At 66.0% G+C, this 113758-nt stretch carries 97 protein-coding genes, 2 tRNA genes and 2 riboswitches (1 of these 101 cut by a window edge); of the genes, 60 read left to right on the top strand and 39 right to left on the bottom strand.

Annotated elements, in window-relative coordinates; translation table 11 throughout:
* The 3 genes in view from AB6730_RS08220 to AB6730_RS08210 are tightly spaced (at most 50 nt apart) and all read left to right on the top strand, a layout consistent with a single transcriptional unit that may run on beyond the window.
* Positions 1-850 carry the 3' portion of an efflux transporter outer membrane subunit gene (locus tag AB6730_RS08220; RefSeq protein ID WP_371023162.1) on the top strand. It extends 641 nt beyond the left edge of the window, so 850 of the gene's 1491 nt are visible here — the last part of the coding sequence; its start codon lies off the left edge, out of view; the stop codon is at positions 848-850.
* 50 nt (positions 851-900) lie between these two features.
* Positions 901-1992: an efflux RND transporter periplasmic adaptor subunit gene (locus AB6730_RS08215; protein WP_371023161.1), complete on the top strand. Its 1092-nt coding sequence runs from the start codon at positions 901-903 to the stop codon at positions 1990-1992.
* Complete coding sequence (locus AB6730_RS08210) at positions 1992-5039, top strand: efflux RND transporter permease subunit (RefSeq protein WP_371023160.1); 3048 nt, start codon at positions 1992-1994, stop codon at positions 5037-5039. Before AB6730_RS08215 ends, AB6730_RS08210 begins: the two co-directional genes overlap by 1 nt.
* Before the next feature lie 12 nt (positions 5040-5051).
* Here the strand turns inward: AB6730_RS08210 and AB6730_RS08205 are convergent, their stop codons facing one another.
* Entirely contained in the window at positions 5052-5756 is a 705-nt protein-coding gene (locus tag AB6730_RS08205) for a hypothetical protein (RefSeq protein ID WP_371023159.1), read from the bottom strand.
* Positions 5757-5911: 155 nt separating this feature from the next.
* On the opposite strand from AB6730_RS08205, the gene AB6730_RS08200 reads away from it, so the two are divergent.
* Positions 5912-6358 (top strand): HIT family protein, encoded by a 447-nt coding sequence (locus AB6730_RS08200; protein ID WP_371023158.1) that lies wholly within the window; start codon positions 5912-5914, stop codon positions 6356-6358.
* A 20-nt stretch (positions 6359-6378) separates the two neighbouring features.
* Here the strand turns inward: AB6730_RS08200 and AB6730_RS08195 are convergent, their stop codons facing one another.
* The 3 genes from AB6730_RS08195 to AB6730_RS08185 all read right to left on the bottom strand — a co-directional run bounded on the left by AB6730_RS08195 (position 6379) and on the right by AB6730_RS08185 (position 9801).
* Entirely contained in the window at positions 6379-7284 is a 906-nt protein-coding gene (locus AB6730_RS08195; RefSeq protein ID WP_371023157.1) for a LysR family transcriptional regulator, read from the bottom strand.
* Between the two features lie 65 nt (positions 7285-7349).
* On the bottom strand, positions 7350-8063 hold the full coding sequence (locus AB6730_RS08190) for a pirin family protein (protein WP_371023156.1): 714 nt from the start codon (positions 8061-8063) through the stop codon (positions 7350-7352).
* Positions 8064-8103: 40 nt separating this feature from the next.
* Positions 8104-9801 (bottom strand): FAD-dependent oxidoreductase, encoded by a 1698-nt coding sequence (locus AB6730_RS08185; protein WP_371023155.1) that lies wholly within the window; start codon positions 9799-9801, stop codon positions 8104-8106.
* Positions 9802-10000: 199 nt separating this feature from the next.
* On the opposite strand from AB6730_RS08185, the gene AB6730_RS08180 reads away from it, so the two are divergent.
* Together AB6730_RS08180 and AB6730_RS08175 are read left to right on the top strand one after the other, a co-directional pair.
* Positions 10001-10417, top strand: coding sequence for a heavy metal-responsive transcriptional regulator (locus AB6730_RS08180; protein ID WP_306850553.1), 417 nt, complete (start codon positions 10001-10003; stop codon positions 10415-10417).
* Positions 10414-12738, top strand: a complete 2325-nt coding sequence (locus tag AB6730_RS08175) for a heavy metal translocating P-type ATPase (RefSeq protein WP_371023154.1) — start codon at positions 10414-10416, stop codon at positions 12736-12738. Before AB6730_RS08180 ends, AB6730_RS08175 begins: the two co-directional genes overlap by 4 nt.
* A gap of 229 nt (positions 12739-12967) precedes the next feature.
* Here the strand turns inward: AB6730_RS08175 and AB6730_RS08170 are convergent, their stop codons facing one another.
* From AB6730_RS08170 to gcvP, 4 genes are all read right to left on the bottom strand, one after another.
* Positions 12968-15370 carry a GH92 family glycosyl hydrolase gene (locus AB6730_RS08170; RefSeq protein ID WP_371023153.1) on the bottom strand — a complete coding sequence of 801 codons (2403 nt, stop codon included), beginning with the start codon at positions 15368-15370 and terminating at the stop codon, positions 12968-12970.
* A 90-nt stretch (positions 15371-15460) separates the two neighbouring features.
* Positions 15461-16339, bottom strand: coding sequence for a bestrophin family protein (locus AB6730_RS08165; protein ID WP_371023152.1), 879 nt, complete (start codon positions 16337-16339; stop codon positions 15461-15463).
* Positions 16336-17001 (bottom strand): carbonic anhydrase, encoded by a 666-nt coding sequence (locus AB6730_RS08160; RefSeq protein ID WP_371023151.1) that lies wholly within the window; start codon positions 16999-17001, stop codon positions 16336-16338. Before AB6730_RS08160 ends, AB6730_RS08165 begins: the two co-directional genes overlap by 4 nt.
* An 87-nt stretch (positions 17002-17088) precedes the next feature.
* A complete protein-coding gene (gene gcvP, locus AB6730_RS08155) occupies positions 17089-19959 on the bottom strand; it encodes an aminomethyl-transferring glycine dehydrogenase (protein WP_371023150.1) in 2871 nt (956 codons plus the stop codon).
* Positions 19960-20001: 42 nt separating this feature from the next.
* Positions 20002-20095: riboswitch (glycine riboswitch) on the bottom strand.
* 391 nt (positions 20096-20486) lie between these two features.
* On the opposite strand from gcvP, the gene AB6730_RS08150 reads away from it, so the two are divergent.
* The 4 genes from AB6730_RS08150 (at position 20487) to AB6730_RS08135 (ending at position 24570) form a co-directional block, all read left to right on the top strand.
* Positions 20487-22469 carry a hypothetical protein gene (locus AB6730_RS08150; RefSeq protein ID WP_371023149.1) on the top strand — a complete coding sequence of 661 codons (1983 nt, stop codon included), beginning with the start codon at positions 20487-20489 and terminating at the stop codon, positions 22467-22469.
* 135 nt (positions 22470-22604) lie between these two features.
* Entirely contained in the window at positions 22605-23312 is a 708-nt protein-coding gene (locus AB6730_RS08145; RefSeq protein WP_371023148.1) for an SDR family NAD(P)-dependent oxidoreductase, read from the top strand.
* An 11-nt stretch (positions 23313-23323) separates the two neighbouring features.
* On the top strand, positions 23324-23602 hold the full coding sequence (locus tag AB6730_RS08140; protein ID WP_371023147.1) for a 4-oxalocrotonate tautomerase family protein: 279 nt from the start codon (positions 23324-23326) through the stop codon (positions 23600-23602).
* Positions 23599-24570 (top strand): NADP-dependent oxidoreductase, encoded by a 972-nt coding sequence (locus AB6730_RS08135; protein ID WP_371023146.1) that lies wholly within the window; start codon positions 23599-23601, stop codon positions 24568-24570. Before AB6730_RS08140 ends, AB6730_RS08135 begins: the two co-directional genes overlap by 4 nt.
* Positions 24571-24651: 81 nt before the next feature.
* Here AB6730_RS08135 and AB6730_RS08130 read toward each other — a convergent pair.
* Positions 24652-24736 (bottom strand) — tRNA-Leu (locus AB6730_RS08130).
* A gap of 123 nt (positions 24737-24859) precedes the next feature.
* Between AB6730_RS08130 and rnr the strand changes: the two genes are divergently transcribed.
* From rnr to sugE, 4 genes are all read left to right on the top strand, one after another.
* The gene (gene rnr / locus AB6730_RS08125; RefSeq protein ID WP_371023145.1) at positions 24860-27607 is read left to right on the top strand and encodes a ribonuclease R; all 2748 of its coding nucleotides are present in this window, start codon (positions 24860-24862) and stop codon (positions 27605-27607) included.
* Entirely contained in the window at positions 27604-28350 is a 747-nt protein-coding gene (gene rlmB / locus AB6730_RS08120; RefSeq protein WP_371023144.1) for a 23S rRNA (guanosine(2251)-2'-O)-methyltransferase RlmB, read from the top strand. Before rnr ends, rlmB begins: the two co-directional genes overlap by 4 nt.
* Complete coding sequence (locus AB6730_RS08115; protein ID WP_371023143.1) at positions 28347-28619, top strand: hypothetical protein; 273 nt, start codon at positions 28347-28349, stop codon at positions 28617-28619. Before rlmB ends, AB6730_RS08115 begins: the two co-directional genes overlap by 4 nt.
* A gap of 276 nt (positions 28620-28895) precedes the next feature.
* On the top strand, positions 28896-29216 hold the full coding sequence (gene sugE / locus AB6730_RS08110) for a quaternary ammonium compound efflux SMR transporter SugE (protein WP_371023142.1): 321 nt from the start codon (positions 28896-28898) through the stop codon (positions 29214-29216).
* A gap of 114 nt (positions 29217-29330) precedes the next feature.
* Here sugE and phoU read toward each other — a convergent pair whose 3' ends face one another.
* From phoU to rnt, 6 genes are all read right to left on the bottom strand, one after another.
* Positions 29331-30047 carry a phosphate signaling complex protein PhoU gene (phoU, locus tag AB6730_RS08105; protein ID WP_306850567.1) on the bottom strand — a complete coding sequence of 239 codons (717 nt, stop codon included), beginning with the start codon at positions 30045-30047 and terminating at the stop codon, positions 29331-29333.
* Positions 30048-30072: 25 nt separating this feature from the next.
* Entirely contained in the window at positions 30073-30897 is an 825-nt protein-coding gene (gene pstB, locus AB6730_RS08100; RefSeq protein WP_371023316.1) for a phosphate ABC transporter ATP-binding protein PstB, read from the bottom strand.
* Between the two features lies 1 nt (position 30898).
* Positions 30899-31768 (bottom strand): phosphate ABC transporter permease PstA, encoded by an 870-nt coding sequence (pstA, locus tag AB6730_RS08095; protein WP_371023141.1) that lies wholly within the window; start codon positions 31766-31768, stop codon positions 30899-30901.
* Positions 31768-32799, bottom strand: coding sequence for a phosphate ABC transporter permease subunit PstC (gene pstC, locus AB6730_RS08090; protein ID WP_371023140.1), 1032 nt, complete (start codon positions 32797-32799; stop codon positions 31768-31770). The genes pstA and pstC overlap by 1 nt, the downstream gene beginning before the upstream one ends.
* A 117-nt stretch (positions 32800-32916) precedes the next feature.
* The gene (pstS, locus tag AB6730_RS08085; protein WP_371023139.1) at positions 32917-33933 is read right to left on the bottom strand and encodes a phosphate ABC transporter substrate-binding protein PstS; all 1017 of its coding nucleotides are present in this window, start codon (positions 33931-33933) and stop codon (positions 32917-32919) included.
* 146 nt (positions 33934-34079) lie between these two features.
* Complete coding sequence (gene rnt, locus AB6730_RS08080; protein WP_371023138.1) at positions 34080-34739, bottom strand: ribonuclease T; 660 nt, start codon at positions 34737-34739, stop codon at positions 34080-34082.
* Positions 34740-34963: 224 nt separating this feature from the next.
* On the opposite strand from rnt, the gene AB6730_RS08075 reads away from it, so the two are divergent.
* The 4 genes from AB6730_RS08075 (at position 34964) to AB6730_RS08060 (ending at position 39537) form a co-directional block, all read left to right on the top strand.
* Entirely contained in the window at positions 34964-36349 is a 1386-nt protein-coding gene (locus tag AB6730_RS08075; RefSeq protein WP_371023137.1) for a carbohydrate porin, read from the top strand.
* 476 nt (positions 36350-36825) lie between these two features.
* Entirely contained in the window at positions 36826-37185 is a 360-nt protein-coding gene (locus AB6730_RS08070) for a hypothetical protein (protein ID WP_371023136.1), read from the top strand.
* Positions 37186-37316: 131 nt separating this feature from the next.
* Positions 37317-38006, top strand: coding sequence for a carbonic anhydrase (locus AB6730_RS08065; RefSeq protein ID WP_371023135.1), 690 nt, complete (start codon positions 37317-37319; stop codon positions 38004-38006).
* A gap of 13 nt (positions 38007-38019) precedes the next feature.
* Positions 38020-39537, top strand: coding sequence for a SulP family inorganic anion transporter (locus AB6730_RS08060; RefSeq protein ID WP_371023134.1), 1518 nt, complete (start codon positions 38020-38022; stop codon positions 39535-39537).
* Between the two features lie 194 nt (positions 39538-39731).
* On the opposite strand, the gene nth is transcribed toward AB6730_RS08060, so the two are convergent.
* Genes nth through metG form a run of 3 tightly spaced genes read right to left on the bottom strand, consistent with a single transcriptional unit; the run spans position 39732 to position 43104 of the window.
* Positions 39732-40373: an endonuclease III gene (gene nth, locus AB6730_RS08055; protein WP_371023133.1), complete on the bottom strand. Its 642-nt coding sequence runs from the start codon at positions 40371-40373 to the stop codon at positions 39732-39734.
* On the bottom strand, positions 40370-40978 hold the full coding sequence (gene rsxB, locus AB6730_RS08050; protein WP_371023132.1) for an electron transport complex subunit RsxB: 609 nt from the start codon (positions 40976-40978) through the stop codon (positions 40370-40372). The genes nth and rsxB overlap by 4 nt, the downstream gene beginning before the upstream one ends.
* Before the next feature lie 26 nt (positions 40979-41004).
* Positions 41005-43104: a methionine--tRNA ligase gene (metG, locus tag AB6730_RS08045; RefSeq protein WP_371023131.1), complete on the bottom strand. Its 2100-nt coding sequence runs from the start codon at positions 43102-43104 to the stop codon at positions 41005-41007.
* 86 nt (positions 43105-43190) lie between these two features.
* On the opposite strand from metG, the gene dapB reads away from it, so the two are divergent.
* Complete coding sequence (gene dapB, locus AB6730_RS08040) at positions 43191-43988, top strand: 4-hydroxy-tetrahydrodipicolinate reductase (RefSeq protein ID WP_371023130.1); 798 nt, start codon at positions 43191-43193, stop codon at positions 43986-43988.
* Between the two features lie 27 nt (positions 43989-44015).
* A riboswitch (yybP-ykoY riboswitch) is annotated at positions 44016-44222 on the top strand.
* 12 nt (positions 44223-44234) lie between these two features.
* Complete coding sequence (locus AB6730_RS08035; RefSeq protein WP_371023129.1) at positions 44235-45242, top strand: sodium:calcium antiporter; 1008 nt, start codon at positions 44235-44237, stop codon at positions 45240-45242.
* Positions 45243-45489: 247 nt separating this feature from the next.
* Here AB6730_RS08035 and AB6730_RS08030 read toward each other — a convergent pair whose 3' ends face one another.
* Positions 45490-46173, bottom strand: a complete 684-nt coding sequence (locus tag AB6730_RS08030; RefSeq protein ID WP_371023315.1) for a 2OG-Fe(II) oxygenase — start codon at positions 46171-46173, stop codon at positions 45490-45492.
* Between the two features lie 215 nt (positions 46174-46388).
* On the opposite strand from AB6730_RS08030, the gene carA reads away from it, so the two are divergent.
* Genes carA through greA form a run of 3 tightly spaced genes read left to right on the top strand, consistent with a single transcriptional unit; the run spans position 46389 to position 51289 of the window.
* On the top strand, positions 46389-47531 hold the full coding sequence (carA, locus tag AB6730_RS08025; RefSeq protein WP_371023128.1) for a glutamine-hydrolyzing carbamoyl-phosphate synthase small subunit: 1143 nt from the start codon (positions 46389-46391) through the stop codon (positions 47529-47531).
* Positions 47532-47582: 51 nt separating this feature from the next.
* The gene (gene carB / locus AB6730_RS08020; protein ID WP_371023127.1) at positions 47583-50810 is read left to right on the top strand and encodes a carbamoyl-phosphate synthase large subunit; all 3228 of its coding nucleotides are present in this window, start codon (positions 47583-47585) and stop codon (positions 50808-50810) included.
* A complete protein-coding gene (gene greA / locus AB6730_RS08015) occupies positions 50807-51289 on the top strand; it encodes a transcription elongation factor GreA (protein WP_371023126.1) in 483 nt (160 codons plus the stop codon). The genes carB and greA overlap by 4 nt, the downstream gene beginning before the upstream one ends.
* Positions 51290-51293: 4 nt before the next feature.
* Here greA and AB6730_RS08010 read toward each other — a convergent pair whose 3' ends face one another.
* A complete protein-coding gene (locus AB6730_RS08010) occupies positions 51294-51980 on the bottom strand; it encodes an alpha/beta fold hydrolase (RefSeq protein WP_371023125.1) in 687 nt (228 codons plus the stop codon).
* Positions 51981-52010: 30 nt separating this feature from the next.
* Positions 52011-53408, bottom strand: coding sequence for a GntP family permease (locus tag AB6730_RS08005; protein ID WP_371023124.1), 1398 nt, complete (start codon positions 53406-53408; stop codon positions 52011-52013).
* 173 nt (positions 53409-53581) lie between these two features.
* Here AB6730_RS08005 and AB6730_RS08000 point away from each other — a divergent pair, with 173 nt between their 5' ends.
* The 3 genes from AB6730_RS08000 to AB6730_RS07990 all read left to right on the top strand — a co-directional run bounded on the left by AB6730_RS08000 (position 53582) and on the right by AB6730_RS07990 (position 60351).
* Entirely contained in the window at positions 53582-55870 is a 2289-nt protein-coding gene (locus AB6730_RS08000) for a TonB-dependent receptor (RefSeq protein WP_371023123.1), read from the top strand.
* Positions 55871-55883: 13 nt separating this feature from the next.
* Positions 55884-56903, top strand: coding sequence for a PHB depolymerase family esterase (locus tag AB6730_RS07995; RefSeq protein ID WP_371023122.1), 1020 nt, complete (start codon positions 55884-55886; stop codon positions 56901-56903).
* Positions 56904-57054: 151 nt separating this feature from the next.
* Positions 57055-60351 carry a PAS-domain containing protein gene (locus AB6730_RS07990; RefSeq protein WP_371023121.1) on the top strand — a complete coding sequence of 1099 codons (3297 nt, stop codon included), beginning with the start codon at positions 57055-57057 and terminating at the stop codon, positions 60349-60351.
* 16 nt (positions 60352-60367) lie between these two features.
* On the opposite strand, the gene AB6730_RS07985 is transcribed toward AB6730_RS07990, so the two are convergent.
* Positions 60368-61021: a response regulator transcription factor gene (locus tag AB6730_RS07985; RefSeq protein ID WP_371023120.1), complete on the bottom strand. Its 654-nt coding sequence runs from the start codon at positions 61019-61021 to the stop codon at positions 60368-60370.
* Positions 61022-61205: 184 nt separating this feature from the next.
* Here AB6730_RS07985 and AB6730_RS07980 point away from each other — a divergent pair, with 184 nt between their 5' ends.
* The 5 genes from AB6730_RS07980 (at position 61206) to AB6730_RS07960 (ending at position 67351) form a co-directional block, all read left to right on the top strand.
* A complete protein-coding gene (locus AB6730_RS07980) occupies positions 61206-62963 on the top strand; it encodes a 3-hydroxybutyrate oligomer hydrolase family protein (RefSeq protein ID WP_371023119.1) in 1758 nt (585 codons plus the stop codon).
* Between the two features lie 126 nt (positions 62964-63089).
* Positions 63090-63596, top strand: coding sequence for a peptidylprolyl isomerase (locus AB6730_RS07975; RefSeq protein WP_371023118.1), 507 nt, complete (start codon positions 63090-63092; stop codon positions 63594-63596).
* A gap of 301 nt (positions 63597-63897) precedes the next feature.
* Positions 63898-65097, top strand: a complete 1200-nt coding sequence (locus AB6730_RS07970) for an aminotransferase class I/II-fold pyridoxal phosphate-dependent enzyme (protein ID WP_371023117.1) — start codon at positions 63898-63900, stop codon at positions 65095-65097.
* A 37-nt stretch (positions 65098-65134) separates the two neighbouring features.
* Positions 65135-66115, top strand: a complete 981-nt coding sequence (locus AB6730_RS07965; RefSeq protein WP_371023116.1) for a malate dehydrogenase — start codon at positions 65135-65137, stop codon at positions 66113-66115.
* A gap of 291 nt (positions 66116-66406) precedes the next feature.
* On the top strand, positions 66407-67351 hold the full coding sequence (locus tag AB6730_RS07960) for a cation diffusion facilitator family transporter (RefSeq protein ID WP_371023115.1): 945 nt from the start codon (positions 66407-66409) through the stop codon (positions 67349-67351).
* A 176-nt stretch (positions 67352-67527) separates the two neighbouring features.
* Here the strand turns inward: AB6730_RS07960 and gnd are convergent, their stop codons facing one another.
* The gene (gene gnd / locus AB6730_RS07955) at positions 67528-68568 is read right to left on the bottom strand and encodes a phosphogluconate dehydrogenase (NAD(+)-dependent, decarboxylating) (RefSeq protein ID WP_371023314.1); all 1041 of its coding nucleotides are present in this window, start codon (positions 68566-68568) and stop codon (positions 67528-67530) included.
* A gap of 267 nt (positions 68569-68835) precedes the next feature.
* Between gnd and AB6730_RS07950 the strand changes: the two genes are divergently transcribed.
* The 3 genes from AB6730_RS07950 (at position 68836) to AB6730_RS07940 (ending at position 73365) form a co-directional block, all read left to right on the top strand.
* Entirely contained in the window at positions 68836-70767 is a 1932-nt protein-coding gene (locus tag AB6730_RS07950; protein WP_371023114.1) for a M1 family metallopeptidase, read from the top strand.
* An 11-nt stretch (positions 70768-70778) separates the two neighbouring features.
* Positions 70779-71435, top strand: coding sequence for a Pr6Pr family membrane protein (locus AB6730_RS07945; protein ID WP_371023113.1), 657 nt, complete (start codon positions 70779-70781; stop codon positions 71433-71435).
* Between the two features lie 97 nt (positions 71436-71532).
* Positions 71533-73365: an ABC transporter ATP-binding protein gene (locus tag AB6730_RS07940; protein WP_371023112.1), complete on the top strand. Its 1833-nt coding sequence runs from the start codon at positions 71533-71535 to the stop codon at positions 73363-73365.
* A 91-nt stretch (positions 73366-73456) separates the two neighbouring features.
* On the opposite strand, the gene AB6730_RS07935 is transcribed toward AB6730_RS07940, so the two are convergent.
* Entirely contained in the window at positions 73457-74335 is an 879-nt protein-coding gene (locus AB6730_RS07935) for a LysR substrate-binding domain-containing protein (protein ID WP_371023111.1), read from the bottom strand.
* A 98-nt stretch (positions 74336-74433) separates the two neighbouring features.
* On the opposite strand from AB6730_RS07935, the gene AB6730_RS07930 reads away from it, so the two are divergent.
* The gene (locus tag AB6730_RS07930) at positions 74434-75333 is read left to right on the top strand and encodes a DMT family transporter (protein WP_371023110.1); all 900 of its coding nucleotides are present in this window, start codon (positions 74434-74436) and stop codon (positions 75331-75333) included.
* A gap of 78 nt (positions 75334-75411) precedes the next feature.
* A complete protein-coding gene (locus AB6730_RS07925) occupies positions 75412-77046 on the top strand; it encodes a serine hydrolase (RefSeq protein ID WP_371023109.1) in 1635 nt (544 codons plus the stop codon).
* 6 nt (positions 77047-77052) lie between these two features.
* Here the strand turns inward: AB6730_RS07925 and AB6730_RS07920 are convergent, their stop codons facing one another.
* On the bottom strand, positions 77053-79467 hold the full coding sequence (locus AB6730_RS07920) for a DUF3772 domain-containing protein (protein ID WP_371023108.1): 2415 nt from the start codon (positions 79465-79467) through the stop codon (positions 77053-77055).
* A 160-nt stretch (positions 79468-79627) separates the two neighbouring features.
* Between AB6730_RS07920 and tpiA the strand changes: the two genes are divergently transcribed.
* The 4 genes from tpiA to AB6730_RS07900 all read left to right on the top strand — a co-directional run bounded on the left by tpiA (position 79628) and on the right by AB6730_RS07900 (position 81817).
* Entirely contained in the window at positions 79628-80377 is a 750-nt protein-coding gene (gene tpiA / locus AB6730_RS07915) for a triose-phosphate isomerase (protein ID WP_371023107.1), read from the top strand.
* A 25-nt stretch (positions 80378-80402) separates the two neighbouring features.
* Positions 80403-80864: a preprotein translocase subunit SecG gene (gene secG / locus AB6730_RS07910; protein WP_371023106.1), complete on the top strand. Its 462-nt coding sequence runs from the start codon at positions 80403-80405 to the stop codon at positions 80862-80864.
* A 35-nt stretch (positions 80865-80899) separates the two neighbouring features.
* A tRNA-Leu gene (locus AB6730_RS07905) sits at positions 80900-80984 on the top strand.
* A 197-nt stretch (positions 80985-81181) separates the two neighbouring features.
* A complete protein-coding gene (locus tag AB6730_RS07900; protein ID WP_371023105.1) occupies positions 81182-81817 on the top strand; it encodes a hypothetical protein in 636 nt (211 codons plus the stop codon).
* Positions 81818-81891: 74 nt separating this feature from the next.
* Here AB6730_RS07900 and AB6730_RS07895 read toward each other — a convergent pair whose 3' ends face one another.
* Positions 81892-82590: an SDR family NAD(P)-dependent oxidoreductase gene (locus AB6730_RS07895; protein WP_371023104.1), complete on the bottom strand. Its 699-nt coding sequence runs from the start codon at positions 82588-82590 to the stop codon at positions 81892-81894.
* Between the two features lie 121 nt (positions 82591-82711).
* Between AB6730_RS07895 and AB6730_RS07890 the strand changes: the two genes are divergently transcribed.
* Together AB6730_RS07890 and AB6730_RS07885 are read left to right on the top strand one after the other, a co-directional pair.
* The gene (locus AB6730_RS07890; RefSeq protein ID WP_371023103.1) at positions 82712-83644 is read left to right on the top strand and encodes a LysR family transcriptional regulator; all 933 of its coding nucleotides are present in this window, start codon (positions 82712-82714) and stop codon (positions 83642-83644) included.
* A gap of 95 nt (positions 83645-83739) precedes the next feature.
* On the top strand, positions 83740-84168 hold the full coding sequence (locus tag AB6730_RS07885; protein ID WP_371023102.1) for a hypothetical protein: 429 nt from the start codon (positions 83740-83742) through the stop codon (positions 84166-84168).
* A 14-nt stretch (positions 84169-84182) separates the two neighbouring features.
* Here AB6730_RS07885 and AB6730_RS07880 read toward each other — a convergent pair whose 3' ends face one another.
* Both AB6730_RS07880 and AB6730_RS07875 read right to left on the bottom strand, forming a co-directional pair.
* Complete coding sequence (locus tag AB6730_RS07880) at positions 84183-84533, bottom strand: UBP-type zinc finger domain-containing protein (protein ID WP_371023101.1); 351 nt, start codon at positions 84531-84533, stop codon at positions 84183-84185.
* Between the two features lie 81 nt (positions 84534-84614).
* Positions 84615-84890: a hypothetical protein gene (locus AB6730_RS07875; protein WP_371023100.1), complete on the bottom strand. Its 276-nt coding sequence runs from the start codon at positions 84888-84890 to the stop codon at positions 84615-84617.
* Between the two features lie 153 nt (positions 84891-85043).
* Between AB6730_RS07875 and AB6730_RS07870 the strand changes: the two genes are divergently transcribed.
* The 4 genes from AB6730_RS07870 (at position 85044) to AB6730_RS07855 (ending at position 88205) form a co-directional block, all read left to right on the top strand.
* Positions 85044-85403: a DUF1304 domain-containing protein gene (locus AB6730_RS07870; protein ID WP_371023099.1), complete on the top strand. Its 360-nt coding sequence runs from the start codon at positions 85044-85046 to the stop codon at positions 85401-85403.
* An 81-nt stretch (positions 85404-85484) separates the two neighbouring features.
* Complete coding sequence (locus AB6730_RS07865) at positions 85485-87197, top strand: patatin-like phospholipase family protein (RefSeq protein ID WP_371023098.1); 1713 nt, start codon at positions 85485-85487, stop codon at positions 87195-87197.
* 164 nt (positions 87198-87361) lie between these two features.
* On the top strand, positions 87362-87733 hold the full coding sequence (locus tag AB6730_RS07860) for a response regulator (protein WP_371023097.1): 372 nt from the start codon (positions 87362-87364) through the stop codon (positions 87731-87733).
* A 58-nt stretch (positions 87734-87791) separates the two neighbouring features.
* Positions 87792-88205, top strand: coding sequence for a PAS domain S-box protein (locus tag AB6730_RS07855; protein WP_371023096.1), 414 nt, complete (start codon positions 87792-87794; stop codon positions 88203-88205).
* A gap of 3 nt (positions 88206-88208) precedes the next feature.
* On the opposite strand, the gene AB6730_RS07850 is transcribed toward AB6730_RS07855, so the two are convergent.
* Positions 88209-88904 carry an HAD family hydrolase gene (locus tag AB6730_RS07850; protein WP_371023095.1) on the bottom strand — a complete coding sequence of 232 codons (696 nt, stop codon included), beginning with the start codon at positions 88902-88904 and terminating at the stop codon, positions 88209-88211.
* A 159-nt stretch (positions 88905-89063) separates the two neighbouring features.
* Here AB6730_RS07850 and AB6730_RS07845 point away from each other — a divergent pair, with 159 nt between their 5' ends.
* Entirely contained in the window at positions 89064-90086 is a 1023-nt protein-coding gene (locus AB6730_RS07845) for a DUF4105 domain-containing protein (protein ID WP_371023094.1), read from the top strand.
* Here the strand turns inward: AB6730_RS07845 and AB6730_RS07840 are convergent.
* Positions 90053-91078 carry a TraB/GumN family protein gene (locus AB6730_RS07840; RefSeq protein WP_371023093.1) on the bottom strand — a complete coding sequence of 342 codons (1026 nt, stop codon included), beginning with the start codon at positions 91076-91078 and terminating at the stop codon, positions 90053-90055. The two genes, AB6730_RS07845 and AB6730_RS07840, sit on opposite strands and share 34 nt — an antisense overlap.
* A 639-nt stretch (positions 91079-91717) precedes the next feature.
* On the opposite strand from AB6730_RS07840, the gene AB6730_RS07835 reads away from it, so the two are divergent.
* From AB6730_RS07835 to AB6730_RS07820, 4 genes are all read left to right on the top strand, one after another.
* Positions 91718-92563 (top strand): NADPH-dependent F420 reductase, encoded by an 846-nt coding sequence (locus AB6730_RS07835; protein ID WP_371023313.1) that lies wholly within the window; start codon positions 91718-91720, stop codon positions 92561-92563.
* Positions 92564-92721: 158 nt separating this feature from the next.
* A complete protein-coding gene (locus tag AB6730_RS07830; protein ID WP_306850647.1) occupies positions 92722-92967 on the top strand; it encodes a DUF2188 domain-containing protein in 246 nt (81 codons plus the stop codon).
* A gap of 42 nt (positions 92968-93009) precedes the next feature.
* Positions 93010-93246 carry a hypothetical protein gene (locus AB6730_RS07825; protein ID WP_371023092.1) on the top strand — a complete coding sequence of 79 codons (237 nt, stop codon included), beginning with the start codon at positions 93010-93012 and terminating at the stop codon, positions 93244-93246.
* 196 nt (positions 93247-93442) lie between these two features.
* Positions 93443-96301, top strand: coding sequence for a TonB-dependent receptor plug domain-containing protein (locus AB6730_RS07820; protein WP_371023091.1), 2859 nt, complete (start codon positions 93443-93445; stop codon positions 96299-96301).
* 7 nt (positions 96302-96308) lie between these two features.
* On the opposite strand, the gene AB6730_RS07815 is transcribed toward AB6730_RS07820, so the two are convergent.
* Positions 96309-96959, bottom strand: a complete 651-nt coding sequence (locus AB6730_RS07815) for a Crp/Fnr family transcriptional regulator (protein ID WP_371023090.1) — start codon at positions 96957-96959, stop codon at positions 96309-96311.
* 219 nt (positions 96960-97178) lie between these two features.
* Here AB6730_RS07815 and AB6730_RS07810 point away from each other — a divergent pair, with 219 nt between their 5' ends.
* Complete coding sequence (locus AB6730_RS07810) at positions 97179-97379, top strand: hypothetical protein (RefSeq protein WP_371023089.1); 201 nt, start codon at positions 97179-97181, stop codon at positions 97377-97379.
* 15 nt (positions 97380-97394) lie between these two features.
* Here the strand turns inward: AB6730_RS07810 and AB6730_RS07805 are convergent, their stop codons facing one another.
* Complete coding sequence (locus AB6730_RS07805) at positions 97395-99410, bottom strand: ATP-binding protein (RefSeq protein WP_371023088.1); 2016 nt, start codon at positions 99408-99410, stop codon at positions 97395-97397.
* 145 nt (positions 99411-99555) lie between these two features.
* Between AB6730_RS07805 and AB6730_RS07800 the strand changes: the two genes are divergently transcribed.
* Entirely contained in the window at positions 99556-100704 is a 1149-nt protein-coding gene (locus AB6730_RS07800; RefSeq protein ID WP_371023087.1) for an acyltransferase family protein, read from the top strand.
* 44 nt (positions 100705-100748) lie between these two features.
* Here the strand turns inward: AB6730_RS07800 and AB6730_RS07795 are convergent, their stop codons facing one another.
* Positions 100749-100934 carry a CsbD family protein gene (locus AB6730_RS07795; RefSeq protein WP_371023086.1) on the bottom strand — a complete coding sequence of 62 codons (186 nt, stop codon included), beginning with the start codon at positions 100932-100934 and terminating at the stop codon, positions 100749-100751.
* Positions 100935-101057: 123 nt separating this feature from the next.
* Between AB6730_RS07795 and AB6730_RS07790 the strand changes: the two genes are divergently transcribed.
* From AB6730_RS07790 to AB6730_RS07780, 3 genes are all read left to right on the top strand, one after another.
* On the top strand, positions 101058-102377 hold the full coding sequence (locus AB6730_RS07790; protein WP_371023085.1) for an Nramp family divalent metal transporter: 1320 nt from the start codon (positions 101058-101060) through the stop codon (positions 102375-102377).
* Positions 102378-102450: 73 nt separating this feature from the next.
* Complete coding sequence (locus AB6730_RS07785; RefSeq protein WP_371023084.1) at positions 102451-102654, top strand: hypothetical protein; 204 nt, start codon at positions 102451-102453, stop codon at positions 102652-102654.
* A 27-nt stretch (positions 102655-102681) separates the two neighbouring features.
* On the top strand, positions 102682-103263 hold the full coding sequence (locus tag AB6730_RS07780) for a DNA-binding protein (RefSeq protein ID WP_371023083.1): 582 nt from the start codon (positions 102682-102684) through the stop codon (positions 103261-103263).
* Between the two features lie 76 nt (positions 103264-103339).
* Here the strand turns inward: AB6730_RS07780 and AB6730_RS07775 are convergent, their stop codons facing one another.
* Entirely contained in the window at positions 103340-103501 is a 162-nt protein-coding gene (locus AB6730_RS07775) for a hypothetical protein (RefSeq protein WP_371023082.1), read from the bottom strand.
* Positions 103502-104030: 529 nt separating this feature from the next.
* Between AB6730_RS07775 and AB6730_RS07770 the strand changes: the two genes are divergently transcribed.
* The 4 genes from AB6730_RS07770 to AB6730_RS07755 all read left to right on the top strand — a co-directional run bounded on the left by AB6730_RS07770 (position 104031) and on the right by AB6730_RS07755 (position 106876).
* Positions 104031-105143, top strand: a complete 1113-nt coding sequence (locus AB6730_RS07770; RefSeq protein ID WP_371023081.1) for an S-(hydroxymethyl)glutathione dehydrogenase/class III alcohol dehydrogenase — start codon at positions 104031-104033, stop codon at positions 105141-105143.
* A gap of 8 nt (positions 105144-105151) precedes the next feature.
* Positions 105152-105568: a ketosteroid isomerase-related protein gene (locus tag AB6730_RS07765; protein ID WP_371023080.1), complete on the top strand. Its 417-nt coding sequence runs from the start codon at positions 105152-105154 to the stop codon at positions 105566-105568.
* 64 nt (positions 105569-105632) lie between these two features.
* Positions 105633-106619 carry an MBL fold metallo-hydrolase gene (locus AB6730_RS07760; protein WP_371023079.1) on the top strand — a complete coding sequence of 329 codons (987 nt, stop codon included), beginning with the start codon at positions 105633-105635 and terminating at the stop codon, positions 106617-106619.
* A gap of 32 nt (positions 106620-106651) precedes the next feature.
* Positions 106652-106876 (top strand): RNA-binding S4 domain-containing protein, encoded by a 225-nt coding sequence (locus AB6730_RS07755; RefSeq protein WP_371023078.1) that lies wholly within the window; start codon positions 106652-106654, stop codon positions 106874-106876.
* A gap of 73 nt (positions 106877-106949) precedes the next feature.
* Here AB6730_RS07755 and AB6730_RS07750 read toward each other — a convergent pair whose 3' ends face one another.
* The 5 genes from AB6730_RS07750 to lexA form a co-directional block, all read right to left on the bottom strand.
* Positions 106950-107249 (bottom strand): hypothetical protein, encoded by a 300-nt coding sequence (locus AB6730_RS07750; protein ID WP_371023077.1) that lies wholly within the window; start codon positions 107247-107249, stop codon positions 106950-106952.
* A 227-nt stretch (positions 107250-107476) separates the two neighbouring features.
* A complete protein-coding gene (locus AB6730_RS07745; RefSeq protein WP_371023076.1) occupies positions 107477-110623 on the bottom strand; it encodes an error-prone DNA polymerase in 3147 nt (1048 codons plus the stop codon).
* A gap of 13 nt (positions 110624-110636) precedes the next feature.
* Positions 110637-112046, bottom strand: a complete 1410-nt coding sequence (locus AB6730_RS07740; RefSeq protein ID WP_371023075.1) for a DNA polymerase Y family protein — start codon at positions 112044-112046, stop codon at positions 110637-110639.
* A gap of 73 nt (positions 112047-112119) precedes the next feature.
* Complete coding sequence (gene imuA / locus AB6730_RS07735) at positions 112120-112749, bottom strand: translesion DNA synthesis-associated protein ImuA (protein WP_306850665.1); 630 nt, start codon at positions 112747-112749, stop codon at positions 112120-112122.
* Between the two features lie 2 nt (positions 112750-112751).
* Entirely contained in the window at positions 112752-113378 is a 627-nt protein-coding gene (gene lexA, locus AB6730_RS07730) for a transcriptional repressor LexA (RefSeq protein ID WP_371023074.1), read from the bottom strand.
* Positions 113379-113758: the final 380 nt, after the last annotated feature.

Here is a 113758-nt window from a genome sequence, read left to right as displayed (position 1 = left end):
CGATCAGGCGGCCGATGCGCTCCTGGCCAATGCGGAAAAGCAGCGGTCCGTCGGCACGTTCTCGGTTGACGATTTGCAGGCTCGACGCGACCAGGCGATGAAGGTCCACCTCGCGCGCATGGATGCCGATCGCAAGCAGGCCGAGGCGCTGCGTTATCTGCAATCGCTCGGTGGCTATCGCCTGGAGTCGCCGGCGTCCGATCTGTCCTCGCTGGGACGGGCCGACTCGGCGGCCGAGCGTTTGGCTTCGTTACCTTCGGACGTGCTCTTGTCGCGGCCGGATGTCGTCCGCGCGGAAGAGCGTCTGCGCGCGGCCAATGCGAACATCGGTGCGGCACGCGCGGCGTTCTTCCCGTCGATTCAGTTGTCCTCGTCCGTGGGACACGTTTCTTCCGACCTGGACCACCTGTTCAGTGCGAACACCGGGGGATGGACCTTCCTTCCCCAACTGAACCTGCCTTTGTTCGACGGCGGCGCGCGCCGTGCGGACCTGGATCTCGCCAAGGCGCGAAAAAATTCCGCGGTCGCCGATTATGAGTTGACGGTGCAACACGCTTTCCGTGAGGTGGCCGATGCGCTGGACGAACGGGAATCGGCCACCGCACGTATGAGCCGGATGCAGCCGATGTGCCGCGCGGATGCCGAGCGCCTGGAGAAAGCGCTTGCCCGACACGCGGAAGGTCTCGAAGACCCCTCGGGATTGCTAGCCCGCAGCATCGATGCCGCACAGGTCCAGATGGATTGCCTCTCGGCGCAACGCGATCAAGCGCTGAGCAGGCTGGCCGTCTTCCGTGCTTTTTACGGCGTCGTCCTGCCTTCGCCTCCTTCTTCGGACCCCGCGCGCGGGTAGGCCGCGTTCCGCCCTTCGCCCGCTTTCTTCTTCTCCCCGGAGTCAGTTTCATGATGCGTTCTCTTCTTGCGGCCACCGGCCTGGTCGCCGTTTGCCTGCTCAGTGCCTGCGACAAACCACCGAGGCAACGGCCCACCGAGCGCTCGGTCCTGCTGGCGGAGGTGACGCCGGCGCCAGGCGCCATCGCATCGGCCCTGGGTCAGGTGCGTCAGGCACGACGCGCGACGCTGAGTTTCGACCTGGCGGGCCGGGTGACTTCCGTGGGCATGCATCCCGGTGATCGATTTGCGGCGGGGCAGGTGCTGGCCACGCTCGATCCGGTGCCTGCACGCCTCCGTCTCGCGCAAGCGCGTTCGGAAGCGCTGGCGGCCCATGGTGAATCTCTCGAACGTGCCGAGCAGTTGCGTCAGCAGACGGCACTGTTCGATGACGGAGCCGCCTCGCAAACGAGTCTCACCCAGGCACGCGCCGCCGACCAGGTGGCGCGCGGCAAAGCGGCCACGGCCGACGCCGCCGTCGAACTTGCGCAGCGCGACCTGGAACGCAGCCGCATCCTCGCACCGTTCGCGGGAACGGTCGTTGCCCGCATGGCAGAGCCCGGCAGCGACCTGCCGGCTGGTCAAGCGGTGCTTGCCGTGGAAGGCGAGGGCGAACTCGAGGTGGTCGCGTCCTTACCCGCGGCGCTCGCTTCCGTCCTCTCCATCGGCGATACCGCGCAATTCGTCGGTCCCGACGCCACGGTGGTACCCGCGCGGCTGAGCCATCTGTCCGGACATCTTGAGCGCGGCGCGACAACCGAAGGCATTTTTCGCGTCGTAACCGCGCCGGGGCGGTTATTGCCCGGCCAATGGGTACAACTGAGCCTGGCTGGGAAATCGGCGAGCGCAAGTTCCGTGGCGATCCCCCTGACCGCCGTGGTTCCGGGAGCCCCGGCCGGTAATGCGACCGTCTTCGTCTTCGACGCCACGCATGGGCAGGTCATGCGGCGGCCCGTCACGGTGGCGGCCGCCAACGGCGACCGTGCCTTGATCAGCGCCGGGCTGTCGACGGGCGAGCGCGTCGTGACGGCGGGTACCGCGTTCCTGACCGATGGCCAGGCCGTACGCGAGTTCGAAGGCGACAGCGGACTGGAGAACCCCTGATGTTCCTGACCCGATCGGCGCTCCAGGCCAACCGCCTGACCCTCTTTATCGCCGCACTCATACTCGTGGCCGGCACGTGGACGTTCCTGCACTTCCCTTCGCAGGAAGAGCCCTCGGTCACCGTGCGCGATGCCATCGTCTCTATCAGCCATCCCGGGATGCCGGCCGACGAAGTCGAGAACATTCTGGCCAAGCCGGCGGAGGAGCGGCTACGCGAACTGGATGGCCTGAAGACGATCGTCAGCAACGTCCGGCCCGGCTCCGTGGTGATCCAGCTCACCGCCTACGACCGTGTCACGGACCTGGATGGCATGTGGCAAAAGGTGAGGTCGAAACTCACCGAAGTGGGCCAGGGCTATCCCCCCGGCACGATGGGTCCTTTCCTGGATGACGATTTCGGAAGCGTGTCGGTAGCCTCGGTCGCCGTGACCGCACCCGGTTTTTCTCCGGCCCAGATGCGCGAGCCACTCAAACAGTTCCGCTCGGCGTTGTATGGTCTCAGCGGTGTCGAGCGCGTGAGCTTCTACGGCCTGCAAGACACCCGGCTTTACGTACAGTTCGACCGGACGAAGCTGGCCGCGCTCGGACTGAGCCCCGCCGCCGCCGCCCAGCAATTGGCTGCCCAGAATGCCTTTGCCTCCGCGGGCGAGCCCACGGTGTCGGGGCTGGCGCTATCGGTCGACGTCGGGGGAAGGATTCGTTCGGTGGACGATCTTCGCCGGTTCCTGCTGTCGGTACCCCGCGACGGAGGCCACGCCGACGTGCCGCTCGGCGATGTCGCCACGGTGCAGGCCATGCCGGAAGATCCGCCCCAGGCGGCGGCCATTTACCAGGGACAGTCTGCCGTGGTCGTCTCCGTCTCCATGGGGGATGGGCTGGATATCGCCACGTTCGGCAAGGAGCTGAAAAAACGCATCGATCAAGCTGCGCGGCAATTGCCGGCGGGATTCGAGGCCCACATCGTGACGTTCCAGGCCGATGTCGTCGCCCGGCAAATGAGCAAGATGCACCACGTCATGGGCGAGACCATCGTCATCGTGATGGCCGTGGTCATGCTCTTCCTCGGGTGGCGCATGGGCCTGGTGGTGGGCTCCATCGTGCCCCTGACCATCCTGAGTTCGCTGTTGATCATGCGCATGTTCGACATCGAACTGCAGATGGTGTCGATGGCGGCGATCATTCTCGCCCTGGGCTTGCTCGTGGACAACGGCATCGTGATCGCCGAGGACATCGAGCGACGGTTGAAGGCGGGCGAAGAACGACGGCAGGCGTGCATCGAGGCCGGACGCACGCTGGCGATTCCGCTCCTGGTGTCGACCCTGGTCATCGTCTTCGCCTTCTCTCCCTTTTTTCTCGGCCATACGAGCACGAACGAATACATGCGTTCGCTGGCCGTGGTGCTGGCGGTGACCCTCCTCGGGTCGTGGGTCCTTGGTCTCACGGTGACCCCGCTGCTGTGCTTCTACTTCGCCCGCGTGCATCTCGACGAACAGGAGGATAGTCAGCACGAATCGCGTTTCTATCGAGCCTACCGGCGCGCGATCGGTTGGGTGCTCGCGCACAAGACGCTTTACCTGGGTGTCATGCTCGTTTGCCTGGGCGTAGCCAGCTGGACGCTCTCGCGCCTTCCTTACGACTTCCTGCCCAAGTCCGACCGACTGCAATTCCAGATTCCGCTGACCTTGCAGACCGGCACGGATGCCCGCGAGACCCTGGACACCGTACGACGGATAAGCGTGTGGCTGGCGGACAAGAAAGCCAATCCCGAGATCGAAAGCAGCATCGGATACGTTGCCGACGGGGGCCCGCGCATCGTGCTCGGCCTGAATCCACCCTTGCCGGGCGCCAACATCGGCTACTTCACCGTATCGGTGAAAGCGGGCACGGACATCGACACCGTCATCGCGCGCGCCAGGTCGTATCTGTCGCAGAGATATCCGCAGGCGTTTGCCGAGCCCAAGCGTTTTTCGTTGGGGTCGACGGAGTCGGGCGCTGCCGTCTACCGGATCAGCGGGCCGGGTGAAGCCCAGCTTCGGGACATCAGTGCCAGGGTCGCCGCCGCCTTGCGGGCGTTGCCGGGCACGGTCGATGTCGTCGACAGTTGGGGTCCGCGCGTGCCGCGGTACCGTGTCGACATCGATCAACGAAAGCTTCATGCGTCGGGCCTGACCCGCGATGACGTCATGAAAGCGCTGCAAATGCGCTTCAGCGGAGCCGAGGTCACCGCGATCGACGACCACGGAACGTCCGTGCCGGTGGTGATCCGGGGTGACGGTCTCGAACGTGCTCCGGCGACCGACCCGGGCGATACCCTCATCTATCCCGCCCAGGGCGCACCGGTGTCGCTCTCGGCCGTGGCCATGGTCACGCTGGACTCCGAGCCAGGCGTGCTTCAGCGACGGAACCTGACGAGGTCCGTCACCGTTACCGCGCGCAATCCCACCATGACCGCCGAACAAGTGGCCGCGACGCTCGCCCCTAGCGTGAGCCGGATCGATCTCCCTCCGGGATACGCCATCACGCTCGGAGGCGAAATCGAGGATTCCGCCGAAACCAATGCCGTCCTCACCCGCTACATGCCCTTGGCCATCGGCGGCATGCTGTTGCTGTTCGTCTGGCAGTTCAACTCGTTCCGCAAGGTCTTCATCATCCTCGCGAGCATTCCCTTCATTCTCATCGGAGCCACCCTTGCGCTCGTGGTGAGCGGCTATCCGTTCGGCTTCATGGCCACGTTCGGTCTGCTGTCACTGGCGGGGATCATCGTCAACAACGCCGTGTTACTGCTGGAAAGGATCGAAGCGGAAATCGCGGAAGGTCGTCATCATCACGAAGCGGTCATCGAGGCGGCGGTGAAGCGATTGCGCCCCATCGTCATGACCAAACTGACATGCATCGTCGGACTGATTCCATTGATGCTGTTCGCCGGCCCCCTCTGGACCGGCATGGCGATCACCCTCATTGGCGGGCTGCTGTTGGGTACGCTGATCACGCTCGGGCTTATTCCGGTGCTTTATGACGCGTTGTTCCGGGAACGCCATGCATCTTGAAGTCAGGTTCGATCACGACTTTCCATCGATCGTCTTCGTGACTTTGCCGTCCGCATCCAGGAACTGGATGGAAGTCTCTCCGTTCTCCTTGACGATCATCTTCAGGCGTGGCGATCCGTGGCCGTCGCTGAGTTGAAGCATCGCGTCACCGTTGTCACGGCCCACGAATAACCGGTTGGGGGCAGGGTCGACTTGCGCGAGCCGCTTGCCCTCAGCTTGTTTCGCCGGTCCCTCGGGCATGGCCTTGTAGTTCGTCCATCCCTCGATGTCCAACGGCCTGGCCGACCGGTCGACCACCTTGAGGCCGCTATAGTGATCTTTAGCATCGTCCACGTTGACCAGCTGTACGACCTGATCCTGGTGATATCTGTCGAAGGTCAGACTGCCGGAGTTGCTTGAAGTACCGTCCTTACCCATCTTCCCGCCGTAAATGAGGCCGCCGATCTCGCTGCCTTCGTCATCGAAGAACAGCGTGCCGGCGGTATCACGCGGATGCCTGTAAGTCTTGCCACCGATGATCAGGTCAGGGAACCGGGCCTTGTTGCTGATGACGGTGCGGAGGGTACCGTCCGGTTCGACAATCCTGATCTGCTGTACGGTCAATACGGGAGGTTCCGCCGGTTGGCTTTTTGCATGGGCTACCGCGAGTGAGACACCAATGGCGGTCGTCATGACGACGGAATAGGCGAGCAACAGGTTCTGAGCGTTGGGGCGCATGACATTCCTCCGGGACCATCAGGTGCGGCAAGGATACCCATCGACCGGGGTTGGCATCTAATGGTTGATTCATTGATTCAGTTCCTTGACGGGTAGCAGGAGCACGCCACAGAATCCGGAACACGCCCCACCTTGGCGCTGTCGGTCACAGACCTATGAAAAATGCCCCTCCCGGATATGAGTGTCCGTTCTGCCGTATCGCCGAGACGCTTCCGTCGTCAGTTCCAGAAGCAGCGGTCGTCCTGGTGGATACCAACGTTTTCGCTCTCGTTCCCACTCATCACTACGCTGGAATAAAAGGCAACTGTCTGGTGGTGCCTCGGAGCCATTACGAGAACGTGTTCGACATCCCGGACAATCTCGGCAGCGACTTCTTTCGAGCCACGCGTCACCTAGCGCACGCTATGCGGGACACCTTCCGGTGTGAAGGTATCTCCACTCGCCAGCACAACGGACCGGCCGGCGATCAGGATGTGTGGCATTTTCATCTTCATGTCTTCCCTCGCTACTCGAATGACGGGCTGCGTGTGGGGCAGAAAGTGCCCTACACCACCGAGGAGCGCATAGAGTTGGCGGCCAGCCTGAGGGCTGCTTTGGGCTAGTGTCTGCTCGCCTGAGGGCTTTACGGTCCTGCGTTCACCGGAGTTTGGAACGCACTCACCATCGCTTCCAGGAAAACTCGGGCCTTCCTGGTCATGTTCGCGCGATCGGGGAAGAGCGCGACGATGGGCAGGTCGCCACCGTTCCAATCGGGTAGCACGTGTTCCAGACGCCCCGCCGCGAGGTCGTGGCCGACATCGATGGTCGACTTCAACATGATGCCTAGCCCAGCGACGCACCAGTCGTGCAAGGCATCGCCGTTGTCGACGCGCATGCGTGCAGGTGCCGGAATCGATTCTATCGTGCCGTCGCGGCCGTGCAGACGCCAGGGCGCGATGGAATCGCCGTAACGCAGCAGGTCATGGGTACGCAGGTCGGAAGGGGCCGATGGACGGCCGCGACGATCCAGGTAGGCCGGAGCGGCGACGAGGATGCGCGAGTTGTCGGCGATCTTGCGCATGGCGGCGCTGCTGTCGACGAGTCCGCCACCGATGCGGATGGCCACGTCCATCGCGCCACCCACGACATCCACCATCTTGTCATCGAGGGACAGCGAAATGGCGAGTTGCGGATAGCGTCGCGTGAGTTCCCCCAGGATGGGCGCCACATGCCTGCGTCCGAACGACACCGGAGCCGATACCCGTAATGTCCCGACCGGTTCGTCGCGACCGGTCGCCAACAGTTCTTCGCCCTGGCGGATCGCTTCCAAGACGCGATCGATCTCGACCATCAGGCGCGCACCTTCTTCCGTCGGAGAGAGACGGCGCGTCGTCCGGTTGACGAGGCGCACACCCGTGCGCCGCTCCAGCGTGGCGAGCCGCTTGCTCACCACGGCGAGGCTGACGCCCATGGCGTTCGCGGCGGCTGTCAGCGAGCCCGATGCCAGCACCTGCTGCAATGTCCGAAGTTCGTTGAGATCGTCGAGCATCTTGCCTCACAGTTGAGACTGACTCGGATGGTCGCGCGATTAGAGCATGGCTGGCAGGCCTTGAACTAGCGAGGTGGCTGCAACTCGCCCATGTCGAACAGCAGCACCTCGCCGTCCACGCCGTCGGAGAACACGACGCGTTCCTCGCCGGTGATCTTCGCCGCGTCGCCCGCGGATAGCGGATGGCCATTCACATGCACGCTGCCACGGACCACGTGGACGTACACCAGGCGCTCGAAATCGATCGTGTGATGCGCGGTTTCATCGGGGCCGAACAGTCCCGCGTAGATCCGTACATCCTGGTGAACCGTCACCGATCCGTGTTCGCCGGACTGGCTCGCGACCAGACGCAATTTGCCGCGCTTTTCCGCATCCGGAAAGAATTTCTGTTCGTAGCCGGGCGCCAGGTTCAGCTGGTTGGGGATGATCCATATCTGCAGGAAATGCGTCTCGGTGACCGCGTTGTTTTCCTCCGAATGCGTCACGCCATGGCCGGCGCTCATGCGCTGTACTTCGCCAGGACGGATCACGACGGCATTGCCCATCGAATCCTTGTGCGCCAGTTCCCCTTCGAGCACGTAGCTGATGATTTCCATGTCGCGATGGGAGTGCGTGCCGAAGCCGGCGCCGGCGGCGACACGATCCTCGTTGATGACGCGCAGCGGGCCGAAGTGGACGTGGTCTTCGTCGCGGTAGTCGGCGAACGAGAAGCTGTGATGCGAATCGAGCCAGCCGTGGTTGGCGTGGCCGCGTTCGGAAGCGTGGCGGATGACGAACATGGGTGTCTCCAGGAAGAAAGTATTTGCCGCGGCCGATGGCTCAGGCCATGACGGTAGGGGAAGCAGGCACGGCGGCGGGCATGGAGTCGTGACGGATCGACGCGAGGTATTCGTGCACGGCCTGGATCACGGCGGACCCCTCTCCGACGCCGGATGCGACGCGTTTCACCGACCCTGAGCGGACGTCGCCCACGGCGAATATGCCGGGGCGGCTGGTGGCATAAGGCGAGGTCGCGGGCACGCCGGCGCAAGCCCGGCCGGTTTCCACGAAGCCCTTCGCGTCGATGCCCACGCAATCGCCGAGCCAGTCGGTGTTTGGGTCGGCTCCGATCATCACGAACACGTTGCTCACGGGATGCACGACGACCTCGCCGGTGTCACGGTGACGGCACGCCACCGTTTCGAGATGATCGTCGCCGTCGAGGCGGACGATCTCGCTTTGTACGTGCAGGGTGATCCGGGCGGAATGCGTGATCCGTTCGATGAGGTAATTGGACATCGTCGCCGCCAGACCATCCGCGCGAACGAGCAGATGGACCATCGACGCCGTTCGCGAGAGGAAGACGGCCGCTTGTCCCGCCGAATTGCCTCCGCCGACGACGATCACTTCCTGCCCCTGGCAGAGCTTTCCCTCCATCGGCGTCGCGGCATAGTGCACGCCACTGCCTTCGAAGCGCTCGTAGTTCACGGCGGAAAGCTTTCGGTAGCGTGCCCCCGTGGCCACGACGATCGCATGTGTGCGTACCTCTTCGCCGTCCTCCAGTTCCAGGCGAAACGGGTGCTCGTCGCATTCGAGGGAACGGACGAAACGCGAGATGGCGAGCCGTGCGCCGAATTTCTGCGCTTGGATGTGGGCGCGTCCCGCCAGGGCCTGGCCTGAGATACCGGTGGGGAAACCCAGGTAGTTCTCGATGCGCGACGACGTGCCGGCCTGACCACCCGGGGCCAGGCCCTCGATGACGATGGTGTTCAGGCCTTCGGAGGCGGCGTAGACGGCGGCGGCTAGCCCCGATGGACCGGCGCCAACCACCACAACGTCATAGACCAGCGAGCCATCGAACGCTTCGGTCAGGCCGAGACGATCGGCGAGTTCGGCGGTAGAGGGCCGGCTGAGAGCAGTCTGGTCGGGAAAGATCACCACCGGCAGTCGCTCGGCAGTCATGCCCATGCCTTCCAGGACCTGGTCTTCGGCGCCGGCCTCGGTGGTATCGACGAGGCGGTGCGGGTAGCCGTTGCGGGTGAGAAAACGCTGCAGGGCGAGCGTGGCGGCTTCGTGCGCACCGCCCACGATAAGGACGCCGCCGGTACCGTTCTGGATCAACCCGACACGGCGCAGGATCAACGCACGCATGACGATTTCGGCGATGTCCGGTTCGGCCGCCAGCATGCGCTTCAGGGCATCGCGCTCGATCTTGATGACGCGCGTCCCGGGACCGGCGCGCGCGTAGACCAGGACTTCCCGTTGGTTCAGGAGGTCCAGTTCACCGGTGAATTGCCCATGGGTATGGGTCGCGAAGACGACGGGCTGGCCGGAGGCATCAAGATCGAACACTTCGACGGTACCTGTCACGATCACGAAGAAGCACACCGCGCGTTCGCCACGGGCGTAGAGAAGCGTATCCGCCTGGAAATCCTGCTCGACGCCGTAGTGGCGCGCCGTGTCGATCATGGATTCGTCGAGGCGTGGAAAGATCTGCGCCGTCCGCGCATAGGGATCGTTTGGATCGATGGTGTTCACGTCCGCACCCGGAAGGACAGCGATGGTCGGTCTCACTGTAGTGTCGGTGTGGGGTGGCTGATTGAAGAAATCGCACCCTGCCAAGAGCCTCTCCCGACGATAAAGGTCGCTGGCGCCACGATGGTCCTGGTCAACCCGGAAGTGGTGACGCTTACGGGCGCTTGACTCTAGACCTTGATCAAGGGTCTAGACTTAGCCCATGAACACTCAAACCGCCCTCACCATCGGCCGCATCGCGCAAAGCGCGGGCGTCGCCATCGACACCATCCGGTTCTACGAGCGGGAAGGGCTCCTGCCCGAACCCCGGCGCCGGCCCTCGGGATATCGCGAGTACGACCAGAGCGCCGTCTCGCGGCTACGCTTCATCCGCCGGGCCAAGGACCTGGGTTTCACCCTGGAAGAAATCCGCGAATTGCTGGCCCTGTCGGCTGACCGGCACGGCGGCGTGGAAGGGGTGCGCGAACGCGCCGCGGCGCGCTTGCAGGCGATCGACGAGCGCATCGCGGAACTGCAGCGTGTGCGCGATGGCCTGGCCGAGCTGGTGGAGGCCTGTCCGGGGCATGGCGCGCCGGAGGATTGCCCGATCCTCAAGGCGCTGGCGGAGCCGAACGCATGAGCCGCGGCTGCTGTGGACACGACGCCGGCAGCCAGGCCGGCCCGGTGAAGGACCCGGTGTGCGGCATGACGGTGGACCCGGCGACCACGCCGCACCACGCCACACATGAAGGCCATGATTATCACTTCTGCGGCGCGCGGTGCCGCGAGCGGTTCATTGCCGAGCCGGGCAAGTACCTTGGCCCGAAGGAGCCCGAACCGGCGACGCCAGCGGGCACCATCTACACCTGCCCGATGCATCCGGAGATACGCCAGGTCGGCCCGGGTTCCTGCCCGAAGTGCGGCATGGCGTTGGAACCGGCGATGCCGACGCTGGACGAGGACGACGGTGAAGTCCGTTCTCTCGGCCGCCGCCTGGCGTTGCTGGTGGCCTTGACGGTTCCCGTGTTCCTCGTCGCGATGGGGCCACACCTCTTCGGCACGATGTGGCCCGAGCCCTGGTCGTCGTTGGCGCGCTGGGGCGAAGCCTTGCTGGCGACCGTGGTGGTGTTGTGGGGCGGCGCGCCGTTCTTCGCTCGCGGTTGGCGTTCGCTCATGCCGTGGTCGCCGAACATGTACACGTTGATCGCGCTGGGAACGGGCGTGGCGTGGCTGTACAGCGCAGTCGCCTTCCTCTTTCCATCGCTGTTTCCGCCCGCCATGCGCAATGCGCACGGCATGGTGGACGTGTACTTCGAATCGGCCGCGGTGATCGTCACGCTGGTGACACTGGGCGATTTCCTGGAACTTCGCGCACGCCGGCAGACCGGAGAAGCCTTGCGTGGCTTGCTCGGCCTGGTACCGAAAACCGCCCGCCGGGTGGCCGACGATGGCCGCGAGCAAGACGTCCCTCTGGACACCCTGCGTGTCGGCGACAAGGTTCGCGTGCGGCCGGGCGAAAAGGTTCCGGCGGACGGCAGCGTGGTGGATGGTGAGAGCCATGTCGACGAATCCATGCTCACTGGTGAAGCGATGCCGGTGGCGAAACGCGTGCACGACAAGGTCACCGCCGGCACGCAGAACCAGCACGGTGCATTGACGATCCGGGTGGATCATGTAGGGGCGGACACGGTGCTTTCGCGCATCGTCGCGATGGTGGCCGAGGCGCAGCGTTCGCGCGCACCCTTGCAGCGCGTCGCCGACAAGGTCGCCGCGTGGTTCGTGCCCACGGTAGTGATCGTCGCGGTGCTCGCCTTCGCCGTCTGGTGGGCCGTGGGTCCACAGCCTTCACTGGCGCATGCGCTGGTGGCGGCGGTATCGGTGCTTATCATCGCGTGTCCCTGCGCCCTGGGCCTGGCGACACCGATGTCGATCATGGTGGCCAGTGGCCGCGGAGCCCAGGCGGGCGTGCTGTTCCGTGACGCCGCGGCGATCGAGACCTTGCGCGAGATCGACACGCTGGTGTTCGACAAGACCGGCACGCTGACGGAAGGCAAGCCGGTGTTGACCGAACTGCGCAGCTTCGGCCCCGATCGCGCGGAGGCACTGGCTCTTGCGGCGGCGCTGGAACGTCCCAGCGAGCACCCGCTGGCGGCCGCGATCGTCGCCGCCGCCGAAGGCGAAGGGTTGGAGATCCCCGCGGTTTCCGGATTCCAGGTGGCGGTGGGCCGCGGTGTGAGTGGACGTGTGAACGGCCACGATGTCGCGATCGGCAACGCGCGCTTGATGGAAGACGAACGCGTGGATGCCAGTGCCGCGCACGAAGCGGCCGCGAAGGCCCGTGCGAAAGGCGCCACGGTGATGTTCCTCGCCGTCGACGGCCGTCTGGCAGCACTGCTGTCGCTTGCCGATGCGGTCAAGCCCTCGACGAAGCCCGCACTGGATGCCTTGCATGCGGCGGGCGTACGACTGGTGATGTTGACCGGCGACAACGAGGTCACGGCGAAAGCCGTCGCCTCGTCATTGCCGATCGACGAGGTGCATGCGGGTGCGTCGCCGGAGGACAAGGCCCATCTCGTTTCCGCGCTCAAGGCGAAGGGCTCGAAGGTGGCGATGGCGGGCGACGGCGTGAACGACGCACCCGCGCTGGCCGCCGCGGACATCGGCATCGGCATGGGCAACGGCAGCGACATCGCGATCCAGAGCGCCTCGGTAACGCTGCTGAAAGGCGACCTCGCCGGTATCGCGAGGGCGAGGGCCTTGTCGGAAGCGACCGTGAAGAACATCCGGCAAAACCTGTTCTTCGCGTTCATCTACAACGCCGTGGGCGTGCCGGTGGCGGCGGGCGTGTTGTATCCGCTGCTTGGGGTGACGTTGTCGCCGATGATCGCCGCGCTGGCGATGAGTTTGAGTTCGGTGTCGGTGGTGGGTAATGCGTTGCGCCTGCGGCGGGGCGAGCTCTAACCGAAGAGCCCGCACCTCGACTTGAGATGCGGCCTCCTGTGTGGAGCTGCTTCAGTTGCAGAAGCTGCAGTTGTGGGAAACCGCGGTTGTGGGAGCCCCGCGGTTGTGGGAGCCGCGGTTGTGGGAGCCGCTTCAGCGGCGATCCCGCGGCAGCGGGCGAGCTTGCCGCAAGCACCCATCGCCGCTGAAGCGGCTCCCACAAAATGAAGCGGCTCCTGCAAACAGGGGGTCAGTGTTTGTCGAAGGAGGGTGGAGCGTCCTCGGGCTTTGTCGCCCATGAGATGTTCGGTTTGTCCGACAGGTCGAATTCCAGTTTGCCGCCCTTCAGCGCGAACGACTCCGGGAGCCATGCACGGGTGGACGATTTGCCATTCACTTTGAGCGCGGTGACATACGGTTTGCCCATGCCTGCGTCCGGCGCGTCGATCGTCACGTCGCCGTTCTCACGATGCACGACGGCACGAGTGAACAGCGGGCTGCCTATCACCATTTCCGCACGGCCCGGAATCGATGGATACACGCCGAGCGCGGCGAACACATACCAGGAGGACATCTCGCCGAGATCGTCGTTGCCGGGAATGCCATTGGGCGCATTGAGCCAGATCGTGTCGAGCACGCGGCGGACGAGTTCCTGCGTCTTCCACGGCTGTCCGGCGTAGTTGTAGAGCCAGGGCGTGCCGATGGACGGCTCGTTATCCAGCTCGGCGTGCAGCGGCCCCGACTTGGTCACGGCGAAGCTGCCGTCGGGTTGGTAGAAAAAGGCGTCGAGCCGCTTGCGCGCCTTGTCCCGGCCACCCATGGCGTCGAACAGGCCACCGACGTTGAAGGGCACCATCCACACGTACTGCGCGGCGCTGCCTTCGACGAAGCCGTCTTCCGTGGACGGTGTGAACGCGTGCGGAGCTTCCTTGTCGTCGTCCTTCACCAGTGCCCAACTGCCATCGGCGTTGCGGTTGCGAATGTAGCCGCCTTCCGGTGTCGCCTTCGGATCGAACAGGTTGCGCCAGTACTGCGCGCGTTCGAGGAAGCGGGCGGCGGTGGCGGTGTCGCCGAGGCGCCCGGCGAGCGCGCTGATGCCGAATTCGGCGGCGACGGTTTCCAGCGTATCGGCGGCAGGTCCCCAGGCGGGTGCGCCGACCGGGATGTAGTGCAGCTTCAACCAGGCATCGAGCCCGGGGCGTTGGCCCACGCACTCGACTTCGCAGCCGTCGTGCGAGGTATCGAGAGCGGTCGGGTTGTCAGCGGCGTGCACCAGTGAAGCGAGTGCGCCCTTGACGTCGAAGTCGCGTGCGCCAAAGGCGTACATGCCCGCGATCGCCGCGGCGGACGGATCGCCGTTCATCACATGCGTGCCGCCGTTGTTGTGCGTCCAGCGATCCCACACGCCGTTATTCTGCCGCGCCTGGTTATAGAGGCTCTGCGCGATGTCGCTCGCGGTCTTCGGTTCCAGCCACGCCACCAGCGGCAACTGCGAGCGGTAGACATCCCAGCCGGAGAAGTTGGCGTACTGCGCCTTCTGGCTGCCGGTGACGCGATGCACCGCGTTGTCGAAGCCGCGGTACTCGCCGTTGACGTCGCTGAAGACATTGGGATGCATCAGTGCGTGATACAGCGCGGTGTAGAACACCGTGCGCTGGTCCGGCGTACCGCCTTCGATGTCGATATGCGAGAGCCGGGCGTTCCAGGCGTCGACGGCCTTGTCGCGCAGGGCTTCGAACGTCGTGCCCTTCGGATTCTCGGCATCGAGGTTGGCCTGCGCATTGGCGAGGCTGACGTACGAGATGCCGACGCGAACGTTCACCGCGCCGGCTCCCTTGGCGAACCCGACCCATGCGCCGGAGCCCTTGCCCGTTGCCGGGAACCCCTTTTCGCCGTAGCCGGTACCGCCTTCCGCGTGCATGCCACCCTTCTGCACGCCCGTGTCTTGCCAGGTGCCGGTGTAGGCGAACGGCTGGTCGAATTCGGCGACGAAGTAGAGCGTGTAGTAGCTGCGCCGGTCGGCCTCGTTGATGTAGCCACAGAAGTTGCCGCTGGTCACTTCGCCCGTGACGCGCGTTGCGGCCTTGTCGACGGTGACGCTCGCCTTCTCGGAGCCGGCTTCGGAATCGGAAGCGCGTACCAGTACGTTCGCCGGCTTGCCGGCGGGGAAGGCGAAGCGCGCCGCGCCCGAATGCAGTGCGGCGGTCAGGTCCACGGCGACGCCGTTATCGAGCGCCACATGGTAGTGGCCGGCCTTCGCCGTTTCGTTCGCGTGCGAGAACTTCGATGCGTACGCATGGCGGAAGTCCGTCGACGGGGACACGGTGATCTCGTCCGTCACCGGCATGATCGGTACGTCGCCCGAGCCACCCGCGCAACCCCAGCCTTCGACATTGGTGAGGCTGAAGCCACGGATGGCATCGGCGCGATATTCGTAGCCGCCGGGTGCCGCGATGGGCGCCTTCTTTCCCGGCAGGGGCGAGGCTTCCGGACTGAACTGCAGCATGCCGAACGGAACCACCGCACCCGGGAAGACATTCCCTCCGTTCGTGGTGCCGATCAGCGGGTTCACCAGGGCGGCTGGCCCGGAAGCGGCGCCGGCCAAGGCGGGCACAAGGGCGGCGGCGAGGACGATCGGACGAAAGGCGCGCAAGGGAGGACCTCCGTGAAGCCGGGATTTATCTCGATTGAAATCGCTCGGCGGCACGGTTGTCCCGTGCCAACGGTCATGCTTCGAGGCGATTTACCAGAGGATGCCGTCGACCGGCTTCACCGGTTCCAGGCCATGCGCTTCGCCGAGGGAGTCGCGCAGGTCGATCTCGATGCCCCGAGTGAGGGTCGTCAGCGGCACGTCGTCTTCGAGGTTCTCGAAGGGGTTCTGCATGTCGTTGCCGATCTGCAGGAGGGCCAGGAACAGGAAGCCGGCGACGGTGGAACCGAGCGGCGTATACAGGCCCAGTGTCTCGACCAGCCCCAGCGGAAGGAGCAGGCAGAATCCGTGCGTGAAGATGGCTGGATACGTGGCGTACTGCTGCGGCAACGGCGTGTTCTTGATCCGTTCCATGCCGCCTTGCGCATTGGAAATATCGGACAAGGTGCGTGCGATGGCCGCGAGCAGGATGGGCTCGGGACGCGCTTCGCCGATCAATGCCGCCGTGCGCGCGTGGATGGCGTTCGGCACGTTGGCGACACCGCGCAACGCGACGACTTCCTCGGCCGGAAGACGTGCGCCCAGTTCATCCCATGGGGCTTGCCGGCGCAGGTGCAGGCGCAGCGCGTGCACATAGGCGATCTGCCGGTGCACCACGGTCTCGGCGGCCGTCCGGTCGGCAAGCAACGTGACCGCCTCGCGGCCCAGTGTCCGCGAGGCATTGACCATCGCACCCCAGAGCGTCCGCGCCTCCCACCAGCGCGCATAGGCGGTGGTGTTGCGGAAGCTGAGGTAGACCGCCACGGCGGAGCCGAGGAGGGTGAGGGGCAGGGCGGGGAATTCCGCCGTCCAGCGAGGGTGCATGAAATACCACAGGGCGGTGACTGCGATATCCCAGGCCAGCAGCCAGATGAGCGGCCGTCCGACGTAACGCAGGATGTGCCCGAGATGGGCCCGCCCCGGGAGGATCACGCGCCGTGCTCTCGCTTGATCGCTTCGGACAGGGGGAGGAAGCGGTTGGCCGCCTCGTCGAGTATCGAGATGGTGCCGTCGCCGATGTCGTAGACCCAGCCTTGCAGCGTGATCGCATCGTTGGCCATGGCAGCGGCCACCGCCGGGTGCGTGCGCACGTGGGTGAGCTGCAGGCGTACGTTTTCCTCGATCAGCGCCAGCATGGCGTCGGCGCCTTCGAGCTTGCGCGCGAAGACGGCGCTCTTGGCCGCCTGCGCATTGCGCAGCCATGCCTCGACCGTGGGCAGGTCCTTCGTGGATTCCGGGTTGAGCAGGCCCTTCATGGCGCCGCAATCGGTGTGGCCGCAAATCACGATGTGGCGCACGCCGAGCACCATCACGGCGAATTCGACCACGGCGGACACGCCACCGAGCATCTCGCCATAACCGGGCACGATGTTGCCGATGTTGCGGCAGACGAAGAGTTCGCCGGGCTGGGTCTGTGTGATCATCTCCGGCACCACGCGGGAATCGGCGCAGGTGATGAACAGGGTATGCGGGCTCTGGCCTTCGGCCAGTTCGTCGAACAGGTGCTGTCGTTCGGGGAAGACCTTGTGGCTGAAGTCCTCGACACCCCTCAGCAGGCCTAGCAGGCTATCGTCGCGCGGCGTTTCCTGGGTCATGTGTTCACCTTGGAAGATCGCGCCGCCCGAACCGGGCGGCGCCAGGAGCGCAGTTTAGGGCAAAGCCGGCTCCCCAAGGAGGCGGTTTCACGCCTCCACGTCTTCCTTGTACGCGTCGATCGGGATGCAGGCGCACATCACGTTCTTGTCACCATAGACGTTGTCCACGCGCGACACCGGCGGCCAGTACTTCGACAGCTTCAGCGACGGCAGCGGGAAGGCCGCAAGTTCCCGCGGATAGGCGTGGGTCCACTCGCTGCCCGTGACCATGGTGGCCGTGTGCGGGGCGTTGCGCAGGGGATTGTCCTCGCGGTCCAGGCGCCCGTCCTCCACCGCGCGGATCTCGTCGCGGATCTGGATCATGGCGTCGATGAAGCGGTCGAGCTCGTGCTGGGATTCGCTTTCGGTCGGCTCCACCATCAAGGTGCCGGCCACCGGGAAGCTCAGGGTCGGGGCATGGAAACCGAAGTCGATCAGGCGCTTGGCGACGTCTTCCGCACCGACGCCGGTGGCGTCCTTGAGCGGGCGCAGGTCGAGGATGCACTCGTGCGCCACCAGGCCGTTGCGGCCCGTGTACAGCGTCTTGAAGTGCGGCGCGAGGCGCTTGGCGATGTAGTTGGCGTTGAGCAGGGCCACCTGGGTCGCCTTGCGCAGGCCTTCCGTGCCCATCAGCGTGATGTACATCCAGGAGATCGGAAGGATCGACGCGGAACCGAACGTGGCCGCGCTGACCATGCCGACATCACCCTCGCCGCCGAAGGCGCGCGGAAGGAACGGGGCGAGATGCGACTTGACCGCGCACGGGCCGACGCCCGGGCCGCCACCGCCGTGGGGGATGCAGAAGGTCTTGTGCAGGTTGAGGTGCGAGACGTCCGAACCCCACTTGCCCGGCTTGGCCACGCCGACCAGGGCGTTCATGTTGGCGCCGTCGGTGTAGACCTGGCCACCATGCTTGTGCACGGCTTCGCAGATGGCGACCACGTCTTCCTCGAACACGCCGTGCGTGGAGGGGTAGGTGATCATGATCGCGGCGAGGCGGTCGGCGTACTTCTCGGCCTTCTCGCGGATGTCGTCGACGTCGACGTTGCCGTTCGCGTCGCAGCGGGTGACCACGACGGTCATGCCGCACATCTGGGCCGACGCCGGATTGGTGCCGTGTGCCGATTCCGGAATGAGGCAGATGTCGCGATGGCCTTCACCGCGCGAGCGATGGTAGGCGCGGATGGCGAGCAGGCCGGCGTATTCGCCTTGCGCACCGGAGTTCGGCTGCAGGCTGACGGCATCGTAGCCGGTACATTCCACCAGCATCGCTTCCAGTTCGTCGATCAGCTGCTTGTAGCCCTGCGCCTGGTCGGCCGGGGCCAGCGGATGGATGTTCGCGAACTCGGGCCACGTCACCGGGATCATCTCGGCGGTGGCGTTGAGCTTCATGGTGCACGAGCCCAGCGGGATCATCGTGCGGTCGAGCGCGAGATCCTTGTCGGCCAGGCCACGCAGGTAACGCAGCAGTTCGTGTTCGCTGTGGTGCGTATTGAAGACCGGATGCTGGAGGAAGTCGACGTCACGCAGCAGGGCCTTCGGCAGGGCGTCGTGGACTTCGGCGTCGAGCGCGTCGATGTCGCCGAGGCTGGCGCCGAAGACACCGGCGAGCGCGACGACATCGGCACGCGTGGTGGTCTCGTCGAGGCTGATGCCGACGCTCGACGCGTCGATGGCGCGCAGGTTGATGCCCGCGGCCGTGGCCTTCGCGTGGATCGCCTTGGCGTCCACGCCGGTGATGTGCAGCGTGTCGAAGAAGTCGTCGCCGACGGCGACACCGGCCTTGCGCAACGCGACGGCGAGGATCGCCGCGAGGCGGTGCGTGCGGCGCGCGATGCGGACCAGGCCCTCCGGACCGTGGTACACGGCGTACATGCTGGCCATCACGGCGAGCAGCACCTGCGCGGTGCAGATGTTGGACGTGGCCTTCTCGCGACGGATGTGCTGCTCGCGCGTCTGCAAGGTGAGACGGTAGGCCGGCTTGCCCTCGGTATCCACGGAGACGCCGATCAGGCGGCCCGGCATCGAGCGCTTATAGGCGTCGCGGCAGGCGAGGTAGGCCGCGTGCGGGCCACCAAAGCCATAGGGCACGCCGAAGCGCTGCGTGTTGCCCACCACGATGTCCGCGCCCCAGCTGCCCGGCGCGGCGATCAGGGTGAGCGCGAGCAGGTCGGTGGCGACGCAGACGACGCCGCCACGCGCGTGCGTCGCGTCGGCCAGGGCCTTGTAGTCGTTGATGCGGCCGAAGGTGTTCGGGTACTGCAGCAGCACGCCGAAGCTGTCCACCGTGGCGCCTTCGCTGTCGTCGCCCACGTGCAGTTCGATGCCGATGCCGTCGGCACGGGTGCGCAGCACTTCGAGCGTCTGCGGATGCACGTCCCTGGACACGAAGAACACGTTCGACTTCGACTTGGCCGAGCGCTTGGCCAGCGCCATGGCCTCGGCCGCGGCGGTGCCTTCGTCGAGCAGGGACGCGTTCGAGATGTCCATGCCGGTGAGGTCGGCGACCATCGTCTGGAAGTTGATCAGGGCCTCCATGCGGCCCTGCGAGATTTCCGCCTGGTACGGCGTGTACGCCGTGTACCACGCCGGGTTCTCCAGCACGTTGCGCAGGATCACGTTCGGCGTGAGCGTGCCGTAGTAGCCCTGGCCGATGAAGCTGCGGAAGACGGTGTTGCGGTCGGCGATCGCGCGGATCTTCGCCAGCGCCTCTTCCTCGGTGACCGCGGCGGGCAGGGCGAGCGGAGCGGGAGATTTGATCGAGCCGGGGACGATGGCGTCGGTGAGCGTGTCGAGCGTGTCGTGGCCGACCACGCGCAGCATCTCGGTGATCTCGGTGTCGTTGGGGCCGATGTGGCGCTCGATGAAGGCGCCGTGGTTCTCGAGGTCGCGCAGCGAAGGAGAGGTTTTATGGCTCATGGGCTTGGAGGCATCCGAAATAACGCGCCGTGCCGGCACGTGGGGCGCCCCTCTGTCCTTTTGCCTGAGAGTTTGGAGGCGGAAGCCTCTTGCACCTTCGGCGCCGGATCGAACCGGTCTCTCCAGAGTGATGACCGCGCGGTGGTTTTGGGGCCTGAGCGATTACGGGCGTTGCGCCTTCGGCAGCGGGTCCTTCCGCTTCTCCCACCGTGCATTACCTGGCCGATTATACAGGGGTGGAGGGCCGGAAGAGGGGCTGCCGTGGATGAGGCCGGGAGGAAACGGGCAGGCATCCCGGGCCGGCGTAGGCGGTGCCCGGTGTTCCTGTCGGTTTCGGCGGCGATTCGCACGGAAGTGCCTGCCGTCGCGGCGTAGCCGTGTCGCCATCTTCGCTCATCGTGGAGACAACGGTGGGTAAGTGCGCGTTTCGTCCTGTTGGTCGGGTGGCCTGGAGTGAGAATGCTCTCACTGGACGGCCGCCAGACGGGACTAACGTCGAAACCGGACTACGCACAAGGAGGTCCCCCATGAGAATCCCCACTCTTGCTATCCGTTCCCTCACGTTGGCCATCGGTTTCGGCCTGACGTTTCCCTCGGTCGCATCCGACCTGACGAAGGTCTCGAACCGGCTTGCCACCTCCGCCACCAAGGACACGGGCGGAAGTGTCGCCTTGTCACCGCCAGCCACGTTGCTGGTTTTCGGTTCGCCAGCGGGCCCTTCGCGGCCGGACAACCGGAGCGCGGCGACGATGTCCGCCGCCGGCCTTCTACCGGACGATATCGACTGGTTGTCGTCCCTGCCGCCCGGCGACGTCCTGGCCATCCTGGGCACGGATGTCCTTCCACTCGCCGGGGACCAGGCCGCGTCGTTGAAGCGATTGTTCGATGCTGGCGTCCCCGTCCTGTTGCAGCGCGACGAGCAGGCGCCAGCGACTCCTTCCCTGGTCACGCCGCTGTTCGGTATCGCACCGACCGGCGGTGACGCCTTGTTCCGCCGGAACGCGGATGGAGGGGTGGAGGTATTCGCCGCGCCGGAAGGGCAGGTGGCGGACGTGGCGGATCTTCTGTCGGCGATGATGACCCGTGTGTCGCAGCGGCCCGATCCGGTCGAGGGCGGACAGTACCGCTTGTCGGCGCTGGACGCGGTCGAGGGTGCGGCGGTGCTGCCCGCGCGACATTTCGACGTCAACTTCGTCGATTCCTCGGGCGAGATACTGGGCGTGACCGGCATCGACGTGATGCGTAGCCGTACCCGCTCGACCGATGCCAAGCTCGTCACCCTCACATCGAAGGTTTCGATCAAGCCGAAACGCGCGGGTATCGTCGATGGCGGCCGGACTGGGAAGAACCTGTGGGGGGCCTACCTGCCGTTGAAATACCGCCTTCAGCACAGCTTGGTCATGGATGGTGCCACGCCGACCTACATGGATCATTTTCCCGTGACGGACGGCCGCACCGAATACACGCAGGTCGACACGGAAAGTCGCGGTTTCACCGTCGGCGGTTCCACCGGCACGGAGCTGAGTTCGACAGGCAAGCCCGACGACGTGCTCGCTTCGAAGGTCCCGTTCAACCTTTCCTTCGGTTATGAGCACAAGTGGCAAACGAGCCTCAGCATGACGTTTCACGATTACTCGATGCTGGCCGCTCCCAGTGGACCCGGGTCGGTGTCATGGGAAGCCTTGATCGCGCCAAAATTGGAGAATGTCCTCATCAAGCGTTGGGGTGCCGGCATGCCCCAGCTGACCGAGGAAAAGATGACGCCCATGATGCGTGCGGCGGCCTTCAACACGCTATCGGAATGGAAGCTCCCCGGCGACTACGAGGGCATGGCCAAGGTGACCGTCTCCGGAGGCTACGACCTCGACCGGAAAGAGTGGTGGTGGCAGCGTACCGATATCCGCCACGAGAAGGGTGTGGATACACGGTCCGTGCTCGCCGACTTCGTGCTGGACATGTCCGACCCGTACCTTTCCGCGGAGATCACGGTACTGATCCGCAGTGGCACCGGTTCGGGTGCTTGCCTGCGCGACAACCAGGGTAGCGTGGGCCTGGCCACCTGCAACGCGGCCGACCGGCGACAGATGTGGGGATTGGATGCGTCCAGCCGCTACGTCAACCGGGGCTCGCTCCGCTGCCTGTCCGTACAGCCCACCACCCGGAGCGTGATCACGGATACCTGCGAAAACATCACCTACGAGAAGCAATGGCAATGGCGGGCCGATCGCCTCCACTCGCTGGTGGACCACGGCAACTACCGTCTCTATGTCGAAGGCGGTGCGGTGCGTTATCACGCACCGGCGGGACGCTTCCAGGATTATCCGGTGAATCCTTATGGTTCTCCCCTCGAACCGTGGACGAACTATCCCAATTCACCGCGTCCGGGCATCGATGTCCAGCCTGCGCCGCTGGGCAGTCGACCGGTGGAAATCGGTCCGGAATGGGCTTCGTTCGTAAGGGTCAGCGACGACCAGCGCTGGCGCGTCGAAGTGCTTCGGCAGGGGCTGTAGAGGCGAAAGCCGTCCGGCGGCGGGGAATTCCCCGCCGCTTGCGCGAACGGACCCCGCCGCCACAGGTTTCGCCAATCGGCGGGGCGGGAGGCCGCGCTAGGCTGAGGGGGTTCGCGCTTCGAAGAGGTCCGGACCATGAACAGGAAAGTCGCCATCGTCACGGGGGCCTCGCAAGGCATCGGTGCCGGCATCGTGAATGCCTATCGCGGCCTCGGTTACGCGGTGATCGCGAATTCCCGGAACATCCGGCCATCCGACCGGGAAGAGGTGGTCACGGTCGCCGGCGATATAGGCGACCGCAACGTGGCGGCCGAAGTCGCCACGACGGCGGTCGAGCGTTTCGGCCGCATCGACACGCTCGTCAACAACGCGGGCATCTTCGTTGGCAAGCCCTTTATCGAATACACGGAAGAAGACTTCCGCCAGACCGTCGACGTGAACCTGGGCGGCTTTTTCCACGTCACCCAGTTCGTCGCCCAGCAGATGCTCATGCAGGGTTACGGGCACATCGTCCAGATCACCACCACCCTGGTCGACCAGCCGTTGGTTGAAGTCGCGGCCGGGCTCGCCTCGCTGACGAAAGGCGGGCTGGACGCGATCACGCGTTCGCTGGCTATCGAGTACGCGAAGAAGGGCGTGCGTGTGAACGCCGTCGCGCCGGGCGTCGTCCGCACGCCCATGCATGCACCGGAAACACTGGATTTCCTTGCGGGACTCCACCCAATGGGGCGCCTCGGCGAGATCGAGGACGTCGTCGAGGCTATCCTCTATCTCGAACGCGCGCACTTCGTGACGGGAGAAACCCTGCACGTCGATGGCGGACAGCATGCCGGGCACTGGTAGGAGGGAAAACGATGCCGATCGTAACGATCCAGGTGACACGCGAGGGTACGGCGCCGGGCGCCACGAGCACGACGCCCGAACAGAAGGCGGCCCTCATCGAAGGCGTCAGCCGGCTTCTGCTCGAGGTGATGGGCAAGCCGATGGATAGCACCTTCGTCATCATCGAAGAGGTCGAACTGGAGAACTGGGGTTGGCATGGACTGCCGGTCACGGAGTTGCGGCGACGACGCGGGGCCTCGTCAGGTGACGTGGAGCCGCCTGCCGATGCGGGCAAGCGAGGCACATCATGAAAGCGGCTTGGATCACCAACCCCCGAAGCGGCGACCTTTCGGTCAGCGTGGGCGACACGGATGCACCGGTGCCGCAGGACGATCGCATCGTGGTCGACGTGGAAGCGGTGGGCCTCACGTTCGCGGAGCCGACGTGGGCGACGAACGGAACACTGCCCCTGCCTGACGGGTCGCAGCGTGCATCACCCGTCATCATCGGTCACGAATTCGCCGGCCGCGTCGCTGTTACCGGATCGGCCACATCTGGTTTTTCGACGGGAGACAGGGTGGTGGGCCTGATCGACTTCTGGCGCAACGGCGCGGCGGCGGAACAGGCCAGCGTGCTGCCCGGTGAAATGACACACCTGCCCGACAACGTGAGCGCCGTCGATGCGTGCACGCTTCCCATCGGCGCGCTGACGGCATGGCAGGCGCTGTTCGACTTCGCCCGTTTGAAGAAAGGCGAAACGGTACTCATCCATGGTGGTGCGGGGGCGGTGGGTACGTTCGCGATCCAGATAGCGAAGGACGCCGGTGCGCGCGTGGTCGCCACCGCGCGCGGCCACGACGCCGTGGCACTTTGCAGGAAGCTTGGTGCCGACCATGCGATCGATACGGCGTCGGAACGTTTCGAGGATGTCGCGGGGCCGGTGGATGTCGTATTCGACACGGTGGGTCATGACTTGCTCGAACGGAGCTGGTCGTTCCTCGGCCGGGGCGGCCGGCTGGTCACGATCTCCGGCGAGGCGGAAGACGCGCCATCGCCGGAACGCGCCGCGGCCCTGGGGATCGAGGCTCACTGGTTCATCGTCAAACCCGATCCGGCGCAGTTGGCCGAGATCGTCGCGCGGGTGGCCGATGGCCGCATCGCCGTGCAGATCGATCGCACCTATCCGTTATCCGATGCGCGCAAGGCGTTCGAGGAAGCGGAAAGCCGTGCGCGGCGCGGCAAGACCGTGCTTTTGGTGAGAGAGGCTGCCGGTTCTTGAGAGGCGCCGAAAACATCGCGCATCGTTTCTGAACCCCGGAAACAACGAAGCCCCGCATCGCTGCGGGGCTTCGTCTATAATTGGTGCCCAAGAGAGGACTCGAACCTCCACGGTTTTACCCGCTAGTACCTGAAACTAGTGCGTCTACCAATTCCGCCACCTGGGCAGGTGTCTCGAAACAGCTTCGCTGTCCCGTGAGCCGCGTAGATTAGGTAGGTCGAGGAAACTTGTCAACGATTTTGCACCCCGGATGTGAAACTATTCCACGTCCCCCTTCAAAGGTCCTTACGTGACGAAGAAACAGAAAGGTTCGGGAGCCGACCGCGGCCCCCGTAAACCCAAGGCCAGGCCGGCCGTGGTCGATCCCCATGCCGACCGCGAGGCCCAGCGCTACGACCAGCCGATCCCCAGCCGCGAGGCCATCCTGGCCCTGCTGGAGGATCGCGGCGAATTGCTGATGGCCGAAGATATCGCCCGTTCCCTCCGCCTGTTCACCGATTACGAGATCAACGCGCTGGACCGTCGCCTGGGCGCCATGGTCCGCGACGGCCAGCTGCTGCGGAACCGCCGCGGCAGCTATGCCCCGGCGGAGAAGCTCAGCCTGATTCCCGGCCGGGTCATCGCCAATGCCGAGGGCTACGGCTTCCTGCGTCCGGACGAGGGTGGGGAAGACCTCTATCTCTCGCCGTCGCAGATGCGCAGCGTGCTGCACGGCGACCGCGTGCTTGCCAGCGTGGTCGGCATCGACCGCCGTGGCCGCCGCCAGGGCGCCATCGTGGAAGTGCTGGAGCGGCGTTCGCCGCGCCTCGTCGGCCGGGTCGTCGTCGAGAACGGCGTGACCCTGGTCGAGCCGGACGACCGCCGACTGCACCAGAACATCATGATCCCCGCCGGCCGCGATGCCGGTGCCCGCTCCGGTGAGATCGTGGTGGTCGAGATTACCGACCCCCCGACACCGCACCGCGGCCCCATGGGCACGATCCGTGCCGTGCTGGGCGAGCGCCTCCAGCCCTCGCTGGTGGTGGAAATGGCGATCGCCAGCCACGACCTGCCGCATGAATGGCCGGCCCAGGTCGTCCGCCAGGCGGAGGAAGTGGAGCCCAAGGTCACCGCCGAGGAGCGCAAGGGCCGCGTCGATATCCGCAAGCTGCCGCTGGTCACGATCGACGGCGAGGACGCCCGCGACTTCGACGACGCCGTCTATGCCGAAGCGCTGAAGGGCGGCGGTTTCCGCCTGATCGTCGCCATCGCCGACGTGTCGCACTACGTGCCCGTGGGCACGCCGCTCGACGTCGAAGCGTACGACCGCAGCACCTCCACCTATTTCCCCGGATTCGTCGTGCCGATGTTGCCGGAGACTTTGTCCAACGGCATCTGCTCGCTCAATCCCAAGGTCGACCGCCTGTGCATGGTCTGCGACATGGAGATCGACGAGGAAGGCGAGGTGGTCCGGTCGAAGTTCTACGACGCGGTGATGTATTCGCATGCGCGGCTCACCTATAACAAGGTGTGGCAGGCCGTGGGCGAGCGCAACGCCGATGTGCGCGATGAAATCGCCGATGTCCTTCCGCAGGTCGAAACCCTGCATCGTCTCTATAAGGCGATGGCGAAGGCGCGCAAGCGTCGCGGCGCCATCGACTTCGAGACACCGGAAGTGAAGTTCCGGCTGGCTCCCTCGGGCGATGTCGTCTCCATGGGGGCGAGCGATCGCAACGATGCGCATAAGCTCATCGAGGAATGCATGATCGCCGCGAACGTGCAGGCGGCAAGGTATCTGTCGAAGCGGAAGATTCCAGCTCTCTACCGCGTGCACGCGCCGCCGCCGGCCGAGAAGTACGACGATCTCCTGCAGTTCCTGCGCGAGTTCAAGCTGAAGATGCCGCCGGCCGACGAGGTCACGCCCGCCGACTTCTCCGCCTTGCTCAAGAAGGTGCACGATCGTCCCGAAGCGGAACTGATCCAGTCGGTGCTCCTGCGCGCGCAGAGCATGGCCGTGTACCACCCGGAGAACCAGGGCCACTTCGGCCTGGCGCTGGATGCGTACGCGCACTTCACCTCGCCGATCCGCCGTTATCCCGACCTGCTCGTGCATCGCGCCATCCGTTACGCGTTGACCAAGGGCAAGCCGGCCGACTACACGTACAGCGAAGGCCAGATGGCCTCGATGGCCGTGCATTGCTCGCAGCGCGAGCGCCGTGCGGAAGAAGCCGAGCGCGATGTCGACGAGCGCTTCAAGTGCGCCTGGATGGAGAAGCATGTCGGCGAGGAATTCGCCGGCACGATCACGGGTGTCACGTCGTTCGGCTTGTTCGTCGAACTGGCGGCGTCGCGCGTGTCCGGACTCGTCCATGTCTCGCAGTTGCCGAACGATTACTACAAGTTCGATCCGGTCCGTCACTTGCTGTCCGGCGAGCGCACGGGAGCCAGCTATCGCCTCGGCGATTACGTGAGCGTGCAGGTGCTGCGCGCGAGCCTGGAAGATCGCAAGATCGATTTCCGCCTCGTGGCGCGTCTGGCTGCATTGCCGAAGCCGCCTCCGCCGGTCGTCGCCGCACCCGCGCCGGCGTCTCGCTCGGGTATGGCGGAGGCCGGGAAGGCGTTCGGCCGTGCCGCGAAGAAGGCAGTGGGGCGGATCTTCGGGAAGAAGACGAAGGCGCCGGTCGCTGCCGAGCCGGTGGCGGAACATCATGCGCGGCCTGCTCGTCAGGCGGTTGGTGAGATCGAGGGTGCGGGTGTCGCGCGCAAGCGCGCTTCCCACCAGGGGCGGGATGTCGTGCCGTCGAAAGATGGGGCTCGTTCTGGTGGTGGGAATCGGTCGAGGGGTCGGCAGGGCGCGGAGAGCGAGAGGCCGGCGTCCAGGAAGGGCGATGCGCCGCGCAACGACGTGGCGAAGGGGCGTGGAACGAAGAGCCCCCAACCCGCCGCGAAGCAAGCCGCAACCAAGACGGCGGCCAAGCCGGCGCCGGTGAAGAGCGCACCCGCGAAGACCGCGGCCAAGAGCGCACGACGTAGACCCAGGAGCAAGCCGCAAGCATGAGCGAGTCGTGGATCGTTGGCATCAATCCGGTCGAAGGCGCGCTAGCCAACGATCCGGATCGTGTCCGTGAAGTATTGATCGAGCAGAATTCGAAGAACGCGCGCGTGAACGAGATCGCCGCGCAGGCGCGCAAGCTCGGCTTGCCGGTGAAGCCGGTGGGCAAGGAGCAACTCGAGAAGCTCGGTGGTGAAGCGCGCCACCAGGGCGTGATCGCCCGTTACGAGACGCCGCCGCTACGTGGGGAGAACGACCTCCCTGCGTTGCTCGACGCAGCGGGTTCCAATGCCTTGGTATTGGTGCTCGACGGGGTCACCGATCCGCACAACCTCGGTGCTTGCCTGCGCAGCGCGGCGGCCGCGAACGTGACCGCGGTTGTCGTGCCGAAGGACCGCGCCGTCGGCATCACGCCGACGGTTCGCCGTGCGTCGGCGGGTGGTGCCGACCTCGTGCCGGTGATCGCCGCGACCAACCTTGCCCGCGCCATGCGCCTGCTCAAGGATGCCGGCGTGTGGATCACGGGGCTGGACGGCGACACCGACCAGTCCATCTACGACATCGATCTCAAGGGACCGGTGGCCGTGGTGATGGGCAGCGAGGGCGATGGCATGCGCCGTCTCACCCGCGACACCTGCGATTTCGTCGCGAAGATCCCGATGCCCGGTGGCATGGAAAGCCTCAACGTGTCGGTGGCCACGGGTATCGTCTTGTTCGAAGCGTTGCGTCAGCGAGGAGGCAAGCGATGAATCTGTTCTGGCACGACTGGGCCGGCCTGATCGGTGTCGCCCTGGTCCTGGTGGCGTTCTTTCTGCTCCAGGCGCACAAGCTGTCGGGGCAGGGTTATCCATACCAGGTGATGAACCTGGTCGGCGCCTTCGGCATTCTTCTCTCGTTGATCTTCGGTACCTTCAACCTCTCCGCGTTCCTGCAGGAGATGGCATGGTTCCTGATCAGCGTGTACGGCATCGTGCGCGGCGTGAAGGCGAAGAAGGCAGCCGCGGCACCCATCCTGTAACGCCCTTGGTGGGAGCCGACCCTGTCGGCGATGGGTGCTTGCCATGACCCGGCCCGCTGCCGCGGGATCGCCGACAAGGTCGGCTCCCACAAGATGATCGCTAGACCGGGTCGGCAAAGGGTTACACCAGGTGATCGCCAGCCCGGGTCAGCGGGGGGTTACACGGGGTGTGTAGAATATTCGGCGGATCGGCGCAATGCCGGTCCGCATGCGGGGACGGCCCCGCGATGCGCATCATCTCCGCGGGGACGACCCCGCCTGTGCGGAGTCGCTTCCATGTATTGGTCCATCCTTGTACTCGCCGGTCTCTTCGAGATCGCCTGGGCCGTCGGCCTGAAATATACCGAGGGCTTCACGCGCCTCGTGCCAAGCGTGTTGACCGGCACGGCGATGACGATAAGCATCGTGTTGCTTGCCATCGCCACCAAGAAATTGCCGCTGGGCACGGCTTATGCGGTGTGGACCGGCATCGGCGCCGTGGGCGCGGTCACGTTGGGCATCGTGCTGTTCGGTGAATCGGCGCAGCCATTGCGGCTGCTGTGCGTCGGGTTGATCGTGGTGGGGATTCTGGGGCTCAAGCTGACGTCGGCCACCTGAATCGCTGGGCCGGCCAGTTGAGGGTTTCAGGAATCCCTTATCGCCGCTGAAGCGGCTCCCACGAAGGCCCCGGGTCGCATTGCCTTTGTGGGAGCCGCTTCAGCGGCGATGCTCTCAGGGCTTATCGAAATCCGGGCTAGCGGTCGTGTCGCGCTTCGTGCGTGGGGCCACCAGCGGTTCGCCGTGGACCACGAACCACACGTTCTCGGCGATGTTCGTCGCATGATCGCCGATGCGCTCGATGTTCTTGGCCATGAACAGCAGGTGCGTGCACGGCGTGATGTTGCGCGGATCTTCCATCATGTAGGTGAGGAGGGCGCGGAACACCACCGTATAGGCCTCGTCGAGGTCCGCATCCGACTTCCACACTTCATAGGCCGCCTCGGCATCCTGCTCGTCATACGCCTTGAGCACGTTGCGCAGCTGGTCGGCGGCGAGTTCGGCGAGGTTGGCCAGGCCGCCGGCGGCGGTGATCGGCGCCACGCGGCTCAGCGGAATGGAACGCTTGGCCACGTTGGCGGCATAGTCGCCGATGCGCTCGATGTCCGCCGCGATGCGAAGGGCGGCGAAGACGTTGCGCAGGTCGCCGGCGATCGGCGCGCGCAGGGCGAGCAGGCGGACCACGTCCTGGCTCACTTCCTGTTCGAGCGCGTCCAGCGCATCGTCGTTGTCGACCACGCGCTGGGCAGCGCGCTCGTCGCGGCGCTCGACCACGTCGATGGCCGCTTCGAGCTGCGCGAGCGCCAGTTCGCCCATCCTGACGATTTCGCCGGTGAGGCGCTTCAGTTCGCTGTCGTAGCTCTTGATGATGTGTTCGTGCGGATTGTTCATCGCGGGACCTCGGAGTAGGGGGCGCTTAGCCGAAACGGCCGGTGATGTAGTCTTCGGTCTGCTTCTTGTCCGGCTTGGTGAAGATCTTCTCCGTCCGGTCGAATTCGATCAGCTCGCCCATGTACATGAAGGCGGTCATGTCCGAGCAGCGCGCCGCCTGCTGCATGTTGTGCGTCACGATGACGATCGTGAAATCCTTCTTGAGCTCTTCGACCAGCTGCTCGATGCGGCTGGTGGCGATCGGGTCGAGTGCCGAGGTCGGCTCGTCGAGCAGCAGCACCTCGGGCTTCAGCGCGATGCCGCGGGCGATGCACAGGCGCTGCTGCTGGCCACCGGAAAGACCGAGCGCGCTCTGCTTGAGCTTGTCCTTCACTTCGTCCCACAGCGCCGCGCCACGCAAGGCCTGCTCCACGCGGCTTTCCATCTCCGAACGCGAGAGCTTTTCATGGTGACGGATGCCATAGGCGACATTCTCGAAGATGGTCATCGGGAACGGCACCGGCTTCTGGAACACCATGCCCACCTTGCTACGCAGGCGGTTGAGCGAATACTTCGGATCGAGGATGTTCTCGCCATCCAGGATGATCTCGCCGCTGGCGCGCAGGTTCGGGTAGATCGCATAGATGCGGTTGAAGATGCGCAGCAGGGTGGACTTGCCGCAACCGGACGGCCCGATGATCGCGGTGACTTTCTTCTCCGGCACGTCCATGGCGATGCTCTTGATCGCGTGGAAGTCGCCGTAATGGAAGTTCACGTCGCGCACGGTCATCTTCGCCGGTACCTGGCCAAGATCGACGCCCGAGGCGTGTGGCGACGTGCCGAAGCCCGGCTGGGAGGCGACTTCGTTCATGTTAGTCATGGGACACCTTGGAGCGCGAGAAGACGAAGCGGGCGACCAGGCTGAGCGCCAGCACGAACATGGTCAACACGAAGGCACCGGCCCAGGCCAGGGTATTGATGTCCGGGCTGGGGTCCTTGGTGTACTCGTAGATGATCTGCGGCAGGCTCGGCATCTTGTCGATCGGGTTGAAGGTCATGAAATTGTTGCCGAAGGCCGTGAACAGCAGCGGTGCGGTCTCGCCGCTGATGCGGGCCAACGCCAGCAACACGCCGGTGACGATACCCGAGCGCGCGGCGCGGATCAGGATCTGCATCGTCAGCTTCCACTGCGGCACGCCGAGCGAGAGCGCGGCCTCGCGCAGCGTGCCGGGCACCAGGCGCAGCATTTCATCGGTGGTACGCACGATGACGGGCAGGGCGATCAGGGCCAGGGCGATACCACCCGCGATACCCGAGAAGGTCACGTCGCCGTTCGTCAGCCACTTCGACGGCAGCACGATCACGGTATAGACGAAGAGGCCCAGCACGATCGACGGCGCGGAAAGCAGGATGTCGTTGAGGAAGCGGATGGTCGGGCCCAGTCGCGAACGCAGCGAGTATTCCGCGAGCCAGGTGCCGGCGGCGACGCCGATCGGCGTGGCGATCAGGATGCCGAGCACGTTGAGGATCAGGCTGCCGACCATGGCATTGGCCAGGCCGCCTTCCTCGCGATAGGCCGTGATCTTCGTGAAGAGTTGCGGCTTCAGGCCGGCGATGCCCTGGCTCAGCGTTTCCCAGAGAATCCAGGCCAGGAACAACAGGCCGATGGCGGTGGCCAGGATGCTGAAGGCCATCGCCGCGATGTTCTTGATGCGGCGCGTCGTGTAGAGCGAGGCGGACATTACCTGCCCTCCTTCGTGGCGAGCCGGCGGAGCATGAGGCGCGCGATGAGCAGCACGATGAAGGTCACCACGAAGAGCAGGAAGGCCAGCGCCATCAGGGCCGACTTCTGCAGGCCCTCGGCTTCGCCGAACTGGTTGGCGATGGTCGAGGCGATGGAGCTGCCGGTCTCGAGGATCGACGGGGTGAACTTGAACGTGTTGCCGAGCACGAAGGCCACGGCCATGGTCTCGCCGAGGGCGCGGCCCAGGCCGAGGAAGATGCCGCCGATCACGGCGGTGCGGGTGTAGGGCACCACGATGTCCCAGACCACTTCCCACGTGCTCGAACCCAGCGCATAGGCCGACTCCTTCAGGCGCGTCGGCACCGTCTGGAACACCTCGCGCATCACCGAGGAGATGAAGGGGATGATCATCACGGCCAGGACCAGGCCCGCGGTGAGCACGCCCGCGCCGAAGAACGGGTATTCGCTGGAGAAGAACTTCGCGATCCAGGGCACGTGCTGGACCAGCCACGAGACCTGGCCGTCCGGCGGATCGGCGCTGAAGTTGTTCATCAGCCAGGGCTTGATGTGCTCGGCGACGAACGGGGCGAAGATGAAGAGGCCCCACATGCCGTAGATGATCGACGGAATGCCGGCCAGCAGTTCGATGGCCGAGCTGACCGGACCGCGCAGCCAGCCGGGCGCGATCTCGGTGAGGAAGAGGGCGATGCCGAAACTCACCGGCACGGCGAATATCAGGGCGATGACCGCGGTGGTGATGGTGCCCATCACCGGCACCAGGGCACCGAACTGGTTATTGCCCGGGTCCCAGGCATCGCTGGTGAGGAAGCCCCAACCGAAGGTGGCGAAGGCGTCCCGGCCGAGCCAGAGAGTGGACAGCGCGGCACCGATCAGGGTGATCAGGACGAGCAGCGCACAGGCCTTGAGCACCCAGCCGAAGAGCCGGTCGTTGCGTGCGTCGGTTGCGTTTCGGCCCGCCTCGATCGCGCGATCGGCGTTCGTGGCGGCGTTGCTGACGGTGGCATGCATGATGGTTCGGGTTCCCGGGCCTATGCAAACGTGTGGGTCGCCGCCCCTGTCGGGACGGCGACCCCCTTGGACGATACTCTGGGCCCGCTATGTGTCAGCCGGACTGTCGAGATCGGGTCAGTTCTTGAACTCCGAAGCCCAGTAGGCTTCGATCTGCTGGACCAGCGGCGCCGGGAGGGCGACGTAGTCGAGCGAGGCGGCCTGCGCCTGGCCCTTTTCCAGCGACCACTTGAAGAAGTCGAAGGCGACCTTGGCGTGCGAAGCGTTCTTGGCCTTCTTGTACATGATCACCCAGGTCGTCGCCGTGATCGGCCACGCCTGCGCGCCCGGGGCGTTGGTCATGATCAGGTTGAAGTCCTTGGCGCTCTTCCAGTCGGCCGTGGCGGCCGCGGCGGCGAAGCTGTCGGCGTTCGGCTGTACCCACTGGCCGGCGGCGTTCTGCATCTGCGCGTAGGAAAGCTTGTTCTTGGTGGCGTAGGCGTATTCGACGTAACCGATCGAGCCCGGGATCTGGCGCACGTACTGCGCGACGCCCTCGTTACCCTTGCCACCCACGCCCGCCGGCCACTCGACGGCCGTACCGAACTTCACTTTCGACGCCCACTCCGGGCTGACCTTGGACAGGTAGTTGGTGAAGTTGAACGAGGTGCCCGAGCCGTCCGAGCGATGCACGACGGTGATCTTGACGTCGGGAATCTTCACGCCCGGGTTCAGCGCGGCGACGGCCGGATCGTTCCAGCGGGCGATCTTGCCCAGGTAGATGTCGGCGAGCAGCTTGCCGTCGATCTTGATCTGGCCCGGGGCGACGCCCTGCAGGTTGACGATGGGCACGATGCCACCGACGACGACCGGGAACTGGCCGAGGCCGAACTTGGTCAGGTCTTCGGCGCTCATCGGGGCGTCGGAGGCGCCGAAATCGATCGTGCCTTCCTTGATCTGGGCGATGCCCGCACCCGAGCCGACCGACTGGTAGTTCAGCTTGTTGCCGGTGTTCTCAGCGTACGTCGCCGACCACTTCGACAGGACCGGGTAGACGAAGCTCGAGCCGGCGCCCGTGATATCGGTAGCCTGGGCGGACATGCCGAAAAGGGAGGCGGCGACGAGCGCTGCAATACGGAGTTTGTGTGTGAACACGGAGCTTTCCTCGGGTGAATGAGTGTCGGGCGAGGCCCGCCCGGGGCTGTATTCCAGCCCTGCCGTGTTGCAATGAGACGTACTGAATGTTTCAGCGATATGACACGCGCCTTTTTGGTGTCATATTCAGGAACTTACGAAACGTCTCAGACGGCGAGCGGAGCCGCCATTTCGCGCTCGGCCAGCTCCAGCCGGCGCCAGCGGTTGACGATTTCGCAGAAAAGCTCCGCCGTGCGCTCGGCGTCGTAGATGGCCGAGTGGGCCTCTCGCGTATCGAACGACAGCCCCGCGGCCAGCACCGCCTTGCTCAGCACCGTCTGCCCGTAGGCGAGGCCACCGAGCGTGGCGGTGTCGAAGCAGCTGAAGGGATGGAACGGATTGCGCTTATGGCCCGTGCGGCGCACGGCCGCGTTGAGGAAGGCCAGGTCGAAGGCGGCGTTATGGCCCACCAGCACCGCCCGCTGGCACTCGGCGGCCTTCACGGCATCGCGAATCGCATTGAACACATGATCGAGTGCCTGGCGCTCGGGCAGGGCACCGCGAAAGGGGTGGTCCGGATCGATTCCCGTGATTTCCAGCGAACGCGGGTCGATGTTGGCGCCGGGGAACGGCTCGACGTTCGCCGAGACCGCCGCCTGGGGCACCAGGAAGCCCGAGGCCTCCATGGCGATGGGCACCACGGCGATCTCCAGCAGGGCGTCACGTTCGGCATCGAAGCCCCCGGTCTCGACATCGACGATGACCGGCAGGAATCCCCTGAACCGCCCGGCCATGCTCGAAGCGGTGCTGTTACTCGTCGTATCCATCCTTAAAGGATATCAGCCCGGGACCCGCACGGGCACGCGCCCTGGCGGACCTGGGCGTTAAGGGAGTGTGCGCGTGTCTCGGATCTGTAACAAAAAAGGCATGGAACGGTAAAGGCGACGGCTCATCCTTCGCGCCGTTGGGCCCTTTTGAGGATTTTCGGACAGAAAAGTCTCAGGAGGGGTCAGGGGTTCCACACACATCCATCCTTAAGCGGAGAAATCCCATGCGTTCCAAGTTGCTCACGGTGGCCATCGCTGCCGGTCTGGGCGTGACCAGCTTCTCGGCCCTTGCCGCGACGCCCAAGTCGCAGCAGCCGGCCCGGGTCACGGTCGACGCCGCCACCCTTCAGCAGCTGCAGGCGCAGCTCGCCGCGCTCCAGGCCAAGGTCTCCGAGCTGGAGAGCAAGCAGGAAGCGCAGGCCGACGCGCAGATCGAAACGGCCAAGGCCGTCAACGACGTGCAGGTCGCTGCCACCAAGCCGACCGAAGACCTTTCCAAGAAGCTCGATGCGCTGAACAAGCTGGTCGACAATACCCACGTCGGCGGCACGATGTTCTTCGACGTGTCGAACATGAGCCACAGCGAAAAGATCGGCACCAACCCGAGCAACCACAAGGACGGCCACGGCGCCACCAATGGCACGGGCTTCGACGTCAAGCGCTTCTACCTGACCGTCGACCACAAGTTCGACGACGTCTGGTCGGCGAACCTGACCACCGACTTCAACTACCAGTCGACGCTGTCGCAGACCAGCCTCTTCGTGAAGAAGGCCTACGTGCAGGGCAAGTTCGACCCGCTCTTCACCGTCCGCTTCGGTGCGGCCGACATGCCGTGGATTCCGTTCGTCGAGAAGTGGTATGGCTACCGCTACGTCGAGAACACGATCACCGACCGTTCGTTCGAGGGTGGTCGTAGCGGTGGCACCGCGACCGCCGGCGGCGTCGGCGCGTTCGGCAACTCGTCCGACTGGGGTGTCCATGCCCTGGGCGCGACCACCGGTGACAACTCGATCAACTACCAGGTGTCGGTCGTCAACGGCCGCGGCTATCGCAACCTGAGCCGTTCGAAGAGCGTCGACGCCGAAGCACGCTTCGGTTATTCGCCGATCGAGCAGATGGTCATCGCCCTGGGCGGTTACTCCGGCAAGCGCGGCAACGACGTCGAGGACGGCGTGCCGACCCGCACCGCCAGCCGTGGCGATGCCATGGTGGCCTGGCGCGACAAGACCTGGGGCGCCGGCGCGGAGTACTTCCACTCCGAGAACTGGGACGACATCCTGAAGTATCAGGGTACCGGTCCGGGCGTCGGGGTTGCGCAGGGCACCGTCAAGGACAAGGCCGACGGTTACTCCGTGTGGGCCGACTGGCACTTCTACGACCAGTTCGCCGTGTTCGCCCGCTACGACCACGTGAGCTACAAGTACACGACGCTGACCGACGTCGAGCGCGAGCTGAAGGACAAGTACTACAACGCCGGTATCTCGTACGACGTGTTGAAGAACCTGAAGCTGGCCCTCGTCTACAAGCACAACCAGCTGGACGGCCCGTTCGCCACCCCGTACCACTACAAGACGAACGAAGTGGGCTTCTGGGGCATGCTGAGCTTCTAAAGAGCATCGGAAAGGAGTTCCACTCAGGGACGAACGAACGGCGGGCGCAAGCCCGCCGTTTTTTGTCGGGAAAAGAAAACCCCTGGCGGGAGCCGAACCCGGTGGGAGCCCACCCTGTCGGCGATGCCCTCGCCCTCGCCCTTGCCCCAGTGGGAGCCGACTTTGTCGGCGATCCCGCGGCAGCGGGCCAGGTTGCCGCAAGCATCCATCGCCGACAAAGTCGGCTCCCACCAGAGCCTCTCCGAGCGACGGTGCGGCTGGCCCCGCGAAGAGCTTTCCTTCCCGGGTTGCGAATCGTCTCAGGAATGTGACAGCCATCCGGACGTCCAAATACATAGCGCCGAATCACTTCGATTGGCGCGAAACCGCCAGAAACCCTTGCTACATCACGTTTTCGAAGCAAAAACGCGGTTCATCCTGAATTTGGTGCGACGCCGCACTTGCATCCGTCACATTCGCTGGGTAGGTTCGGGTGCATGAACCTCCTTCCGACCGCCACCCTGCGCCGCATCGCGAGCACGTTTCTCGTGCTTCTCGCGCTGTTCGTCGTGTGTGCCGGCGTGCAGGCGATGCCGTGCGAACGGCATGCGTCTTCGGTCGTGGAGCAGCAATACGCGTCGCCCTCGGGTGGCGCCATCGACGATGTCGTGGACCTAGCCGACCAGGACCCCGTGCCCTCGATCGAAGATAACGGCGGCGGTCTCGACGACACCTTCGATGTGCCGCCGCAGCACGTGGTGACCGTGCCGCATCTGGTCGAGGCCCGTCCGCAAGGCATCCTGCCTGCGCCTCGCCCGCACCATCCCAGCCTCGATCTGCGCCCTCCCATCGGCTGATCGCGCCGGCGCCGTTCCGCGCGCCAGGCTTTGCTACACCCCCGTAATCCGTTGACCCGTGCGTGCCGGCCAAGCCGGCCGCCAGCGAGCGTGCGCGCTCGCCCCCATTCTCCCCAAAGAGGAACACCGCCATGGAACGTCTCATCCAGGGTTTTCATCACTTTCGCCGCCACATGACCGCCGAACAGCGCGAACTCTTCGCACGACTGGCTTCGGGACAGACACCGCACACGATGTTCATCACCTGCGCCGATTCGCGCGTGATGCCGGAACTGATGTTCGCGGCCCAGCCGGGCGACATCTTCGTCTATCGCAACGTGGGCAACATCGTTCCGCCGTATGCGCAGCACGTCAGCGGCGTGATGGCGGCCATCGAGTACGCCGTCGCGGCGCTCAAGGTGCAGCACATCGTCATCTGCGGACACTCCGACTGCGGCGCGATGAAGGCGCTGCAGAACCCGGCCCTGTTGCAGGGCAAGCCGTCGGTGGAGCAATGGCTCAAGCATGCCGACGTGGCGCGCTACGTGGTAGCCGAGAACCGTCCGACCATCCATGGCGAGGAAGGCCTGCGCTACCTCACCGAGGAAAACGTGGTCGGCCAGCTGGAGCACCTGCGTACGCTACCCGCCGTGGCCGCCGCCATGGCCAACGGAAGCCTGCGCATCCACGGCTGGATCTACGACATCGCCAAGACGGAGATCACCGCCTTCGATCCGGTGGAAGGCCGCTTCCGTCCGCTGCTCGCCGGGGACACCAACGTGCCGGACGCCACGCCGCACGCTCGTTTCTCCACGCCGCCGCCGGTCGCGTCCGCCGCTTAAAGGAACGTTCGCCATGCGTGCTTATTTCTCCCAGGGCCTGTTTGGCCGCGACCTCCTAGGATCGGTGGTCGTTTTTCTTGTCGCATTGCCGCTGTGCATGGGTATCGCGATCGCGTCGGGCATGCCGCCCAGCGCGGGACTCATCACCGGTATCGTCGGCGGTATCGTCGTGGGCGCCATCGCCGGTTCGCCGCTGCAGGTCAGCGGCCCGGCGGCGGGCCTCGCGGTCCTGGTGTTCGAACTGGTGCGCGAGCACGGCGTGGCCGCCCTCGGTCCCGTCGTGCTCCTTGCCGGCCTGATCCAGATCGCCGCCGGCCTTTGCCGGGTGGGCGTCTGGTTTCGCATGACCTCGCCCGCGGTGGTCGCCGGCATGCTTTCGGGCATCGGCATCCTCATCGTCGCTTCGCAGTCGCACGTGCTGCTCGATGCGGTTCCCAAGGCTCGTGGCCTGGAGAACTTCGCCGCGCTGCCGGGTGCCGTCTGGGAATCGGTGACGGGTGCCGGCGAAGGGCAGGCGCCCGCCGCGCTGATGATCGGCCTCGGCACGATCGCGATCATGCTCGCGTGGGAAAAGCTCCGCCCGGCAAGGCTGCGTTTCGTGCCGGGAGCCCTGCTCGCGGTGGTCGCGATGACCGCCGCGGCGCAGCTCGGGGCATTCGACGTGAAGCGCGTGGACGTGCCGTCGAACCTGTTCTCGGCGGTGACCTTGCCGAGCCTGGGCAGCCTGTTCGGTGTGTTCGACGCGACCTTGCTGGTGGCCGCGGCGACCTTCGCCTTCATTGCCAGCGCGGAGACCTTGCTCTCGGCCGCCGCCGTGGATCGCATGCACGATGGTGAACGAACGAACTACGACCGTGAACTGACGGCGCAAGGCGTGGGTAACCTCATTTGCGGTTTCCTCGGCGCGTTGCCGATGACGGGCGTGATCGTGCGAAGCGCGGCCAATGTGCAGGCCGGTTCGGCCACGCGCATGGCGGCGATCATGCATGGCGGCTGGCTGCTGGCCTTCGTGATGCTGTTGCCGTGGCTGATGCGGATGACACCGGTTTCTTGCCTCGCGGGCATCCTGGTGTTCACCGGCGTGAAGATGGTCAACCCGAAGCAGATCAAGAGCCTCGCCGCTTATGGCAAGGGTACGGCCGCGGTCTATGTCGCGACCACGCTGGCCATCGTCGCCACGGACCTGTTGACGGGTGTCATCGTCGGCTTCGGATTGTCGCTGCTGCGTCTGGCGCTGCTCTCGTCCAAGCTGAAGATGGACGTGACGCATCATGACGAGCCGGGCATGGCGACGCTGCACCTGGAAGGATCGGCCACGTTCCTGAAGGTGCCGTCGATGGCGCGTACCCTCGAACGCATCCCACCGAACACGCGGCTGTCGGTGATGATGGACCGTCTGCATCATGTGGACCAGGCGTCGCTGGAACTGCTGCGCGAGTGGGGCAGCAATGCTTCCAAGCGCGGTTGCGAGTTGATCGTCGACTGGCAGGAGCTTGGGCGGCGGGTGGAGGGTTCCAGGCAGGTTGCTTAGCACCTGAATCGCCGAATCGCCGACAAGTCGGCTTCCCACCAGATTATCGCAACCTGGTGGGAAGCCGACTTGTCGGCGATGCCTTGGCTCCGGTGGGAGCCGACCCCGCCGGCGATGCCTTGGCTCTGGTGGGAGCCGACCCCGCCGGCGACGCTTTGGCTTCAGTGTGGGAGCCGACTCCGTCGGCGATGCTCTCAGCCGGGCGCCTTCGTCTTGTGCTTGTAAGCACACAAGTCGACGATCGGACAGACAGGACACTCCGGCTTCCGCGCCTTGCACACGTAGCGCCCGTGCAGGATCAGCCAGTGGTGCGCGTCCTGGAGGAACTCCTTCGGGATCACCTTGACCAGCTTGTCCTCGACCTTGCGCACGTCCGGTCCCGGGGCCAGGCCCGTGCGGTTGGCGACGCGGAAGATATGCGTGTCCACCGCTAGCGTGGGCTCGCCGAACGCGGTGTTGAGCACGACGTTGGCCGTCTTCCGGCCGACGCCCGGCAATTCCTCCAGCGCTTCGCGTGACCGTGGCACCTCGCCCGCATAACGGTCGACGAGGATCTGGCTCATGGCGATGAGGTTCTTCGCCTTGTTGTTGTAGAGGCCGATGGTGCTGATGTAGCCCTTCAGCTTTTCCAGGCCGAGATCGAGGATTTTCTGTGGCGTGTTCGCCACGGGAAACAGTTTGCGCGTGGCCTTGTTGACGCCGACATCGGTCGCTTGCGCGGACAACGCCACGGCGGCCAGCAGTTCGAAAGGCGTGGTGTATTCCAGTTCGGTCTTGGGATGTGGATTCAGCTCGCGCAGGCGGCTGAACATCTCGACCACGTCGGCCTTCTTCACGGATGATCCTTCTTCTTCGCCTTGGCCCGGGCCAGGGCCTCGAGCACCGGGTTTCGCGCCGTGGCCGCGGCGACATCCGCCTTGCTGGCGGCGAGCTTGCGTTCGCGCGCGTCGCGTTCGCGGGCGAGGCGCCGTTCGCGACGCTGGAAGCGTGAGCGCGCCGCGTCGGCATGCGCGCGGTCGTCCGCCTGCGCCAGTGGCATCGGGTCGAGCGTGATGCAGTCCACCGGGCAGGCGGGCACGCAGAGTTCGCAGCCGGTGCAGAGATCGGCGATCACCGTGTGCATCAGCTTCGACGATCCGACGATGGCATCGACAGGGCAGGCCTGGATGCACTTCGTGCAACCGATGCAGTCGGCTTCGACGACGCGTGCCAGCGTGCGCGGCTTCTCCACGCCATGCGTGGGATCGAGTGGGACGATGGGGCGGTCGAGCAGGGCGGCGAGCCGCGCGATGCCGGTGGCCCCACCGGGTGGACAGCGATCGATACCGGCATCACCGGCGGCGATCGCTTCCGCATAGGGGCGACAGCCGTGGAAACCGCATTGCTCGCACTGCGTCTGCGGCAGCAGGTCGTCGATCCGGTCGGCGAGCGTTGGCGTCATGGCTGGCGCGTGCCGATGGATGACCGTCAGCGGACGGTGGCGCCTGGCGCCGCGCCCTGGTCGGCGTCGAGCAGGAACAGGTCCGCACCACCGTCGCCGGCGGAAAGTATCATGCCCTCGGACAGGCCGAAGCGCATCTTGCGCGGCGCGAGGTTGGCGATGAAGACGACGTTGCGGCCGACGAGCTTTTCCGGCTCGGCATAGGCGGCGCGGATGCCGGAGAAGATCTGGCGCTTGCCCAGCGGGCCGGCATCGAGCTCGAAGCGCAACAGCTTGTCCGAGCCTTCGACGAACTCGCAGGCCAGCACCTTGCCGACGCGCAGGTCGAGCTTGGCGAAGTCGTCGATGGAAATGGTGGCGGTCTCGGTGGCGGCGTCGGTCATCGGTTTCGGTGCTTCCGTGGTTTTCTTGGCGGGCTTGGCGACCGCGGTGGCGGCCTTGGCCTGTTCCGCGGGCGAGAAGGATTCTTTCGAGGCCTCGATCATCGCTTCGATCTTCTTCGGGTCGAGGCGGCCGAACAGCGGCGAGAAGGCGTTGACGGTATGGCCGTGCAACTCGCGACGGGCATCGTCGAAGTTCGCGATGGGTGCGCCGAGGAAGGTTTCCGCCGCGGCGACGGTGATCGGCAGGATCGGCTTGAGCAGGCCGGACAGCAGGCGGAACGCGTTGATGGCGAACGAGCAGACCTGTTGCAGCTCGTCACGTCGCGATTCGTCGCGGGCGATGACCCAGGGTGCCTTGGCGGCGATGTAGCCGTTCACGGCATCGGCCATGGCCACGAAGCGGCGCGACACCTCGGCGAATTCGTCCGCCTCGTACACGGCTTCGATGCCCTCGTACTGCGCGAGCAGGTCGCGCCACAGCAGCGTGGCCTCGTCGTCGAAGCGGTCGGCGAGCGTGCCGGCGAAGTGGGTATGCAGGAATCCGGCCGTGCGGCTGGCGATGTTCGCCCACTTGCCCACGAGGTGCGAGTTGACCCGGTCCTCGAACGATTTCAGGTCGAGGTCGACGTCCACCGGCTGCGGGCCGAGCATCGTCGCGAAGTAGTAACGCAGCGCCTCGGGATCGAGGCCCGCGTCGAGGTAGGTGCGCGCCTGGATGAAGGTGCCGCGCGACTTGGACATCTTCGCGCCGTTCACCGTCAGGTACCCGTTCACGTGCAACGCCGTGGGTGTGCGCATGCCGGCGCCGTGCAACATCGCCGGCCAGAACAGGCCGTGGAAGTTGATGATGTCCTTGCCCAGGAAGTGGTGCATCTCGGCGGTGCTGCCGGCGCCGAGGAAATCGTCGAAGCGCAGGCCCGTCCGCTCGCAAAGCGCCTTGAACGAGGCGAGATAGCCGACCGGGGCGTCGAGCCAGACATAGAAGAACTTGCCCGGGGCGTCGGGAATCGGGAAGCCGAAATAGGGCGCGTCGCGCGAGATGTCCCAATCGCGCAATCCACCGTCGAGCCATTCGGCGAGCTTCGCCGTCACGCCACTGTTCGCCACCGGCTTGCCACCGGTGAACTTGCCGTCGAACCAGTCGCGCAGCAGGGTCTCGAACTTGCCCAGCTCGAAGAAGAAGTGCTCGGAATCGCGCAGGATCGGCGTCGCGCCAGACATCACGGAATAGGGCGAGATCAGGTCCGTGGGCGCGTACGTGGCGCCGCAGTTCTCGCAGTTGTCGCCGTACTGGTCGGGCGTGCCGCAGTTGGGGCAGGTGCCCTTGATGTAGCGATCCGGCAGGAACATGTCGCGCTCGGGGTCGTACAACTGCTGGATGTCGCGGCGGGCGATGTAGCCGCCGTCGCGCAGGCGCGTGTAGATGGCCGTCGCGAGATCCTGGTTCTCCGGCGAATGCGTGGTGTGGTACTGGTCGTAGCTGAAGTGGAAGTCGGTGAAGTCGGCTTCATGCCCGGCGCGGATGCCCGCGATGTAATCCTCGGGCGACTTCCCGACCTTCTCCGCCGCGAGCATGATCGGCGTGCCGTGGGCGTCCTCGCCGGCGACGTACCAGACCTCGTTACCCTGCATTCGCTGCGCGCGCGCCCAGATGTCGGCCTGGATATAGCCGAGCATGTGGCCAAGGTGAAGCGGGCCATTGGCATAGGGAAGCGCGTTGGTGACGAGGATGCGACGGGCCATGGGGATCGGGTCGGCTGCGGGACCCGGGATTATGGCATGTGCGCTGCTGCTACGATTCGTCCTCCTTCCCCGCCAAGGCCGCCTGCATGACCCGACCCGTCCGTCTCGCCATCAGCGGCGCATCCGGCCGCATGGGTCTCGCGCTGCTCGGGCTCGTGCGTGACGATGAACGGTTCGAGCTCGCCCGGGCCATCGTCTCGGTCGGCTCGCCGCGACTCGGCAAGGCCGTCCATGGCGATCTCTCCGCATTGCGCTTCACCGACTGGACCGACGCCGCCGGTGTCGATGTCGTCGTCGATTTCAGCGGACCGGAAGGCCTCGCGGCCGCGCTCGATCACTGCGAGGAAAGCGGCGCGGCGCTGGTCACCGGCACGACCGGGCTTTCCGACGCGCTGGAAGATCGCCTGACGAAGGCGGCCGAGCGCATCGCCGTCCTTCGCGCCGCCAATTTCAGCCTCGGCGTGGCCGTGCTCACACGCCTGCTGCGTGAAGCCGCGGCGGCCTTGCCCGGCTGGGACCTCGACATCGTCGAAGCCCACCACAATCGCAAGGAAGACGCCCCGTCCGGCACCGCGCTGGCGCTCGGCCATGCCGCAGCCGCGGGGCGGGGCGCCACCCTCGACGAGCTGGCCGTCTATTCGCGCGAAGGCCGTCCGGGGGCGCGCAAGGCCGGCACGATCGGCTTCGCCGTCGTGCGCGGTGGCGACATCGTCGGCGAGCACCAGGCTTTGCTGATGGGGCAGGGCGAGCGCATCGAACTCGGCCACCGCGCGACCGACCGTTCGATCTTCGCGCGCGGAGCCCTGGAGGCCGCCGCGTGGATCGCCGGCCGGGCCCCCGGCGCCTGGTCGATCGAGGACGTGATCGCCTCCAAACGGGGTTGAGATTCTCGAAGCCGTGTTAACATCCGCGCCGATGTCATTGGGGAGTAGCCATCCTCGTTCCCCCTGAGGAGTTCGCGTCAACAGACTTGGCGGTCCTTGTGACCCCATGGCGCGAACGGTAGCGACGCATGGAGAGTGCGCCGCCCGCCCGGCGAGACCTTTGGCCATCGACATGCTCACCCGGCCGGGCGAGCGGTGTCGTTGCGCCATCGGTTTTCTCGCGCTCGCCCGGCCTATAAGCGAAACATGCTGCTGACGTGCTTCCTGTTCCTGGTGTCCGCCGGGGCCATCTATTTCGCCTGCGAGTACTTCGTCAACGGCGTCGAATGGTTCGGGCGCAAGCTCAACCTCGGCTCGACCACGACCGGTACCGTGCTGGCCGCCTTCGGTACCGCCTTGCCGGAAAGTGCCGTGACCTTCGTCGCCGTGGTTTTCGGCAAGACGCCGGCGGCGCGTGACATCGGCGTCGGAGCGGCGCTCGGTGGTCCCCTGGTGTTGGCGACCATCGCGTATGCGGTGGTCGGATTCGCTTTATATGCAGGGCGTAAACGCCTGAAAAGGCCGGATACGCGGGTCAGGGTGGATAACCGGCGGCTGGCGCGCGACCAGTCGTGGTTCCTCGCGATCTTCGTCGTCAAGGTGGGCCTGGGCCTCGTCGCCTTCAGCTGGAAGCCGTGGCTGGGCGTGCTGTTCCTGCTGTCGTACGCGTTCTACGTGTGGCGCGAAATGCGCGACGACACCAGCGGACCGGACGACGAGGTGCTGGAACCGCTGACGTTCCGGCCACACGAGGCGAACCCCGGCATGAGTTGGGTGATGTTGCAGACAGGGCTGGCACTGGTGGTGATCGCCATCGCCTCGCGCACCTTCGTCTGGCAGCTGGAAGCGCTGGGCGAATTCTTCCATCTGTCGCCGCATCTGGTCGCGCTGGTATTGAGTCCGGTCGCGACCGAGTTGCCCGAGACGGTGAATGCGCTGATCTGGGTGCGCCAGGGCAAGGAACGGCTGGCGCTGGCGAACATTTCCGGGGCGATGATGATCCAGGCGACGATTCCCAGTTCACTGGCGCTGTTCGCCACGCCCTGGTTGTTCGACACGCCGCTGATCGTGGCGGGCGCGATCACGGCCGTGGCGGTGGTGGCCCTGTGGGCGATGTTCCGCCGGGGGGCGGTGGAAGCGCGCTGGTTGATGCCGATCGGGGCGCTTTACGGGGTGTTCGCGCTGTTCGTGGGGTGGTATTTCGGGGTGCGCTGAGGGGGCCGGATCGCCGACGAAGTCGGCTCCCACAAGGGGGCCGATCGTTGGCAGGGTCCGGCTCCACTGGGGCCTGAATCGCCGACAGGGTCGGCTCCCACCAGTCGCCGATAAGCTGGTGGGAGCCGGCCGTTGTGGGAGCCGGCTGTGCCGGCGATCCCGCGGCAGCGGGCAATGTATCCGCGAGGCCTGTCGCCGCTGAAGCGGCTCCCACAGGGGGCAACCGACCTGTCGTTGAGGGGGCGCCTCAGTCCGGATGCGACGCGTTGCGGTCGCGGTCGGCGCCCATCTTGCGGTCGAGCTTGCCGAAGATCTTCTTGAAGGCCCGAGAGAACTTGCCCCGCTTGGTCTTGCGGGTCTTTTCCTCTTCCGAGGTGAGCCACGCCACCTGGATCACCCGGCGCTCGCCCTCGTAGGGCAGGTGGCCGTGGAAGGAGTTCTCGGCCCGGCGGAACACGGCGAACTCCCCGTACAGCGGCTTCAACTCCGGCGCAACCATGTCGTCTATGTTGTTGATCGAGCGAAGAAAGCGTAGGCAGCCGTCGCTGGTATCGGGCCACATCGGATTGAGATAGATCAGCGCCGTGGCGATCTTCGACTTGCTGTCGGTGTGGATCGTGCCGTGGCGGCGGTTGAGCAGGCGGCAGAGGGTAACCAGGGTGGGGTAGTTCTCCAGGCCTTCGATGCCCAGATGGCGGCCGATGGCCGCGGAAAACGCCCGCGAGGTCATCTGTTCCACCAGCTCGTTCACCGACGGACCGCAGTCGCTGGCGTCGTAGGGGAAGAACCCGGCGCTGCTGTACTGCGGGAAGTCGCGCTCCAGGTCGTTGCGCGCGTCGTCCGGGAGTTGTCCGTGGGCGATCATGAACGAGAACGGCTCGTGCCTGATGTCGGTGTCGGGACGTTCCAGGCGGGCGGGGTCGAGCAGCATGCGGCGGGTCTCGGGTAGGTACCTCACGGGCATTGTATCGTGTCGGACCGCCGTCCCTGCGATATTCGGCCACGTGCGCGTTCATCGTTTGCCGGTGGACAGAATGGGCTTTCACACCTATCATTCTTACCCGCCCTACGATTCCTTATCCCCAAGGCCCACGAGCCGCTTTTTGCTGGCTTGCGGGCTTTGCTGCACCTGAAGGCGGCCATCCCATGCGTACTCCTGCTCTGCTTGCTCTCGAAGACGGCAGCGTTTTTCACGGCCACGCGGTCGGTGCCCGCGGTGAGACGGTTGGCGAGGTGGTGTTCAACACCGCCATGACCGGTTACCAGGAAATCCTGACCGACCCGTCGTACTCCCGCCAGATCGTCACGCTCACCTATCCCCATATCGGCAATACCGGCACGAACGACGTCGACGTCGAGGCCGACCGCGTCCACGCGGCCGGCATGATCGTGCGCGACGTGCCGCGCCTGGCCAGCAACTGGCGCAGCACCGAACCGCTGCCGCACTACCTCGCCCGCCACGGCGTGGTGGCCATCGCGGGCATCGACACCCGCCGGCTCACCCGCATCCTTCGCGAGAAGGGCGCGCTCAACGGCTGCATCGTCGCCGGCGAAGGCATCGACGCGGACGCGGCGGTCGCCAAGGCCAAGGCCTTCCCGGGCCTCAACGGCATGGACCTGGCCAAGGTGGTCAGCACCACCAAGACCTACCAGTGGAGCGAGGGCGTCTACGACCTCGACAAGCAGGCCTTCTACAACGCGCCGAAGAAGTACCGCGTGGTCGCCTTCGACTACGGCGTGAAGCAGAACATCCTGCGCCTGCTCGCCGGCCGCGGCTGCGACATCACCGTGGTTCCCGCGCAGACGCCGGCCTCGGACGTGCTGGCGATGAATCCCGACGGCATCTTCCTCGCCAACGGCCCGGGCGATCCGGCCGCGTGCGACTACGCCATCGCCGCCACGCGTGAAATCCTCGAAACGAAGATCCCCCTGTTCGGCATCTGCCTGGGCCACCAGATCCTGGCGCTCGCCATCGGTGCGAAAACCTCGAAGATGAAGTTCGGCCACCACGGCGCGAACCACCCGGTGAAGGACCACGATTCGGGCCGCGTGCTGATCAGCTCGCAGAACCATGGCTTCGCGGTGGACCCGGAAACCCTGCCGGCCAACGTGCGCATCACCCATACCTCGCTGTTCGACGGCTCCTTGCAGGGCTTCGCCCTGACGGACCGCCCGGCCTTCTGCTTCCAGGGCCACCCGGAAGCCAGCCCGGGCCCGGAGGACGTCGGCTACCTGTTCGACCAGTTCATCGCCTCGATGGAGCAGGGCAAGGCGAAGAAGGCGTCCTGACGCCGTACCGCCGCCCGCTAGACCATCAGCCTTCGATTCGCGAGAGAAACCATGCCCAAGCGTTCAGACATCAAGACCATCCTCGTCATCGGCGCCGGCCCGATCGTCATCGGCCAGGCCTGCGAGTTCGACTACTCCGGCGCGCAGGCTTGCAAGGCGCTGAAGGAAGAGGGTTATCGCGTCGTCCTGGTCAATTCGAACCCGGCGACGATCATGACCGATCCGGAGACGGCCCACGCCGTCTACATCGAGCCGATCAACTGGCAGACCGTCGAGCGCATCATCGCCAAGGAGCGCCCGGACGCCGTGCTGCCCACGATGGGTGGCCAGACCGGCCTCAACTGCGCGCTCGACCTCGCCGACAATGGCGTGCTCGAAAAGTACAACGTCGAGCTGATCGGCGCCTCGCGCGACGCCATCCGCATGGCGGAAGACCGCGACCTGTTCCGCAAGGCCATGGCCGAGATCGGCCTGGAGTGCCCGAAGGCGGAAGTCGCACGCTCGATGGAACAGGCGCTGGAAATCCAGACCACCGTCGGCTTCCCGACCATCATCCGCCCGAGCTTCACCCTCGGCGGTTCGGGCGGCGGCATCGCCTATAACAAGGAAGAATTCGTCGAGATCGTCGGCCGTGGCCTCGAACTCTCGCCCGTGCACGAGGTGCTGGTCGAGGAATCGGTGCTGGGCTGGAAGGAATTCGAGATGGAAGTGGTCCGCGACAAGGCGGACAACTGCATCATCGTCTGCTCGATCGAGAACTTCGATCCGATGGGCGTGCACACGGGCGACTCGATCACGGTCGCGCCGGCGCAGACGCTCACCGACAAGGAATACCAGCGCCTGCGCAACGCCTCCATCGCGGTGCTGCGCAAGATCGGCGTGGACACCGGTGGCTCCAACGTGCAGTTCGGCATCAATGCCGAAGATGGCCGTGTCGTGGTCATCGAGATGAACCCGCGCGTGTCGCGTTCCTCGGCGCTGGCCTCCAAGGCCACCGGTTTCCCGATCGCCAAGGTCGCCGCCAAGCTCGCCGTCGGCTACACGCTCGACGAACTCAAGAACGACATCACCGGCGGTCTCACCCCGGCCTCGTTCGAGCCGTCGATCGATTACGTCGTCACCAAGATCCCGCGCTTCGCCTTCGAGAAGTTCCCGGCCGCCGATGCGCGCCTCACCACCCAGATGAAGTCGGTGGGTGAGGTGATGGCGATGGGCCGCACCTTCCACGAGTCGATGCAAAAAGCCCTGCGTGGCCTGGAAATCGGCAAGACCGGCCTCAACCCGACGGGCCTGGACATCGGCAGCGAGGAAGGCTTTCAGATCCTCAAGCGCGAACTGCGCGAGCCGCGTCCGGATCGCGTCTTCCACGTGGCCGACGCCTTCCGTGCGGGCCTCTCGCTGGAAGAGGTGCACAACCTCACGCGCATCGATCCCTGGTTCCTCGCCGCGTTCGAGGACATCGTGATGACCGAGGGCGAGGTGCAGCGCCAGGGCCTTACCGCGCTCGACGAGCCGCGCATGCGCGAACTCAAGCGCATGGGCTTCTCCGACGCGCGCCTGGCCGAACTGGTCGGCACCGACGAGGCCGCCGTGCGCCACGTGCGCCGTACGCTGGGCGTGCGCCCGGTGTACAAGCGCGTCGACTCTTGCGCCGCCGAGTTCGCCACCACCACCGCGTACATGTATTCCACGTACGAGGAAGAATGCGAGGCGAACCCGACCGACCGGGACAAGATCATCGTCCTCGGCGGCGGCCCGAACCGCATCGGCCAGGGCATCGAGTTCGACTACTGCTGCGTGCACGCGGCCATCGCGCTGCGCGAGGACGGGTTCGAGACCATCATGGTCAACTGCAACCCGGAGACCGTTTCCACCGATTACGACACATCCGACCGCCTGTACTTCGAACCGCTGACGCTGGAAGACGTGCTGGAAATCGTCGACCTCGAAAAGCCCAAGGGCGTGATCGTGCAGTACGGCGGCCAGACCCCGCTGAAGCTCGCGCGCGCGCTCGAAGCCGCGGGCGTGCCCGTGATCGGTACTTCCGCCGAGTCGATCGACCTGGCCGAAGACCGCGAGCGTTTCCAGAAGCTGATCACCAAGCTCGACCTCAAGCAGCCGCCGAACCGCACCGCGCGCAACGCCGACGAGGCGCTGGCCCTGGCCCGCGAGATCGGCTATCCGCTGGTCGTGCGCCCGAGCTACGTGCTCGGTGGCCGCGCCATGGAAATCGTCTACGCCGACGCCGACCTGTCGCGCTACATCCGCGACGCCGTGCAGGTGTCCAACGATTCGCCGGTGCTGCTCGACCGCTTCCTCGACCACGCGGTGGAAGTGGACGTGGACATCGTCGCCGACGCCGAGGGCAACGTGCTGATCGGCGGCATCATGGAACACATCGAGGAAGCCGGCGTGCACTCGGGCGATTCCTCGTGCTCGCTGCCGCCGTATTCGCTCTCGCAGGAAGTGCAGGACGAGATGCGCCGCCAGGTCACCGAACTGGCCCGTGAACTGAAGGTCATCGGCCTGATGAACACGCAGTTCGCCATCCAGGGCGACGACGTCTTCATCCTGGAAGTGAACCCGCGTGCCTCGCGCACGGTGCCGTTCGTGTGCAAGGCCACGGGCATGTCGCTGGCGAAGATCGCCGCGCGCGCCATGGCCGGCCGCACGCTCGCCGACCAGGGCGCGACGAAGGAGATCATCCCGTCGTACTACTCGGTGAAGGAAGCGATCTTCCCGTTCCTGAAGTTCCAGAACGTCGATCCGATCCTCGGCCCCGAGATGCGTTCCACGGGCGAGGTGATGGGCGTGGGCCGCAGCTTCGGCGCCGCCTTCGCACGCGGCCACGAGGCCGCCGGCATCAAGGCGCCGCCGAAGGGCAAGGTCTTCATGTCGGTGCGTGACGCCGACAAGGACCGCCTGCTGCCGATCGCGCAGGACGTCGCCGCGCGCGGCTACGTCATCGTCGCCACGACGGGTACGGCCGCGTTCCTGGAGCACAACGGCGTGAAGTGCGAGCGCATCAACAAGGTGCTCGAGGGCCGGCCGCACATCGTCGACCTGATCAAGAACGGCGAGGTCGTCTATATCGTCAACACGACGGAAGGCAAGCAGGCCATCTCCGATTCGTTCTCGATCCGTCGCGAGGCGTTGCAGCAGCGCGTCACCTATTCCACGACCGTCGCAGGCGCGCGTGCCCTCGTGCACTCGCTCGACTTCCACGCCAATGGCGAAGTGAACAGCCTGCAGGACCTGCACAAGGAGTTGAACGCATGAGCGCCAGCCGTCCTCCCCTGACCCAGAAGGGCGCCGATCGCCTGCGCGACGAGCTCGAATACCTCAAGCGCGTGAAGCGGCCGGAAATCGTCGCGGCCGTCGCCGAGGCGCGTGCGCACGGCGACCTGAAGGAAAACGCCGAGTATCACGCCGCGCGCGAGATGCATGGCTTCAACGAAGGCCGCATCGCCGAACTGGAAGCCGCGCTGTCCAACTCCGAGGTGATCGATACCGAGCGCCTCGGCGTCGGCAAGCGCATCGTCTTCGGCGCGATCGTCGACCTCGTCGACGTCGACACGGACGCCGAGGTCACCTACCAGATCGTGGGTGACCTCGAGGCCGACATCAAGCAGAACCTCATCGCGGTGTCGTCGCCTATCGCGCGCGCCCTGATCGGAAAGAGCGAAGGCGACGAGTTCGATTTCACCGCGCCCAACGGCGTGAAGACCTTCGAGATCAAGGCCGTCCGCTACAGTTGATGGCTCAGAGCAGATCGGCCTGCTGCGTGGCGGTATACCAGAGCAGGCCGTAATGCCCATAGGGGAACGTGTAGCTCGCCGTTTCCCCCTGGATCTGCGACGTGTGCACGCCATAGACCAGGCACACGCCGCCGTAGCAGTTGATCTCGTCGGCGTACGACTTGAACGAATACATCTTCGCGCCGAAGCGGTGTCCCGCGATGCCGTTGAGGAAGGGGCTGCCGATCGACAGGCCCCAGGCCCCGCAGGTCGTCGTGGCGACGTTGAAGGGGTACATGCCGCACGAGTAGAGGCCGCGGAAAGCGCCCGCGATACCGATGAAGGTGTTGACCGAACCAGAGGCACCGATGCGGTCGATCACGCGGGCGGCGAGGGTGGCGCCCATCGAATGGCCGATGACGTCGATCTTGCCCGTGCAGGAGGACGCCAGCGCATCGACGATGGCGTTCTCCACCGGTGCTTCCTCGCTGCCGTTATGGTCGTTGCAGGCGGCGCAGAACGCGTTGCCCCAGCTTGGCGCGATGATCTGCGATTCCGTGTAGCCACGCTGGCGCAGCAGGTCGTGGGTGGCCTGGAAGTCGGACGGGCTGCCGGTGTTGCCGTGCACGAGCACGACGGAATCGACACAGGCCGCATGGGTGGAACCGCAGGCGAACAACAGCAGGGCGAACAGCGACATGGTGAAACGCATGGCTTTGCCTCCGTGGTGTGATGCGCGCGGTCAGACCACCCCGAGCGCGTAGTAGGCGACGATCGCCACGAAGACCGCGAGGGTCTTGATGACGGTGATCGCGAAGATGTCGCGGTACGACTGGCGATGGGTGAGGCCGGTCACGGCCAGCAAGGTGATCACGGCGCCGTTGTGCGGCAGCGTGTCCATGCCGCCGGATGCCATCGCGGCGATGCGGTGGAGCACGTCCATCGGGATGCCGGCCGCGTGCGCATTCTCGATGAAAGACTGGCTCATCGCGCCCAGCGCGATGCTCAGTCCGCCCGACGCCGATCCCGTGATGCCGGCGAGCGCGGTCACGGAGACGGCTTCGTTGACCAGTGGGTTGGGTATCGAATGCAGGGCATCCGCGACCGTGCGGAAGCCGGGCAGGGCGGCGATCACGGCGCCGAAGCCGTACTCGGATGCCGTGTTCATCGAGGCGAGCAACGCACCGCCCACGGCGGCCTTGCTGCCTTCGGCGAAGCGCGTGGCGACGGGACGCCAGGCGAAGGCCAGTACGCAGGCGACGCCGAGCAGCAGCGCACCCTCGACGGCCCATATCGCGGCCACCTTGGAAACCTCCTGCACGACCGGCGGTGCGCTGCCGACGACGGTGGGCACGAAGGACTGCGTGCTGCCGTAGACGCGCGGTATCGCCATGGTGAGCAGCTTGTTCGCGACACCTACGACGACCAGGGGCAGGAGCGCGACGAGGGGGTGCGGCAGGTTTTCGCCGGTGAACGCGACAGGTTCGTTGGCCAGATCGTCGCCATAGCCTTCCCCGGCGACAGCCGCCGCGCGCCGCCGACGCTCCAGGTAGAACAGGCCGGCGGCGAGGATGAAGACCGAACCCAGCGTACCGAGCCACGGTGCGGCCCAGGTGTCCGTGCCGAAGAACGCGGTGGGGATGATGTTCTGGATCTGCGGCGTGCCCGGCAACGAATCCATGGTGAAGGTGAAGGCGCCCAGCGCGATCGTTCCGGGGATCAGCCGCTTCGGTATCCGCGCCTGGCGGAACAGTTCCGCGGCGAACGGATAGACCGCGAAGACGACGACGAAGAGCGACACGCCGCCGTAGGTGAGCAAGGCACAGACCAGCACGATCGAAAGGATGGCGCGCTTCTCGCCGAGCAGTCCGATGGTGCCGGCGACGATGGAGCGCGAAAAACCCGAGAGTTCGATCAGCTTGCCGAACACGGCGCCGAGCATGAATACGGGAAAGTACAGCTTGAGGAAGCCGACCATCTTGTCCATGAACAGGCCGGTGAACATCGGCGCGACGAGGCCGGGGTCGGTCAGCAAGACCGCGCCCAGCGCCGCCACCGGCGCGAACAGGATGACGCTGTAGCCGCGATAGGCGACCAGCATCAGGAAGGCCAGCGCGGCCAGCACGATCAGCAATGCCATCGAAACATCCGTCCCCAGGGTCGGTCTTTGCGTCCGTCGGACGGCGAGTATCCGCAGGCACGGGATGGCGCGGCACTGTACCAAGGTACAAGTGTGGCCATCACGGCCTGTTCCTATGCTTCGTGTCATTCGGCGCCGAGGGGGCGTCGCGCACAGGTATCCGGGGGATGTCCATGAAGCACGCACCGCTGACGCTGGCGATCGGTCTGGCAATCGGTTTCGCCGCCACGCTTCCCGCCATGGCGCAGGACGCCGGCCAGGCGAATGCGCCGACGACGGAGGCGAAGAAGAAGCAGCAGGAGGCCACGCAACTCACCGAAGTCACCGTGAGCGCGCGGCGCCGCGAGGAGTCTCTGGAGAAGGTGCCGGTCGCGGTCAGCGCGTTCTCCGAGGAGGACATGAAGGACCTGCAGGCGACGAGCATCGACGGCCTGCAAGGCGCGGTGCCCAACATGAACATCGTGCAGGGGCGCGGCTCGTCCTCGTCGGTGAACATCTTCATCCGTGGCATCGGCCAGCCGGACGCCTTGCAGACCTTCGACCCGGGCGTGGGCATGTATGTGGACGACGTGTACTACTCACGCATCCAGGGTGCGCTGATCAGCCTCTTCGACGTCGACCACGTGGAAGTGCTGCGCGGTCCGCAGGGCACGTTGTACGGAAAGAACTCCACCGGCGGCGCGGTCAAGGTCGTCACGAAGAACCCGGGCAGCACGCCGGAGGGATCGGTCGAGGCCACCTTCGGCAACTATGGCCGCCGGGAAGGCCGCTTCTACGGTTCGACGCCGCTCGGCAAGGACGGCGCATGGTCCGCCTCGCTGGCCGGGGCGATCACGCGCAACGACGGCTATGTCCACGACTACAGCGGCCACGACTTCAACAACGACGACACCAAGTCGATCCGCGGCAAGCTGCGTTTCCATCCTTCGGACACTTTCGACGGCGTGCTGACCCTCGATTACACGAAGATGGACACCGCGCTCACGCTCGGCCAGCCCGTGTCGCGGCTGACCCGCACCGACCTCGTCCTCGGCACGGTGACCTTGCTGCGGCCCAACCTCGACGAAAAGTACAACTTCCATACGCGGACTTCGTTCCCGCCGAACGATGGCCAGGAGCTCACGCACAAGGGCGTGGCGCTGAACATGAACTGGAAGCTGTCCGACCAGTGGAACCTGAAGAGCATCACCGCCTACCGCAAGCTCGACAGCGAATCCTATATCGACATCGACGCCTCGCAGTTCGAACTCGGCGACGTCTTCGTCGGCTTCCACCAGAAGCAGGCCAGCCAGGAACTGCAGCTGGCCTTCGATAACGGCAGTAACGTGCAGTCGGTGTTCGGGGCGTATTTCCTGCGCGAGAACGTGCCGTCGACGCAGTACGCGTTCGCGGACGACCTGTTCGCCGTGGCGGGCCGGACGGTGCCCTTCCTGCGCACCATCGGCGACGACCTCACCACGAAGAGCTGGGCGGGTTTCGCCCACGTGAACTGGGAATTCGTGCCGAGCTGGACGCTCGCCGCCGGCATCCGCTACAGCAAGGAAAACAAGGATTACGACCGCACGACCAGCACGTTCTGGGGTGCGCCATTGACCGCCTTGAACGAAACCGTGCCGCTCTCACGCAACAAGGACTGGACGGCGTGGACACCGACGGTGAGCCTGCAGAAGCAGTTCGATCCGCAGACGATGTGGTACGTCTCCGCCAGCCGCGGCTTCAAGTCGGGCGGTTTCAATGGCCGTGCCAATTCGGCCGCCGAAGCGAAGACGGCCGAGTTCGACCCGGAAACCGTCTGGACCTTCGAGACGGGCCTGAAACTGCGCAGCGCGGACAACCGCCTGCAAGCCAACCTGGCGGCCTTCCACAGCAACTACAAGGATTTCCAGGCGCGCGTGTCCGAGATCCAGAATCCCGGCTCGCTGACGCCGACCTTCGCCTTCCCGGTGATCAACGCCGCGAAGTTGAAGATGGACGGTTTCGAGGCGGAAGGCGTCGCGCTGGTGGGAGAGGGCACGCGCCTGAGCACACAGATCGGCTACCTGAAGGCGAAGTACGACCGCTTCGACGATGCGCGGCTCGACCCGTCGAACCCACAGTACAACCCGACCATCCACGATCATGTGCCGTTCTCGCCGAAGTGGACGGCACGCGTCGCCGCCACGCAGACCTTCAACCTCGCAGGTGGCGCGCTGACCGTCGGCGCCGATGCCTCCTACCGCACCGAGACGTGGCTCAGCGTGGACAATTACGCGGCCTTGAGCCAGAAGGCGTATACGCTGGTCGGCGCGTTCGGCATCTTCGATTCGGGCGATGGACACTGGCAGTTTCGCGCCGGCGTCCGCAATGCCACGAACAAGGTCTACAAGACCGATGGCCAGGAGTTCTCGAGCGTCGGTAACATCCGCACGGCGTACTACGGCATGCCGCGCAATTACTACGCGTCGGTACGCTACAACTTCTGACAAGGGGAACACGATGCGCCGTCTGTTGCTTGCCTTCGCCTTGCTCGCCGGTGGCGCTTCCGCCGCCGATGCTCCCGCCACGTTGCCCGCGTTGAAAATCGATACGGCTCGCGTCACGGTGGCCGGCCTGTCTTCGGGCGCCTACATGGCGACCCAGGTGCAGGTCGCCTATCCGGATGTCTTCCACGGCGCGGCGCTGGTCGCCGGCGGCCCGTATGGTTGCGCCCAGGGCAAGCTCGACGTTGCCCTGGGTAGTTGCATGAAGGGAACGCCCGCGCCGGATGTCGCGGCGCTCGCGGCGCAGGCACGGGCTCGTGCCGCCAAGGGCGAGATCGGTCCGCTGGCGAAGCTCGCTTCGGCGAAGATCTATGCCCTGCATGGCGCGCAGGACGCGCTGGTGGCGCCGGTGGTGGGACACGCCTCGGCCGGCTTCTATGACGCGTTGAAGAAGGCCGATCCCTCCCTGGCCGGCATGAGTGTCGTCGACGATGGCGACCGCGCGTTCGCGCATAACCTGCCGATCGCGGCCAAGGGCGACGACTGCGGCAAATCCGTCTCGCCCTTCCTCGGCCATTGCGACTTCGACGCCGCCGGGGAGATCTTCGCGAAGCTCTATGGGAAGCCTTCGCGTGCCGCCTCGATGGCACGCGGGGAAGTTCGTGCGTTCGACCAGGATGCGTACAAGGCGGAAGGCAAGGACGCCTTCCTGGCTTCCACGGGCTATGTGTACCTGCCGCCGGATTGCCTGGCTGGAAAGCCGTGTGGCGTGATGGTCGCCTTGCACGGCTGCAAGCAGAACGCCGACCTGGTGGGGAAAGCCTTCGTGGAGGATGCCGGAATCAATCGCTGGGCGGACGTCTACGACGTGGCGGTCCTGTATCCTCAGACCCGCGCGGTGTTCGCGCCATTGAATCCGCAGGCATGCTGGGACTGGTGGGGTTATTCGGGGGAGAACTACGACACGCGCGCCGGCGTGCAGTTGCGCTGGCTGGTGGATGCGTTGCGTGGGTTGGGGCTTCCGGCCGTGAAATGAGGCGAATCGCCGCTGAAGCGGCTCCCACAGAAGAGCACCTGGCCGCAGGACACCCCTGTGGCCCTCCATCCGCAGGAAGTTCCTGTAGACCCGCCTCTGCAGGAAACCCCTGTGGGAGCCGCTTCAGCGGCGATGCTCTCCCTCCCCACCCATGAGCCCCTGGATCGTCACCACCGCCGCGGGCCTCTGGCTGTGCATGCTCTTCGCCGTGGCGCTCTTCGGCGAGCGCAAGCCGGCCTTCCTCGAGCGCCGCTGGGCTATCGTCTACGCGCTCTCCCTGGCGATCCACTGCACCTCGTGGACCTTCTACGGCACGGTCACCCAGGCCTCGCGTTCCGGCTGGTGGCTGCCGCCGACCTTCGTCGGCGCGATCCTGATGTACCTGTTCGCCGTGGGGGTGTTGCGGCGGCTCGTCGTCATGGCCCGCGACTACAACGCCGGCTCCGTCGCCGACCTGGTGTCCGCGCGCCTGGGCCGTCATCGCGGGCTTGCCGCGCTGGTCACCGTGGTGATGCTGATCGGCATCGTCCCCTACATCGCCCTGCAACTGAAGGCCGTGGCGATGAGCTACGGCCTGCTCGCCCGCGGGCGTGACGCCGAGGCACCGGCGTGGCAGGACAGCGCCCTCTACGTCGCCTTGCTGATGGCCGCGTTCGCGATGCTGTTCGGCACGCGCCGGGCCTCGGCCATGGCGCACAACCGTGGCCTCGTCCTCGCCATGGCCTTCGAATCGCTGTTCAAGCTGGCGGCGATGCTCGCGCTGGGTACGCTGCTGATCGACACCGTGCCGGACCCGGCCGCGGTCGCGCGAGCGGCCGCCATGCCGCATGACGCCAGCGGTTTCCCCGCCTTGATCCTGCTCGGTGCGCTGGCGATGTTCACGCTGCCGCACCAGTTCCACGCGGGCATGGTGGAATGCCGCGACGTGCGCCACGTGCGCACCGCGAGATGGCTCTTCCCCGCCTACATGCTGCTGATCTCGTTGCCGATCCTGCCCCTGGCGAGGCTGGGCGACGCCACCCTCGCGCCGCTCGGCGTGCCTTCCGATCTCTATGTGCTGGCGTTGCCGTTGTCGCGCCAGCAGGGCGGGCTGGCCTTGTTCGCGTTCCTTGGCGGCTTGTCCGCGGCGACCAGCATGGTCGTCGTCGCCACGCTGGCGCTCAGCCTGATGGTGGTGAACCACTTCATCGCACCACTGCGCGTGCTTGGCGGCTGGGGCCGCGACGAACGCGGCGACCTGCGCGGACAGGTCATCACGCAGCGCCGCGTGGCCATCGTCGTGGTGATCCTGCTCGCCTGGGCGTACAGCCGCATGCTCGCGGGCAACGACGCGCTGGCGGACATCGGCGGCATCTCGTTTTCCGCGTTGGCCGGTCTCGCGCCCGCCTTGCTGATCGCCGTGTACCGGCCTCGCACCGGCGCGCGGGCGGTGGGTGCCGGACTCATCGCCGGCACCCTGGTGTGGCTGTACGTCGTGCTGCCCGCCCTGGTCGCGCCCGGCCCGGCCTGGGTGGCGGCGGGACCGTTCGGTATCGGCTGGCTGGCACCGGACCGCCTGCTCGGGCTGGACGACTGGAGCCGCCTCGGCCGCGCCGTGGTGCTGGGACTCGGCGCGAACATCGCCACGATCGTCCTGGTCGCGCCATCGCGCTACGGCCGTGCGGCCTTGCCTTCGGCGGAACTCGGTGGTGTCGACGTCGGCGACCTGCGTGCGCTCGCCGCGCGTTTCCTGCCCGTGGAACGCGTGCACGTATTGTTCGCCGAGGCGCCTTCGCATGGCGCCGCGGGCGGAGCGCTCGCCGCGCTCGTGGAGCACGAACTGGCGGCGGTGATCGGCGCCGGCTCCGCCCGCCTGCTGTTGCAGGTGGTCCATCGGCAACGCCAGGACGAACTCGATACCGTCGCCGCGATCGTCGGCGAAGCGACCCAGGACCTGCGCTTCAACCAGCGCGTGCTCGAAGCCGCCCTGGAAACGATGAGCCAGGGCATCTGCGTGGTCGACGCGGAACTGCGCCTCGTGGCTTGGAACAAGCCGTATGCGGAACTGTTCGGCTATCCGCCGGACATGTTGCGCGTGGGCCGTCCGGCGGCGGATCTGGTTCGCCACAACATCGCCGGCGGACTGATCGGGCCGGGCGACATCGACTCGCGCGTGGAGCGCCGCATCGCCCGCATGCGCTCCGGCTCCCCGCATCTGGCCGAGCGTCGCTTTCCCGACGGCACGGTGGTGGAAATCCGCGGCAATCCCATGCCGGGCGGCGGATACGTCGCCACCTTCACCGACGTCACCTCGTTCCGCGAGGCCGAGGACGAACTGATCCGCGCGAACGAGACCCTCGAATTGCGGGTGGCCGAACGCACGGTCGAATTGCAGCAGGCGATGGCTGCCGCGCACCAGGCGAACGAGGCCAAGGGACACTTCCTCACGGCGGTGAGCCACGACCTGCTGCAACCGCTGCACGCCGCGCAACTCTTCGCCCATGCGTTGCGTTCGGGGCATGGCGACGATGAAACGGCACGGCACCTCGATGGTGCGCTGGCCGCCACGGAGAACCTGCTTGCCGGCTTGCTCGATATCGCGCGTCTCGAAGGCGGCAGGCTGGAACCGCGCGTCGTCGACGTGGCACTCGCCGACGTCATCGGGCCACTCGCGGCGGAAAGTCGTGCGCTCGCCGCCGAACGGGGTATCCGTTTCGATTGCGTTCCGACCCGCGCGTGGGTGCGTACCGATCCGCAGTTGCTGCGCAGGATCGTGCAGAACTTCCTCGCCAACGCGTTGCGTTACGCCGAAGGTGGGCGCGTGCTGTTGGGTTGCCGCCGGACGGTTGGCGGAATGCGCATCGAGGTGTGGGATACCGGGCCGGGCATCGCGCCCGGCGACCGCGACGTGATCTTCGAAGCGTTCCGCCGGGGCGACGCGGCGGCAGGGCAAGGCCTGGGCCTGGGACTCGCCATCGCCGAACGCACGGCGGCCCTGTTGGGCCACCCGCTGGCGTTGCGTTCGTGGCCAGGGCGGGGCAGCGTCTTCGACGTCGTCGCGCCCGGTGCCCCGTGCGGCGCGACCGAAGCACCGTCGCAGCCGGTACTCATGGCGGCGATCACCGGTCATGCGATCGTCGTGGACAACGATCCGGTGGCACTCGTCGCCACCGCCACGTTGTTGCGAGGCCTTGGCTGGACGGTCGACGCGTTGCGCACGCCCGAAGCGCCGGCGACAGGGCCGGACCTGCTCGTGCTCGACTACCACCTCGACGCGGGACGCACGGGACTCGACGCCTTGCGTGTGTTGCGCGCGCGCTTCGGCGAGGTGCCCACGGTATTCGTCACCGCCGACCGCGACGTCGACCTGCGCGCACGGCTCCAGGAAGCGGGAGGAAGTGTCCTCTACAAGCCGCTGAAGCCACTGGCGATGCGACAGGCGATGCAACGCTTGGTCGCACGGGCGTAGCCGCTTCGGCCGCCCGTCAGGGTTCCGTGCCGCCCAGGTCCAGCGAGCGCAGCAAGACGCCCGCCTGCGTGCGGTTGCGCACCTCCAGCTTCTCGAAGATCGCCGTGACGTGCGCTTTCACGGTGCGCTCCTGCACGCTCAGCCGGTCGGCGATCTGCTTGTTGAGCAGGCCTTCGGCGAGCATGGAAAGCACGCGGAACTGCTGTTCCGTGAGCCGTGACAGGCGAGTGGCGAGGGCGGTGTCATGGGCATCCACGGGAAGCGCGGCGACCGCGCGTGCCAGTTCGGCGGGCAACCAATGGCCGTGGTCCAGCACGTTGCGCACCGCTTCGGCGATGGTCGCGGGATCGGCGCTCTTGGGGATGAAACCCGCGGCGCCATGCGCAAGGACACGGCGCACCACGGACGGCTCGTCGTGAGCCGACACCACCAGCACGGCGACGCCCGGGTACTGCCCGCGTAACGCGGCCAAACCCGAGAGGCCGCGGCTTCCCGGCATGCGCAGGTCCAGCAATACCAGGTCGGTGTCGGGTGCGTCGGACAACGCGGCGAGCAAACCCGCCAGGTCCGCCGCGTCGGACACGTCGGCATCGGGCACGGCCGCGGCGGCCGCTTGCCGGAGCGCGGCGCGGAAGAGGGGATGGTCGTCGGCGACGAGGATACGGTTCATCGTCGCCGACGGTAGCGGTGTAACGCGACTCCGTCGAGTGCGTGTTGCCCTTTCGTACGATGGCGTGGGGCGAGGCGCTTGCTATCGTGCGCCGATGTCACGCATCTTCTCCCTGGCCGTCATCGCCGCCGCCTCGTTCGGTGTCCTCTCCTGCGCGACGGTGCCCGCCACGAGGAAAGAGGCCATGTCCACACCCGACCGCTTCGGCGACGTACGTGTCACCACGCATCGCGACGGCGACGACCTGTTGAGCGCGGGACTCGGCTTGCGCGGACTCGCCGGTACGCCCGCGGCATTCGCCCAGCCCGCCGCGCCGACGCCCGCGGAGCTTCGCCGCCGTGCGATCCAGGGCAGTTGGAAGGGCATCGCGGACCTCGGTCCCCTTGGCGGCTTCGGCAAGGTCTATGGACAGGTGCCGAACGTGCCCGGCCGCGAGTTCACCGCGTTCGCCACCTTGCCCGGCGCGCGCGTTCCGCACCGCGTGCTGGTCCAGGTGCCGGACGATTTCGATCGGAAGAAACGTTGCCTCGTCGTCACCGCGTCGTCGGGATCGCGTGGTATCTACGGCGCCATCGCCCTGGCCGGCGGCTGGGGCCTGCCGCGAGGCTGTGCCGTGGCCTACACCGACAAGGGCACGGGCGCGGGTTATTTCGACACGGCGGACGGCACCGGCGTCGCGTTGGACGGCATGCGGGCGAAGGCAGGCGAAGCGCCGCTCGAATTCGAACCCGCGGGAGCGGCGCCGGACGCCGGCATCGCGGTGAAGCACGCGCACTCCGGCGACAATCCCGAAGCCGACTGGGGCCACCACGTGTTGCAGGCCGCGCGGTTCGGCCTGGCCATGCTCGATCGCGCCTTCCCCGACGAAGCCCCCTTCACGGCGCGGAACACCCGCATCATCGCCACGGGCCTGTCCAACGGCGGCGGCGCGGTGCTGCGTGCGGCGGGCGACGACGAGGACAGCATGCTCGCCGCGGTCGTCGCGCTGGAACCGAACATCCATGTGCCCGGTCATGGCCGGGCCTTCTACGACTACGCCACCGAGGCCGCGCTGCTGCTTCCGTGCGCGCTCGCCGCGCGGGCGTTCGACGGCGTGCCCTTCGCCCGGGTGGCCACGGCCGCACCGCCGGCCTGGGCCCTGCGCTGCGCGTCATTGCGGGCCCACGGCAAGCTCACCGCGATGACGCCGGGTGCGCAGGCCGCCGAGGCCCTGGCCATGCTGCGTGCCTCCGGATGGCAGGACGATGCGCTGGCGGTCGGCGCATCGTCGACCTCGCTCGATCTCTGGCGCGCGGTGACGGCCGCCTATGCGTCGGCCTATCTTCGGCGGCCGGTCGGCCGCATGCCTTGCGGATTCTCCTACCGCGCGCAGTATCCGGGCGGTGGTTTGGCGGACCCGGCCAGTGCGATCGTCCGTGCCGCCTGGTGGGCCGATGGCTCGGGCGTGCCTCCTGGCGCGGGCGTGCTGCTCGCCGGGGGCACCGACCTCTCGCTCGACCCGACCTTGCCCGGCAACCTGTGCCTGCGCGAACTGTGGACGGGGCAGGGGCCGGACGCCGACGGTCTGCGCCAGGGCGTCGAGGCCACCCTGGCCCGGCTTCCTCGTGCGAGCCTGCCGATCCTCGTCGTCCATGGCGCGCAGGACGGCTTGATCCCCGTGGCATTCAGTTCCGAGCCCTACGTCGCATGGCTGCGTGCGTCGGGGCGCCTGCCGGTGTTCTGGAAGGTGCCGTATGCCCAGCATTTCGACGCCTTCCTGGCGTTCCCGGATTTCGGCGACCGCTACGTCCCGTTGCTGCCGTTCGGATACGCCGCGCTGGACCGTGCCTGGGCGCACGTGGCCGAAGGCAGGCCGCTTCCGGAAGACGCGGCCGTGCGCGAGGCGCGTCCGCGCGGTCCCGGTGCGTTGACCGGGGAAAACCTGGGCTTGCCCTCGCATTGAGGCCTTCGTCACGCCTTCTGGCTTGAACTGTTGGGAATGGGGCGCCATCTTCGGTAGCCTTTGCAGCCCCCTGGCTCGGCCGCGGCAAGCGACCGGTCCGACTTTCAACGAGTTACAGGAATCGCGATGACCATCAACGTCACCATGAAGACGAACAAGGGCGACATTCACCTGCGCCTGCATGACGAGAAGACCCCGATGACGGTGGCCAACTTCGTCAACCTCGCCAAGCGCGGCTTTTACGACGGCCTGTCGTTTCATCGCGTGATCCCCGATTTCATGATCCAGGGCGGCTGTCCGGAAGGTTCGGGCCGCGGTAACCCGGGTTATCGCTTCGGTGACGAGTTCGACGCCAGCCTGAAGCACGACAAGCCGGGCATCCTGTCCATGGCCAACGCCGGCCCGGGCACGAATGGCTCGCAGTTCTTCATCACGCACGGCCCGACCCCGTGGCTCGACGGCAAGCACAGCGTGTTCGGCGAGGTCGTGGGTCCGGAAGACCAGGCCGTGGTCAACAAGATCGTCGGCGACGACACCATCGAGAAGGTGACGGTCGAAGGCGACGTGGACGCGCTGCTCGAGAAGCAGGCCGCCAAGGTGAAGGAGTGGAACGAGGTGCTCGACGCGCGCTGAGGCGGGCGAGGGTGCATCGAGGGAGAAAACGCCGCCTTCGGGCGGCGTTTTCGTGTCCGGGTATCGCCGCTGAAGCGGCTCCCACAGCCAGCGCGGCTTCGCCCACGGGTGCGGCAGGCCTCACGGGTATACAGCAGGCCTCACGGGTATACAGCAGGTCTCACGGGTATACAGCAGGTCTCACGGGTGCGGCAGGTCTTGTGTGGGAGCCGCTTCAGCGGCGATCCGCGCGGCAGCGCGGCCAGACCTCCGCACCCCGTGTTAAAATGCCCGCCTTTGCCCATCCCCCGCCGAGGAAACGATGCCGCAGCTCGCCAAGCGTATGGGTCGCGCCAAGCCCAGTGCGATCATGGTCATTGCCGAGAAGGCCAAGCGCCTGAAAGCCGAGGGGCGCGACATCGTCAGCTTCTCGATCGGCGTGCCCAATTTCCTCCCCGGCGAGCACGTCTACGCCGCCGCCCGCGAGGCGCTGGCGAAGGACTCGGGACAGTACGGCAGCAATCGCGGCGCCGACGCGCTCATCGATGCCTTCCTGGCGCACATCGAGGCCCTGGGCCTCACCGGCTACACCCGCGCCAACGTGACGACCGGCGTGGGCGCCAAGCAGGTGCTCTACAACCTCGCCGAGGCCCTGCTCGACGAAGGCGACGAGATCGCCTTCCCGGCGCCGTACTGGACCAGCTACCTCGACATCGCCGAGATCGTCGGCGCGAAGATCAACATCCTGCCGTGCCCGCCGGAGCAGCACTACAAGCTCACGCCGGCCCAGCTCGACGCCGCGCTGGCCCGCAAGCCGCGCGTGTTCCTGTTCAACAACCCGTCCAATCCCACGGGCATGGTCTACACGCGCGATGAAATCGTCGCGCTGGCCGACGTGATCGCGAAGTATCCGGACACCTGGATCATCACCGACGACATCTACAACACGATGGTGTTCGACGGCGTCGGCTACCACAACTTCGTGCACGTGCGCCCGGAACTGAAGGACCGCGTGATCTTCGTCGACTCGCTGTCGAAGACCTACGGCATGCCCGGCTGGCGCGTGGGTTTCATCGCCGCGCCCGAAGCCGTGGCGCTCGCCGTCACGACGCTCAATTCCAATCACATCACCAGCCTTCCCGAAGTGGTCGGCGCCGCTGCCGTCGCCGCGCTCTCCGGTCCGCAGGACGTCCCGGCGGCGAAGTGCGCGGAGTTCGCGGCCAAGCGCGACCGCGTGTACGACGCGCTGGTTTCCATTCCCGGCGTGGTCTGCCCGCGTCCGCAAGGCGCGTTCTACGCGTTCCCGGACATCTCCGTGGCCTTCGGCAAGAAGCACAACGGCGTGGCCATCGAGTCCGACGTGGACTTCTGCGCCGTGCTGCTGGAAGCCAAGGGCGTGGCCTGTGTCCCCGGCTCCGCGTTCGGCGAGCCGCGTGCGCTGCGCATTTCCTATTCCTGCCCCGACGAGGCACTCGACAAGGGCATGGCCCGCATCGTCGAGTTCTTCGCCGAACTGAACTGATCGCCAGTCCCAAGCGATATCCCCGAGGAGTCGAAAGATGAAAGCACCCGTTCGCGTTGCCGTCACCGGCGCAGCCGGCCAGATCGGTTATGCCTTGCTGTTCCGTATCGCCGCCGGCGACATGCTGGGCCCGGATCAGCCGGTGATCCTGCACCTGCTCGAGATCACCCCGGCCTTGCCGTCCCTGCAGGGCGTGGTGATGGAACTCAACGACTGTGCGTTCCCGACGCTGGCCGGCGTCGTCGCCACCGACGACGTGAACGTCGCCTTCAAGGATGTCGACTACGCGCTGCTCGTGGGTGCGCGTCCGCGCGGCCCGGGCATGGAGCGCAAGGATCTGCTGGAAGCCAACGGCGCCATCTTCGGCCCGCAGGGCAAGGCCCTGAACGACCACGCCAAGCGCGACGTGCGCGTGCTGGTCGTCGGTAATCCCGCCAACACCAACGCGCTGATCGCCCAGCAGAACGCCCCGGACCTCGATCCGAAGTGCTTCACGGCGATGGTCCGCCTCGACCACAACCGCGCACTGTCGCAGCTGGCCGAGAAGACCGGTGCGCACACGACCGACATCAAGAAGGTCACCATCTGGGGCAACCACAGCTCCACGCAGTACCCGGACCTCCACGAGACCACCGTGAAGGGCAAGGCGGCGCTCGAACTGGTCGACCCGTCCTGGTATGCCGACACCTTCATCCCGACCGTGCAGCAGCGTGGCGCGGCGATCATCAAGGCGCGTGGCGCCTCGTCGGCCGCCTCGGCCGCCTCGGCGGCGATCGACCACATGCGCGACTGGGCGCTCGGCACGGCCGAGGGCGACTGGACCTCCATGGGCATCCCGTCCGATGGTTCCTACGGCATCGAGCCGGGCGTGATCTTCGGTTACCCGGTCACGGTGAAGAATGGCAAGTACGCCATCGTCCAGGGCCTGAAGATCAACGAGTTCTCCCAGGCGCGCATCGACGCGACCGACAAGGAACTCCGCGAAGAGCGCGCCGGCGTGCAGCACCTCTTCAAATAACGGCTGAAAGCCGAACGGTAGGAGCCGACTGGTAGGAGCCGAGGGATAGGAGCCGAGGGATAGGAGCCGGTGTGTGGGGCCCGATGTGTGGGAGCCGACTTTGTCGGCGATCCCGCGGCAGCGGGCCCGGTCGAGGCAAGCACCCATCGCCGCTGAAGCGGCTTCCCACCCGGATCTGGCGAGACTGGTTCCACCAACAAAAAGGCCGCGCCGAGAGGCGTGGCCTTTTTGTTTGGCCGGAAGGACTGCTACCTTCGACGTGCGTTCCGAAGGTGGCGAGGAATCCGCTCCATGGCCCACAGTTCACGACTCGTCGTCTATGCCGCCCTCGCGGCCAACGTCGGCATCGCCATCGCCAAGTTCATCGCGGCGGCGGTCAGCGGCAGTTCCGCCATGCTTTCCGAAGGCGTGCATTCGCTGGTCGACAGCATCAACGAGGTCTTGTTGCTGCACGGGTTGCGCCGTTCGCAGCGGCGGCCCGACCGGCAGCATCCGCTGGGATTCGGGAGGGAGCTGTATTTCTGGAGCTTCATCGTCGCCTTGCTCGTGCTGGCGCTCGGCGCGGGCTTTTCGTTGTACGAGGGCGTCAACCACATCCTTTCCCCGGAACCGCTGCGCGATCCCACGCTGAACTACATCGTGCTGGCAGTGGGCGTGATCTTCGAAGGCGCGTCCTGGTGGCTGTCGCTCAAGAGCGTGCAACGGAAGAAGGGCAAGCTCGGCTACTTCGAGGCCTTCCGCAGCACGAAGGACCCCACGACCTTCTCCGTGTTGTTCGAGGACAGCGCCGCGCTGGTCGGCCTAGCCATCGCGGCCATCGGCGTATACCTGTCGCACGCCTTGGGTGATCCGCGCATCGACGGCTGGGCTTCGATCGGCATCGCGGTGGTACTGGCGTTGGCGTCGGCGATGCTCGCGCGCGAGAGCAAGGCCCTGCTCATCGGCGAGCCTGCGCAGCCGCACCTGCTCGCCGATGTCTGTGGCATCGCGGGAAAAGTGGAAGGCGTGGAAGCGGTCAACGGCGTGCTCACCGTGCAGGTGGGGCCGGACCATGTGCTGGTGGCGCTATCGGCCGCCTTCGACGACCGCCTGACCACGGTGGAGATCGAGCAGTGCGTGCGGACGATCGAAGCGCGGACGAAAGAGGCCAAGCTGCCGATCGTGGCGCTGTTCATCAAGCCACAAACACCGGAAAGCTGGCGCGAACGTTTGCGCGAACTCGACGGTGAATCCTGACCGCTCGCAAGTTGACCAGACCTGGTGGCCCCGACCCTGGGGAGAGTCCTTGTGGGAGCCGACTTTGTCGGCGATCCCGCGGCAGCGGGCCAGGGTGCGGCAAGCACCCATCGCCGCTGAAGCGGCTCCCACAAGAAGCGGCTCCCACCAGGATCATTTACTCGGGGATCGCTCGCTCAGGAGTGTTCGCCTTCCTTCGGTGGCTTGCCGCGGCCTTCGATGTGCCCGCCGAAGCCCATGCGCATCGCTGAAAGCAGGCGCTCGGCATAGGTGTGGTCCTGGCGCGAGCGGAAGCGGGCGAACAGCGCGGAGGTGAGCACCTCGGCGGGGACGGCTTCCTCGATGGCGGCGTTGATCGTCCAGCGGCCTTCGCCGGAGTCGTCGACGTAGCCGGAGTAGTTGTCCAGTTCCGGACCCTTGGCCAGGGCGCTGGCGGTGAGGTCGAGCAGCCAGGAGGACACCACGCTGCCGCGGCGCCAGACTTCGGCGATGTCGGCCATGTCGAGCGAGTAGCGCTCGCGCTCGGGCAGGTATCCGGCGTTGCGGTTCTTCAGGATATCGAAGCCTTCCGCGAACGACTGCATCATGCCGTACTCGATGCCGTTGTGGATCATCTTGACGAAGTGGCCCGCACCGGCCGGGCCGGCATGCATGTAGCCGTTCTCGACGCGCGGGTCGCGGCCTTCGCGGCCTTCAGTACGCGGGATGTCGCCGGCGCCCGGGGCGAGGGTCTTGAAGATGGGGTCGAGGTAGTCGACGGTCTGCTTGTCGCCGCCGATCATCATGCAGTAGCCACGTTCCAGGCCCCACACGCCGCCGGAGGTGCCGACGTCGACATAATGCTGGCCCTTGGCGGCCAGGGTCTCCGCGCGGCGGGCGTCGTCCTTGTAGAACGTGTTGCCACCGTCGATGACGATGTCGTCCTTGCCCATCAGGTCGCTGATCTTGGCGATCGTGGTCTCGGTGATCTCACCCGCGGGCAGCATGACCCACACGACGCGGGGCGAGGGCAACGCCTTTACAAGGGCTTCCAGCGACTCGACGGCTTCACCGCCGTCCTTCGCGAGCGCCGCGCGGGCGTCGGGATTGTTGTCGTACACCACGGTCTGGTGACCGTCCCTCATCAGGCGGCGGGCGATATTGCCGCCCATGCGGCCCAGTCCGATCAAACCGATTTTCATGCGTGGGGTCCTCGATGTATGGAACGTGGGGAATATGCGGATGTCCACGCGGGATGCAAGGTATACCTAGGGATGTAAGCGGGTGGCGGGGTCCGGATGTGTGCGTTTCCAGGCCCGCTGGCACGGTCCGCGTGGAGGTCCAGCCAAGGATGGCTCCGCCAATAGTGCGTTTTGACGCCGCGTAAGTCGACCGCTTTCGTCATGCGATGGCCGCGTCCGTCCTTCGCCGGCCTGACTTTCGGCAGGGTAGAGCCTGGCTTCGATTGCCGGTTACGCTCAGGGGTCGTCCCTTGGGTGTCCCCGATGAAAAACGTTGCCCGCCTGTCGCTCGCCGCCGTCGCCCTCGCGGGGGCGCTGGGCGCCACGGCCGCCACCTTCGATCCGCGCGAGACCTTCGCTCCGTTCACTTATCCGCAACCCGTGAATGCGTACCGTTCGGGCAGCGGCGTGCCCGGCCCCATGTTCTGGCAGAACCGAGCGGACTACGATCTTGCCGCCACGCTCGACCCGGTCAAGAACACCATGACGGGCAAGGCGACCATCCATTACACGAACAACAGCCCGGATGCGCTGGACGTGTTGTGGCTGCAACTGGACGAAAACCGCTTCACGGCCGATGCCCGTGGCAATTTCACCTCGGGCAAGGCGGAGAAGCGCCATACCGGCGGCTATCGCATCGCCTCGGTGACGGTGGAGCAGGGTGGCAAGGACGTCGCCGTGAACTACGTCGTAAGCGACACGCGCATGCAGGTGAGGTTGCCCGAGGCGTTGGCGGCACGCGGCGGCAAGATATCGTTGACGATCGCATATTCCTACGACCTGCCTGGCGACTTCGGTGGCCGCACGGGCTTCGCGCCCTCGAAGAACGGCAACATCTACGAGATGGCCCAGTGGTATCCGCGCATGTGCGTCTACGACGACCTACGCGGCTGGGACACGGCGCCGTACCTCAACAGCGAGTTCTACCTGGAGTACGGCGATTTCAACTACGCCGTCACCGTGCCTTCGGACATGATCGTCGCCGGTTCGGGCGAACTGGTGAACGCTGAGGACGTGCTTACCGCCACGCAGCGCGAGCGCCTGGCCAAGGCGCGCGAAAGCGACAAGACGGTGATGATCCGGACGCCCTCCGAAGTGACCGACCCTGCCAGCCGGCCGAAGAAGGGTGGCACGCTCACCTGGAAGTTCCGCATGAAGAACACCCGCGACGTGGCCTTCGGCGCGTCGACGGCCTACGTGTGGGATGCGGCACGGATCAACCTGCCGGAAGGCAAGAAGGCGCTGGCCATGTCGGTCTATCCGGTGGAAAGCGTCGGTGACGCGAGTTGGGGGCGTTCCACGGAATACCTGAAGGCGTCCGTGGAGCATTTCTCCAGCAAGTGGTACCCGTATCCCTATCCGGTGGCGATCAACGAGGCCGGTTCGGCGGCGAGCGGCATGGAATACCCGGGCATCGTCTTCGACCCGATGAAGGCGCCGGCCAAGGCACTGCACATGGTCACCGCGCACGAGATCGGCCATACCTGGTTCCCGATGATCGTCGGCAGCGACGAGCGCCGTAACGCATGGATGGACGAAGGGTTCAACACGTTCATCGACGTCTATGAAGCCGATGCCTTCAACCATGGGGAATTCGCACCCAAGCGCGACGGCGAGTACGCCCCGAAGGGCGGCAATCCCGTCGACGAGATCCTGCCCCTCCTGGCCGACGCGGATGCGCCGCCGCTGCTGATCGGCGCCGACATGGTCAAGGAGAAGTACCGCCACCCGGCGACCTACTTCAAGGCGGCGCTCGGCCTCGTCCTGTTGCGCGAACAGATCGTCGGTCCGGAGCGCTTCGATCCGGCCTTCCGCAAGTACATCGCCACTTGGGCGTACAAGCACCCGTCGCCCTCGGATTTCTTCCGCCTGATGGAGAGCGAGACCGGCGAGGATCTGGGTTGGTTCTGGCGCGGCTGGTTCGAAAACAACTGGCAGCTGGACATGGCCGTCACCAAGGTCGATGGATCGAACGTCACCGTGGAGAATCGCGACCAGCTCGTCATGCCGGCGACGCTTCGCGTCACCTTCGACGACAAGACGACACGCGATATCCGCGTGCCCGTGGAAACCTGGCAGCAGCACAAGAGCTTCGAGGTGAGCGTGCCGGGCGGGCGCAAGGTGGTGCGTGCGCAGATCGATCCGGATCATGCGATTCCCGATCGCGACCGTTCGAACGACACGTGGCCACGTTGACGGAGCGGCCGGTGTCTCCGCGCGTCACCGCCATTTCCAACCTCTTCGCCGTCGTGGTGGCGGCGGTGGCGTGGCCGGCGCTCGTCTTGCAATACTGGCTGATGATGTGGTCCGGCTTCGAGGGGCTGGCGCTGCTGCGCTTCTTCAGCTTCTTCACCATCCTTTCCAACGTGCTGGTCGGTCTCGTGGCCGCGTCGGCGGCGATGGGAGGTAGCTGGGGGCCGTTGGCGTTCTGGCGCCGTCCGCGCGTTCGCGGGCTGGCCGCGGTGTCGATCACGGTCACCTGCCTGGTGTATGCGACCGTGCTGCAGTCGACATGGGCGCCGCTGGGCCCGCAACTCGTGGCGGACAGGGCGTTGCACTACGTGGTGCCGGTGCTGTACCTCGTGTGGTGGATCGCACTGCTTCCCCATGGCGCGCTCGCTTGGCGTGACGCCTTGCGCTGGCTGTGGTTCCCGCTGTTCTTCGCCCTGTGGACCTTCGCCCGTGGCGCGATCGTGCGCGAATATCCGTATCCCTTCCTGGACGTGGGGCGCCTCGGCTACGGAACGGCGCTTGTGAACACCTTGCTGGTCGGTGGTGTGTTCCTCGTGCTGGGAACGGCCTTCGTCGCGCTCGACCGTATCCTGTGTGGGAGCCGCTTCAGCGGCGACGGGCGCCTGCGCTAGTAGCGCAGGCTGAGCCGGGCGGGATAGCGGAAGGGTTCGTATACCGGGCCCGGTCCCTGCACATGCCGTGCGCGTCCTGCCGGGCTACAATCGGTGAATGATCTTCCGCTGGTTCGAATCCCTCATCGACATCTTCCGCGAGGCGCCCGACCGCGCCCCGCCCAAGGGCGTCGTGCGCTTTTACGCCTATTACCTGCGCCAGGTGTGGAAGATATTCGCCGCCGCCCTGGTCGTGGGTTTGGCCGTGGCCTTGATCGAGGTGGCGCTGTTCGACTTCCTCGGGCGGGTGGTCGACATGGCGCAGAAGACGCCCGCGGCGGTGTTCTTCCAGACGCACTGGCGCACGCTGGCCTGGATGGGGTTCGTGGTGGTGATCTTGCGGCCGCTGACGATGGGCCTGCACGATCTCCTGGTGAACCAGACGCTCAGCCCCGGCATGACCAACATGGTTCGCTGGCAGCACCACCGCTACGTGCTCAAGCAAAGCCTGTCGTTCTTCCAGAACGACTTCGCCGGCCGCATCGCCAACCGCATCATGCAGACGGCGCCGGCGCTGCGCGAGTCCGCGGTGCAGGTGGTCGACGCCTTGTGGTACGTGAGCGTCTACGCGGGCACATCGATCTACCTGTTCGCCAAGGCCGATGTCTGGCTGGCTTTGCCGCTGGTGCTGTGGATCGCGGGATACGTCGGCATGCTGGTGTTCTTCGTCCCCAGGGTGAAGGAGCGCTCGTGGAAAGCTTCCGAAGCGCGCTCCAAGCTGATGGGCCGCATCGTCGACGGCTACAGCAACGTGATGACGCTGAAGCTCTTCGCGCACACGCACCGTGAAGAGGCGTATGCGAAGGAAGCGATGCAGGAGCAGACCGACAAGGTGCGTTCCTCCAGCCGCATGATCACGTCGATGGATGTCTCCATCACCTCGCTCAACGGGTTGTTGATCGCGGGCACGAGCCTGCTGGCGCTGTGGCTCTGGTCGCGCGGCACCGTTTCCACGGGGCAGGTGGCACTCGCCGTGGGCCTGGTGATCCGCATCAACAACATGTCCGGCTGGATCATGTGGGTCGTCAACGGCATCTTCGACAACGTGGGCACGGTGCAGGATGGCATCACCACCCTGGCCCAGGAGCGCACCGTGGTGGACCGCGACGATGCGCTTCCCCTTCGCGTGACGAAGGGTGAGGTCCGTTTCGACGACATCCATTTCCACTACGGCAAGGCCGGCGGCATCATCGGTGGCCTTGACCTGATCGTCCGTCCCGGCGAGAAGATCGGCCTGGTCGGTCCTTCCGGCGCGGGCAAGTCCACCCTGGTCAACGTGTTGCTGCGCCTGTACGACCTCGAGGATGGCCACATCTTCATCGATGGCCAGGACATCGCGAAGGTCACGCAGGAGTCGCTGCGGTCGAGCATCGGCGTGGTCACGCAGGACACGTCGCTGCTGCATCGGTCGATCCGCGACAACCTGTTGTATGGACGGCCGGATGCCAGCGACGCCGAGATGGCCGAGGCGGTGCGCCAGGCGCGGGCCGACGAATTCATTCCGGGCTTGTCCGACGGCGAGGGGCGCACCGGCTACGACGCCCATGCGGGCGAGCGGGGCGTCAAGTTGTCCGGTGGGCAGCGCCAGCGGATCGCGATCGCGCGCGTGTTGCTGAAGGACGCGCCGATCCTCGTGCTCGACGAAGCCACCTCGGCACTGGATTCCGAGGCCGAGGCGGCCATCCAGGAAAGCCTGGAGACCTTGATGCGCGGCAAGACGGTGATCGCCATCGCGCATCGTCTCTCGACCATCGCGAAGATGGACCGGCTGGTGGTGATGGAGCATGGCGCGATCGTGGAAACCGGCACGCATGCGGAGTTGATCGCGCGCGGCGGCTTGTATGCGCGGTTGTGGGCGCATCAGACGGGTGGGTTTGTCGGTGTCGAGTAGGTTCGGCTGCCGCTATCGCCGCTGAAGCGGCTCCCACACTATCGCCACTTGCGAAGAGGCAATGTGGGAGCCGCTTCAGCGGCGATGCTCTTCAGCCCCGCGGTTCCTGCGCCTCCCGCTCGATCCAGCCGATGAACGCAAGCGCCGCCGCGGACGGCGGCCTGTGCGCGGAATGCACCAGGTAGTACGCATAGCGCGTCGGCAATTCCGGCCCGGGCAAACGAACCAGGCGGTCGTCGGCAAGATGCGCGGCGGCGAGCCGTGTGCGCGCGAGCACCGCGCCCAGTCCCGCCGCCGCGGCGTTCAAGCCGTCGGCCGAATCGCTGATCGTATGCATCGTGCCGCCACGCGGATAGCGAACGCCGGCGGCGCGGAACCATTCGCGCCAGCCCTCGGGCGCGATATCGGTGAGAAGGGGCAGGCCGGCGACATCCTCGGTGGTCTGCACCCGCGACGCCAGTTCCGGCGACGCCAGTGGCTGCAACGAATCATCCATGAGGAAGCGCGAGGTCAGGCCGGGCCACTGGCCGAGGCCGTAACGGAGTCCGAGGTCGGGGCCGCCCTCGTCGAAGCGCACCAGGGAGCGGTCGGTATCGATCGACAAACGGACCGTGGGATGCGCATCGATGAATCGGCGCAGGCGGGGCGTGAGCCAGTTGGCCGCGAGCGACGGCAACACGCTCAGGCGCAGCCCGTTGTCGCGGCGATGCTGGCGCAGGCTGTCGAGCACCGATTCGACCTCGGCCAGGGCCGAGCCCGCGGCGTCGGCCAGCAAACGTCCTTCAGGGGTCAGGGCCACGCCACGCGCATGGCGCTGGAACAGGCTCACGCCGAGCGCGGTCTCCAGCTTGCGCACGTGGTGGCTCACCGCGCTGGCGGTGAGGTGCAGTTCCTCGGCCGCGTGGGCGAAGTTCTGGTGCCGGGCGGCGGAGGCGAAGGCGGCAAGGGCGGGGAGCAGGGCGGAACGCATCGTAGGGATGAATCAAATGAGAGGCTGGCTTGCAAAGGATGCGCTTGTGCGGCCTCCGGTTCCAGCGACAATAAGACTCAGCCACAAGCGAGGTTCGTATGTCCGCCGCCGATACCCCTGTCGATTCCCTCGTGCCCGCCGCCGAAAGGGACTGGCGCACGCCGGTGGAGCTCGTCGCCCTCGGCGCCATCTGGGGTGGTTCGTTCCTCTTCATGCGAGTGGCGGCCAAGGATTTCGGGCCGTTCCCCATGGTGGCGACGCGCCTGCTGTTCGGCTCGGTGATCCTGCTGCCCTTGCTGTTGCGCGCCCGCAAGACGATCCGTCCCGCCCATCTGTGGAAGATGCTGGTGCTGGGCGGGCTGAGCGCGGCCATCCCCTTCACCTTGTTCGCCTGGGGTGCCGAGCGGGCACCGGCGGGCATCGGTGCGATCGCCAACAGCATGACGGTGCTGTTCGCCGCGCTGGTGGCGTTCATCGGCTTCGGTGAAAAGATCGGCACCCGCAAGGCCATTGCGCTGTTGGCGGGCTTCGTCGGCGTGGTGATCCTCGCCAGTGGGCGCACGGCGGGGGAAAACGTCGCTCCCGCCGCGCTCGCCGGTGCCGCCGCGTCGTTCTGTTATGGCCTGGCCGCCAACCTCATCAAGAAGTACCTGTCGGATATCGCGCCCACCGCGGTCGCCGCCGGTTGCCTGCTGGGCGCGACGATCCTGATGGCGCCGCTGGGTCTGATGACCTGGCCTGATGCGCCCATTCCGGCGAAATCGTGGGTCGCGGTCATCACGCTCGGCGTGGTCTGCACGGGACTCGCCTATGCCTTCTACTTTCGCCTCATCCAGCGTATCGGCGCACCCCGTGCCGCCACGTCCACCTATCTCGTTCCCTTGTTCGGCGTGGGCTGGGCGTGGATGTTCCTGGGCGAAGCGCTCACTCCGACCATGGCGCTGGCCGGCGCGATCATCCTCGGCAGCGTGATCCTGAGCCAGAAGCGATCGGCGTGAGTCGCCGGCGGGCGAGCCCTTTCGCCGGGGCTCGCGACGTGGAATAGTCCCGGCACCTCATCCGCCACCGGACACGACATGCCGCGTCTTCGCCACCTCCTCGCCTTCGGCGTCACCAGCTTCGCCTTCGCCCTGACCGCACATGCGCAGGATGCCGCGCCGGCATCCGTCGCCGCCGGCACCGAAGCGCGGCCCGCCGCGCTGGCCGACTTCGACGCCTACGTCGACGCCACGCGCAAGCAGTTCGACGTGCCGGGCATCGCCGTGGCGATCGTCAAGGATGGCAAGGTGGTGCTGGAGATGGGCTCGGGTGTGCGCAAGCTGGGCGAACCGGCCAAGGTGGACGCGCATACGCAGTTCGCGATCGCATCGAACACCAAGGCGTTCACCGCCGCCTCGCTGGCGATCCTCGCCGACGAGCACAAGCTCGACATGAACGATCGCGTGATCGATCGCCTGCCGTGGTTCCAGATGTCCGATCCGTACGTGACGCGCGAAATGCGCGTGCGCGACCTGCTCGCCCATCGCAGCGGACTCAGCCTGGGCGCCGGCGATCTGCTGTACTGGCCGGCCACCTCGTACACCACGAAAGAGGTCGTGCAGCGCCTGCGCTACGTGCCCCTGGCCAACAGCTTCCGCGCCGGTTACGCCTACGACAACATCCTCTTCGCCGTGGCCGGGCTGGTCATCGAGCAGGTCTCGGGCAAGCCGTGGGCCGACTTCGTGCGCGAGCGCATCTTCGTGCCGTTGGGCATGACCGAGTCGCAGTCGCACGCACCGGACACCATCGGGCCGAACGACGACATCGCCACGGGCCATGCGAAGTTCGACTTCAAGGACCTGAAGCCGGTCGCATCGATGTCGTGGAGCAACAATCCCACCGCGGGCGGCATCTACACCAGCGTGCACGACTTGTCCAAGTGGATGAACATGCAACTGGCGGGTGGCAAGTACACCGACGCCTCCGGCAAGGAGCAGCGCCTCTTCAGCGAGAAGCGCCAGGCCGAGATGTGGTCGTTGATCACGCCGATCGCCATCTCCGAACCGAACGTTCCGGAACTCAAGGCGGCGAAGCCGAACTTCTCCGGCTATGGCGAGGGCTGGTTCGTCTCCGACTATCGCGGGCACAAGCTCGTCTGGCATACCGGCGGCTGGCCCGGCATGGTGTCGCGCCTGACCCTCGTGCCCGATCTCAAGCTCGGCATCGTCGTGCTGACCAACCAGGAAACCGGCGCCGCGTTCCAGGCGGTGACGATGCGCGCGCTCGATGCGTACATGGACGCACCGAAGACGGATTGGATCGCGGCATATGCGGCCAGCGTGAAGAAGATGGAAGGCAACGCCGACGACAGCATGAAGAAGCACGAAGCGGCGCGCGCGAAAGGCTCGAAACCTTCGTTGCCGCTGGACGGCTACGCCGGCACCTATCGCGATCCCTGGTACGGCGATGTCACCGTGGCGAAGCAGGGTGGCAAGCTGGTCATGACCTTCAGCAAGACCGCGCAACTCACCGGCACGCTGGAGCCGTGGCAGCACGATACCTTCATCGCCCGCTGGAACGACCGTTCGCTCAACGGCGACGCCTTCGTGAACTTCGCGCTCGATCCGGATGGCAAGGTGCGCGAAGTGCGGATGGAGCCGGTCTCGCCCCTCACCGACTTCAGCTTCGATTTCCAGGACTTGCGCCTCGCTCCGGTCGAAGCTTCCAAATAAGCGTCGTCAGCTCGCCGGGTCCGGATCGGTCGACGCCTTCGGCGCGCCCGCTCCGGTCGGGCCGAGCAGGTCGCCCACGTTGCCGCCTGAGCGCAGCACGAGGTCCTGTGGCCGCAGCAGCGGGATCTCGGCGCCGCGCAGGCGCGCGATGATGTCGAACAGCAAATCGCTCTTTACGCCGCCGACGTCGCGTGGGCTCCCCACGTAGCAGACGGCGGCGAAGGTCATCGCCGCACGGTCGATGTTGTCGAGCGTGACGGAGGCCGCGGGCGTCTCCTGCACCGACGGGTGTGCGTGCATGGCTTCCAGCATGTGCTCGCGTACGTCCACCGGATCGCTGTCGAGCGGCATGGGCAGCTTGATCAGCACGCGGCCCTGCGGGTTGGCCATCGTCATGTTGCGCACGGGCTTGGTGATGAACGACGAGTTCGGCACGATGATGGTCGAGCGGTCGGCCACCTGGATCTCGGTGGCACGCACGTTGATGCGGCGGATATCGCCTTCCGCATCGTCCAGCACCACCCAGTCGCCGACCTTCACCGGCCGCTCCGCGAGCAGGATCAGGCCAGAGATGAAGTTCTGCACGATCGCCTGCAGGCCGAAACCGATACCCACCGAGAGCGCCGACGCCACCCAGGTCACGTTCTGCACCGAGAGGCCCATCGCCAGCAGGGCGATCGCCACCACGATGACGATGCCGACATAACCGAGGAGGGTGGTGAGCGAACTGCGCATGCCCGGGTCGAGGTTCGTCCTGGGCAGGTATTGCTCCGACATCCAGTTCTTGACCACACGCACGGCCAGCAGGCCGAGGAAGAACAGCGCGATCGAGGTGAGGATCTGGCTCGGTTTCAGCTCGACGTCGTAGATCTTCAGCGACTGCAGCTTGCTGCCGAGCGTGAGGAGATCCGTCGCGCCGGTGCCGAAACCGGACATCACGGCGGTGATGCCGAACAGGAAAAGGCCCAGGCGGACCACGCCCGACAGGAGTACGCCGGCCTGGTCGAGCAACTTCGGGTGGGTGCCGAAGATGGCCTGCGCGCGGGCGCTCATCGGGCCTTTTTCGGAGAGCAGCGTCTCGAACAGATCGTCGACCAGGCGCATGGCGAGATAGGTCGCGGCGATCACGATCGCCGTCCAGACCACCTGGCCCGCCATGAAGGAGGCGAACGAGATGAAGCCGGTCAGCAGGGCGATCCACGAGGAGACGATCGCGATCCATGCCGCCGCGATGAGCACGCTGGCCCAGATCGGCCGGGGCGTGGGCGGCGTGCCGTCTTCGTCATGGTGATGCGTGCGTCCCAGTCGCAGCAACGCCAGCGCGCTGAGCGCGGTGAAGACGATTGCCTGCAAGCTGCTGGTGAGCACCGTGGCGGCGAGGCTGGTACCGATGGTGTGATTCAGCTGCTTGAGGAAGTAGAACAGCACCACCGCCAGCGAGATCAGCATCGGGAAGCGGCGCAGGTCGATGGCTGTCTGGTCGGGAATGGCCGGCAAACGCCACGACGGCCGTTTCGCCGAGATCAGCGACCTGCCGAGGCCGGCGATGAAGGCGCCGAAGAAGACGAGTTGCACGATCGTGCGCGCGATCTCGTCGGTTTCCTGGCTGAAGGTGTCGTTCCAGTTCAGGCCGAGGTAAAGCAGTTGCGTGCCCAGGCCGGTGGTGAGCGTGGAGGTGAGGGCGATGCCGAGGATCAACGCCGAGCGGCGCAGTCTTCCGGGCGGCATGCGGTTGGCGGTGAGGTGGCGAACGCGATGTTCGATGTAGAAGCGCACGCCGGTCATCAGCAGCAGGCCGAGCAGGGCGCAGGTGATCAGGGCCGTACGGTTGCCGACGTTCCAGCTGGCGGCGACATCGGTCCTGACCGTGCCGGCGAAGTCGCCGAGGTTGGCGGAGTCACGCGGGAAGGCCGCCGCTGGTTCCGACCAGAACGGTCGCGACAGCGGGGAGTTCGTGCGTTGCGAAATGAGTTCCTGGAAGCGGATGCGGCGCAGGTCGGAGAGTTGGTTCGCCGTCTGTTGGGCTTCGAGCGCGATGCCGTCGGCCTGCTTGACCTGTGCATCCACGGCGTCGAAGGTCTTCTGCGCGTCCTTGCGGGTGGCGGCCAGTTCGGGCGCTTCCTTGGTACCCGCGGCGGGCGGCGGGCCCAGTTGGTCCAGCCGCGCCTTCGCCGCGTCCCGGTTCTGTTGCAGCGAGGAGGACAGCTTCTGTGCGTCACCGGCGACGTCGCCGGACTTGCCGCGCAGGTCGTCGATGATCGTGTTGGTGATCTTGTCGTCCTTCATGGCCTTCTCGATCTGGTCGAGGCGGCCACGCAGGTCGTCGATCTGCTGCGGCGTGTCGGGGCCGTCCGCCTGCGCGAAGGCGCCGCCGGAACCGGCGAGGAGGAAGGCGATGAAGAGGATTCTCAGGGTACGCATGAAGGGATCATCGGAGCCGGTGTCGACCAGGTCAAATGCCCGATGCATGCGTTACCCTCGGTGAACGGCGCGTGCGGCGCCCTCCATGCGGCAATGCAGCTTTGCCGTGGGAGGTGCCGCCGTTATCCTGCCGCCCCTTTCTCCACGCCTGGAATGCCCCATGCGCAAGAAGCTGGTCGCCGGAAACTGGAAGATGCACGGCTCCCGCGCCATGGCCGACGCCCTGGTCAGGGAGATCGTCGAGAACCGGCCGGACGGCGTGGATGTCGTCGTCTTCCCGCCCGATGTGTACCTGGACGGCCTGACGCGCGAGTACGGCGACCGCGGCCTGGGCTTCGGCGCGCAGGACCTTTCCGAGCACCACGTGCAGGGTGCCTATACCGGTGAGATAGCGGGCGAGATGTTGCGCGACGTCGGTGCCCGCTGGGTCCTGGTGGGTCATTCCGAGCGGCGCCAGTACCAGCACGAAAGCGACGCGTTGCTGGCGAAGAAGTTCGAGGCGGCATGCAGGGCCGGGCTCACGCCGATCCTCTGCGTGGGCGAGACCCGTGAAGAGCACGAGGAGGGCAGGGCCGAGGAGGTGATCGGCCGCCAGCTGGCCGCGGTGCTGGAGCACAACGGCATCGGCGCGTTTCGCGACGCCGTGATCGCCTATGAACCGGTCTGGGCCATCGGCACGGGGCTGACGGCGACCCCGGCGAAGGTGCAAAAAATTCATGCCTTCATCCGTAGCCAACTGGCAAAAAAGGATGCTAATATCTCGCTCCTGACCCGGGTGCTTTACGGCGGAAGCGTCAAGCCGGCCAATGCGGCCGAACTTTTCGCCCAACCGGACGTGGACGGGGGACTCATCGGTGGCGCCGCCCTGGTGGCTCCCGATTTCCTGGATATATGCGCCGCGGCGCGATAATCGCGACACGGCAAACCAAGAAGACATGTTCATTCTCTTCAGCGTTTTCTATATCCTGATCGCCGCGGCGATGATCGTGCTGATTCTCATGCAGCGCGGTGCCGGCGCGGAGGCAGGTTCCGGCTTCGGTGGCGGTGCTTCCGCCACGGTGTTCGGTGCGCGTGGCTCGTCGAGCTTCATGACCCGCGCCACGGCCGTCCTCGCAGCCCTGTTTTTCTTGCTCAGCCTCGGCATGGGCATCTACCTCGGTCGCTCGGGTAACCCCCAGCCGGCCGCGGATCTTGGTGTGATGTCCGGCGCCACCACGCCGGCCGCTCCCGCCAACAACGCTCCGGTGACCCCGGCCGCGTCGGACGTGCCCCGCGCACCCGCCGCAGCCAACGGTGACACCCCGGCCGCCACGGCGCCGGCTCCGGCAGCGAACAACGATGTTCCGGCCCCGAAGCAGGAAGCCACCAAGGCTCCCGCCGAACCGGCCAAGAAGTAAAAGCAGCGATACAAGCGACACGCTGTAAAAGTTATGCCCAGGTGGCGGAATTGGTAGACGCACTACCTTGAGGTGGTAGCGGCTTAGGCTGTGGGGGTTCGAGTCCCCCCTTGGGCACCAACAACGGTTTCAGCGGGGATCACTCCGTATCGAAACCACAGAGAAACCCGCCATCCGGCGGGTTTTTTTGTGCCCGCCACCTTTGGCACATGGCGAACAGGACACTTCGTGACAGCTTCTCCCTGCCTCTCGCGGTTGATTGCCATCCGGCTCCAGGACGGCGAGATGGAACGCATCCTTTCGACATGGAGACAGGTATGTTCGGTCAACGATTTCTTGTGATCTATTCAGGCGTACTCACGGCGGTTTTTGCGGTGTCGATGCTGTCAGGTTTTACGAAAATCTCTGCTACGTCGTTCGATGAAATCAATGTGCAGCGGATCAACGTGCGCGAGGCTGACGGCACGGTTCGGATGATCATCACGAACGGCGCCCGGATGCCAGGGGTGATCGTCAAGGGCAAAGAACAGCCTAAGGTGGATCGACCACAGGCTGGAATGATCTTCTACAACGACGAAGGCTCGGAAAACGGCGGGCTTATCTTTGGCGGGAAGCGGCTCGCCAACGGAGACGTCGTGGATGCCGGAGGAAGCCTGTCGTTCGATCGCTATAACGCGAATGAAGTCGTGAAGCTCATTGGTGTCAACGACAAGAGCGCTAGCTTCGCGGGGCTGGCTATCTCGGACAGCCAGGAAAACGGTCCGAACCATCGCCGGATATGGGTGGGTCGGTCTGATGACGGGTCGGCATCGCTGTCCTTGATGGATGCTGCGGGGCACGAACGAATTCAATTGTCCGTGCCTGCCACCGGCACGCCCCAGATCGCGTTTCTCGACGAACATGGCAAGACCGTAAAGACCTTGAGTGGCGATAGCGGTTCCGGTCAGCGCTGACGAAGGCGAGAGAGCAGGGCCCAGGAGCTTCGGTCCTGGGCTCTGTCATTTCGGGGCCTGCTCTCTGGTATCGGCTACCAGGGCACGGTCCGGCCGAGATAATCCAGATAGTGGAGTCCACCACGCCCTTCATGGGCCTCCATCGTATCGAGCAGGTTCGGAATACTCTCCTCGATGCTCAAGCGGGCGTCGGGACCACCCATGTCCGTCCGCACCCAACCCGGCGCCATGAGAAGCAAGGTGCGTGGATCGCCGGCGTGCCGTGCAGCGAAGCTGCGCATGAACATGTTGAGCGCGGCCTTGCTGCCGCGATAGACCTCGTGGTTGCCGTTGGTGTTATTGGTGAGGCTGCCCTGACCGGACGACATCACGCCGATGGTTCCTTCCGGACGCACCAGATCCTGGAACGTCTCGACCACTCGCATCGGGCTCAAGGAGTTCGTCACCATCACGCGGACGAATTCCTCCGTGGAGACATCGGCGATGGTTTCACGGTGATCGTTCGTGACACCGGCATTCACGAAAAGTACGTCCAGTGTCCGATCCGACAGGCGGTCTCGAAGGGCCGCGACCTGCTCCGGAAGGGTGATGTCGACGACTTCCACGTCGAGCACCTCGGGGTAGGAAGCCATGAGTTGTCGGAGGCGCTCCGTCGAGCCGGCTCGCCCCGTGGCGATCACCTTCCAGCCACGGCGCAGAAATTCTTCGGTCATGGCGAACCCGAGGCCACGGGATGCGCCGATAAGCAGAACGGTTTTGGGGGAGGATTTCATCGATCGATCCTGAAGGGCGGTCCGCTTACGATAGGGACGAACCGGACAGGCGGAAGGCGCGCGGTCCGCAGGTATTCATTGCGTCAAACGCCTTGTCGCGCCTGCTGCCTTAGGATGAGCCATGACCGAGCCAGACCTGAACCTGCTGATCGCGCTCGACGCGCTGCTTGCCGAAGGGAGCGTGGCGAAGGCGTCGCGACGCCTGGGATTGAGCGACTCGGCCATGAGCCGGACCCTTGCCCGCTTGCGTGCCGTCACCAACGATCCGCTGCTCGTCCGGGCAGGGCGGGGCATGGTGCTGACGCCTTATGCGGAAGCGCTTCGCGGACGCACACGGGACCTCGTCCATGAGGCCCTCGCCCTGCTTCGGCCGGCGGTCAACGAAACCGATGTCACGAGCTTGCATCGCACGTTCACGATCCGGGCGAACGACGGTTTCGTGGAAGCATTCGGAGCCGTGCTCATCGCCGAAGCGGCAAGGGAAGCGCCACGCGTGTCCCTGCGCTTCGCACCGAAGGCCGAGAAAACATCGACGTACCTGCGCGAAGGGCTCGCCGATCTAGAGATCGGTGTCGTCGCCGACATGGGCCCGGAGGTGCGCGTGCAGGCGCTGTTTCGCGATCGTTTCGTGGGCGTGGTCAGGAGGGGACATCCGCTGGCCGCGAAGAAGAGCGTGACACCCGAGCACTACGTCGCGTTCGGCCATGTCGTCGCATCGCGCACGGGGCGTACGGCTGGCCCGGTGGACGACGCGCTCGGGTCGCTCGGCATGGACCGGCATATCGCCGCGGTGCTGCCGAGTTTCCCGGCCGTGCTGGCCGTGGTACGGACCTCGGATCTCGTCGGTCTCGTGCCCGCCTCCTTCGTCGGGGCGATATCGCGTCTCGAAGGAAACGCCGGACCGCGTGCGATCCATGCCTTCGAACTTCCCGTGAAAACGCCCGGCATGACAGTCTCGCTGATGTGGCATCCGCGTCTGGATCGGGACGCCGCGCATCGCTGGCTACGGAAGCTGGTGCTGACCGCTTGCCGCGGCGGCGACATGCCGATGTGAAACCGTGGTACCTCTCGGTCGCCTTTCTCCTCCATCTGACTTACGATCCTCCTTCCGCTGCCGCAGGCGGCATGCGAATCGATCGGGGAGTGGTCATGGCTGTGACGCAGGACCAACTGGAGAAGCTGTTCGGTTTCGCCGTGGAATTCGCCCAGGACATGCTGCAGAAGAACGGCGAGTTCTACCCGTTCGGCGCGACGCTGGGATTGGACGGCCAGATCGCCGCGGAGGGTGGCTACGACGGGGATGACGATCATCCCAGTACGCAGGACGTCTATGTGGCCGTGTCCGACCGCCTGGCCGCCGCCGGTGCCGACGGTCGCATCCACGCCGCCGCCCTGGTGGCGAACGCGACCGTGCCGGACGCACTGGAGGCACCCACGCGCGATGCGATCCGCGTGCGCCTGGAAGCGGAAGGCTTCGCGCGCTTCATCTATGTGCCTTACGAGCCGTCGTCGGAGCAGGCGATCCGACTGCACGATCCGGTGCTGGTCGACATCGATCCGGCCTTCTTTCCCGCCTGACGGCGGGTTCCTCGTCAGACCAGCAGGCGCTGCCAGCGCGGAGGCACGCGTCCCTCGGGGCCGGGCACCGGCTGGTCGATCGGATGGCTATGCGGCGGTGCCAGTGCCGGGCCTTCGAACATGTCGTCGTTACGGTAGTCGTAGAACCAATCCTCGCCCGGCTCGAAGCTCTGGATGATCGGGTGGCCCGTTTCCTGGGCGTGCTTGCTGGCGTGCTTGTTGAGCGAGTCGTCGCAACACCCGATGTGTCCGCACTGGGCGCAGCGGCGCAGGTGGAACCACCAGCTGCCGGCCTCTTCGCATTCGACACAGCCGGTGCCGCTGGGCCGCGCCTTCGGGTCGATTCCGTCATTCTCGATCGTCATGGGTCGTGCTCCGCGGATTTCGCGTCGATCCTACCCCGGCGGCGAGGTCGTCCGCTTGTCCGCGCATGCCGTCACGAATGTTCAGAGGAGGTGGCCGGCCCTGCGCATCGCCGCGTCCTGCATGCGGTCCACCGACGTGGCCAGGGATCGGAGGGCGATCCGCAGTTCCATCGCGTTCGGACAGCCGCAGGCCAGCAGGGATTCGATGCGCTCGGCCGCATCGGCCACGCTCAGGTGCTCGTGCTGCAAGGCATGGCGGGCCACGTGGTTGGCGCGGAACTGGGCTTCGTCGTAATCGTGGTGCAGCAGGGCCTGGAGCAGCCCGAGGGCCTCCAGAGATATCTCCTGGGCTGCCATGACATAACGCATCCGGCGATTAAGGCCGAATCGCGCGTCCGGCTGCAATCCGCCATCTGGCCTACTAAAGGAATACGCGAAACGTCCGAGGGAGCGCGACAGCCGCATTAACGGCTATCCTGCGCGGCATACCCATCGACGCAGGACCAGCGCATGACCCTCGCCGCCACCGTGCTGACCGTGCTGGTACTCCTGATCCACGTGTACATCGTGGTCCTCGAGATGATCCTGTGGCGCAGCCGTGGGCCGAAGGTCTTCGGGATCACCGAGCAATTCGCCCGTGACAGCGCCGCGCTGGCCTCCAACCAGGGCCTGTACAACGGATTCCTGGTGGTGGCGCTGCTGCTCGGCCTGAGCCTGCGCGAACCCTTCGCCACGGCCTTCCTGTTCTACGGCCTGGGTTGCGTGGTGGTGGCCGGCGTGTGGGGCGGGCTGACCGCCAGCCGACGCATCCTCTACGTGCAGGCGTTGCCCGCCGCCCTCGCGCTGGCAGCGCAATGGCTCGCCCGCTGATACGCCGAAACGTGGCGACGATCGGGGTTTGAGCGAGGGCGTTCGCGGATAATCCCGCTGGACCTACCGACGGGAGCGGGCATGCCCGACACCGATCTTCCCCTCGCGCACCCGGACATCACGCCACCGCCGCGCGAGCGCACGTTCGAACTCGGCCTCGCCCTGGCCGGAGCGGTCTCCGGAGGAGCCTACGCCGCCGGGGTGCTCGACTTCCTGTACGAGGCGCTGGACCGCTGGTATGCGGCGAAGGATGTCGGCCTGCCCGTGCCGGACCACGACGTGTTGCTGCGCGTGGTTTCCGGGGCATCGGCGGGCAGCATCAACGGCGTGATCTCGGCGGTGGCGCTGCCTTACGCTTTTCCTCATGTGCACGCCTCGGAAGGCGACGCGGCCGTGGCCAATCCCTTCTACGACGCCTGGGTGAAGCGGGTGGACATCCGCCACTTCCTCGGCACGAACGATCTCGCGGACAAGGACCTGCCGATCGCCTCGTTGCTGGATACGCATTGCCTGGACGAGATCGCCGCGAATGCGCTGCGCTTCCAGGGTGAGCCGCGCGCGCGCCGGTACATCGCGAATCCGCTGAAGTTCGTCTTCACGGTCACCAACCTGCGCGGCGTGCCCTATGCGGTGCCCTTCGCCGGCAATGGCGCGCAGGCGGGCCACGGCATGGTGGCGCATGAGGACTACCTGAGATTTTCCGTCGACACGGGGCAGGGTATCTACGACCGGGCCTGGCAATACCCCGACGATCTCTACGTGGCGCACCCCAAGCATCTTCCCGACCGGGGCTGGAACGCCTTGATGACCGCCGCGCTCGCCTCCGCGGCGTTCCCCGGCGGCTTGCGCCACCGGGAGGTGGAGCGGCGCTGGAGCGATTACCTGCAACGCAGCGTCGTGATTCCCGACGAGCACGGAATGTCGCGCGTGGTGGCCATCGAACCCAAGCGCGACGTGCTCGACCGGGGCTCCGCCACCTACCGCTTCGTGGGTGTCGATGGCGGCGCGATGGACAACGAACCGTTCGAACTGGCCAGGACCGAGCTGGCGGGCATGCTCGGACGCAATCCGCGCAGGGGCGACCAGGTGAACCGTATCGTGCTGATGGTGGACCCGTTCCCCGAACCGGACGACCTCGGCCCCGAATACGCCGCGCCGCTCAACGTCGTCGGCGCGCTCGCCGCCCTGTTCGCATCCTGGAAGCAGCAGGCACGGTTCAAGCCCCGGGAAATCGCCCTGGCGATGGACGACGCCGTCTACAGCCGCTTCCTCATCGCGCCGACCCGTTCCTCGGCGGACGGCTCGGTGCGCTGGCTGGGCGGACGCGCGGTGGCGGCGGGAGCGCTGGGAGGATTCTCCGGATTCTTCGCCGAGGCCTATCGCCGCCACGACTTCCTGCTCGGCCGGCGCAACGCGCAACGCTTCCTCGCCGAGCATTTCCTGGTCCCCGCCAACAATCCCATCGTCGCCTCGTGGACGGCCGATCCCGCCATGGCCGGTTACCTGCGGGTGCGCGATGGCGTCCTCCATGCGCCCGTCATTCCGCTGGTCGCGGAGTGCGATCCGGCCCGGCGCGAGGACTGCCTGCCGGACTGGCCCAAGGGTGCATTCGATCCCGCGACCCTCATGCCGGCGATAGGCAAGCGCATGGACGCGCTCTATGCCGTCGCCACCGACAAGTGGAAGGACAAGCTGCTGACCTGGCTGGCTTGGCATACCTATGCCCGTTGGAAGCTGCTCGCCCTGGCCTCGCGTCGCCTGGTGGATGCCTTGCGCAAACACGACCTGTGGTGAGGAAATTTTGCCGAAATCGTGCGCTTGAATCGTGACAAAAATGCATGCCTCCACTTCCGTGAAGACGCAGGTCTCATTTCGATGAAAAATCTGTCAAGAGGTATATAGCGGCGGCGTTCATTCGGTAGTAGGTTGGGGCTGGGCAACTCCTACGCGGGTAACGTATGAGCATCACCGCCTCGCCTCGCGTCATCGTGTTCGAAGATCATTCCGGACTTGCTTCGGCGCTTACCGACCTGCTCGAAGAGCGGCTTGGCTACGACGTGGCCGCTTGCGCGGGCTGCATCGAGGAAGCGATCCGCGTCGCCCATGTCGAGCGTTGCGACGTCGCGGTGGTCGATCTCGACCTGCAAGGCGTGATGGCCTATCCGGCGCTCGACGAACTCCAGCGTCGCGGTATTCCCTATGTGCTCGCCACCGGCGCCATGCCGGTTGATATTCCCGGCCGTTACCGCGCACCCTTGGTGCACAAGCCCTATAGCGCACACCAGCTCGAACGGGCGATCCGCGAAGCGAGCGGGCTGCCCGCCTGTTGACGGTATCCTCCACGCCCTTGACTCCGATGGCGCCGACGGTTCGTAGAGGGGGGAGGAGATGTCGCGAATCAGTTTCGACGAGCCGTGGACGTTCGGCGGGCATCCGTGGCGGAGCCTGAAGGACACGTCGTTCGGCGTCATCGTCGCCGACGGAGTGGGCGAGATCGTCCACGTGAACGAACGCGCGGCCGAACTGCATGGATGGGTCCGCCTGGCGGTCGGCCCGGACGACTACAGCCGGATGTACAGCCTGTTCACCGAAGAGGGGAGGCCGTATCCCCCGGCCGATCTTCCCTTGACCCGTGCCGTGCGCCAGGGCGAGACCACGCGGCACGCGCGTTGGGTCGTGCGCCGGCCGGACGGATCGCGGCAGACCTTGCAGGGATCGGCCTATCCGGTGTGCGACACCCGTGGGAAGCAGGTGGCCTCGGTGCTGGTCCACGATGCGATCGAACGCCCCGGCGATGCCTGAGCGCTAGTGAGCCCGCGCTTCGCTGGTGGAATCGCATGCGCCACGCAACCAGGCGTTCACCTCGTCCAGGTCACCCACGACACCGGCGCACAGCCGTCTCAGCTCGGCGGAGGGCTGCTGCAGGTCGGGCACCATGATCGTCGGCAGGCCCGCGGCCACCGCGGAGCGCACTCCCGCCTGGGAGTCCTCCAGGGCGAGGCAGCTGCCGGTGGGTTTGTTGAGGATGCGCGCGGCTCGCAGGTACGGGTCCGGAAACGGTTTGCAGCGTTCGCAATCGCCCGATGCCACGAGGGCGTCGAAGCGGTCGCGCAGGCCGAAGGCTTCGAGATGGTGGATGGCGGTGCCGTGCGAGGACGAGGTGGCGATCGCGCGTGGCATGCCGAGTTCGTCGAGGGTATCGAGCAGCGCGGTCACGCCCGGCTTCAATCGAAGGTCGGTATCGAGCATCGCATGATAACGCTCGGAGGTGCCGGTCCAGACGGTGTCCAGGTCGGTATCGTCGCCCACGTGCTCGTGCAGGAGCATGCGCGCCGCGTGCCCGTGCAATCCGACCATGCGCTGGCAAAGCGACAGCGGCATGTGGATGCCCGCCTCGGCGGCGGCGGCCAGCAAGGCGTCGCGGTACAGCGCCTCGGTATCGAAGAGGACGCCGTCGAGGTCGAACACGATCGCCTGTGGTATCGCGGGAAAACGGACCATGCCACTCCCCGAACCGCCTTGCCGGGCGGACTGCCCGGTTCGCCCCGAAAATAGCGCGGTTTGTGGCACTGCGCCATAGCCGGCGGCCAACCGGCAGTGCAAGTGTTTGCGTTCGTGCGCGGCGCAGGCCACGCTTCGGCGATGAAGAAAGATCGGCGCATGCTTGCCCGTGGTGCCGCGGGTGTCCTGGCCGCCGCCGCGTTGTTCCTCTCGGGCGCCTGGGGAGCCTTCGCGCTGGCCTTCCGTTTCCCCGGCATACGCGCGGTGCGCTTGGCGGCTGCCGCCGTATGGGCCATCGGCTGCCTCGCGCTCTGGGTCGCCTGGTTCGGTTGGCGCGCAGGGTGGGCGTTGCCCGGCCTGCTGACCTCCTTTGCCGCGTTGCTCGCCTGGTGGGCGACCATCCGGCCGCGCAACGACCGCGTCTGGGCGGACGACGTCGCGCGCCTCCTGCACGGCGAGGTCGAAGGCCCGCGCGTCGTGTTGCACAACGTGCGCGACTTCGAGTGGCGCGGCGACGATGACTACGACGTTCGCTGGGAGACCCGGGAATATGACCTGGACCACCTCGCCGGCGTGGACGCGATCCTTTCCTACTGGTCGGGCGAGGCCATCGCTCACGCGATGCTCTCGTTCGGCTTCGACGACGGACGCCATGTGGTGTTCTCCGTCGAGATACGACGCAAGCGTGGCGAGGCCTTCTCCGAGATCGGAGGCTTCTTCAGGCAGTTCGAGTTGATCCTGATCGCCGCCGACGAACGCGATATCGTCCGGGTCCGCAGCAACGTGCGCGGCGAGGACGACTATCTCTTTCCGTTGCGGATGCCGCGCGAGGCCATGCGCTCACTGTTTCTTTCCTACGTGGACGCCGCCAACGAACTGGCTGGCACGCCGCGCTTCTACAACACGGTGACATCCAACTGCACCACCATCGTCTATCGCATGGCGAAACGCATCGACGGCGCCTTGCCGTTCGACCTGCGCCTGCTGCTGACCGGCTACCTGCCCGAATACCTGGCCGATAACGGGACCCTCGATCCGCGTTTAAGCGTGAACGAATGGCGACGGCTGGGAAGGATCACGGCGCGGGCGAGGGCGACCCGGCCGCAGGACGATTTCTCGGCGGCGATCCGCGTCGGCATACCGCCCGCTCACTCGCCGCCGTCGGGGGATTCCACGGCATAGCCGCGTGCCTTCAGGGCCGCGAGGTAGCCGTCCGCACCGAGCAGGTCGTCGATGGACACGATAGCGACCGTTTGCGTATTGGCGGCGACCGCCGCGTCGACCGCGGCGAGCCATCGCGCCCGGATGGCCTTGGGCACATCGGCGAGGCCGATGCGCTGCGCCACGCCGCCTTCGGTGACGGCGTTGAGGCACGTGAGGCGTTGCTGCGCCCGCCGGTCGTCGCGCAGCGCGGCGACGTCGCCCGTGGCCCAGGCATTCGCGCGTGCGGCCATGTCGGCGAGTTGCGCATCGATGTTGTCGATGCTCTGGGTGAAGCAGGAGACATCGTCCAGCGTGGAGCGCTTGAAGGCCTTGATCGCCGCGCGGGGATCGTCCACCAGCAAGGTGTACGTCACGTCGACCTGCGCGACACCATGTTTCTTCGCCAACGCCGCGACGGTGCGGGTGATATCTCCCGACCTTGCGAGACCGCTCTTCTTCACCGCGTCCTTGTAGAGTTCGATGGCGGCGAAGATCGGCCGGTAGCGTTCCACGCCGCGATCGTTGCCGATGTAGCGCGCCTTCACCGCCAGCCACCGCGTATAGACATCGGCGGGTACGCTGCTCTTCAACGTCGCTCCATCGGGTGCATTGCGCACGCCGATGAGTGACGGGAGAAGGGCGAGGCGGCCGAAAAAACCGGTGTTCGGCTTGATCTCCACGTGGGGCGGCATGAGCAACGCGCCCGCATGCGCGAGCGCCTCGTCGATCTCATCGGTCTTCCAGGTCATCTTCCGCGGCAGCGGCGTGAGCGTGCCGAGGATCAGCAGCGTGTGCCCGTCGCGCGTGACGCGCCAGAGACCGGGACCGGGCTGCTCGCCACTGACCGTGACGGCTTCCAGCGTCGGTACGGATGTATCGGGCGGGGGTGTCTGCGCCCGTGCCGCGGTCGCCAGCCACACGGAGCAGAGCAGGACAGGGAACACGAGGAGCCGGGCAGGGGAACGAATCATCGGCGAAATTCTAGTTTCTTCACGGAAGCCCGGGAAGCACGCATGGTTCTCCCCACCCTGGTGGAAGCCGCCCCTGGTGGGAGCCGCTTCAGCGGCGATCCCGCGGCAGCGGGCCAGTTTCTTCTGCACGGTTCGGCGTCGCCCTCGCGCTTGGCGGTGTGAGGCAGAGCCGTCGGCCGCCACCCTCGTCGCTCCGGTTACACCGTCGCTCGGGAAAGGAAAGCCGCCTTCATGTGAGACCCCCGCACCCGGCAAGGGGCTGGTGACTAGCGGCACGTGGCACGGCGAGCGTTGCTCTTCCCACCAACCCACCGCAGTGTGGAGAGAGCTGCCGGGCGCCACCCTCGGCGCGACATGAGGAGCCGAGGACGGGCGGGTGGACAAGGCCCGCAGGGGATCGGCCTGGACGGCCGATCGTTTTCGCTGAGGCAGGAGCCGAATCGAAAACCCCCGCCCGACCGTCCGAGCCCGAAGGGGCGCCAGCCATCAGACATGGCCGCGCAGCGGCTTCCCTTCCCAAGGGACGGCACCGCCTGTCGCGCCGAGGGTGGCGCCCGGCAGATCCCCGCCACGCACACGGCGAATGCGAGGGCGAAGCCGAGCCCTCAGAATCGCTGAGTACCGGCCCGCTGCCGCGGGATCGCCGCTGAAGCGGCTCCCACCAGGGTCGGGGCCCGCCAAGGTCGGGGCCCACCCCAAGGTCGGGGCCCACCAGGGCTCACCGAACGCTCGCCCGGCGTTCACGCGGAATGGCGAAAATCGATCTTTTTAAGCGAAGCGGAGACAGCCATGAAGATAGGCATCATCGGTGCCGGCAACATCGGCGGTACCCTCGCTCGCCGTTTTCGCGAACTCGGGCACGAGGTATTCATCGCCAACTCCCGTGGACCGCATACGCTGACCGATCTCGAGAACGAAACGGGCGCGGTGGCCGTCACCGCGCACGAGGCGGCGCGTGCCGGCGAAGTCGTGATCGTGACCATTCCCGAATCGAAGATCCCGAACCTGCCAGCGGATCTTTTCGCGGGCGTGCCCGACGACACCGTGGTGGTCGACACGGGTAACTATTATCCGCGACAGCGTGACGGGCGCATCGGCCCCATCGAGGAAGGCGTGCCGGAAAGCCAATGGGTATCGGATCGACTTGGAAGGCCGGTCGTCAAGGCGTTCAACAACATCTACGCCGACCATCTCCTGAAGAAGGGCAAGCCGGCGACGGCAGAGGGACGCATCGCCTTGCCGGTAGCGGGCGATGATGCGAACGCGAAGGCGAAGGTATTGAAACTGGTGGACGAACTCGGCTTCGACGGTGTCGATGCCGGCACGCTCGCCGATTCATGGCGGCAACAGCCCGGTTCACCCGTTTACACGACGGATCGTGACCTGGAAGGCGTGCAGCAGGCACTGCTCGCGGCGGTGCGCGAGCGCCGGCCCGAATGGCGGGCGACGGATGCCAGTCCCGGCGATTTCGATACACCGCGTTGACCGTCTCGCGTGACCTTCGCGTGAAGGAATGGCATACGCGGTCTTCCGTTGTGGGGGCACGTGGGAACGGATAATCTTGCGCACCTGACGAGCAGCCGTGACACCCATGGATCGTGGGGCCGCCGGCCTTCCGCCTAGCGAGGTTACCCATTACTTCCATGGCCCTGGTGATCTACGACATTCCGTTTCATCCGGATATGGCGGGCCTGTGGCACGTGCAGATGAACGGCGTGCCCACCGAGAACTTCGAGACGCGTATCGCCGCCATCGCCTATGCGGTGCAGCAGTCGAAGCTGTTGGGCATGCAGAACGGCTTGCAGGTACTGGTTTCGGTGGAAGGTGCCGATGGCATCTGGCGGGAATTCGAGTCCAACGCGAAGCGTCCGGTCGGCAGGCTGCAATAGCGCTGCACGTCGCGTTGATCCTCGATCCTTATCATCCCACCCATGACGCATCGAAAAATTGGTTACTTCGACGTGGATGGCACGTGTTACGTGGCCAAGCCGGGCCGCTGGCGTGGCAAGTACGTCATCAGCGAAGACGGCGAGGAATTGCAGGAGAGATTGTGCACGACCCTGCATGAGAACGAAGAAGACGCCTGCGCGGAGGGCCTGACACTCGGCATCGCCGCCGCCCGCAAGCTCATGCGCGAACGCGAAGGATTCGATCCCGGCGACGAGTGAAATCAGCGACGGCGCGTGCATAGCCCGTGCCATCGCTTGCCGTTTTTGCCTATCGCAACATATTCCGAATGGCCGATGGTGCGCCTTGTTTACACGGCGTAAGTTTTCCTTGCGTCCCTGTGAATGCCGCGTTGCGAACTCATTCCCGGAGCCGCCAAGTCCCAGCCCCACTCCCCTAAGGCTCCGGAGACTCACAATGAAAACGACATCCCAAAGGGCGCTTCGGCGTCGCGGTCTCGCTTTGTCCATCGCCACCGCGCTGGTTTGCGCCAGTAGCCTCACCATGGCGCAGAACGCGCCCGTGCCGGCGCCACCCACTCCCCCGCAGAATCCGGCACCGGATGGACAGGATCAGCAGAAGACGACGGACTTGCAGACCATCACGGTCACCGGCTCGGCGCTCCCGCGCATCGACGTGGAAACGCCTTCGCCGGTAACGACCATCACGGCCGAGCAGATCCAGAAGAGCGGCCTCACCACGGTGTCCGACGTGGTCCGCGCGGTCTCGGCGGACAATAGTGGCTCGATACCGGCCTCGTTCACCGCTGGCTTCGCCGCCGGCTCGTCGGGCGTGGCGCTGCGTGGCCTGACCGTCAACTCCACCCTCGTGCTGATCGACGGCCGACGCGCGGCGAACTACCCCTTGGCCGACGACGGCCAGCGTTCCTTCGTCGATCTCAACACCATCCCGTCGAATGCCATCGAGCGCATCGAGGTGCTGAAGGATGGCGCGTCGTCGTTGTACGGCGCGGATGCCATCGCCGGCGTGGTCAACATCATCCTTCGGCCCGGCTACCAGGGCACCGAGTTCACCGCCGATGTCGGCACGTCGCAGCATGGCGGCGGCACGACCAAGCGTGCCACCGTGCTGTTCGGTGGAGGCGATCTCAACAAGGACGGCTGGAACGCGTACTTCAGTGCCGAGTACCAGCACGACGACGAGATACTCAACCGGCAGCGTGGTTATCCGTACAACACGGCCGATATCCGGCGCAGCGGCGGCAACAACCTCATCGGAGGGCAGCCCTCGCAGAACTCCGGCTCGATCTACGGCACGGTGACGCCCGGTACGCTGTCGCGTCCGGGCGACGTGACATCGGGCGTTCCGGACCCGGATGCGGTGGCGCAACCGCTGGTTCCCTGCGGATCGCGGGGAACCCTGGTCACCGACGATCCGGCGAATCCCGGAAGCTACTGCGCGCAGAACTTCGCGCGCTACACCGCCATCCAGCCGACGATGGACCGGCGTGGCCTGTACGGACGTTTCACCATCAAGCTGTCCGACACGAGCAAGGCCTATCTCGCCGCCAGCTATTACGAGGTGAAGACCTCCTTCCCCGGCGTGCCTGCACAGATACAGGCGGGTACGCCGCGCAACACGAATTCGATCGCGCTGCCGGCGACCTTGCCCGACGGTTCGCTCAATCCGAACAATCCGTTCGCGGCCGATGGCAAGGCGGCGCTCATCAACTACGGCTTCCAGAGCGCGCTGGCGAGTGGCGAGAACGACAACCACAACCTGCGCATCGTCGGCGGCCTCACCGGATCGTGGGGTGAGTGGGGTTACGACACCGCCCTGGTCTTCAACCACTCGTCGCTGGACACGCGCCTGTCGGGCTTCCTCGACTACGACCGGTTGATCGCCGCGGTGACCAACGGTACGTACAATTTCATCGATCCCAGTGCGAATTCGCGCGAGTTCCTCGGCGCGCTCGCCCCAGCGCTGAAGAAGACCTCGACCAGCGACCTGCAGTCGTTCGATTTCCGCGTGACGCGTCCGTTGATGGACCTGGCCGGCGGTTCGCTGGGCCTCGCCGCGGGCGTCGACGTGCGTCACGAGGAACAGGACGATCCGGACCTCAACCCGAACCTGGCCGCGCAAGGCCTCGGCATCGCCCACGTGAAAGGCGACCGCACCGTCTCGGGCGTCTACGTGGAACTGGATGCGCCGTTCCTGGAATCGCTGGAGGTCGACGTGTCGGGCCGCTACGACCACTATTCCGACTTCGGCAACAACTTTTCGCCCAAGATCGGCATCAAGTGGAAACCGATCGAGGAACTGGCGTTCCGCGGCACGTTCTCCAAGGGATTCCGCGCACCGAGTTTCGCCGAGAATGGTTCGAGCGAAGCGGAAGGGTTCGCCACCTACACGCCGCCGGAGGAATTCCAGGCGGCGCACGGCAACAGCGGTTACGTGCAGCCTTATGGCCTCGGGTTCCTCACGCGCGCCAATCCGAACATCAAGCCGGAGCGCTCGAAGAGCTGGACCTTCGGCATCCTGTACCAGCCCACGCCGGACCTGAGCGCGTCGCTGGACTACTACCGGATCAAGAAGACCGGCGTGATCGCCCAGCAGAGTGCGAGTGCGGTGCTGGATGCGTACTACGCGGGGCTGCCGTTGCCGCCGGAGTCGGCGATCGTGCAGGACGTGCCCGATCCCGCCGCACCGGATGCCTTGCCGCGCCCGCTCGTGGTCGCCGCGCCGTACGTCAACCAGAACGCGCTGGAGACCAAGGGCCTGGACCTGAACCTCAAGGCCGGGCACGACTTCAGCGAGAACGTGCGCTTCACGAGCGAGCTGAACCTGACGAAGATCATCAGCTGGCAGCTGACCCTCGAGGATGGAAGCAAGTTGCAGTTCGTGGGCACGCATGGCCCATACGGCCTGTCGTCGGGTGCCGGCACGCCGCGCTACCGGGGTTCCTGGGCGAACAGCATCCAGTTCGGCAAGGCCACCATCACCGGCACGCTGTACTACACGAGCGGTATCAAGCTGACCGCGCCGGACATCACCACCGGCTGTTTCTCGACCAACACGGACACGGGAGCCAACGTCCCGGCCAACTGCCGCATGTCGTCGTTCACGGACTTCGACCTCACCGGCCGCTACGACATCAGCGACAAGGTGGCGATCACCGGCTCGGTCATGAACGTGTTCGACAAGAAGGCGCCGTTTGATCCGCTGAACTACGCGGCGCTCAACTACAACCCGACCTACGCGCAGAACGGCGTGATCGGCCGGTTCTTCACGCTGGGGGTGCGGGTGAAGCTATGAGGTCGCGTCAGCGAAGCAGGGACGCTTCGTCGAGCACGTCGACGCCGTCGACGCGGATGGCGAGCACGCCTTCGGCACGCAGTTTCGCCAGCATCCGCGTCACGGTCGCCGGGCTCATGCCCAGGTAGGAGCCGATGTCGTCGCGGGACATCGGCAAGGGCACGAAAGGCGAAGGCCCTTCGGTGCGCCGCCGGCGTTCGAGCAGGTCGGCGAGGAAAACGCGCACGCGCTCGATGGCGGAACCCTCCGCGGCATGGGGCGTCTTTCCGCGCTCGCGCCTGCGCAACGTGCGCAGGTGCCGGGCGATGTCCTCGTTGTCTTCGCATAGCGCGTCTGTCGCGGCGCGGGGAAAGCGACAGAACCATGTCTTGCCGACAGCCACCACGGATGCACCATGGTTTTGACTGCGCGCGACGTCGAGGGCGAACAACTCACCGGGCAGGTGGAAGGCAAGCACGCGGCCGCCACCGACGCTCATGGCCAGGCCTGACAGCACGGCGAACGCCGCGCGGTGCGGCGCTTCCGGCTGGACGAGGCGATCGCCTTCGAAGAAGGGCCCGACCCGTTCCACCACGCCGCGCATCTCCAGCAGCTTGTCGTCGCCGCCGCGGGTCGCTTCGCATGCGCCGGCGTGACGGCAGGAAGCGCTGCAATGCACGGCTGTCCGTGCGCAAGCCTGGTACATGACGGGACCTCGCTCTCTGCCTGGTGCGTGCAAGGCCATTCTAGGATCGCGGCGGGCCGGTTCCCTTCGACGTCAGACGGATGCGCGCTTATGCCGCATGCACTCCCGGGGCGCCTGTGCCCCATTGACGTGGCCGGATTTTTGCTTTAGTTACGCATCTTGGGGGAATGTCAACAGGGGGCCGTCAAGGCCATGGCAAGTCGATTCACACGTTTCAATCCGATCACCGAAGATGCCGGCACCGCTGTAGCGGCCCTGCCGGATGGCTTCGTACCCGGTACCGTGGCGCCCTTCGTGATGCGCTACGGCACGGATTTCCTGATGGCCATGCAGCGCGCCGCGGCGATTCACGACGTGTCGCGTCCGGTGGCGGCCGAAACCGAACCAGCCTGATAGCACGCCGCTCCGTCAGGGGCGCGCGCCATCGAGCAGGTCGGCCACGGCCTCGGCCAGCGCGTGAAGGGAAAACGGCTTGCCGAGGATGGCCGTATGCTCGGGTAGCTGCGGCGTGTCGGCGAAAGCCTCCCACGCATAGCCGGTGATGAACAGGACGGGCAGGTCCGGCAGCAGTTCGCGCGCCGATGCCGCCAGCTGCCTGCCGTCCATGCCGGGCAGGCCGACATCGGTCACCAGGATATCCACGGGATCGCCCGCGCGCAGTTGGCGCAGCGCCTCGTCGCCTTCACCGCATTCGCCGACCGAATAGCCCGCTTCTTCGAGCACCTCGCGCGACAGGGCGCGCAACATGTGTTCGTCCTCCACCAGCAGCACGCGCCTGCCGTCGCCGCGACGCGCGCCACGTTCGATATGGGTGTGCGAGGCGGTCGCGTCTCCGACATGGCGGGGCAGCCACAGGCTGACGGTGCTACCCCGGCCCGGTTGCGACTCGATGATCGCGCGACCTCCGGTCTGCCGTGCGAACCCGTCCACCATCGACAGGCCCAGGCCGGTGCCCTGGCCGATCGCCTTGGTGGTGAAGAACGGATCGAAGGCTTTTTCGACCACGGACCTCGACATGCCGGTACCGGTGTCGGACACGGCGATGACGACGTAATCGGCGAGGCCCTGGCCGATGTCCGCTCGCTCGACGTTGCGTGTCGCGATCCTCAGGGTGCCGCCACCGGGCATCGCATCGCGTGCATTGATGGCGAGGTTGAGGATGGCGCTTTCGAGTTGGCTGGCGTCGGACAGCGTGCGCCAGAGGCCCGGTTCCATGCGCAGGTCCAGTGCCACTTGCTCACCCAGCAGCGGGCGCAACAGCAGGTCCAGGCCGCGCACGATGGCGTTGGCATCCACGTCGGACAAGGACAGGGCTTGTTGGCGCGAGTAGGCGAGCAGCCGGTGGGTGAGCCCCGCGGCCCGCTTCACCGCGCCACCCGCGGCGTCGAGCAGGCGCCGCGCTCCGTCGATGCGGCCGCTCTCCAGCCGTTCGGTGAGCACCTCGATGGCGCCGCCTATGCCGCCGAGGATGTTGTTGAAGTCGTGCGCGATGCCACCCGTGAGGCGGCCGAGCGCTTCCAGCTTCTGTGCGTGACGCAACTGGTCTTCCATGTCGCGCCGGCGCTGGATGTCGCGGCCCATGCCGTAGACCACGTCGCCGTCGGGCACGCAGGTCCAGGCGAACCAGCGGTACTCGCCATCGTGGGCGCGTACGCGTACCTCCAGGTCCTCCACCACCTCTCCATCGAACAGCTGCGAGACGGCGTCGCGCGACCGTTCCAGGTCGTCCGGATGGACGAGTTCCTCGAAGCCCAGGCCGACCAGGTCGCTGACCTCGTAGCCCAGTTCGATGCGCCATGCGGGATTGACGTTGCGGTAATGGCCGTCGCGGCCCATGACCACGTAGAGGTCGCGCGAGATGCCCCAGATCTGGTCGCGCTCGCGGGTGCGCTCGTCGATTTCCCGTTCCAGCGATGCGTTCAGTTCGCGCAGGGCGAGGGCGGAGCGAACGCCACGCGTGGTTTCGTTGGTGACGGCGTACATGCCGATGACGCCGCCGTTCTCGTCGCGCAGCGGCGCGTAAGAGAAGGTCCACCATGTTTCCTCGTCGTAGCCGTGCCGGGTCATGCGCAAGGGCAGGTCGCGGTGCATCGACCCTTCACCGGCCAATGCCCGTTCCACATGCGGGGACACATCGTCCCAGACGTCCTCCCACAACGTCTCGAACGAGCGGCCGATCGCACCGGCCAGGCGCCCGCCGAGCATCGGGCGGTAGGGATCGTTGAAGAAGAACATCTTGCCGGGTTCGGCGGAGACGAACATCGGTTGTGGCGTGTCGAACATCGTGGCGAGCATCGATCGCAGGGCGTTCGGCCAACGGTCCACGGAACCCAGCGGCGTGCCGCTCCAGTCGAAGGCACGGATTTCCGCGGCCGTCGGCGAGTCGACCGGGAGGAACGCGAAAGGATCGGCGTGCCGGTTCATCTCGGGCGAAGCCGGGGCATGGGAAGTCCTTCATGGCGATGGCCGTCAAGGAATAATGCAAGGCGCGCGAAGACGATGTCTTGATGACGCGTGCGCCGCGGGGGCTGCTTCGCTTATGCTCCCGCGACCAGCCACGGAAGTCCCCATGTCGTCAGCGAGCCTACCGCGCAGCCCCGGCATCGACACGCTACGGGGCGCCAGCATCCTGCTGGTGGTGATACACCACCTCGGCCTTCGCCTTCCCTTGCACAAGACGGACGCGGCGAACTGGTTGCCGGTTCCGTTCCTGAAGGGCCTGATCCACAACGGTTACGAAGCCGTCTTCATTTTCTTCGTCATTTCCGGCTTCCTCATCACACGGCACGCGCTGGAACGCGACGGCGCATTGCGCGAGATCGACTGGCGGGCCTTCTACGTGCGCCGCGTCGCGCGCATCGCGCCTTGCCTGCTGGGCATTCTCGCGATCCTGCTGGCTTGCCACGCGCTACAGGTGCCGAACTACACCATCGACCGCCCGGGGCAGTCGCCGCTGGGCGCCACTCTTTCGGCGCTGACCTTCACGCTCAATATCTACGAAGGACGTACCGGGTGGCTGCCGGGCGGCTGGGACGTGCTCTGGTCGTTATCCATCGAAGAAGTGTTCTACCTCGCGTTCCCGTTGGTCTGCCTGTCGCTGGGCCGCACCCGCTGGCTGGTGCCGGTCCTCGTGTTGCTGGTGTTATCGGTGCCGTTCACCCGCGCCGCGATCGTGGACAACGAGATCTGGCAGGAAAAAGCCTATTTGCCGGGCATGGGAGCGATCGCTGCCGGTGTCCTCGCCGCATTGGTGGTGGGTGCGAAGCCCGTTGCCTCCTTCATGAGCCGGAGGGGACGCGCATCGCTCGCGGTGGCCGGCCTCGCGGGCCTCGCCCTGGTCATGTTTTCCGGCGGCTGGCTGTGGAAGGCGATCCACGACGGCTATATGCTCGTGCTGATCGGCGCATCGGTCTGCCTCGTACTCGCGTCGCCGGAAGGGGGCCGGGCATGGCCGGGCTTCGGCTGGCTCCGCGCCATGGGAAGGGCGAGCTACGAAATCTATCTCACCCACATGTTCGTCGTGTTTTCGCTGGTGGGATGCGCGCGCGCCACGGGTACCGACACGGTGGACGGCTGGATCTGGTACGTGCCGGCGGTGCTGGGGTCGTGGGCACTGGGCTGGCTTGTCGCCCGGGGCTTTTCGGAGCCGGCCAACCGCTGGCTACGCTCGCGCTTCCACCCGCGCGCGAACAAGGAAGCCCTCGTCGAGCCGGCATGAGGCGTGGCGCGGGGGCCGGCGGCCCCCCCGCGGGGGGGGCAGGATCAATGGCGGCGGTCGTTGTCGCGGGCGCGGTCGGTGGCCTTGCCGGCTTCCCGCTGGATCTTGCCGGCATTCTTTTCGATATTGCCCGCGGCTTCCTTCGCGTGGTTACCAGTGATCTTGCCGGCGGTTTCCTTCATGGAACCCTTGACCTCGTGTTTCATGCCCTCGGTACGGTTCTTGTCCACGTCGGTTTCCTCGCTTGCACTGCGTCGTCCGCAGCGGCACCGGTTTACGCCGTTTCGTGATTAGCGCCGCGTGAAGCCGGCGTGCGGCGGTTTTCATCCGCGAATCCCGTTACGATGCCGCCCATGTTTCCCTTGCCCAAGACGGCCACCGCGCCGTTCTGCCCGTCGGAAGTCGCCGGGTCCATCGTCGTTCCCTTCGATCTGCCCTGGTGGAAAAAAGCCGCGCGCTTCGCCGGCCCCGGGCTGCTGGTTTCCGTCGGGTACATGGACCCGGGCAACTGGGCCACCGACATCGAGGCGGGCTCGCGGTTCGGCTACCGCCTGCTGTTCGTCGTGCTGCTTTCCAGCCTCGCCGCGATCGTGCTGCAGTGCCTGGCCGCGCGGCTGGGCATCGCCACCCAGAAGGATCTCGCCCGGCTCTCGAGCGAACGCTACCCGAAGGCCATCGGGCGCATCCAGTGGGTATTCGCGGAGATATCGATCATTTCCTGCGACCTCGCCGAAGTGCTCGGGAGCGCCCTGGCGTTCAAGCTGCTGTTCGGGGTCTCGTTGCCCGTCGGCGTCGCCTTGACGGCGCTGGACACCTTCATCGTCCTCGGCTTGCAGGGCAGGGGTTTCCGCCGGATCGAATCGATCATCCTCGGGCTCGTCGGCACCATCGGTATCTGCTTCGTGGTGCAACTGTTCCTGCTCGGGCCGAACTGGACCGAGGTCGCGGCGGGATTCGTGCCGTCCTTGCATGCGGTGTCGGCGCAGGAGCCGCTCTACCTGGCGATCGGCATCCTCGGCGCGACGATCATGCCGCACAACCTCTACCTGCATTCGTCGATCGTGCAGACGCGGGCGGTTTCAGGCGAGGAGGGCAAGCGTGCGGCGATCCGCCTGACCCGCGTGGACACCATCTGCTCGTTGAGCCTGGCCCTGCTCATCAACGCGGCGATCCTGATCGTGTCGGCGACCGCGTTCCATGCCAGCGGGCGCACCGACGTCGCCGACATCGGCGATGCCTACCAGCTGCTCGCTCCCATCGCGGGAACCACCGTTGCCGCCGTGGCATTCGCCATCGGCCTGTTCGCGTCGGGACAGAGTTCCACCTTCACCGGCACCATCGCGGGGCAGGTGATCATGGATGGCTTCCTTCAGCTGAAGATCCCCTGCTGGCAGCGCCGGCTCGTCACACGGGGGCTGGCGATCGTCCCCGCTTTCATCGGCGTGGTGACCATGGGCGACCGCGCCATCGGTGCCTTGCTGGTCGCGAGCCAGGTCGTGCTGAGCATCCAGCTGCCCTTCGCCATGTATCCGCTGATCCGCCTCACCGACGACCGCGCCCTGATGGGCGGCTTCGTCAACACGCGCCTGGTGTCCTGCATGGCGTGGTTCCTCTTCATCGTGATCTCCGCCGCGAACGCATGGCTGGTCGCCCAGGTGTCGGGACTCGCGTGACGCGGGACATACAAATGCATCACGCGTAGCCGCGCAGTCTCGGCTGTCGACGACACCGACGGCTTTCCACTCGATGCAGAGTCCTTATATTCCCGAGACACCCGGCCGCTCGCCGGTCCTTCCGGAAGAGCAACCGAAGCATCCCCGCCCCGAAACGCCAGGCAGCGACCCGTCGAAGGACCGGCCGCAGGAACGCCCTCCCCATCCAGACGATCCCGAGAGCGACGGTACGCCGCCGTTGGACACGCCCGAGGCGCTGGCGATTCGCATTCCCTGACCCACACTCCCCGGAGGAGACCAAGTCATGCCTGAGAAAAAGACCCTTGAGAAGGCACGGAAGGACAAGCGCGAAGGGAAGTCGCCCTCGACCCAGGCCGGGGAATTCGTGCACGAGGAAATCGAGCACGTGCGCGAAGGCAAGCATGGTGCCCGGTCGGCCAAGCAGGCGATCGCCATCGGCTTGTCCAAGGCACGGCGGGCCGGCGTGAAGAACAAGCCGTCGAAGACGGCGAGCAAGGCCACGAAGAAGAAGGCGGCTCAGGATTCGCGTGCGGCCACCCGGAAACGGTCCACGGGCACGGCGGCGAAGAAATCCACGGCGCGCAAGCGCGCGTCGGGCACATCGGCCCGTAAGTCCACGGCGAAAAAGGCGACGGCGAAGAAATCGGCCACGCGCTCCCGGGCGACCACCAAGGCGTTGAAGCGGGAAGGGCATTCCGCCGCGTCGAAGCGGGCGTTATCGGCCCAGGGCCGCAAGAGCGCGGCGAAGCGCACCTCGTCCAGCCGGTCGGCGGCGGCCAAGAAGGCGGCACATACGAAGGGTGCCGCGGGAAGGAAGTCGGCGGCCAAGAAGGCCGCTAGAACGAGGGCGCGCAAGGCGTCCTGACAGCCGAAGGCCCGCCGCGAGGCGGGCCTTCTTTATATTTGCAGCACGGATCGTGGCCCGGTCGGGAAGAATCGCGTCAGACCGAATCGCCGCTCAGGCGGCTGGCCACTTCGCCCAGCCAGTCGTAACCGTCCATCTCGCCACCGAAGAGGTCGAGACCGCCATGGGCGTCCGCGGCGCGGTAGCCAGCGGAGAATTCGAAGGTCGTGATGCCGTATTCGTTGCGTAGTTCGTTCATGGTGTTGTCTCCCAGTCGTTAAGGACCGGATGTTTCAATCCTCTGGCGCCAACGCCGCCGGCCTCTGGCGTGGCGTGGACCTTACGCTGCCGGGGCGATCCCAAGAAGAGGCGCCGGGCGATTGGTCCGTTTCGTTTGGTGAACAATCGGTTCGTTAGTCTTTCGTCACGCACCCAGCGGTTCGAATTTCTGAACTAACGAGTTTCCTACGAGCCCTTTCTATGGGCGGCTTGCGGCTTTACAAGGCCTTCCAAGCATTAAAACGTTGGACATCCGGTGTAAGGAAAAGGTTCAAAGAAATTTCCGATGGAGGCCATAAGTCATGCCTATCGGAATCCTTACCGTGCCCTTTCGTTCGCCGTTCCGGTCGTATCCGTTAACCCTAGTTTAACTCAAGGGGCCGCCTGTCGCTACCCGTGGGGCTGAACGGTTCCCCCATGCCGCTTCGGGATCGGCTGCGGGGTGGCTAGAATCCACGGTCCACCCGGCGTCGCAAGCCGGTTCAGTCATCGTAAGAGGAAGGCCCATCATGAAATCTCGCGCCGCGGTTGCCTGGGAAGCAGGAAAGCCCTTGTCCATCGAGGAAATCGACGTCCAGGGCCCGAAGGCGGGTGAGGTGCTGGTGCGCATCGTCGCCACCGGCGTGTGCCATACGGACGCGTACACACTTTCAGGCGACGATCCGGAAGGTGCGTTCCCGGTGATCCTGGGCCATGAGGGCGGCGGCATCGTCGAGGAGGTAGGCGAAGGCGTGACCTCGCTCAAGCCGGGCGACCACGTCATCCCGCTCTATACGCCGGAGTGTGGCGAGTGCAAGTTCTGCCGCTCGGGCAAGACCAACCTCTGCCAGAAGATCCGCGTGACCCAGGGCAAGGGCGTGATGCCCGACGGCACCTCGCGCTTTTCGCTCGGTGGCAAGCCGCTGCTGCACTACATGGGTACCAGTACCTTCAGCGAATACACCGTGTTGCCGGAAATCTCCCTGGCGAAGATCAACAAGGACGCCCCGCTGGAAAAGGTCTGTCTGCTCGGCTGTGGCATCACCACGGGTATCGGCGCGGTGCTCAACACCGCGAAGGTGGAGCCGGGTTCCACCGTGGCCGTGTTCGGCATGGGCGGCATCGGCCTGTCCGTCGTGCAGGGCGCGGTGATGGCCAAGGCCAGCCGGATCGTGGTCGTGGACACGAACCCGTCGAAGTTCGAGATGGCGAAGATGCTCGGCGCCACGGACTTCATCAATCCGCGCGACTACCCGGGCACGCCGATCCAGCAGGTGATCGTCGACCTCACCGAGGGCGGCGTCGACTATTCGTTCGAGTGCATCGGCAACGTCGACGTGATGCGTGCCGCCCTGGAGTGCTGCCACAAGGGCTGGGGCGAATCGATCATCATCGGCGTCGCCGGCGCGGGCCAGGAGATCCGCACGCGTCCCTTCCAGCTGGTGACCGGGCGCGTCTGGCGTGGCTCGGCCTTCGGTGGAGTGAAGGGCCGCAGCCAGTTGCCCGGCTTCGTGGACCGCTACATGGGTGGCGAGATCAAGATCGACCCGATGATCACGTATACGATGGGCTTGGAAGACATCAATCGCGCCTTCGACCTCATGCACGAGGGCAAGGCCATCCGCTCCGTCATCCTCTACTGAGCCCCTCGATGAACGAAACGATCGATCTGATCCGCCGCTATTACGACGCCTTCAACCGTGGCGACTGGGCCACGATGCTGGCCCTGATGGACGAACATGTCGTGCACGACATCAACCAGGGTGGACGCGAGACCGGCCGCGATCGCTTCGCCGCTTTCCTGCAGCGCATGAACATGAGCTACAGCGAGCAGTTGAAGAACATCGTGCTGATGGCCAACGAGAACGGCTCGCGCGCCGCCGCGGAATACGTCGTCCATGGCGTCTACAAGGCGACGGACGAGGGGCTGCCGCTGGCCCAGGGCCAGACCTACGTGCTGCCGGGCGGAGCGTTCTTCGAGGTGGCCAACGGCCGCATCACCCGGGTCAGCAACTACTACAACCTGGAAGACTGGCTGGCCCAGGTACGCCGGGTGGAAGTCGACTGAGCCTTGAAGTGCCGGGGGACGGGCCGCAGGTCTGCTGCGACCCGCCTCTCCCTCAAGGTTGCGCATGGCCTGGATCAACCCGTACTACGACCGTTCCAAGGCGCACCATGCGCCGGAAGGGTTCCGCAACCTGGAACCGGACCTTCGTGAGCCGGGCGGGCTGCAACGCTGGCGCAAGGAGCGCAAGGAACAGGGCGTGCCGCTCCCGCCCACCGAAGGGTACGAGGCGTTCGCCCGCCGCTGGTGGCAACGCGCGGATCTGGCGGGTACCGACGATGCCGCCTGGTGGCTGGGGCATGCGAGCGTGCTCGTCCGTCACCACGGGCTGACCGTGCTCACCGATCCGGTGCTCGGCCACCGCGCGTCTCCCGTGTCGTTCGCGGGTCCGTCCCGGCGGACGACGGTGCCCGTGGATGTCGCAGGGCTGCCCGCCGTGGACGTCGTGCTGATTTCGCACAACCATTACGACCATCTCGATGCGGCCACGGTGCGCGCACTCTCGCGTCGGTTTCCGCAGGCGGTGTTCCTCGTGCCGCTGGGCCTGAAGGCCTGGTTCGACCGCCGGCGCATCGGCAACGTGCGCGAACTGGACTGGTGGGCGAGCACGGAGGTACGCGGCGCGACGTTCACCTTCGTACCGGCCCGGCATTGGAGCGCACGCACGCTTTGGGATCGCAATCGCTCGCTCTGGGGCGGCTGGGTCATGGCGCAGGACGGCTTCCGCTTCTGGTTCGCGGGCGATACCGGCTATTCCGACAAGCTCGCCGAGATCGGGCGCCGTGCCGGCCCGATCGATCTTGCGGCCATTCCCATCGGCGCCTATGCGCCACGCTGGTTCATGCGTGGCCAGCATGTCGATCCGGCGGAGGCGCTGCGCCTGCATCGGGAAATCGGATGCAAGCGTTCGATCGCGATCCACTGGGGCGCGTTCGAACTGGCCGACGACCCATTGGACGAGCCGCCGCGCCTGCTGGGCGAAGCGCTCGCGGAGGCGGGGATGGGGACGGACGAATTCATGTTGCTCAACATCGGCGGCCGAATTGCGCTCTAATGGCGGCCTTCCCGCCGCATAGCCGCCTCCCCATGCCGTTCCATGAATTCCGCCTCGAAGGCGATTACGTCGAGCTCAACCTCCTGCTGAAACTGACGGGCATCGCCGCCAGTGGTGGCGAAGGCAAGCACATGGTCGCCGATGGCCTGGTCACGGTCGATGGCGCGGTCGAACTGCGCAAGACCTACAAGGTCCGCGCCGGCCAGGTCGTGACGATCGGCGACAACGAGATCAGCGTGCTCCCCGAGATCGATTGAGCCGGGGCTTTCGCCCGGCACGAAAAAACCCGGCGCCTCGCGGCGCCGGGTTTTTTCGTTCATGCGCTGTGGATCACATGCCCGACGTGGAGGACTTCGCCGGTTCGGTCGTGCCGGTGCTGCTCTTCTTGTGTTTCTTGTGGGTCGACTTCATGGAATCGCTGGCGCCGGATTTCATCGAGTCGTGGCTCATCGAATCCTGGCTCATGGAGTCGCCGGTCTTCTTCATCGAGTCGTGGGTCGTCTGAGTCGGGGTGGCGGCGGTCGACGCAGGCGTGGGGGAGGGTGTCTGCGTGGCGCTTTGCGCGAGGGCTGCGCCGCTCACGGTCATACAACCAGCCAGCATGGCGAGGATCAGTTTCGTGTTGCGCATGACGAAATCTCCTGGAACTTGTGGCGCCTGGGGAACATCGCGATGCATGGCGCGAAAGCATCGCTCCCGGTAAGACCGTAAGACCGGACCTTGCGGGGTTTGCTGACGCTATTCCTTTTTCGATGAATGTTGCTCTTGCAAAGCAGCAATTCGCAGGGAACCGTTCAGGAGAAAATTAGCCACGGTTAAGTGACGGCAAGGGTCGTGCCACGTGAGCGTTGGATCACCTAGTGGAAGTCACGCGACACGGAGGCCATGGCCGGCAGCAGATCGCTGAAATCGTGCAGCCGGCTCGCCACGAGATGGTGCACGCCCTCGATCGATTGCCATTGCCCGTCCACGGCGAGCAATACGGCATCGAGCAAGGCCTGGCGGCAAGCCTCGGCGACCTTCGGCCTTACGATCACGTTGACCTGGCCGGTTTCGTCCTCGAGCGTGACGAAGGTGATCCCGCTGGCGGTCTGCGGCCGCTGGCGCACGGTCACCAGGCCTGCGTGGCGCAGCCAGGTGCCATTGCGTTGCCGCGCGAGATCGCTGGCCCGGCGTGCCCGCCGCGCCAGCAAGTTCTTGCGAATGAGGCCCAGGGGATGCGCGGCGAGTGACAGGCCATGCGTGGCGTAGTCGGCGAAAACGTTCTCCGCGAGCGTGGGTGGGCGCAGCGCGGGACGTGCCTCTGCCACGGCGTCGATCAAGGGCAGGCTGCGTTCGATGCCGGAACTCTCCCAGCGCGCGCGGTGGCGATGGCCGCTGAGCAGGCGCAGCGCACCGGCATCGGCGAGACGTTCGCGTTCGAAGCGGGTCAGGCCGGCGCGGCGGGAAAGATCGGCCAGGTCGCGCAGGGGCGCTTCCGCGCGCGCGGCCGCGATGCGCGTGCCGAGTCCGGCGGACAACCCGTTGATCAGGCGCAGGCCGAGCCGCAAGGCGAACTCGCGCGGTTTCCTTTCCATGGGTTCGAGCGTGCAGTCCCAGTCACTGGCGGTGACATCGGGTGGCCGTACTTCCACGCCATGCCGGCGCGCGTCGGCGACGAGTTGCGCGGGCGCATAGAAACCCATCGGCTGGCTGTTGAGCAGCGCGCAGGTGAAGATTTCCGGGTGGTGGCACTTCAGGTACGAGGAGGCGTAGGCGATCAGGGCGAAACCGGCCGCATGCGATTCGGGAAAGCCGTAGCTGCCGAAACCCTTGATCTGGTCGATGATCTGCTGGGTGAACTCGGGGGAGTAGTTGTTCTTCGCCATGTTGCGGCGAATCTTCGGCTCGAATTTTTCCAGGCCGCCGCGGCGCTTCCACGCCGCCATGGAACGGCGCAACTGGTCCGATTCGCCGGCCGAGAAATCGGCCACCACTTGCAGGAGCGCCATCACCTGTTCCTGGAAGATCGGTACGCCGAGCGTGCGTTCGAGCACGGGGCGCACGCCCGGCTCGTAGACGATGTCCTCCTCGGGCAGCTTTCGTCGTTGCAGGAAGGGATGGACCATGCCGCCCTGGATAGGGCCCGGCCGGACGATCGCGACCTGGATCACCAGGTCGTAGTATTCCCTCGGTCGCAGGCGCGGCAGCATCGACATCTGCGCGCGCGATTCGATCTGGAATACGCCCACCGTGTCCGCTTCCTGGATCATCGCGTAGGTTTCGTCATCATCCATGGGGATGTCGGCGATGCGGCGATAGTCGATGCCTTCGTGCTCGCGTAACAGGTCGATGGCCTTGCGCATGCAGGTGAGCATGCCCAGGGCGAGGCAGTCGACCTTGAGCAGCTTCATGGTTTCCAGGTCGTCCTTGTCCCACTGGATGATCGTGCGGTCGTCCATCGCGGCGTTCTCCACCGGCACGAGGTGGTGCAGCGGCGTATCGGAGATGACGAAGCCACCCACGTGTTGCGACAGGTGGCGGGGCATGCCGACGAGTGCTTCCACCAGCACCATGAGCTGGCGGATGGTGCGGCTGGTGATGTCGAAGCCTCGTTCGCTCAGGCGCTGGGCGATGGATACCTCGCCATGCGCATGCGAATAGGCCCGGCTCAACTGGTCGAGCTGGTCTTCGGAAAGCCCCAGCGCCCGGCCCACGTCACGCGCGGCGCTCTTGTGCCGGTAGCTGATGACCGTGGCGGCGAGTGCGGCGCGGTCGCGGCCGTACTTGTTGAACACGTACTGCAGGACTTCCTCGCGCCGCTCGTGTTCGAAATCCACATCGATGTCGGGCGGTTCATCGCGCTCGATCGAGATGAAGCGTTCGAACAGGGTGGATATCTGCGAAGGGTTCACCTCGGTGATGCCCAGGCAGAAGCAGACCACCGAATTGGCCGCCGAGCCACGGCCCTGGCAGAGGATGTCCTTCGAGCGCGCGAAACGGACGATGTCCTGCACGGTGAGGAAGAAGGCCTCGTATTTCATGCGGGCGATGAGTTCGAGTTCCCTCTCGATGCGCTCGACGATCGAGGGCGCGACACCCTCGGGCCAGCGCGTGGCGGCACCTTCATAGGCGAGTTGGCGCAGGTAGGCGGGTGGATCGAGGCCTTCCGGAACCAGTTCGCGGGGGTAGACATAGTTGATCTTTCGCAAGTCGAAGCCGGTGCAACGCGCGGCGACGACGAGGGTTTCATCGATGATGTCGCGCGGATAGATGCGGGCGATCGTTTCGCGCCGGCGCAGGTGGCGCTCGCCGTTGGGGAACAGGTCGTGTCCGGCTTCGGATACGGGTTTGTTGAGCCTGATGGCGGTCATGACGTCCTGCAACGCGCGTCGGCGGCGACGGTGCATGTGGACGTCCCCCGCGGCGACACAGGGCAAGCCGTGGCGTTCGCCCATCTCGCGCAGGATCGCCAGTTCGGCTTCGTCGTGCTGGCCGCGGTGCAGCTCCACGGCGAGCCAGGCACGGCCATGGAAATGGGCCGACACCCAGGCCGCGCGATCTTCATGCGTGGCCGTGCCGTTGGCGGCGAGGGGGCCGGGTGCCCAGAGCACGCCGAGGCCCGGCCCGAGGGATTCGAAATCGCCGCGGTTCAACTCGTAGTGTCCCTTCGCCGCACGGCGGCGGCCGAGCGTGATGATCCGGCACAGTTCGGCGTAGCCGGCCTGGTTCTCCACCAGCAGGACGATCACGGTGCCGTCGGTGAGGCGGAATTCGCTGCCGACGATGAGGGGGACGCCGGTGTCCAGCGACGCTTCCAGGCCGCGCACGATGCCGGAAAGCGAGCACTCGTCGGTGATGGCGAGCGCCGTATAGCCGATGCCTTTCGCTCGCTCGAACAACTCGCGCGCACTGGATGCGCCACGCTGGAAACTGAAATCGCTGAGCGCGTGCAATTCGGCATAGGCGGGGACGGCGGTGTCCTCGTCGTTGGCGGGCGTCAGGTGGGAAGTGTCGATCTTCATGGCGAAGAAGGGGTCAGGCGAACCAGCCGTGCAGCATCCAGCCGTCGAGGGTGCCGGGGGGCAGGTAGGCCCAGGCTTGCTGTCCGTGCACGGTGCGCACGATGTAGTAATCGCGCCGCGCGTCGTCGCCATCCCACCAGCCGCTTTCGATGCGCTCGGGGCCGGCGAGGACGGCCGCCGGATCGGGGCGCATCGGCATCGGACGCGGCAGCAGCCAGAGCGGCCGGCGCCGGCGCGGCAACGAGATCGTGGCGCCGGGCGTGCCGTAGCGCGAGGCACGTTCGGGGCGATGGTCGGCCACCAGCGCGATCTGGCGCAGCGCCGCGTTGCCCAGGCGCGCGCGCAGGCGTTCGTCGAGCGTGGGCCAGTCGAGGCCGTCGCCGCGGATCGGCTCGAACAGGTCGCGCAGCGGTGGCCGGAACACCGGCAATTCCTCGGCATCGAGTTCGATCGCTCGCGCCGGGGCGGGCAACGTGGTGCGCTCCAGCCGCGTACGGGCCAGTTCGAACAGTCGCTCGGCATCGCGTTGCGGCGCGGCCATGGCGACCACGACGCGGGTGGATTCGCCGCGTGCATGGTCGAGGGTCAGGGTGAAACGCTGTACGCCCCCGTCGCGGGCGGCCAGCAGGTTCGCCAGCGTGCGGGTGAGTCGACGCAGGGGAAACAGCAATGGCTGGCTGCCATCCAGTTCGCCGTCGAACTCGATCTTCTGGCGGAAGTTCGCCGGTGGCTGCCAGGCGGGCAGGGCGTCGGCGGCTTCCCCGTGGATGCGATCGAGCCAGTTCACGCCTTCGCGCCCGATACGCCGGGTGAGTTCCGGGCGTGGCAGGTGGAAAACCTCCTCCAGGCGGCGAAAGCCCATGGCATGCAGCGATGTCACCGTGGCGACGGGCAGCCCGCTCTGGTTCAACGGCAAGGCGCCCAGCATGCGTCGCACGCCTTCGCGCTCCGGCAGCACCATGCCGTCGGCATGAGCGGCGAACACCCAGGAAGCGGCGGCGAACGGCGTCGCCGCCAGGGTATGCGCGTGTCCTTGCGCGGCGAGTCCGCTGCGCAAGCGTTCGGCGAGCACGGGCCAGCCATCGAACAGGCGCAGGCTGGCGCCGACTTCCATCAGGATCGCGTGCGGGGGCACCAGGCTTACGTGACCACTGAACTGGTAGCACCAGGCAGCCAGTTCGGCGAGCAGGCGGCCTTCCGCGTCGGGATCGCGCGGACGTACTTCCAGGGAGGGACACAAGGCGCGGGCGGCGGCGAGACTCTGGCCACGGCGTACACCGAAGGCGCTGGCTTCGGCGTTGGCCGCGGCGATCAGGCGTTGGCGGGCCCGATGGTCGAGCAAGGCAGAGGGGCCTGCCTCCGGTGTCGCGGCGAAGGCGGCGGAGAACGCCAGGCCGGGAAAGCGGAGACAGGCCCAAAGCATGACTGCGTAGGAAAGGCGACGACGGCGCGTCCGTCATGACGGCGTGGAAAACGCGGCGTCATGAGGGAAACCATCAGGCCCGCATGCGCAGCAGTGGAGCGGTGGTGGTCAGCAGGCCACGCGACTTGAGGACGTCCACATAGGTGGCCTCGTCGCTGTTGCTGACCTTGAGCCGCAGCGCCGCCGGGCTGTTCTGCGCGGCATGGGCGGCGGGTCGGAAAATCATGGCGCAGGCGTCGCCGCTTTCGGCCGCCAGTTGCAAGCGCCGCAGGCTGCGGTAATCGATATCCGGCAACCAGCCGACCACGGCACCGCAGCAACCCGAACGCAGGCACTGTTCCATGCTCCAGGCGGCTTCGGTGCTGCCGGCCTGGATCTCGTGCAGGAAACGCAGGTCCACGCCCGCGGCGGCGAGGGCGGGTGCGTAGGGCAGATAGGGCGGCGCGACGAAGATCACGCGGCGGTGTTCCTGGGTGAGCGCCGCCAGCGCGGGCATCACCAGGTCCAGTTCCCCGAGGCCATCGTGTTCGAACAAGATCTCGCTGAGCGCACCTTGCGGCCAGCCTCCACCCGGGAGCTTGGCATCCAGCGAGGTCCAGCCCGTGGAGAGGGCGCGCACGCGCGGCTGGCGATCGGCGGAACGGCGCCAGATACCGGGATGGTCGAGCACCTGGGCGAGGGTCGGAGTGGCGATGGCGTTCATGGTCAGGTCCTGCGGATGATGCCGACGTAACGCCCTTCGATGGCGAACGCGTGGCGGCGAGGGTCGACTTCGATCGGCGCGAAGTCGGGGTTTTCGGGCAATAACAGGAGGCGGTCGCGTTCGTGCTTCAACCGCTTCACAGTGACTTCGTCGTCGAGGCGGGCCACGACGATCTGGCCGTCGCTGGCGGTGGCCGTCTTGTGCACGGCCAGCAGGTCGCCGTCGAGGATGCCGACATCGCGCATGCTCATGCCGACGACGCGCAGGAGGTAATCGGCGCGCGGCCGGAACAGCGCGGGGTCGACTTCCACTTGCGCCTCGATGTTTTCCTCGGCGAGGATCGGCGAACCGGCGGCGACACGGCCGACCAGCGGCAGGTCGTTCGCCGCGGCCATGCGCATCAGCGCGGCGTTGCCGGCCGGAAGGCGCAGCCCGCGATGTTGCGGCGAGCGCTCCAGCACGCCCTTGCGCACGAGGGATTCCACACAGGCCTGGGCGGAGCTATGGCTGGAGAAGCCGAGCGCATCGGCGATCTCCCGCAGCGTTGGCGGCAGGCCTTGCGCCTGCAGGTATTCCTGCAGGAAGGCGAGGGTCTTTTGCTGGCGCTCGGTAAGGGTAGGTATCGACATGCGTACATTTGTACAGGTGTCGGCGGAGCGGTGCAAGCGGAAAAATTCAGGTCACGCATTCCGGTGGGAGCCGCCCCTGGTGGGAGCCGCTTCAGCGGCGATCCCGCGGCAGCGGACCGGTTTCTTCTGCACGGCTCGGCGTCGCCCTCGCGTTGGAGTGTGGGGCAGAGCCGTCGGCCGCCACCCTCGTCGCTCCGGTTGCACCGTCGCTCGGGAAAGGATGCCGCTGCGCGGCCGTGTCTGATGGCTGGCGCCCCGTCGCGCCCGTCGCCCCGGGCGGGGTTTTCGATTCGCCCTCCGTGGCTCAGCGAAAACGGCCGGCCGTCCAGGCCGGCCCCCTGACGGGCCTTTTCGCCCGGCGCTCCTCGGTTCCACAAGTC

The organism is Luteibacter sp. RCC_6_2, assembly GCF_041360655.1.
Classification (GTDB): Bacteria; Pseudomonadota; Gammaproteobacteria; order Xanthomonadales; family Rhodanobacteraceae; genus Luteibacter.
Note: the sequence above shows the minus strand (reverse complement) of the source record. Positions and strands in the feature narration are given on the sequence as shown.

What these genes read in the sequence shown, in the direction of transcription:
- AB6730_RS08160 (WP_371023151.1), bottom strand. Translation starts at nt 17,001, where the DNA reads ATGACCCAGGAAACGCCGCGCGACGATAGCCTGCTAGGCCTGCTGAGG.
- AB6730_RS07890 (WP_371023103.1), top strand. Translation starts at nt 82,712, where the DNA reads ATGACCGAGCCAGACCTGAACCTGCTGATCGCGCTCGACGCGCTGCTT.
- AB6730_RS07880 (WP_371023101.1), bottom strand. Translation starts at nt 84,533, where the DNA reads ATGACGATCGAGAATGACGGAATCGACCCGAAGGCGCGGCCCAGCGGC.
- AB6730_RS07940 (WP_371023112.1), top strand. Translation starts at nt 71,533, where the DNA reads ATGATCTTCCGCTGGTTCGAATCCCTCATCGACATCTTCCGCGAGGCG.
- AB6730_RS07740 (WP_371023075.1), bottom strand. Translation starts at nt 112,046, where the DNA reads ATGCTTTGGGCCTGTCTCCGCTTTCCCGGCCTGGCGTTCTCCGCCGCC.
- greA (WP_371023126.1), top strand. Translation starts at nt 50,807, where the DNA reads ATGAGCGCCAGCCGTCCTCCCCTGACCCAGAAGGGCGCCGATCGCCTG.
- AB6730_RS08000 (WP_371023123.1), top strand. Translation starts at nt 53,582, where the DNA reads ATGAAGCACGCACCGCTGACGCTGGCGATCGGTCTGGCAATCGGTTTC.
- phoU (WP_306850567.1), bottom strand. Translation starts at nt 30,047, where the DNA reads ATGAACAATCCGCACGAACACATCATCAAGAGCTACGACAGCGAACTG.
- AB6730_RS07750 (WP_371023077.1), bottom strand. Translation starts at nt 107,249, where the DNA reads ATGCGCAACACGAAACTGATCCTCGCCATGCTGGCTGGTTGTATGACC.
- AB6730_RS07990 (WP_371023121.1), top strand. Translation starts at nt 57,055, where the DNA reads ATGAGCCCCTGGATCGTCACCACCGCCGCGGGCCTCTGGCTGTGCATG.
- AB6730_RS07770 (WP_371023081.1), top strand. Translation starts at nt 104,031, where the DNA reads ATGAAATCTCGCGCCGCGGTTGCCTGGGAAGCAGGAAAGCCCTTGTCC.
- AB6730_RS07840 (WP_371023093.1), bottom strand. Translation starts at nt 91,078, where the DNA reads ATGATTCGTTCCCCTGCCCGGCTCCTCGTGTTCCCTGTCCTGCTCTGC.
- AB6730_RS07820 (WP_371023091.1), top strand. Translation starts at nt 93,443, where the DNA reads ATGAAAACGACATCCCAAAGGGCGCTTCGGCGTCGCGGTCTCGCTTTG.
- AB6730_RS08060 (WP_371023134.1), top strand. Translation starts at nt 38,020, where the DNA reads ATGCGTGCTTATTTCTCCCAGGGCCTGTTTGGCCGCGACCTCCTAGGA.
- AB6730_RS07980 (WP_371023119.1), top strand. Translation starts at nt 61,206, where the DNA reads ATGTCCACACCCGACCGCTTCGGCGACGTACGTGTCACCACGCATCGC.
- rsxB (WP_371023132.1), bottom strand. Translation starts at nt 40,978, where the DNA reads ATGACGCCAACGCTCGCCGACCGGATCGACGACCTGCTGCCGCAGACG.
- rnt (WP_371023138.1), bottom strand. Translation starts at nt 34,739, where the DNA reads ATGGATACGACGAGTAACAGCACCGCTTCGAGCATGGCCGGGCGGTTC.
- AB6730_RS08115 (WP_371023143.1), top strand. Translation starts at nt 28,347, where the DNA reads ATGAATCTGTTCTGGCACGACTGGGCCGGCCTGATCGGTGTCGCCCTG.
- AB6730_RS07985 (WP_371023120.1), bottom strand. Translation starts at nt 61,021, where the DNA reads ATGAACCGTATCCTCGTCGCCGACGACCATCCCCTCTTCCGCGCCGCG.
- AB6730_RS08135 (WP_371023146.1), top strand. Translation starts at nt 23,599, where the DNA reads ATGAAAGCGGCTTGGATCACCAACCCCCGAAGCGGCGACCTTTCGGTC.
- pstB (WP_371023316.1), bottom strand. Translation starts at nt 30,897, where the DNA reads ATGAACGAAGTCGCCTCCCAGCCGGGCTTCGGCACGTCGCCACACGCC.
- AB6730_RS07805 (WP_371023088.1), bottom strand. Translation starts at nt 99,410, where the DNA reads ATGAACCGGCACGCCGATCCTTTCGCGTTCCTCCCGGTCGACTCGCCG.
- AB6730_RS08215 (WP_371023161.1), top strand. Translation starts at nt 901, where the DNA reads ATGATGCGTTCTCTTCTTGCGGCCACCGGCCTGGTCGCCGTTTGCCTG.
- lexA (WP_371023074.1), bottom strand. Translation starts at nt 113,378, where the DNA reads ATGTCGATACCTACCCTTACCGAGCGCCAGCAAAAGACCCTCGCCTTC.
- gcvP (WP_371023150.1), bottom strand. Translation starts at nt 19,959, where the DNA reads ATGAGCCATAAAACCTCTCCTTCGCTGCGCGACCTCGAGAACCACGGC.
- AB6730_RS07800 (WP_371023087.1), top strand. Translation starts at nt 99,556, where the DNA reads ATGTCGTCAGCGAGCCTACCGCGCAGCCCCGGCATCGACACGCTACGG.
- AB6730_RS08010 (WP_371023125.1), bottom strand. Translation starts at nt 51,980, where the DNA reads ATGCGTTTCACCATGTCGCTGTTCGCCCTGCTGTTGTTCGCCTGCGGT.
- AB6730_RS08035 (WP_371023129.1), top strand. Translation starts at nt 44,235, where the DNA reads ATGCTGCTGACGTGCTTCCTGTTCCTGGTGTCCGCCGGGGCCATCTAT.
- AB6730_RS07960 (WP_371023115.1), top strand. Translation starts at nt 66,407, where the DNA reads ATGGCCCACAGTTCACGACTCGTCGTCTATGCCGCCCTCGCGGCCAAC.
- AB6730_RS07775 (WP_371023082.1), bottom strand. Translation starts at nt 103,501, where the DNA reads ATGAACGAACTACGCAACGAATACGGCATCACGACCTTCGAATTCTCC.
- AB6730_RS07785 (WP_371023084.1), top strand. Translation starts at nt 102,451, where the DNA reads ATGCAGAGTCCTTATATTCCCGAGACACCCGGCCGCTCGCCGGTCCTT.
- AB6730_RS08070 (WP_371023136.1), top strand. Translation starts at nt 36,826, where the DNA reads ATGAACCTCCTTCCGACCGCCACCCTGCGCCGCATCGCGAGCACGTTT.
- AB6730_RS07810 (WP_371023089.1), top strand. Translation starts at nt 97,179, where the DNA reads ATGGCAAGTCGATTCACACGTTTCAATCCGATCACCGAAGATGCCGGC.
- AB6730_RS07865 (WP_371023098.1), top strand. Translation starts at nt 85,485, where the DNA reads ATGCCCGACACCGATCTTCCCCTCGCGCACCCGGACATCACGCCACCG.
- AB6730_RS08005 (WP_371023124.1), bottom strand. Translation starts at nt 53,408, where the DNA reads ATGGCATTGCTGATCGTGCTGGCCGCGCTGGCCTTCCTGATGCTGGTC.
- AB6730_RS08065 (WP_371023135.1), top strand. Translation starts at nt 37,317, where the DNA reads ATGGAACGTCTCATCCAGGGTTTTCATCACTTTCGCCGCCACATGACC.
- AB6730_RS08180 (WP_306850553.1), top strand. Translation starts at nt 10,001, where the DNA reads ATGAACACTCAAACCGCCCTCACCATCGGCCGCATCGCGCAAAGCGCG.
- AB6730_RS07780 (WP_371023083.1), top strand. Translation starts at nt 102,682, where the DNA reads ATGCCTGAGAAAAAGACCCTTGAGAAGGCACGGAAGGACAAGCGCGAA.
- AB6730_RS07925 (WP_371023109.1), top strand. Translation starts at nt 75,412, where the DNA reads ATGCCGCGTCTTCGCCACCTCCTCGCCTTCGGCGTCACCAGCTTCGCC.
- AB6730_RS07870 (WP_371023099.1), top strand. Translation starts at nt 85,044, where the DNA reads ATGACCCTCGCCGCCACCGTGCTGACCGTGCTGGTACTCCTGATCCAC.
- AB6730_RS07895 (WP_371023104.1), bottom strand. Translation starts at nt 82,590, where the DNA reads ATGAAATCCTCCCCCAAAACCGTTCTGCTTATCGGCGCATCCCGTGGC.
- AB6730_RS08140 (WP_371023147.1), top strand. Translation starts at nt 23,324, where the DNA reads ATGCCGATCGTAACGATCCAGGTGACACGCGAGGGTACGGCGCCGGGC.
- AB6730_RS07765 (WP_371023080.1), top strand. Translation starts at nt 105,152, where the DNA reads ATGAACGAAACGATCGATCTGATCCGCCGCTATTACGACGCCTTCAAC.
- sugE (WP_371023142.1), top strand. Translation starts at nt 28,896, where the DNA reads ATGTATTGGTCCATCCTTGTACTCGCCGGTCTCTTCGAGATCGCCTGG.
- AB6730_RS07760 (WP_371023079.1), top strand. Translation starts at nt 105,633, where the DNA reads ATGGCCTGGATCAACCCGTACTACGACCGTTCCAAGGCGCACCATGCG.
- AB6730_RS07995 (WP_371023122.1), top strand. Translation starts at nt 55,884, where the DNA reads ATGCGCCGTCTGTTGCTTGCCTTCGCCTTGCTCGCCGGTGGCGCTTCC.
- AB6730_RS08030 (WP_371023315.1), bottom strand. Translation starts at nt 46,173, where the DNA reads ATGCTGCTCGACCCCGCCCGCCTGGAACGTCCCGACACCGACATCAGG.
- AB6730_RS08200 (WP_371023158.1), top strand. Translation starts at nt 5,912, where the DNA reads ATGAAAAATGCCCCTCCCGGATATGAGTGTCCGTTCTGCCGTATCGCC.
- AB6730_RS07845 (WP_371023094.1), top strand. Translation starts at nt 89,064, where the DNA reads ATGCTTGCCCGTGGTGCCGCGGGTGTCCTGGCCGCCGCCGCGTTGTTC.
- pstA (WP_371023141.1), bottom strand. Translation starts at nt 31,768, where the DNA reads ATGTCCGCCTCGCTCTACACGACGCGCCGCATCAAGAACATCGCGGCG.
- AB6730_RS07935 (WP_371023111.1), bottom strand. Translation starts at nt 74,335, where the DNA reads ATGCGTTCCGCCCTGCTCCCCGCCCTTGCCGCCTTCGCCTCCGCCGCC.
- AB6730_RS08195 (WP_371023157.1), bottom strand. Translation starts at nt 7,284, where the DNA reads ATGCTCGACGATCTCAACGAACTTCGGACATTGCAGCAGGTGCTGGCA.
- AB6730_RS07970 (WP_371023117.1), top strand. Translation starts at nt 63,898, where the DNA reads ATGCCGCAGCTCGCCAAGCGTATGGGTCGCGCCAAGCCCAGTGCGATC.
- rlmB (WP_371023144.1), top strand. Translation starts at nt 27,604, where the DNA reads ATGAGCGAGTCGTGGATCGTTGGCATCAATCCGGTCGAAGGCGCGCTA.
- AB6730_RS08205 (WP_371023159.1), bottom strand. Translation starts at nt 5,756, where the DNA reads ATGCGCCCCAACGCTCAGAACCTGTTGCTCGCCTATTCCGTCGTCATG.
- AB6730_RS07755 (WP_371023078.1), top strand. Translation starts at nt 106,652, where the DNA reads ATGCCGTTCCATGAATTCCGCCTCGAAGGCGATTACGTCGAGCTCAAC.
- AB6730_RS08175 (WP_371023154.1), top strand. Translation starts at nt 10,414, where the DNA reads ATGAGCCGCGGCTGCTGTGGACACGACGCCGGCAGCCAGGCCGGCCCG.
- AB6730_RS07885 (WP_371023102.1), top strand. Translation starts at nt 83,740, where the DNA reads ATGGCTGTGACGCAGGACCAACTGGAGAAGCTGTTCGGTTTCGCCGTG.
- tpiA (WP_371023107.1), top strand. Translation starts at nt 79,628, where the DNA reads ATGCGCAAGAAGCTGGTCGCCGGAAACTGGAAGATGCACGGCTCCCGC.
- dapB (WP_371023130.1), top strand. Translation starts at nt 43,191, where the DNA reads ATGACCCGACCCGTCCGTCTCGCCATCAGCGGCGCATCCGGCCGCATG.
- AB6730_RS07950 (WP_371023114.1), top strand. Translation starts at nt 68,836, where the DNA reads ATGAAAAACGTTGCCCGCCTGTCGCTCGCCGCCGTCGCCCTCGCGGGG.
- AB6730_RS07825 (WP_371023092.1), top strand. Translation starts at nt 93,010, where the DNA reads ATGACGCATCGAAAAATTGGTTACTTCGACGTGGATGGCACGTGTTAC.
- imuA (WP_306850665.1), bottom strand. Translation starts at nt 112,749, where the DNA reads ATGAACGCCATCGCCACTCCGACCCTCGCCCAGGTGCTCGACCATCCC.
- pstC (WP_371023140.1), bottom strand. Translation starts at nt 32,799, where the DNA reads ATGCATGCCACCGTCAGCAACGCCGCCACGAACGCCGATCGCGCGATC.
- AB6730_RS08190 (WP_371023156.1), bottom strand. Translation starts at nt 8,063, where the DNA reads ATGTTCGTCATCCGCCACGCTTCCGAACGCGGCCACGCCAACCACGGC.
- AB6730_RS07850 (WP_371023095.1), bottom strand. Translation starts at nt 88,904, where the DNA reads ATGGTCCGTTTTCCCGCGATACCACAGGCGATCGTGTTCGACCTCGAC.
- AB6730_RS07920 (WP_371023108.1), bottom strand. Translation starts at nt 79,467, where the DNA reads ATGCGTACCCTGAGAATCCTCTTCATCGCCTTCCTCCTCGCCGGTTCC.
- AB6730_RS07900 (WP_371023105.1), top strand. Translation starts at nt 81,182, where the DNA reads ATGTTCGGTCAACGATTTCTTGTGATCTATTCAGGCGTACTCACGGCG.
- AB6730_RS07875 (WP_371023100.1), bottom strand. Translation starts at nt 84,890, where the DNA reads ATGGCAGCCCAGGAGATATCTCTGGAGGCCCTCGGGCTGCTCCAGGCC.
- carB (WP_371023127.1), top strand. Translation starts at nt 47,583, where the DNA reads ATGCCCAAGCGTTCAGACATCAAGACCATCCTCGTCATCGGCGCCGGC.
- AB6730_RS07855 (WP_371023096.1), top strand. Translation starts at nt 87,792, where the DNA reads ATGTCGCGAATCAGTTTCGACGAGCCGTGGACGTTCGGCGGGCATCCG.
- AB6730_RS07860 (WP_371023097.1), top strand. Translation starts at nt 87,362, where the DNA reads ATGAGCATCACCGCCTCGCCTCGCGTCATCGTGTTCGAAGATCATTCC.
- AB6730_RS08145 (WP_371023148.1), top strand. Translation starts at nt 22,605, where the DNA reads ATGAACAGGAAAGTCGCCATCGTCACGGGGGCCTCGCAAGGCATCGGT.
- AB6730_RS07965 (WP_371023116.1), top strand. Translation starts at nt 65,135, where the DNA reads ATGAAAGCACCCGTTCGCGTTGCCGTCACCGGCGCAGCCGGCCAGATC.
- AB6730_RS08150 (WP_371023149.1), top strand. Translation starts at nt 20,487, where the DNA reads ATGAGAATCCCCACTCTTGCTATCCGTTCCCTCACGTTGGCCATCGGT.
- AB6730_RS07930 (WP_371023110.1), top strand. Translation starts at nt 74,434, where the DNA reads ATGTCCGCCGCCGATACCCCTGTCGATTCCCTCGTGCCCGCCGCCGAA.
- AB6730_RS07975 (WP_371023118.1), top strand. Translation starts at nt 63,090, where the DNA reads ATGACCATCAACGTCACCATGAAGACGAACAAGGGCGACATTCACCTG.
- metG (WP_371023131.1), bottom strand. Translation starts at nt 43,104, where the DNA reads ATGGCCCGTCGCATCCTCGTCACCAACGCGCTTCCCTATGCCAATGGC.
- AB6730_RS07830 (WP_306850647.1), top strand. Translation starts at nt 92,722, where the DNA reads ATGGCCCTGGTGATCTACGACATTCCGTTTCATCCGGATATGGCGGGC.
- AB6730_RS07790 (WP_371023085.1), top strand. Translation starts at nt 101,058, where the DNA reads ATGTTTCCCTTGCCCAAGACGGCCACCGCGCCGTTCTGCCCGTCGGAA.
- AB6730_RS08210 (WP_371023160.1), top strand. Translation starts at nt 1,992, where the DNA reads ATGTTCCTGACCCGATCGGCGCTCCAGGCCAACCGCCTGACCCTCTTT.
- carA (WP_371023128.1), top strand. Translation starts at nt 46,389, where the DNA reads ATGCGTACTCCTGCTCTGCTTGCTCTCGAAGACGGCAGCGTTTTTCAC.
- secG (WP_371023106.1), top strand. Translation starts at nt 80,403, where the DNA reads ATGTTCATTCTCTTCAGCGTTTTCTATATCCTGATCGCCGCGGCGATG.
- AB6730_RS08075 (WP_371023137.1), top strand. Translation starts at nt 34,964, where the DNA reads ATGCGTTCCAAGTTGCTCACGGTGGCCATCGCTGCCGGTCTGGGCGTG.
- AB6730_RS07745 (WP_371023076.1), bottom strand. Translation starts at nt 110,623, where the DNA reads ATGAAGATCGACACTTCCCACCTGACGCCCGCCAACGACGAGGACACC.